A 115343-nucleotide genomic window follows, 5' to 3' on the forward strand; every position below is an offset into this window, starting at 1 on the left:
ACACTAGCTCAGTTGGTAGAGCGCAACCTTGCCAAGGTTGAGGTCACGAGTTCGAACCTCGTGTGTCGCTCCAAATTATTCAGATATGGCCATGGCGGTATCTCGATGCCAAGTGCATCAACTTAAAACCAGCGACAGCTGGTTTTTTTGTATCTGAAGACTGATAAATTCACACCATCTCTTTTTCATTACCTGTGAGCTTAGCAACCCCACCTCTGTCACGAGTTTCTGATATTAAGTGTGACCCGATGTTTCACACCTCAGCCAATTTCAGTTTACAATACGGGCTTCCAAAGGATTTGACGAAGACGCATGAGAAATACCGACGATTACATCATTTTTTATCACTTGATCGAGCAAGGTTCATTCAGTGCTGCCGCTAGACATATGTCACTGACCAAATCGGTCGTCAGTAAACGGATTGCCAAGCTTGAACAAGAGCTTGGTGTACAGCTTCTCTACCGAACAACGCGAACGCTAACGTTGACTGAAGCAGGACGAGCGTTTTTTACTCATGCAAAAGCGGTTTATCAAGCGGTGGCAACGGCGGAAGAATCCATTGTGGGTTTAGGTAAAAACTTATCTGGAAACATTAAAATTTCGGTGCCTACTATCTCTGGTGAATTAATTCTTCCTCAAGTGATTAATGAATTTAATCAGAAATACCCAGACATCAATATCGATATGGATCTAGATAATCGTTTCGTCGATATCGTGAATGAACGTTTTGATTTGGCAATTAGAACGGGTGTGTTGCCAGATTCTAGTCTGATTGCAAGAAAGCTGGTGGATGCAAATTGGATCATTTGCGCGTCACCCCAATACCTAGCTAAACATGGCATACCTAAACAACCTCAAGCCTTGGCTAAACACAATTGTTTAGTCTATTCCTACCAAGAAACCGGAGCGCATGAGTGGGCGTTTAAAGATGGAGACGAGGTATATCAAATCACCGTCGACGGTAACCTCTGTACTAACAATTCTTCTGTATTGAGAAATGTGGCGCTGTTAGGGCAGGGAATCATCTATGTGCCGCGTGTATTGGTTTATGAAGACTTAAAACAAGGCAGTCTGATTCAGTTATTTAAAGACGAAACAGCCAAATGTTTGGGTATTTATGCGGTGTACCCGTACACTCGTCAGCAACCAGAAAAAATTAAGATCTTTATCGATCATCTATACACAAGCTTTCAAAGTCAAAACCATCGATTTTAAGCCAATAACTCAACACCGATCGTTATGTTGGTGTTGAGCTTATGTTTCCATCTTCATTTCTAAGAGTCCTCTTAAATTTAGGAGCTTACGCTTCTCCTCGTTTTCTTCACTAATATTGATAACAAGATACCCCGCACAACTGTTAACAAATGGTTTTGCTATTGTTTCTTTTAAGAAACGGTCTGTTTCTTACGTTAAATTTCTCAAATGTGAAAGATAAGTAACAGAAAAATAAAGAATTATTTTGTTTGTTGTTTATTGATTACGTATTGTTCGTCCGCCTGACATAGACGCAGAGAAATGGACTGCTTATAGTGGCTCAAACGCCATGCCTGCCGCTAAGCGGTGTTGTGAGCGAAGTACAATAACTAGAGATACGGATATGAAACAAAAGCAGCTGATTGAAGAATTTAAAACCATCGTGGGGGAAGAAAATGTTCTAACCGACGAGGTTAAAACGAAATATTACCGCTCGGGGTTTCGTTCGGGTAGTGGTAATGCGCTTGCTATCGTGTTTCCTAACACTCTTCTAGAACAATGGAAGATTATTAAACAGTGTGTTGAAGCAAACTGCATCATTATCATGCAGGCGGCTAAAACAGGTTTAACAGAGGGCTCAGCTCCGAGTGGTAATGATTATGATCGCGATGTGGTTGTGATCAATATTACCAAAATCAAGAAGATTCACTTATTAGATGGTGGTAAGCAGGCGGTTTGCTTGCCTGGTGCGAGCTTACACTCTTTGGAGAAAGAGTTGAAGGCAGTGAACCGAGCACCGCATTCTATCATCGGCTCTTCATCGCTAGGTGCCACTGTGGTCGGTGGTATCGCCAATAACTCAGGCGGTGCGCTAGTTAAGCGTGGTCCTGCTTATACGGAACTGGCGCTCTACGCGCAGGTCGATAAGCAAGGCCAGTTACATTTGGTGAACCACCTTGGTATTGAAGGGTTAGGTGAAACGCCAGAAGAAATTCTAACAAACCTGCAAGAAGGGAACTTTGACCCAGCGAAGATCATTCATGATGAGCGAATGGCATCAGACAAAGAATACGATGAACGTGTTCGAGACGTGACTTCTGACATTCCTTCTCGTTTTAATGCCGATGAACGCCGATTATTTGAAGCCAGTGGCTGCGCTGGTAAGTTGGGGGTTTTTGCCGTTCGGGTTGACAGCTACCCAGTACCAGAAAAAGAGCAGGTTTTTTACCTTGGCACCAATGACCCTGCGAAACTAACGAAGTTGCGAAAAGACTTCTTATCTACGTTTGATAACTTGCCTGAGATGGGAGAATACTTGCATCGAGATATCTTTAACATGGCAGAGAAGTACGGCAAGGATGTGTTCTTATCCATCGACTTGTTAGGCACAGATAAGCTACCAAAAATGTTCGCACTTAAAGCTAAGGTAGAAAATTTCTTAGAGCGCATCCCGTTTGTCAGTAAATATCTGCCAGACACCATTTTGTACTACGCGAGCAAGTTGTTCCCACAACACTTACCAGAGCGAATGCTGGATTTCCGTGACAAGTATGAGCATCACCTGGTATTGAAAATGAGTGATGGTGGTATTACTGAAGCACAAAAATACCTCAAAGAAGTTTGGGCTGTTGAAGACGACTGTGATTTCTTCGAGTGTACGCCGGAAGAGGGTAAAAAAGCTTATTTACATCGCTTTGCAGCAGCAGGTGCAGCAATTCGTTACGAGACGATTCACCGAAAAGACGTAGAAGACATCGTTGCACTTGATATTGCATTGCGACGCAATGATGAAGAGTGGCTAGAAACTTTGCCTGAAGAGGTGAGTAAGAACCTTGTTCAAGCGCTCTATTATGGTCACTTTATGTGTTACGTCTTCCATCAAGATTACATTTTCAAAAAAGGGACTGACACGAAGTTGATGAAAAAGCTGATGCTAGAGCACCTCAATAGCCGTGGTGCCAAATACCCAGCAGAACATAACGTGGGTCACTTGTATGAAGCCGAAAACTCGTTGCAGAAGTTTTACCACGAATTAGACCCAACCAATACCTTTAACCCTGGTATTGGTAAAATGGACAAATATAAGCGCAATTGTAACTGCTGTGCGTGATGTGCTGTCTCACCATGATTAATAATCGTTGTTCATCGTTAAAATGATGAGCATAAGATAAGCCCTGATGATACTTGTGACATCAGGGCTTTGTGTTTTGGGTCTTTTATTGATGACTGGTATCGGTTTTGAAACAACGACTAAAGAGCACGTACTGCAGCGGCGGCGATGATGCCTGCTGCGATTGCGGGTAGAGGCTTTTTCACGATGAACATGACAACGGCAGTAGAAAACAGTGCTGCTCTAGCACCATTATCCCCCTCTACTGCTAGCGGAGCTAAAAGGGCAACCAGTACGGAGCCTGACATCGCAGTAATGAAACGTTGAACCCGTTCGCTAATTGGAATGAATGACATAACATACACTCCGCCCCAGCGGGTTATGAGCGTGACTAACGCCATAGCGATGATGATAAGCAGTGTGCCACCTAAGGTTGTTTCGATGTTCATGCTTTCTTCTCCTTCCAACAAGCACCCAATACTCCGCCAGTAATGGCGCCAACCACTACGTGGCTATTCTCTGGCAAATACCAATACGCCAACATAGAAGAGGCTGCTGCTATGGCCCAAATCGCAAAGATTCTTAAGTCTTTCGGCCCGGCCACCACCATAGACAGCAGGAAGCATCCCATAACCATATCGAGCCCGAGGCCCACCGGATCTTTGATTGCGCTACCAAAATAAATGCCGATCCAGGTGCCCACAATCCAAAAAGACCACATCGCTAAGCCGCCACCAATAAGCAAGCCAAAGCCTGGTTCTTTTCTACCAAATGCATTGAGTGCCATTGCCCAGTTAGCGTCTGATGCTACCAGCATTACACCGTAACGTTTTGTTGGTGGGAGTTGTCGTAACCATGGATAAAGTGTGGCTCCCATCAAGAGGTGACGAGCATTAATAGCAAATACAGTAATAAGAACTGGAATGAGAGGGACTTCTGCTCCCCACATTTCTAACGTGGCAAATTGTGAAGCACCGGCGAAGACCAGTGTGCTCATCAACATTGTGGGAAATACATCTAGTCCAGTCTGTACGGCAGCAACACCGAAAGCGAGGCCAAATATGACCACGAACATAGAGAGGGGTAAAAGTTGGGTGAATCCGTTCCAGACGTCAAGCCGATTAAATTCGTGCAACTCAGCGGAGGAGCGTTGAAGATGTTGAGTATTTTCTGTCATAGAGATACCTAGCTAGCAGGCAAAGGGGCAGTGCCATACGAGTGTGTTTGTTATTCTTTTGTAAACTTCATGTTTAACATCAATTAGAGGGGCTTTCAAACACTAAGTGCTATATAAAAATGAGCCATCCAAGCGGCTTTAAGAAACAGAGTGTAGAGAGTCGTACTTGGTAGTGCTAAAGGAGATTAAAACAACAGAAATAGTAAGTTCTGTTTAATTGATAACATCACGAGCTAGTACAGATTAGTAAATAAGAAAGAAAGCGAGCACCAGGCTCGCTTTTTCGCTCTGTTACGAATAACTGAGTAGGTTTATTTTACGTAGACACGAGGGTTCGCGCTTCCCCAAACCGTGTATAGTTCAGGGAAGATGACTTCTGCGTGTTTTTCCATCTCAGTAGCTGAAATCGTTTTGCCTTGTTGGGAGCCAAACAAAACAACTTCAGAACCAGGCTCAACATCTTTTATACCTGTAACATCTACCATTGTGGTGTTCATTGAAGCAACGCCCGCAACTTTTGCACGTTGGCCATTGATCAGAACTTCTGCTGTATTCCCCATTTTTCGTGGATAACCATCAGAGTAACCAACAGGAATGTTCGCCATTAAGCTTTCTTTGCTTGTTGTGTAGCTGCTGTCGTAACCGACTGTGCTATTTTTTGGCAGGTGGTGAACGGATGCCACGCGTGTTTTGAAAGACACGATAGAAGGGTACTCAGGGTTAGTTGGTAAGTCTCCGTATAAAACGCCACCAGGACGAACCATATCAAGCTGGGCCTCAGGAACATTAAGCGCGGTGTAAGAGTTTGCTACGTGCAGTAAAATGTTGTCGCGTTTTAGATTCGCTTCTTTAATCAGCCATGCAGAACTGTCTTTGAATGAAGCTAACTTTTGGCGCACGTCGTCTGCATTGTAGTTAGGGAAATGAGTCATGATACCAACAATATTAACGCCAGCTTGTTGAGCGATTTCTAGCGCTTCTTTCTTGCCCGCTTCTGTCGTCATATCAACACCATTACGCCCCATACCACCGTCGTTCAGAGCAAGGTGAACTTTGATTTCTTTACCAGCTTTCTCGGCTAGTTTAGACAGTGCTTTAGCTTGCTCTGCTGTGCCTATCAACTCTTCGACATTTAGGTCGATTACGGCTTCAATCTCGCCAATATCCGCTGAGCGTACACGCATAAGTTGGCCTTTAAAGCCACTGTCGCGAACAGTTTGTGCTTCGGCGTTACTTGCAACGGCAACGCAAGGAATTTGTTGCTCGATAATAGTCGGCATCAGGCCTGCGATACCATTACCGTATGCGTCGGCTTTCATCACGGCGCAGATTTTCGTTTTGCCATCCATGTGCGATTTAAACTGCTCAATATTATCGCGGAACTGACCTAAGTTTATTTCTAGCCAAGCGTTAGCACCTTGAACTTGCTCTGCTTTTGCTGCTGTATTGCTAATTTGAAGAGGAGCAGCAGTAGCTTGCATTACAGGAATCGCGATTGCAGCAGCGATAGTCAGTGATAGTAAGGTTTTATTTAAGCGCATAAAGTCTCCGTACGCGTTTTTTGTATTGGTTATGTTATTGAGTACTTGGGGAAAGTACCTGACGAAGTAAAACGCTCCAAGTGGTGCTTTGGAGCGTTTATTAAGATAGTGATTTAATATATACCTAAATATACCTCAGTGATGACATTCAATTTAAGCAAATCGGGATTGATTTGGTATCTACTAAGGTATCCACTGAGTTTAACTCAGTTTAAAGCGGCTCATTACATCTTTAAGAGAAATGGATAGCTGGCTTAGTTCGCGGCACGCCTGTGCGGTTTGCTCCGAACCTTGCGAGACCTCTTGAGATGCCAAATGTATGTTTTCAATGCTGCGGTTAAGCTCTTCCGCAACAGAGTCTTGCTGGTTACAAGCCGTGGCGATTTGGGTACCCATGTCTGAGATGTCCGAAATCGAATGCTCAATGTCGCTCATCAGCTGTTTTGATTGAATACCTTGCTCTGCACATTCTGAAATACTGGTTCTAGAAAGTTCAGTGGCTGATTTTGCGTCTTTTGCAAGTGATTGTAGCTGCTCAATGATCGAAGTGATTTCACTCGTTGAATCTTGCGTACGGCCGGCAAGAGTTCGAACTTCGTCTGCAACGACGGCAAAGCCACGACCAGACTCACCAGCACGCGCCGCTTCAATGGCTGCATTAAGTGCAAGTAGGTTGGTTTGATCGGCGATGTCGCGGATAACATCCACGATCACGTTAATTTTATTCGATTGCTGTTCAAGCTCTGCTACGGTATCGCCTGCAGCGCCAATTACGTTTGAAACTTCTTGAATCGCGTCAACCATACCTTGGGTTTCACGAACACCGTGTTGTGTGCGGCGGTTTGCTTCGTTAGCTTGGTTCGCTGAGTCTTCAGTGTTACGAGCCACATCGGCTACGGCCGCTTTCATTTCTGTCATTGCTGTTGCGATGTGCGTAATTTGCAGCTGTTGATCTTTCATACCAGACGCAGAAATATCGGAGATTTGGTTCATCTCTTCGACAGCGCTGCTTAACTGAGTAACTGCAGCAATCACGTTATCGATAACTTGGCGTAAGTCATCTTGCATCTTAGTGGTCGCGTCTGCCAGTTCACCAAGCTCGTCATTGCCGATTGCTTTACGGTCAATGTCACTTGATAGATCACCTGTCGCGATGGCATTTGCTTGCTCAACAACAAGTTTAAGTGGGCCACAAATTAGGCGAGTCAGCACGTATGTCATGCCTACCATGATCAGTAGAATAATCACGTTACTTGCAATTGAAGAATTACTCAATCCATTTACAGAGGACAGGATATGAGTTTTGTTGCTATCCATAGCTTCTTTAAGGAGACGGATTAGTTCGCCTAACTCTGAGTCAACCGCTTCGAAAGCAGACAAGGAGTTCGCCAAAATAGGGTGGGCCTTGCTTTTGTCGTTAGCTAGCATCGCTTCATTGTACTGGTCCATAGTAACCAAGTACTTTTTCCATTGACGCATAAGACGCTGGTAAGTTTGCTGCTCTTCGCCAGGCCAGATAGTTTCCCCGTAAGCGTTGAGCTCTCTAGTGATCTTTTCGCGTTCTCTAATATTGTTAGAAATTTTAGTTTTGACTTGGTCTGCGTCTTCATAAGTGTACGCAGCAAATTGAGCTCGGCGCCAGCGAGACAAGTGATCTCGAATCGAATCGACCCTTTCCATTGCAGGAAGCGTATCATCGGTATAGTTTAAAAGCTCAGATTTGATGCTTTTGAGCTCTGTAGATAAAAACACACCAAATGCAATGTTGACGATGGCAATGAGTAAAAACGATAGCGATATCTTTTTCGCTATAGAAAGATTCTTGATAGACATTAGTGATATACCTTGTTTTTCTTATGTTGTGTCGCCAAAGTAAACCACATCCTTATATGTGATATATGTCCATTAAATTACTGCAACTCGTGTAACGTACCATTATTTATTGATATTTTCGATAATGAATTGAGCTTTGTTTGAAAATAAAAAAAGTCAATGATTTTATAAAGGTACGACCACATTCGATATAAAGTTATCGGTAACAAAATATGATGTTCTGTACGCAGTCGTGCCAAGAGTAGGGAATCAAATTGTTACAGATGTTACAACGATGAAAAGATCAGCGTTCATAGCTGATAGTCGCGTGTTTACCTCGAAGCAGTTTCGGGCACTAGTATGCGTATGACTTTATAGCTAATGAAAGGGAACGGGTGCTTATTGGTCTAATTGAATGCCAAATATACTAGGCAGATCGCTTTTTAAGCACTTAAATCAAAAAGATAAAATTTATTGTTGACCAGATAAATTAATCCGTTAAAGTACGCCTCGTTCTCACGGCAAAGGTCGCTGAGACAGATGGTGTCTAACCCATCGCATGATTGCGTTGCCCTGGTGGTGGAATTGGTAGACACAAGGGATTTAAAATCCCTCGGCGTTCGCGCTGTGCCGGTTCAAGTCCGGCCCGGGGCACCATCAAAATCTTTGGTGACAGAGATAAAAAATCAGAAAGGCGCCTTGGCAGAGTGGCTATGCAGCGGATTGCAAATCCGTGGACCTCGGTTCGACTCCGGGAGGCGCCTCCACTATTTCGAAAGCCAGTCTTAAATGACTGGCTTTTTTCGTTTTTAGTCCACCTTTTCGTAACCCTTCGCGCTTTCCTAAAGTCTCCCATGTTTTGATCACCATTCAATATTTTTAACGCGCTAATCATTGATTTTATAAATGTTAGACAACTCAATAATTGTATAGTGTGATTGGTGATAGTTTCTCTTCGATTGTAATCCGGACTTTTTGTATTACAGGCAGCAACCTAGCTAGCGTCATAGTTAGCATCGCTTGGTGCGTATATGCAGAAAGGAGGATTCTAGTCCTTAACGTGAGAGAAAAATAATGAAAACATTCAACCTTAAACCTACACTTTTACCCTTAACTTTGCTGCTCAGTTCGCCTGTAATGGCGGCACAAAATGGCACCATGATGCAGTACTTCCATTGGTATGTGCCAAATGACGGTGCACTCTGGACACAAGTTGAAAACAACGCGCCGGCACTATCGGACAACGGCTTCACCGCGTTATGGCTACCGCCCGCCTATAAAGGTGCTGGTGGCAGCAACGACGTCGGTTATGGTGTTTACGATATGTATGATTTGGGAGAGTTTGATCAAAAAGGTTCGGTGCGCACCAAGTATGGCACCAAAGATCAGTACCTAAGCGCCATCAATACTGCCCATAAAAACAATATCCAGATTTATGGCGATGTGGTGTTCAACCATCGCGGCGGTGCGGATGGTAAATCCTGGGTCGACACCAAGCGAGTCGATTGGAACAACCGAAATATTGAACTTGGTGATAAATGGATTGAAGCGTGGGTAGAGTTTGATTTCCCTGGGCGCAACGGTAAGTACTCAAACTTTCATTGGACGTGGTACCACTTTGATGGCGTGGACTGGGACGATGCTGGCGAAGAAAAAGCTATCTTCAAATTCAAAGGCGAGGGTAAGGCATGGGATTGGGAAGTGAGCTCGGAAAAAGGCAACTACGATTACCTTATGTACGCTGACCTAGACATGGATCACCCTGAAGTGAAGCAAGAGCTGAAAGACTGGGGTGAGTGGTATATCAACATGACTGGTGTTGATGGGTTTAGAATGGACGCGGTGAAGCACATCAAATATCAATACCTGCAAGAATGGATTGATCACCTACGTTGGAAAACAGGGAAAGAACTTTTCACGGTCGGAGAGTACTGGAACTACGATGTGAATCAACTGCATAACTCTATCACCAAAACTTCTGGCAGCATGTCTCTATTCGACGCACCGTTACATATGAACTTCTACAATGCGTCTAAATCGGGTGGTAGCTACGATATGCGTCAAATCATGGATGGTACGCTGATGAAGGACAATCCAGTCAAAGCGGTAACCTTAGTAGAAAACCATGATACTCAACCTTTGCAGGCTTTGGAGTCGACGGTTGATTGGTGGTTTAAGCCGCTCGCTTACGCATTTATCTTATTGCGTGAAGAAGGTTATCCATCCGTGTTTTATGCAGATTACTACGGCGCGCAGTACAGTGATAAAGGGCATGACATCAATATGGTCAAAGTGCCTTACATTAAAGAGCTAGTAACACTGCGTAAAGATTATGCGTATGGCAAACAACATTCTTATCTCGACCACTGGGACGTAATTGGTTGGACTCGAGAAGGTGATGCAAAGCATCCACATTCAATGGCCGTGATCATGAGTGATGGACCTGGCGGCTCGAAGTGGATGTATACGGGTAAACCAAGTGCTCGCTACGTAGACAAGTTGGGTATCCGAACTGAAGACATTTGGACTGATGCGAATGGTTGGGCTGAGTTCCCAGTAAACGGCGGATCTGTCTCGGTTTGGGTTGGCGTTGAATAATCCATTCCTGTGATTTTGATACAGAGTAGGCAATTCTTGATAAAACTCTTCAATGAATCAATGTGTTATTTGATATTCATTCGACAAATGAGTAACTTATAGTTGAGCATAATCTAGAGGAAGATAAAGAATGGAATCTATTGCTGATGTATTGGTTGTGGCTATTGTGTTCGGTGCCATATTTGGGGGCGGGATAATAAAGTTAATCTTGAACCATCGTAAAGAAGTAAGAGCGTTGGAGATATCTGAACGTAATACGATGAGCCGAGAAGAACAAGATAACCTTAACAAGCAAATTGGTGACTTGAAGCGACGTGTTGAAGTGTTAGAGCGAATTGTCACAGATAACAAATATCAACTTGAAAAAGAAATCGCCTCTCTGTAGATCACCACTTAATCGTAAAGCCGGCGAAGTCCGGCTTTTTGGTGTCTGTACGTCATACCTTTCGGATGTTTAACTCAGCGTTCATCAAAAAAGTCTTTGTCGCGAATGTATTTACTCATAAAGTGATAAGAGAACGGTCGCATTAACCAACTAAATAAGGAGCGCCCAAGCCGTATGAGCGTTGGGGTGTTCTCGTATATTCTCCCGTTATATAACCATAGCATTTTGCCTACATGCCAATACAAAAAAGGTACGGGCGGCATAAAGGTCACGATGTCGATGTCGCAACAAATCCTGTATGTTTTGTGCCCCAAACGGTAGCGTTTCTTAAACGTCCAATCTCCGACAGCGGGCTGTCCGAAAGTGACCACGCGTTTAATGCTTTTGGGGTATTTTTTCTCAATATAGTCAGCAAAAACACTGCCAATCGCGCCACCTGAAGAGTGGCCAGTAATAGTGATTCTTTTTCCCCTGAGAATAAGTGGTACAACGATACCTTCGAGGCGTTCGATCACGGTCAACCCTAACCGATCTTCATTCCGGCTCGGTAAACTTTCTTGGAACAACAGATGATAGAAACCCGCGTGAATGCGATAGTTTAGTCCCAACCTTCGACAGCTTCTCGTCCACATCGCGAAGTTCAACAACCAATCACTGATACTGTGTGAGCCTTTAATCACTACGACCACTTCACTCTGTTTTTTACTCCAGAGCACGCGAATCATAATCTTACCGTGTTCATTTCTAATGACTCGTTGCCCATTAGGATCGAACCCGTATTGAGTTTGCCTGAAGACGCGAGGGTAGGCGAGATTACAAAGCACCGCATAGCGCTCGTATTGGTATCGTTTTAATGGTTTCACGTTATCTTTCTTAGTGGAGCCTAACGGTTGACTGTAATTAATGAATATTAAAAATACGTGAACCTTGATTTAGGGTCGGTAGAGATTCTGTGTATTGGTATCGCGAATGAAAGACTCAAACTGGCTTAAATGCGTCAAGATGGTTTGGCGAGAGAGTGCATGATGTTCGCTAAGCACGTTAATTAGCTTTTTCAAAGCCTTACGATCTTGTTTATCAAGATTTGCTGTCTCTTTGAGTTGTGCGAAAAATTCAATTTGACTTGAAGTGTCGTTAAAGTCACCGAGCTTGTCTTGCAATAGTTTTAGTTGTTTCACGTTGTTTTTGTGCTGTTGGGAAGGATAGAGCGTGGAAAACCCTTCTAACAGATAACGCAGCGCTTTGCACTTTATCCGCATCGAATGAATCACGCTGTCACGACTTTTGTCCGAGATCTTGCGTCGTGCTTTATCAACTTTTTTAAATTGATCGGAGATTTTTTGGCTTGCGAAGAGTAACGCAGGTACGTTGCTATCCACTCGTTCGTGTTGCGTACTTCGCAGCAGACTATTCCTGACCAAAGTGCAGTGCGTTGTGTATTCTTTTGTAGCTAGCCAACGCGTAACTCTTGCCTGTTCGTAAGCACGTTCGGCTTCGATAAAGCCAAAAAGCTGCTCAAGAGACGATTTGTGATTTGGGAGCATTTCAATGTATTGGTTTTTGTCCAAGATAAATACGTCCAAATCACGCAGCTTATTTGTTTTCTTCATCATTATTCTTAAATGAGGTTTCAAAATACGCTGTTCAAAAGGAGGGATCAGTTCGCGAAGTAGTGAGCATAGTGAGCGTATGCGCCTTAGTGTGACGCGATACTGGTGTGTATATTCAGGGTCCAAGTCATGGACGATCCCCTGTTCCAGAGAGCGTGCATAATCAAATTCAGTAAGGAAGAAGTAGGGCACTACGAAGTCGAGTTCGGAATCAGTATGTAGCGGTAATTGAAATGATGACTTTCGAAACATGATGAGCGCTTATTTGTCCCCTGCAGTACGAGTTAAGTTTATACCCATACTGCCAATTTGTGTGACTTGTCGATTCCTCATTGACATGAAGTGATGAAGCAAAGTAAACGAGAGCAAAGCATGCTGATGTTCTTGTGAGCAAAATGATCGCCCTTTGTTCGTTTGAGTTGGCTTTTTAACCATTTGAATAAAAGAGACTAATTTTTTGTTGACCAGATAAATTAATCCGTTAAAGTACGCCTCGTTCTCACGGCAAAGGCCGCAGAGACAGATGGTGTCTAACCCATCGCATGATTGCGTTGCCCTGGTGGTGGAATTGGTAGACACAAGGGATTTAAAATCCCTCGGCGTTCGCGCTGTGCCGGTTCAAGTCCGGCCCGGGGCACCATCAAAATCTTTGGTGACAGAGATAAAAAATCAGAAAGGCGCCTTGGCAGAGTGGCTATGCAGCGGATTGCAAATCCGTGGACCTCGGTTCGACTCCGGGAGGCGCCTCCACTATTTCTAAAAACCGGCCTTGTGCCGGTTTTTTACTATCTGGTATTGTCAAACTATTCTAATACACATTTATTATTGAATAATTAATTTTTGTACAAATACCAACCTCAATTATCAATTAATCATTCTTTAACTAGTTTTCCCGAATTGCTATCTATAGCGTCATATTGTCACGTGATTTTAGTTCAATACTGAAAATAAAGTTGCACATATATCCTGCTTGTTTCTCTATATGTCTCTAGTTGATATTGCACTGTGTCGCTCAGTCTGTCTTTTAATCGAGTATAAAACTAGGTGAGCAAAAAAATTTTCACCACTTTAATTTAACGTAAATTTAACAACTAAAGGTGGATAATATTACTCATGAGTTGTTGAGGTATATTATTAGAATGACTCGTTATTAAGTTAATGAATTTAAAGGTTATAATTTTATGCGATGAAATTGAGGTTATTTTAGTTCAATTTCTACTTGTTTGATTTTTAATGATTTAAATTGTCTGTAGTGCAAGTGATTTATTAAATTCATTGTTGAATACAAAGGTTTTTCATATAAAACAATCATAAGGTTATTTTAAGTAACTGACAAAAATGGACAAATTTATTATTACACAAACTTAACCTAAATTACTTATCGCTCTGGTTGAATTTTGACCGGTTGCTTTGCTATGATTCCGGCTCTTATATTTTTGGTGGTTATCCTTTTATAACCATGTTGATGTATATAGGAACATATTTGGCTTTATAGGCTAGGGCATTTTATTGCCTAAAATTTATATTATTTTACCCTGCCATTTCTGCTTATATTGGCGGGAAGGTGAACTAGTTATTAATTTAAAATTAGGTGAAGCAGTGATAAAAAATATTAAAATAAATAGAACACTCCTAAATAAAGGGTTGTCATTTTTATTAGTAATATTCGCTTGTTTACAGAGCATCCATTACGCCAGTGCAGCAGGAAGTACGACGGGACAGCAAAATACATTGGTTATCCTGCTGAACTTCAAAGAAAACCCAAATGAGCAGCCATTAACTTTGTCAGAGGCAAATAATCTAATCTTTGGTACAGTGAATGACTTCTACCGTGAAAGCTCTTTTGATCAAATGTGGCTGTCTGGGAAAGTCGTGGGTTGGTTTAATCTACCGTTGTCTAATCAGGTTTGTGACTTTACCGCTGTTCAAGATGCAGCGGATCAAGAAGCCATCGCTGTGGGAGTGAAGCTTGAAGAGTACGATCGTATTGTTTACTTGATGACAAAAACGGCATGTGGTGTCGCTGGATCGGCAACTATTGATGGCATGCCTTCACGCGCGCACATCAATGGTGATTTTTCTCCGATGAATATCGCTCATGAGCTTGGACATAACTTTGGTTTGCATCACTCTCGTGCTCTTGATTGTGGCGAGCATACGCTTTCAGACAACTGTACGTTGCGTGAATACGGTGATACCTATGATGTAATGGGTGGTCCAGACATCGGCTATTTGAATACTTTCCAGCGCGAGCGACTAGGATGGCTAGAGGGAGAGCACGCCTCAAAGACACTGGAAGTTACTCAAAATGGTACTTACTCCATTGCGAATTACGAGACGACTAGTGAGCAGCCAGTTACGATAAAAGTACCTCGTGGTACTGATCCTTCTACAGGTGCAAAAAAATGGTTTTACATTGAATACCGCCAGTCTATTGGGTTTGACGACTTTTTAGATGCTCGTTCTTACTCGTTCTATCGTGGGGACGTTACGGATGGCATCATCATTCGAAGCGCTGTAGAAGGTGATGGGCGCAGCAGTAATCTGCTTCACTTTAAAACTGATTCTGAATATCGTGCGGTTTTTGGCCGAAATGACTGGTTTGACCCATCTATGCCGGTCGGTGGTAGCTATACTGACCCAGACTCAGGTGTAACATTGAGTTTGGTGAGTGCAGCGAACGGCATCGCCGAAGTAAGCGTTGTCTTTGACGGCTCTGACAACGGTAATATCGGGACTTGTACTGTTAATGCTCCATCAGTGGCTGCGAAAGCTGCAACAAACAATTCGGTTGCCGCCGGCGATGAGGTTCAATATCAGGTCACTATTACCAACAAAGATAGTGCAGATTGTTCAGCGAGCAGTTTTTCTGTAAACGCGTCAGTGCCAACTGGTTGGAAAGCAAGCAGCAATGCAATCACGCTAGCAGCAGGTGAAACCGGACAAGTAATGATATCAGTCGTATCTTCGGTTGAGGCTAGTGATAAAGACTATGCTTTGAAGATGATCGTGACGCATGGAGAAGACTCAAGTCTGCAAACCGCAGCATCCGTGAATTACTCTGTAACCAATGAAATCTCGCCATCACCAGAGCTCGTTGCTGTTGATGATCAGGTGACTATATCTTCGAAACAGTCGGTGATTATCGATGTGATGGCAAACGATGTTGTTGGAGAGCAAAACTCTGCAAGCGTGGTTTCTTTTACTAGACCAAGTAAGGGGCGACTAGAGCTGTTATCAGATGGCACCCTGCGTTATACACCTGAGAAGAAATTCAAAAATAACGACAGCTTTACCTATACCATAGGTGATGGTCAAAGCAGCTCGACCGCTCAGGTCTCAGTGAAGTTAGAGTCCTCATCTGGTGGCGATTCTGGCAACTCTGGTAACAATGGGAAAGGTAAGAATAAATAGAACGGTATAGTTCGAAAGAAAACGCCTGACGAGTTAACGTCAGGCGTTGTTTTATTAAGTTGTAAGTAGACCTTATTCAGGGCAGCTAACAGGCTCTGGACAAGTTGGACATAGCGTACATTCTGCAGACGCTGTTATCGCTTCTACGACAACATTACCGAAGATAGTTTCACCACTCGCATCCACAGTATCTGTAAACGCTCTGACTTCTTCACCCGGTAATGGAAGGCCTTCACCATCTCCTGGGATTGGCTCGTAGTTACCAGTAAAGTCGTAACACTCAGCAGGCGCAAGCATACCAACCTGGATTGGATTCGAGTCTTTGTTGTCGATTACGACAATGCCGTCAATGGTGACATTGGAGGTATTACATACACTACCACTGTAATTGACTTGAAGACCGTATTCATTAATACCAGTATCTTCAAATCGATTCACGACGACGACACTACAGTCTTTCTCTAGAGACAATGAACCAGGGATGTTTTGGCTTGGGCATTCCCAATCTGCGTTGTCAGAAACCGCAACACCACCACCAGTTTCAAGTGCTGCGCTTACTTCTGCATAGTTAGTGATACCGTTTTGGTCAATAATAAACGAACCATTAAACTCTTGCGTTTGTCCAACGGCGAGCATCGCTAAATTGAACACATGGTCACCAGCAGCCATATCGTTGTCAACGGCTGTAGTGTCTGTTGCCACAACATCATACAATGCAAAGTCACCGGTGTTTTCTACAGTGAGTTTATAGTTGTATTTCAAAGTGTTACCATTGACAATATCACCAAATGTACAAGTTTTAGTGATTTTAATGTCTGGTACGCCTGGTGTGTAACAGAATGAAATATGACTTAAGCCATAGTATCTACCATTTTTCCCTACAGGTGAATGCAGCAAGGCATCATCTTGATACAATAATCCATCTGTGAAGTAGTTATATAGGTTTCCGTCAGGGCCACCTTTAACAAAGATAGCTTGCATAATCACAGGGCTATCACCTTGATCCCAACTGAAGGTTTTTGCCCCAGGTTGTTGATCAATAACCACTTCAAGCATGCCATCACCGAAAGTGCCGTCTGTAACTGGCTCAAGCTTGTATTCTATCAAACCATCGATCCCTGGAAGTAATTGTTGACAGGTGTTATTCCCTTCAACAAATATTGGTTGCACGCCTCGGCTTGAAGGGTCGCCAGCGGATGCGTAAACAATTTGAGAGCTCAGCACTAAGCTAACCGCTATGACCCAAGTAAACAGCTTAAACATGCTGCTGATATTGATCGCTGTAAGTATATTCTGGCTACATAAAGTGGAACAACGGTAACTCTTATTGCCCCACCAAGAGTTAAATATGGTTTTCATAAAACCTCCTTGTGTAAGTGGGCTCGCTACGTCCTTGAGCCCACATACGTGATAGTTTTCTCACAGAGTTAAACTGCGTCGGTTGACTAGCATAGAGTGTTCCATATTTAACCTTTTGTATTTGTTGGTTATTTTTTATTTTTGTACAGAGGGGTGAACAGTTTGTTTATATTTTCATAAATGGTTGAGCTAAAACTTATTCGCTAAACTACTGAATATGTTTTAGTTAAATGAGTATTCAATTAGATGTGTAAAGGATGTAACACTATGCAAACAGGTGTTACACATCACCTTCACATTAGTTGGAGCAGGTGAGTAAGCGTCTATTTCATATTCATAGTGGACAGTTTCAATACCGTCGTTTTTGTGCACCTGTCACAGGTGTAAACAATAAAGTGTCAATCTGTAACATTATCCTAGAACACGTATATATCTTTGTTATCGTAGGTTTTTTTGTCTCTTTTGTTTTCTTTCTCTTTCTTTAAAATTGAACACTCTGTTCATTCTCTTCGCTGTTGAAAATATTTAGTTTAATAAAATCATAACCTTAAGTAGTGGCATGCTCTATGCGTTATACAAGCCGAAACGAAAGTTGTATCTCGCTTTCACTCTTTCTTAAAAGGCAATTAATGACATAGGGACCTTCGTCTAGCTTTAGAAGCGTTCTAAGGAGTAGGTTATGAATTCTTGTAAGTCAGGTATCTGGCATACGATGAAGAGCTTTCTTTATGCAATATTTACAAGTTTGCTAATAGGTAGCTCTGCATTTGCAACACCAACAGATGGCGTATTTGAGTTAGAAGCAAATGCTAATGCGATAGATGACTCTGGAGTGGGAGCTCCAGATGACTGGTCAACGCCGCCAAACAGTGGTGGAGCATTAGTATTTAGCTTTGAGAATGACACGGCAACACCGGATACAATCTTTACTGGTGGTAATAAAGACATCAAAGACATACCAGAACTCGGTTGGAAGACTGGGACGGTACTCGATAAAGGGGATATTCTTCATGCGTATGCAGCGGCATACAACATTAATAATGACCTTGTACTCACCTTTGGTGCAGACCGCTTTGGTAACAGCGGTGATGCCTTCTTAGGTTTTTGGTTTTATCAAGACTCAGTCAGTACAAACCCAGACGGTACATTCACTGGTCAACATATTGCTGGCGACCTTTTGATTCAGGTGAATTATTTGCAAGGGGCAAATGAGGGGCCAGAAATTTTGGTTCTTGAATGGGACACAACTTGTGCGAAAGCTGATAACAATAATCCACAAGATGGTCAGTGTGCTGCGACAAACTTACGTTTGAAAGTTAAGACAAATGCACTGTGTTCACCGGGCGCGCAAGATGTGTGTGCTTCAACCAATACAACTGACTCACCTGCACCATGGGCGTATACGCCAAAAAGTGGTGTCGAAAATGTCTTCCCTCCAGAAACCTTCTTTGAAGGTGGTGTAAACCTTACTGAACTTCTACAAACAGACACCTGTTTTAGCTCATTTGCAGCCGAAACAAGAGCATCAAGCAGTATTACCGCTCAGTTGAAAGACTTCGTGGTTGGTGACTTTGAGTTGTGTAGTGTTGATATCACCAAAACATGTAATCAAGCGGTCGTGAATGATACAGAAGATGGTTACGTTTACTCATACAGCGGCGACGTGATTAATGATGGTGTTGGTACGCTATACGATGTTGTTGTAGAGGATTTAGAAGCAGGTACTACACATAGCTTAGGTGCCATTGCTTCAGGTGACAGTGCTTCATATAGCGGCAGTTTTGAAAGTACAAATAACGGTCTAACTAATACGGTAAGAGTCACAGCAGCTGCGACTCCGGGTGGCCAAGCGACCATTACTGATACCGCAAGTGATCCATGTGAGTCATTGAGCTTGTCTCCAATGATTAGTGTAACGAAATCATGTGAAAGCGGCTTCAAACTTACTGAAAACGGTATCATTGCAGAAGTGAGCTTCTCGGGAATGGTATGTAACACAACGCCTGGACTTACTTTAGTGAATGTTTCTGTTGTGGATGACTCAGGTACGCCTGAGGATACTTCTGATGACGTGAAAGTGGTAGATAATATCGAACTCGCTTCAGATCAATGTCAGTCTTATACTGGTAGTTATATCCCAACGGCATTTAGCAATGCAGAAACACAATCTTTCCGTGATACTGTGACAGCGGTTGGTTTCTTGAAAATCGATAATACTCCAGCGACGAATACAGCTTCTGCAGACTGTGACATTTGTCCTGCACCAAGCAACTAATTGACGTCTTGTGAATAAAAAGCCTGGAGTATTCTCCAGGCTTTTTCATATTGAATTGCGTGATTTAGTTCGGTTTCCCTTTACCGTTTCCACCACCATTCCCACCAGAACTCGATTGTAAGGTGATGCTAATCGTCGCGGTTGAAGAAGATTGACCGTCACTGATCGTATAAGTGAATGAATCATTATTCTTAAACTTCTTCGAAGGTATGTATTCAATGGAGCCATCGCTCAGTACACGGGCGCTGCCTTTGTTTGGCTTAGCGACCGTAATTGCAAGAGAAGTCGATTGTTCAAATGAGTCATTATTTAACTGTTGGATGCGAACGACGGATTTATCACTGATCGTTACGCTATCATTCACCGCTTCAAGTGGTGACGTTGACTCAGATAACACTGTGTAAGGTAGCTCGGTTTTGGCTGGTTGTTCATTTTCAGCATCTATAACGTCAACGGCTATGCTGTAAGAGTTCGGTTGAGCATCGCTGTTTGACGTAACCATGACCGTCGTTTCTGCACTCATGCCGGAAGGAACCGTCAAGGCACTTGCGTCATAATTCCATCCGTTAGGAACGCTTAAAGCTGTTGTATAGGTCGCGTCTGCACATTCTGTATTGTTCTGGTTCGTCACTTTTAGATTATACGCTAATGTTTCTCCGGCATTAGCATCAGAACCTGAAAGTGGGGTTAGAGAGAGTAGAGGCGATGTCGCAACGCATTGCCCTGATTCACCACCAAATATGACACTGACCTGTGCGTTTTGACCATTAGCACTTTCCAAAGTAATCGACACGCCTGTTTTTGGATCGGTGAACGTTCCACCGATTGGAAGAGCGGGGTCTTCCCAGTCATTACTCCCAAATAATTGTTTGAAAGTGGAGTCAGGCTTCATGTGTAGCAAGCGGCTACTTTTAAGATCACCGTCTGTCGCTAGGCGCACAACCACACCTTCTGTCACATCTTGGCGGTATACGATGTACGAACGGTCACGTAAAAAGCTGTCGTAGCCAAGAGCTTGTCGATATTCAACGTAAAACCATTGGCGCTGGCCTGTAATTGGATCGGTACCTCTTGGGATTTTTAAAACTTTTGATGAAGTACTTTCAAAGTCTTCATAGGCATCAATAGAGTAAACACCATCACTAGAAATGATTTGAGCAGGGGAGGTCTGCCACCCTAAGTTTTCCAATTGGAAGGCGCTAAAGTAACCCATATCGTAGTTACCCATTGTATCGTAGCTATCACCGTACTCTATGACACGGCAATCACCAGCCAACGTACCGTCTTTACAGTCGAGTGCGGAAGCGTGATGCAATCCAAAATTATGTCCTAATTCATGGGCGATAACTCGAGGCTCGAAAACCGCATTTATTGACGCTCTAGAGGGAGTTACTCCTTGACTACCAGAGCCTTCTGATGCACATCCAGTTTTGGTTGTTAAGTAGATAAAACGGTCATAGTTTGATAGTTGATATCCCGCAGTTTCAGCCATTTTGTTGGCTTCCGCAGCTACAGCATCATCATCGCAAATTTGGTTTGATATCGGCAAGGTGAATGTTCCAGCAACATCACCAGTTAGCCAAAGTTGCCCCTGGGACATTTGCGAATAGAAGTCGCTAACGGTATTAAAAACAACTTGATGGGCGTCTTCTTTAGAGATCGGGATCTCTTGAGGGTTTTCTTGGAAATTGACGAGTACAACTAATGTTTTTTGTTCACCACTAGCCACTTGCTCAACATAAGCCTCTGATGAAAAAGAATATGCTGACACGAGGGTTACAAAGCCAAGAGCTAGCAAGCGTAAATTTGACGCAACAAAACCCAATTGAGGGAGGATGACCTTCTTCAATTTATATACCTACTTAATATTTTGATATTAAATGAAATTACAAATTCATAATGTTTTAAATAAAATAAACAACGAGCTCTACCCAAATAGAACCAGTAATTATCAAGTGTGCATTATGTTTTATAAAGTTTGTTTTATATTTGTGTGTGTTTATTACTTTTAAACACGAGGCGAGATATTATCAGAAGGGGTGGTTAAAATTCAACCATGCATTTCGGTTTTTATAAGTTCATGAATTATAATGTTTAACTAATTTTTACTGGTGGTTTTTATAAAAATAATAAGAGACAATATTGTATGCAACAAAAGTAGTTACAAAGACAGTAGTAATATTACACCGTGTAGTATGCAACACTCTTAATTGTTTGTTATTTCTTTTGTTTTATATATAAATTACTTATTAAAAATAAGATGCTATCAATTCCATAGAGAAAATTGTCAAATTAAAGAAATATTAATTTCAAAAAACAAGAGACTTATTATATCTGGATATAGGCAACGCCATTTTTGCCATTTTTCTTTATCTCATACATTGCATGATCGGCTTTTTGATAAACTTCATTAAACTGTTGTTTTCCTTTATCAAATAGACAAACACCGATGCTCATTCCAATCGTTACTTTATTTAAGTCCTGATTTATCACAGGAATGATGGAACTTAAGAGTCGATCACAAAGTTGAGATATTTCTTCTTGATTTGAATAAGAGCTTAAAACGACAAACTCATCTCCTCCTATGCGTCCGACTTGAGACTTGCTTGGCGCAAGCTCTGTTAAGCTATTGGCTATATTAATGAGGAGAGTATCACCAGTATGATGGCCTAGCTGGTCGTTAACTGCTTTAAAATTATCTATATCAACAAACACTAAGGCAGACTGCTGAGACGGCTTGGTTTGAGGTTGATGATTAAAGTTTTCCTCAATTGCTTTTCTATTTAATAGTCCGGTCAATGGATCACTCGAAGCTAACTTAGCCAGTTGCTGCTCATATCGCTTTTCTTTTGTAATATCGATATGAGTGCCCATCATGCGCAGTGGTTCGCCATCAGAACCATACTCGACGATGCGCCCTCGATCGTAGACCCAACTATCACTGCCGTCTTTATGAATCATGCGATGAACTACCTCATAAAGGTCGGTTTTGCCAGCTAGGTGATCTTCAAATGCACCCACCGCAAGATCATAATCTTCAGGGTGGAGATTGTTTTTCCACGTTTCAACCGTCGCGGTTAACTCATGGGGCTGATAACCTAGCATTTTGCCCCACTGCATGTTGAATATCGTCAAAGTACCTGAAGGAATATGCTGCTCCCACAAACACAGTCCATTACTGTCGAGTGCAGCATTCAACTTTTCTTGTAGTCGCGCATTCTTCCGCTTCAGCTCTTCATTTTCTTTTTCTAAGCAGGCAATTCGAGTTAGATATTCTTCCATTTTGCGCATAATTTACGTCGTTTTCGGAGCGACAATATACGAAAAATACTTTGCAATTTCTATGATTGAGCTTGGAGATATAAGTATTGAATATGAGGTAAATAATAAAGAATCGGTGATGTTACTTAAGAGCAGCAAAGTAAATGCTTGGAAAACAAAGAAGGAAATAGGGGGTAAGCGAGGGGCTCTCCTGGTGCAAAGTCTTAAATGGAGGCCTTTGCACCGGGACTACTGAGGGTTAGCGGTTTAGTGCACCACAACGCTCAGGTTGGTATGTGATATCGACAATTTCAATTGTCTTCACTTGATTATTTGGCATTGGCCATTCAAGTTTTTGGCCGACAGACAAACCGATCAGTGCGCTGCCTACGGGCGCAAAAATAGAGATATCATCACTGCTTTTCAGTTCAGAAGGGTAAACCAGTGTCTTTGTCATGGTTCTATCTTCACCTGAAAATTTAAACTCTACAGTCGAGTTCATCGTGACCACGTTATCTGGCATTTGTTCTGGCTCAAGAACTGTTGCTCGGTCGAGCTCTGCTTCTAATTCCACAAGCTCCGCTGCGATGTTTGGCATTTTATCCAACAAGGCTGTGATTCGGTTCATATCTAAGCTTGAGATGTAGATAGAATTGTTTTCTGACATTTTATGACTCCCAAATAAAAGGCCGCCTCACAAAAATGGGACGGCACTCTATATGTCAATTACGGTATCAATCATATGGACGCTATTCCATATGAACTAAACCTGATTTTAGTCTTTATAGTGCGACTTAGCTAGTAAAAAATTTTTGTTGTGAAGCTTGATTTTTCTAAATCTTTCAATCACTTCAGATATTGTTCTCTGATCACCTTGAAACGGTGAAGTCAAGTGAGTGCGTCGTTTAGAAGCAAAGCAGGATTTATCGTAGGTGTGCTCGGTTTCGATGGTCAGCCTAACTTCATAAAAGCAAAACGGTATAGTCCGTTGCTAGCATGGCTTCGGTTATCTCAGTTTGTTAAAACTACCAATATCCGTTAATAAATTACTTTTTATTTCGCAATAGTCAGATAAATACGTTCATCTACCCCTTTAGGGTAGTTTGAAATTGTAATTGATTTACATCATGTATTAATTTTCTTTCACAATTAACAATGAGCTCAGTGATAAGAACCTAACCCTTAGGAATTATAATGAGCAAGTTGAAGCTAGTAGTCATCGGTAACGGTATGGTAGGGCACCGTTATATTGAAGACTTAGTCGAGAAAGCTGATATGTCTAATATGGACATTACGGTTTTCTGTGAAGAACCTCGTGTCGCATACGACCGTGTGCACCTTTCCTCTTACTTTTCTCACCATACTGCAGATGAACTTTCTTTAGTAAAAGAAGGCTTCTACGAGAAACACGGTATTAACATGCTGATCGGCGAACGCGCGATTAACATCAACCGTGAAAACCGCATTGTTTACTCAAGCACTGGCCGTGAAGTTCAATACGACAAGCTGATTCTTGCTACTGGCTCATTCCCATTTGTTCCACCTATCAAAGGTCACGAAAGCAAAGACTGTTTTGTTTACCGTACTATCGAAGATCTTAAAGCGATCGAAGCGTGTGCGAAGAAGAGCAAATCAGGCGTTGTTGTCGGTGGTGGTCTGCTAGGCCTTGAAGCAGCAGGCGCACTGAAAGCACTGGGTGTAGAAACGCACGTTGTTGAGTTCGCGCCAAAACTAATGGCTGAGCAACTTGACCTGGCTGGTGGTAACCAGCTTCGTCAAAAGATCGAGCGTATGGGCGTGAACGTTCACACCAGCAAAAATACGCTTGAGATTGCGCCAGAAGGCACAAACGCACGCAACGTTATGCGTTTTGCTGACGGTTCAGAACTAGAAACAGACTTCATCGTATTCTCTGCAGGTATTCGTCCACAAGACAAACTAGCACGCCAAATGGAGCTAGAAGTGGCACCTCGTGGCGGTGTTGCTATCAACGATCATTGTCAGACTTCTGATGAGAACATCTACGCGATTGGTGAGTGTGCGTCTTGGAACGAAATGTTCTACGGCCTTGTTGCTCCTGGCTACAAGATGGCGACAGTTGCCGTTGATCACCTACTAGGTAACACAGAAAGCAAATTCGAAGGCGCTGACATGTCTGCGAAGCTGAAACTTCTAGGTGTAAAAGTAGGTTCAATCGGTGACGCGAACGGTCGTACTGAAGGTTGTAAGAGTTACGTTTACCAGAACGAAGAACAAGAAGTCTACAAACGTCTTATCGTTTCTAAAGACAACAAGAAACTGCTTGGCGCGGTTATGGTTGGCGATACGTCTGACTACGGCGACCTGCTTCAACTTATGTTGAACGAAATCGACCTACCAGAACACCCAGATGCGTTGATCCTTCCTGCACACGCAGGCGCTGAGAAACCAGCACTAGGTGCAGATGCTCTACCAGAAAGCGCAGTGATCTGTTCTTGTTTCGACGTGACAAAAGGCAAGATCGCACAGGCGGTTGCTGATGGTAATCATACGCTTGCTGACATCAAAGCAGTGACTGGCGCAGGTACAGGCTGTGGTGGTTGTATTCCTCTAGTGACGTCTGTTCTAAATGCTGAGCTTGCTAAATCTGGTATCGAAGTGAAGAACGACGTGTGTGAGCACTTTGCATACTCACGCCAAGAGCTGTTCCACCTAATCCGTATTGAAGAGATCAAAACGTTTGATGAGCTTCTAGAGAAATACGGTAAAGGTTACGGCTGTGAAGTTTGTAAACCACTGGCTGGTTCTATCTTGGCTTCTTGCTGGGGTGAGCACATTCTTAAGCCACAACTGGTTAAGCTGCACGACACGAACGATAACTTCCTAGGTAACATCCAAAAAGACGGTACTTACTCTGTTATCCCACGTATGGCGGGTGGTGAAGTAACACCTCAAGCACTGGGTGCGTTAGCGAACGTTGCAGCAGAATACAACCTATACACCAAAGTAACCGGTGCTCAACGTATTGGTCTGTTTGGTGCTCAAAAAGACGATCTTCCAGAGATCTGGCGCAAGCTTATCGACGCTGGTTTCGAAACAGGTCAAGCGTACGCAAAAGCACTTCGTATGGCGAAGACCTGTGTTGGCTCAACGTGGTGTCGTTACGGCGTTCAAGACTCTGTTGGTCTGGGTTCTTACATCGAGAACCGTTACAAAGGCATTCGTACACCTCATAAGATGAAGTTCGGTGTTTCTGGCTGTACTCGTGAGTGTGCGGAAGCACAAGGTAAAGACCTTGGTATTATCGCGACTGACGCAGGTTGGAACATGTACGTATGTGGTAACGGTGGTATGAAACCTCGTCACGCAGACCTACTTGCAAGTGACCTAGATAAAGAAACGCTAATCAAGTACATCGACCGCTTCATGATGTTCTACATCCGTACTGCTGCGCCACTACAACGCACATCAGTTTGGATGGAAAACATGGAAGGTGGCGTTGACTACCTACGCGAAGTGATTGTTAACGACAAACTTGGCATCAACACTCAACTAGAAGCTGACGTAGCGAAGCTTGTAGACGAGTACGAGTGTGAGTGGACTGCGACCATCAACGACGAATCACAACTGACTCGTTTCGCGCACTTCATCAACTCTGACAAGCGCGATGAAAACGTCGTGTTTGTACAAGAGCGCGAACAGCACCGCCCAGCAACCTTCACGGAAAAACACCCTGAAGCGAAAGGCGACATCCTACACGTAGCGATCACTGAAGCATAAGGGAAGTTTGATTATGTCATTTGAAAAGATTTGCCAAATCAGCGACATCGTACCGGGCACGGGTGTTTGTGCTTTGGTTAATGGTCAGCAAGTTGCGGTATTTCGCCCAACACAAGCAGAAGAAGTGCTGGCGATCAGCAACACAGACCCGTTCTTCCAATCAAACGTGCTTTCTCGCGGTTTGATCTGTGAGCACCAAGGCGAGCTTTGGGTGGCAAGCCCACTTAAGAAGCAGCGCTTTAACCTGACAACAGGTGCGTGCATGGAAGACGAACGTTTTAGCGTGAAAGCGTACAAAACGCGTGTAACCAACGGCGAAGTAGAAATCTCTGCGTAAGCTTGGTTTTCATTCCCTCCTCTTAGGGGGAGGGAATGAACTGAAACCTAGATTCAATAGACAAAGGCTTTCCAAGCATCATCTCAGGGGAACAGGGAAGCGAGGTGTTGTAGATAGCGTTCAGGTGTCAACGGGAAGCCTTTCTCTATTCAATCTTTAACTTTTTAACTTTCAATTTTGGATAAGGACACATTCATGTCTACTGATTTTAAGCCTGCAGAATTCGTGCAAACCATGATCAATGTTGGTGAAGCGAAAACTAATACAAGCACGCGAGACCTTCTGCTTCGCGGTACGATGGCTGGCGTTATTCTTTCGCTTGCGGTGGTGGTTGCTATTACCGCGATTGTACAAACGGGTATCGGTCTTGTAGGAGCACTTGTTTTCCCCGTTGGTTTCGTAATTCTAAGTGTGATGGGGTATGACCTAGTAACCGGTGTTTTTGGTCTAGCGCCTCTGGCTAAGTTTGCTAACCGTCCGGGCATCACTTGGGGTCGTATCTTCCGTTGTTGGGGTCTTGTAGGCTTGGGTAACCTTATCGGTTCTCTGATCGTTGCTTACCTAGTGGCTATCTCTCTAACAGGTAACTTCTCTCTAGAACTGAATGCAGTAGCGAAGAAATTTGTGGCTGTTTCTACCGCGCGTAGCCTTGGTTTTGAAAACATGGGTATGGACGGATGGATCACGTGTTTCGTACGCGGCATCTTCTGTAACCTAATGGTATGTCTAGGCGTTATCGGCAACATGACAGCACGTTCAGTATCTGGTCGCGTAGCAATGATGTGGTTCCCAATCTTCATCTTCTTCGCTCTAGTATTCGAGCACACAGTAGTAAACATGTTCCTATTCCCACTAGGTATGATTCTAGGTGCGGATTTTGGTATCGCGACTTGGTTGAACTTCAACCTTATCCCAACCATCCTAGGTAACATTGTTGGTGGTCTAGTAATGACTTGTATTCCACTGTACCTAACTCACGCTAAAACTGCGCCTTCTATCAATGCTGAAGAAGAAGTAAAAGCGCAACCTGCAATGGCTAAATAACCATTAACGGGTAATTCGCTTAATATGGTCCCGCTTCTGGATGGGCGGGACTATTCTCTAACTAGATTTCAATTTTTAACTTTCACTTTCGCGACATATTTTATTGATTTAGCTATAAAAAGTAATAACTCCTTAGAGTGGTTTTAGCCCTAAGTGCATAACGCGAGTGTTACTCTTTATATCTAAATTTTTCGATAGGCGTTGATATGACAACTGTTAACTCATCTTTAAACAGCGGCTTTGTTTCTCTTGTTGGTGCAGGTCCTGGTGATCCTGATTTACTCACAGTAAAAGGCTTAAAAGCCATTCAAGCGGCTGAAGTTGTTGTGTACGACCGATTGGTATCAAAAGAGATTCTTGAGTTGGCCCATGCATCAGCAGAGATGATTTATGTTGGGAAAAAGCTCGATTTTCACTGTGTACCTCAAGATCAAATCAACCAAATCTTGGTGCAGAAAGCGCAAGAAGGTAAACGCGTTGTGCGCCTAAAAGGTGGGGACTCATTTATCTTTGGCCGTGGTGGTGAAGAGCTAGAAGAGCTAGCGGAATTTGGTATCAAATACGAAGTGGTTCCGGGTATCACAGCAGCAGCGGGTGCAACGGCTTATGCTGGTATTCCATTAACGCACCGTGACCATGCTCAAAGTGTTCAATTTATCACTGGTCATGTACAAAAAGATGGTCGTGAAATTGAGTGGCATTCACTAGCTCAGTCTAATAACACGCTTGTATTCTACATGGGTTTGAAGCAAAGCGGCCATATTATGGATAAGCTGATCACACATGGGTTAGATCCTGAGATATCATGCGCCATTATTGAAAACGGTACGCGCCCAGAGCAGCGCGTGTTCCAAGGAAAGTTGAACGAGCTATCGATCATGGCAGAGCAAGCCGTGAGTCCAGCATTGATTGTGGTTGGCAGCGTGACTCAACTTCACAACAAGTTGGATTGGTTCGCAAAGTAATACTGCCCAGAAGTGACTATATTTTACAGGGGCTTTGTTGCCTCTGCATTTCTTGCTTACGCATAGGCATTTGATCAATGAGGTTGTTGATAAACGGCCAGTCTGTTTCTGCGCCCCAACGGTGCTTTTCTAGACCATCTTTACCAAGCAAAATAGCAGTATGAGAGCCTTTTTCGACCGCATAAAGACGAGCTAGCATTTTTAGGTCGAACTCTTCTTTAAGCCAAGCAGGAAAGGTATAACCTTGTTCTGTAATGACCAGTGTGACTACATCTCTGTCTTCCAACTCACACTCATTCATAAGTGTTTCTAGCAAGAATTGTTTGACGTATTCATCATTTTCCGGCGCAAAGTAGAGCACACTTCTATGTGGCCAGTATTTGGAGTGCGCTGGATAACCAAATGCTGTCGATGACAAGATACAAGAAAGCAGTATCACTAGTAACTTTCCGCCCATGACAGTTCCCCTAGAAACCCAAATAACTTTTTATACGTTAAGTTTAGTGGAATTGGCTCATTGTGCTTTTTCCAAAACTGGCATAGGGTAGGCAGCAAATAAATTGAGCGTAGAAATAGATGAGTTCGGAAAGCAAACAAAAAATCGCCATTTTGGTTGATGTACAGAATGTGTATTACACCTGTCGCGAAGCGTATCGAAGCAATTTTGATTACAACCAGTTTTGGTATGTCGCCACACAAGGGAAAGAGGTGGTAAGTGCTCGTGCTTATGCCATCGCGAGTAACGATCCAAAACAACGTCAGTTTCATCACATTTTACGCGGTGTTGGATTTGAGGTGATGCTTAAACCCTACATCCAGCGTCGTGATGGCAGCTCGAAAGGCGATTGGGATGTGGGTATTACTCTCGATGCAATTGAAATTGCTCCCGAAGTTGAGGAAGTGATTCTAGTTTCGGGAGATGGAGACTTTAGTCTGCTAGTAGAGAGAATTCAGCAGCGCTTCAATAAAACGGTGACCGTTTATGGTGTACCTAAACTTACATCTCAAACTCTGATTGATTGTGCCGACAATTTTGTCGCGATTGATGACGATTTCTTGCTGTAGTGAATAGTGCAATAAAGAAAGGCGAGTCACTCAGGCTGTACGAAACGTACAATGACTCGCCTCTAATTTATCCTTGATTTGGCTAGTTACGAAGGAATGATCATTTGCCCTAGCAAGTAACCCAAGCAACACGCACCAATCACGCCGATTAAGCCCACAGACATAAATGAGTGGTTGAAGTACCACTTACCAATCTTAGTTGTGCCCGAGGTATCGAAGTTCACAGTCGCGATATCTGAAGGGTAGTTTGGAATAAAGAAGTAGCCGTATACCGCTGGCATCAAGCCGATAAGCAGCGCAGGTTCCAAACCTAAGCCGAGACCAACAGGCAACATCATGCGAGCCGTTGCAGCTTGAGAGTTCACCACAACCGACACAATGAATAACGCAAGCGCGAATGTCCAAGGATAGTTGGTTACCATCTCTACGATGCCAGATTTAAATTGAGGCATAGCGTACTGGAAGTAGGTATCTGACATCCATGCAATACCGAAGATAGCAATCGCCGCCACCATACCAGATTTAAATACCACCCCATTTGGTACGTCGCGCGGGTCAGTTTTGGTCGCAAGCAAAATGATACCGCCGAAGCAGAGCATCATCATTTGAATCACAACTGCCATGCTGATTGGCTTCGAGCCATCTACGATGGTACGAATGTCTGGCCACATTGCGATAACGACGATAACCAAGATAGAAGCAATGAACAGCAATACAGAGTTACGAGCACTTGTTGGTAGTACTTCATCAAGAGACGTTGCAGTTGTGTTGAGGATTTTTTCTCTCCACACAGGATCTTTCAAACGCTCTTGGTATTCTTCATCGTCGTCTAGTTCTTTACCACGCTTTAGGCTGTAAAGTGACATCAACAACGTACCGAATAAGGTTGCAGGTACAGTAACGAGCAGAATTGAGAGCAGAGTGATCTCGTGTTGAATATCAGAGAGTTGCGCCAAGTAGTAAACTACGGCCGCTGAAATTGGTGATGCCGTGATTGCGATTTGAGAGGCGACAGAAGCGGCAGCCATAGGACGCTCAGGACGAATGCCGTTTTTAAGTGCAACGTCGCCAATGATTGGCATGATAGAGTAAACCGCGTGACCTGTACCAAGTAGGAAGGTCATAAAGTAAGTCACGAATGGAGCAATAAGGGTGACGCGTTTTGGGTTCTTACGAAGCACACGCTCGGCAACTTGCAGCATGTATTTCAAACCGCCAGCGGCTTCAAGAATGGAAGCACATGTTACCACCGCTAAAATGATCAACATGACGGTGACAGGAGGAGAGGTTGGCGGCATCTTAAAGATGAAGACTTCAATCACCAAGCCAATTCCGGATACGACCCCAAGGCCTATACCACCATAACGTGAGCCGATATACAGCATCACGAGCAAAAATAGAAACTCAAGATACAACATGTGGATTTCCTTATTCAAAACAGAGGGCTACATAGCCAAATTACCTCTTTGTATTGTCTCGATATTCAGAAAGAAAATACTTCATGTTGTTCACAATCCGCTGGATAAGAAACAGCAATATTCAATTATTGGCAATAACTCACGCTACACAGGGGAACTGTTAACACAGTTTTATCAGGGTGTTTTTATGCTGTGTATTTTTGCGATCATGTGAGAGTTAAATGCGAAGAGGTTTAAGAGTTTGTTGCTATTCATCGCATACGTAACCAGACCTTACAGTTTCACAGAATGCGGAAATACAGTCATAACTAACCCTAAGAGTGCTTCTTTGTTATGAAAACGCAAAGGATAATAGTTTGCATTGCGATTGGTGCTTGGGTATAAAGGTGTCAGAATGACTACACCAACAATAAGCCATCATGTCTGAGCAATTTTTCCCGCAACTGTTTCAAACTTCGAGTGAGATTACACCTTACCTACACGGTGATATCGGCGAGATAGGGCAAGAAGCTATCCATATCGAGAATGATATCAACCCGATCATCCAAGGCCTTTACCAGCAAATCTCGGAGGCTCATCCGGAAGCGGGAAAAGCATATTGGTTGACAAGAACGTGGGATTTACTTTGTTGGCAGCCAGTTTATGTCGCATTCATCTCTATTTACGGTTACCACACGTTGCCAAACATTCGCGAGATAGCGCAGCACCTCAAACCTTGTTTTGTTTCTGGGTACCGATTCGCCGACGAAGCGTATATACATGGCGAGCCAGAAGCGTTGATAAAAGAGGCGGGGCGTCAAATCCGAGAACTGTTCGACTTCTATCAACAAGAGATGAGTCAATGGACACGCATTCGTCCTGGCTTCACCCATCAATTGATGTCGGACGGAATCATGGCTTGTTTAATTCGTCTCCAACAGCGCTTTCCGCAAATGACTAACTCGACACTTCAGGAGCATGCGGTCTTGTGGCTAAGCGCAATGGGTTTGGATGTTGATAATAGCCGCTCACTTCATGAGACGGAATCTGATCAGCCGCTAAAGTTAGTAAGAAAAAGTTGTTGTTTAGTCTATAAGTGTGAAGGCAGAAAGCTTTGTGCAGATTGTCCTCGTTTAGAGGAAAATCGACAGCTTATGAGCAAGAAGGTTCTTAATTAACATTTATTTAACTTGTGTAACAGTGCTCGATTTGAGAGTGAGAATAAGTATCATTGCATGCTCTTGTTGACAACAAAAAGATAAATACAATGATGAAAAGGACGTTTTCTTTCAATCTCATCGTACTTGCGATGAGCAGTGGATACGCAGTTAGCTCAATAGCAGCAGAAAATCTTCAACAAACATCGACTCCGAGCGATGAGCAATTGGTTGTTGTAGGCAGTGTGATGCCGAAATCGATCTCCGATATTCCAGGAACGGTTTGGTTTGTTGGCCAAGAAGAGATTGCTCAGCAATATCGTGCGGGCAAGACACTGGGTGATATTCTTTCTGCAACCATCCCTTCTTTAGACGTCGGCACCGGTGGTCGAACTAACTATGGTCAGAACCTTCGCGGTAGAGCAATGTTGGTAATGATTGATGGTGTCTCGTTACAGTCTTCTCGCCCGATTAGTCGTCAGTTAGACGCAATAGACCCATTCAACATCGAGCGAATTGAAGTACTATCTGGTGCAACCTCCATTTATGGGGCAGGCGCTACTGGTGGTGTTATTAACATTATCACCAAGAAAGCGTACTCGGATGACTTGTCGTTTGAATCCTACGTGAGTGGCACTACAGGTTTTAATAGCAGCGATGACTTTGATTACAAACTCGCTCAGTCTATCTCGGGTGGTAATGAGCGAATTACCGCTAGAGGTTCGGTTGTGTACACCGAGACACAAGGTGCATTTGACGCAAATGGCGACATTGTCACCCCAGACATTTCACAGGGCTCTTTGCAGTATAATTCAACGCTCGATGTTATGGGATCGACCGAGATTCAAATCTCCGATGCCAGCAAGTTAAACCTTGTCGCACAATACTATGACAGCCAGCAAGATTCGCCATACGGTTTGTACATTGTTAACAATAAATTTTTTGATGTACGAGAGGGGTTCGATTCCGACCGTGAACATGGTACAGAGCGAGTTCTCTTAAGTGCGAACTACGCTCACGACAGCGTATTCGGTCATCAACTGATAGGCGAGTTATCTTACCGTAGTGAAGACCAAACCTTTACTCCTTATTACCAAAGTGCCTCTCAACAAAAAACAGAAGTTTTTGCTGGGCGCTTAGCGTTAGCTAAAAGCTGGGAGTCATTCAAACTTGTTTATGGTGTCGATGCGTACTTAGACCGTTTTGAAAGTAACCAGGCTCTGTTCGATCCAACCATTGCGAACAGCTCTGGGAACTTAATTAATCGAACCTATGCCGAAGTGGGGCGTTACCCAGATGTTGATGTGGCGTCTTACGCAATGTTTGTCCAAGGGGATTACCAAATCAATCAAGATTGGTCAGTACAAGCAGGCTACCGCTACCAATACATGGACAATAAGATTGATGATTTTGTTGCCTATAGTATACAAAAGAAGATCGCATCGGGTAATGGTGTATCAGCGGATGCGGTACCAGGTGGCAGCACTGACTACTCAGTGAGCTTATTTAATTTGGGCACCATTTATCAGCTTAACGATGAATCTCAGCTTTGGGCGAACTTCTCTCAAGGTTTCGAACTCGCTGATCCTGCAAAGTACTACGGCCAAGGTAGCTACGATGCCGCGGATGCAAATGGTCACTACGCGTTGAACAATAGCATTAACGTATCTGACTCAAAAATGTCGGGCATCAAAACGGACAGCTATGAAATTGGTTACCGATTAGATACGGATACTGTCGCACTGCAAGCGGCGGGTTACTACTCGGTGTCGGATAACTCAATCAAGTATGACAAGAAGACGCTCCTAATCACCAATGTTGATGACGAGCAACGTGTATACGGTGCCGAAGCAAACATTAACTACTGGGTAAACCGTGATATTTTGTTAGGTGCATCAGGTCACTATGTGGTTTCTGAGCTGAAAACCAACGGTAAGTGGGAAGATCTAAGCGCGGGTAAAGCAAGTACATCAAAAGCGAACGCGTGGGCGGCTTACTATCAGGATGGCTATTCACTACGTCTACAAAGCCAGACGATGTTTGATTACGAAGATGACGCAAACAATAAACTAGATGGATACACTACGTTTGATCTTCTTGGTAACGTAACACTACCTATCGGGCAGTTAGGTTTTGGTATTCAAAACCTATTTGACGAAGACTACACAACCGCTTGGGGACAACGTGCGCAGATTCTTTATGCAGCACACTACGATGCAGCAGCGTACGACTACAAAGGAAGAGGTCGCACATTCACACTGAACTACAGTGTCGAATACTAAAGCTAACTATCTCCGAATATCAAAAAAGCCGCTTGAAGCGGCTTTTCTTTTAGGCTTGATCTGTCTGCGCTGTGTCTACAACGTTTTCCGTGTGTTCTGAAGCTTGGTTTTGCTCTTCAGCTTCCATTTTCGCGCGTTCAGCTTTGGAGATATAACGCGGCTTATTGCTCTTATGTAGCTTAGCGTTATGCTTCTTCTGCTTCGCTTTCAAGATCTGATTGATTTTCTTCTTGCGGTTCATGGTGGTGGTCCTTTAATTTAGCGAGGCAGGATAGTTACTTTTTTATCAAGTTACAACTAAATAAGCGCCGGTATCGGTCGCAAAATTCAAGTACGTTCCTATGTCCAATCATCTATCGAGTTTTAATGGAGCCCAAATGAAAACACTGTACACCGAACGTTTGATACTGCGTCTTGTGAGTGTAGATGATGCACCATTTATACTAGAACTTTATAACCACCCAGACTTCTACCGTTTTGTCGGAGACAAACAAATTCGTACCGAATATGAAGCGGCGCGTTACATAAAAGAAAACATGCTACGCATGCAACAAATTAAAGGCGTGAGTTTACTCGTTGTAGAGAAGAAAGAAGATGGGCAACCCATCGGGATTTGTGGGTTGGTTAAACGTGACACATTACAACACTATGATCTCGGATATGGATTTTTACCTTCCGCTTATGGCTACGGCTACGGAACGGAGTCTGCAACCGCAGTGCTGGAATACGCTAGAGAGGAAATGAAACTCGATAATTTGGTTGCCATCACCAACAATGACAATATTCGTAGTATAAGTTTGCTCAAAAAACTGGGCTTTGAGTTTGAACGAGTTGAGCAGCAATATGATAATGGCCGCACGTTAGAACTTTACACAATGATGTTGTGATTTTTGGATAGCGCATGAGCGATATTTTACTTGGCAAACTCGCCACTGAATTTAAGACAGTAAAAGCCATGGTAGAGGTTTACTGTCATGACCATCATGGAACAAAACGTGACTTATGCTCAGAATGTCGTGAGCTGCTTGAATACGCAGAAGTGCGCCTCGACCGCTGTCCTTATGGAGAGAATAAACCGACGTGTAATAAATGTCCGATTCACTGCTACAAACCAGAGCCGAAAGAACAAATGCGTTTGGTCATGCGTTACTCTGGCCCCAGAATGTTACTGAAACATCCCATCTTGGCGGTTCGTCATTTGCTTCATGAAAAGCGCATGGTACCGGAAAAGCCTGCAGCGAACGCGTCAAACCGTCACAAGCGTTTATCTAAACAAAAATGCGAAGAATAAAAAAACGAGGGCGACATGCCCTCGTTTTCGTTGAGTAGAAGCGGCGTGGTTAGAGGCCAGCGGCCATACGCTGCTTGGTTTTGCTCGCAGCAAGTAGCATGTATACGCCAGTCGCAACCAAAGCGGCAAACAAGTAGCCTAGCAAGCCGTGTTCTTGGCCCATGAATTTATCAGCGACAACAGGACCAGCAACAGAGCCGATGCTGTAGCTAAACAGCATGACTTGTGTCGCAGAGACAATAAAGCGTTCATCAAGTCCTTCGCAACCTAAGTTGATTGCAATCGGGTACAAGGCAAAAGTAGCTGCACCTAAAAAGAATAATGCAGCAGCCAATACCACGGCTGACGAGGAAATAAAGGTCATACCGATCGAAAAAATACCCAAAATACAGAAAAACGCCATTAGCACTGTGCGGCTCATATATTTGTTTAACGCAGTCACCATTGGTTGAACTAGCATGCCACCTAGAATCACTAGCGCCATCAATGTACCAATGTCTTGATGGCTAATTTTACGGTTAGTTAACTCAACTGGCATTAATCCGTAGATCGCGCCTAAGGTCAAACCTGAAACAACACAACCAATAATTGCTGCATGGTTTAGTTTGGCAATTTGCTTAAATGATAAAGCGGTTGATTCATGGCTGTTTGGCTGCTCACACTCAATGAACATTAGCACCAGCATCGCCATTAGGATCAACGTCGTGATCGCAATAAACGGAACGCCGCCACTTACGCCAAGCACGCCAATACCAAACTGGCCTAATGCTGAACCACCATAAAGCGATAGCATGTACAAGCTCAAACGTTTCGCACGCGATGCTTCGTCTCCAGACATTAGCCAAGACTCAACAATGACAAAAACACCAGCAACCGCGATACCCGCAATAAAGCGAGCGGCAAGCCACATCAATCCGTTAGCAAACACGGGCAGTGTGACGATAGTTAGCGAAAATACGGCCAAGCAACCAATAAACGCGTTACGGTGACCAACTTGACGTACGATACGTTCAATAAAAATAGCACCGGTTAATAAGCCGCCATAAAACACACTCGCCAACCAACTCGCGTAATCTGCTGAGATGTTGTATTCACCGAGCATGAGAGGGATCAAGCTCATTAAATAGCCCGAAGCCACCGCATAAAGAGACAGTGCGACGACTGGAACTGTAACTCGTGGTGATGCTGCAGGAACGACTGTGTTTTCCACTGTTTTGCGCCTATAAGTTAAATGAAATCTAAGGGTTATTCGGCGCGAATATGAGGCTAATAGTTAGGCAAGTAAAATGATAAATTTAAGTCGTTTCGATAAATAATATTTGTTAACTAGATAGGTTGATAAGTTGCATAAAAACGCCAACCTACAAACAAGGTTGGCGTGGAAGATTATTTAGTAAGTGCTTGATTTAACCATTGATCGAATTGAGTTTTAGGTAACGCACCATTGATCATATCAACGCGTTGACCATTCTTGAAAACCATAATGGTAGGAATACTGCGAATACCAAATTGCGTCGCAAGTTGTTGTTGAGCTTCGGTATCAATCTTAACAAAACGAGCCGTTCCGGCTTGCTCATGAGCAACATCAGAGAAAACAGGAGCAAAACCAACGCACGGGTTGCACCATGGGGCCCAAAAATCTACTACAACAGGCATATCACTTTGTAATAGAGCAGAAAAGTTATCTTGTGTACCTTCGATAGGTGAGCCGTCTAAAAGTGCACTTTTACATTTACCGCAAGTTGCAGATTCGGCAACGCGCTCATTAGGGACACGATTTAGACCGCCGCACGAAGGGCAGCGAGTTTTAAACGATGACATGACTTCTTCCTTTATTACGTATTGATGAAAACATGACTTACCAGTCAGCCTCATTATTTGTATACTTATTTTTTAACCTGCCGAAATAACGCAGCGCAGGTTTGTATTTGAGCCTAAGGTTCTAAGAAATTTTATTAAAATACAACAATAAATAGGTCTGCGATGACAAATTACTACGCTGAAATTACAGGTTGGGGGAAATGTGTTCCGCCAGCCGTGCTCTCTAACGATGATCTTAGCACTTTCCTCGATACTTCCGATGAGTGGATTCGTACCCGCACTGGTATCGAAAACCGCCGTATTAGTCATGTAAACACGTCAGACATGGCGACCGTTGCTGCTAAACATGCATTAGCTCGAGCAGGCGTCGATGCAACAGACGTGGATTTAATCATTGTGGCGACTTGTTCACCAGATTCATTGATTCCAAATATCGCGTCTAAGGTACAGCAGAACCTAGGTATTCGTGCAGCCGCTGCCTTTGACTTAAATGCCGCATGTACGGGATTTGTCTATGGCCTAGAAACGGGCACACGTTTGATTCAATCAGGTAACTATCGTAACGCGATCATTATTGGTGCGGAAAGATTGTCTTTCTACATCGATTGGGCAATGCGAGATACCGCTGTTCTATTTGGTGATGGTGCGGGCGCCGTTGTGTTATCAAGAACGGAAAAAGAAACGGGTTTACTACAGTCTCAAATCGGTTGTGACGCAAAAGGCCGCGATATTCTGTCCGTACCAAAGTTTGGTACTTGTATGGATCGCTTTGCGGAAGACAACGGTTACTGGGATTTCAACTTTGTAGGACAAGAAATTTTCAAACGTGCAGTAAAAGGCATGGGGCTAGCTGCGAAAACCGTACTGAAAGCATCACAGTTAACGACGGAACAAATCGATGTTGTGATTCCGCATCAAGCGAATATTCGTATTATTCAAACCTTGTGTGACCTGTCTGGAATTCCACACGACAAAGCGTTTGTTAACATTCAAAACTATGGCAATACTTCAGCTGCGACGGTGCCAATTGCATTGTGTGAAGCGGTAGAGCAAGGTCGAGTTAACCCAGGTGATAATATGCTTCTTGCTGCATTTGGTGCAGGTTTGACATGGGGTGCGGCAGTATTGAAATGGGGTGACCGCGTAACGCCAATTGGCGAAAGTGATGCGGTTCTGCCTGAATGTGAGCAATCCGCGTTAGAATTACTTGAGCGTGCCATTAAGCTGTGTAACGAACGCCGTCGCGACGAGGTGTAACGGACACTTTGCAAACATAAGATGAGTAAGGGAGCGCGAGGCTCCCTTATTTGATGATGTGTTCTACAGCTACCTGTAAAATATCTTACGACATAAAACCCAGGTTTGAATGAGTAAAATTACGGATGTTCGGGAACACGTATTCCAGTGCAGCGTTATCACTCACGCCCATCCACTGTGCTAGTGTTGAACCAACTTGATCAGCGGCAATTTTGGGTATGAGTCGGCCTTGAGAGTAATCATCGTTTCCGCCCAGTATGAGTTCCGGCCATGTACCGATAGGTTGTTTCCCATTTACCGCGCCTCCAATTAATAGTTGATGGCCACCCCAGCCATGATCGGTACCATCTCCGTTGCTCATCATCCGTCGACCGAAGTCAGACATAGTGAAAGAGGTGACTTGCTTGTTTAGCCCTAACCGTTCGACCGCACGATACATTGCTAAAAGGTTTGTTGCGAGATCCTCAAGTAACACTGGATGACGTGCCAATTGCGAATCGTGCAGGTCATACCCAGAGTGTTTAACGAAAAAGACTTGTCGTTGCTGCTTCAGGACATCTTGGCTTGCTATCAATTTGTACACGGTTTGCATCTGCTTGCCGAGCGTCGATGACGTAAACAGCGGCTCGTCAGCAATGTGGTTGAGTTGCTCGCTCAGTACACTACTCATTACCATCGACTCATCAACCATCAAATTAAAATGACCATTAAATGGATTGTCAGTTTGATGAGAGAGAAGGCGATCATAGATCCCCTTGTATAGCGGGTTATCAATCGCGGTAAGCTGAACTGCGCGATCTTTTTTCAGGACGGTTTGGCGGTGTTCCATTGCCCGTAACCAAAGCGAGTTGCCATGCACACTGTATAGCGGTGTTATTTCTGATTCAGAGTTTAATACATCCAACATTCTGCCAGCCCAACCAAGATTTTTAGACTCGCTCATTCCACCAAGTAACCAAGCGTCTGTTTGAGAATTATGAGAAAACAGTTGCTCGGGAAGTGATGCTTCACCTTGCTCAATAGCTTGTTTGGTGACGGGATGGTTGAGAATGCCACTATTGAGCACGATGCTGGCATCGCCTTGTTCGAAAACGGAAGTTAACGCATTTAACTTTGGGTGTAAGCCGAGCTTCACTGGGTGATTTGAGCTATCGACAGCACTTAAATTGATAGGGAGTATGTCTTCTTTGGCGACAGAGAGTGGCCCTCTGACTTTGGAATATTGACGATAGTGCGCCTCCGATAATGGCAGTATGGTGTTGAATGCATCGTTTCCGCCTGCTAAATACACACATATTAATGCTCGAAAGTCATTGGATGGCGCTGCGAGAGAGTAACCTGGCAGACTAAGAGAGGCTAGTGCGCCCATCGATAGCGTGCTTTGTATAAAATGTCGTCGTGAAATATCCATAATTCACTCCTAATCCTGAATATAGAATTCGTCGCCAGAAATGGCGGTAAATATCACTAGAGCGAGTTTTGTTGTTGGCACATAGTCCCCACGATAATCATTCAGGGCGGTGAGCATGAGCTCTTTCAATTCAGCAGAAGCCGTTCCAGCAAAGAAACGCTCGTTAACCAATTCGACTAAGGCACGGTGATCGTCCAGAAGAAGATAAAACTCGTTAAGATCGAAGTGGTAGGAATCACCACCTCCTCTACGAGTGCTGGTTAACATATAGTTGACCAAATCGGTATAAACAGACCAATTGAGAAGTTCATACTCTGGCGAGTTAATACCAGACTCCGTAAACTCGTTAGACGGCTGATAGTCTGGAGAGTAAAAATTAAACACGGAAGGAGAACGAAGCGGCCCTTGATTAGCGATGTTCATCATCGTTGTTGCGTCTTCGTAACGTGATCCTTTAATCGTAAAACCTGATGCTCGATGAAAATTAGTCAGGACCAGTATCGGTTCTTTCACTTTTATAGGCGGGGTATCCGTCATCCCTAATGCTTCAGGGTCGAGCAATATGGCTCGAACAACGGCGGTTAGATCGCCTTTTTCTCCTTCCCCATTGTTGTTAAATATCGTAGCAACACGCGCGACGTACTCTGGGCTTGGATTTGAACTGACCAAACGTTGGATAAGTAACTTTGAAACAAATGGAGCAACATTTGGGTGAGACATCAACATATCAATCACTTTTGAAAGCTCTTCTTGTGCGGTTAGACCCGATGGGATCACGTTCCCTAGAAATCGCTTCTCGCCGGTGTCGTGTCGCTGACTGATTACTCGCATCGGTTTCACGAATGCGATGTCGGAATTTTTCCATCCAGTTAATGCTCGCGCGAGCTCTTGAATATCAGTTTGATTGTACGTGGGGATAGGTTTGCCTGTTTCGTGGTTTAGCTTTTTACTGCCATCTAAATTGAGTTCATACAAACCGATAGTGAATAACTGCATTAACTCTCGAGCAAAGTTCTCATCGGGAAGCGTTCCTGTCGCACTATTTTCTTTTGCACTACCGAGCATAGACAAATAGCTCCCCATGACTGGATGGATGGAAACGTCATACAACAGGTCTCGGTAGTTGCCAAACGCATGCTCAACCAACAGATCGTAGTAATTCACTAACCCTGTAGGTTTGCTGGAAAGAACGCCGCCATAACGAGAAACGACTACGATCTGACTCAATGCATAAGCCGTTCGCTGTCTGAGCTGATCTTCAGCAGTAACAACAATCTGATACCAAGCATTTTCTCGGTTTGACTGTAGGCCTTTAGAAAAAGGCGTTTGATAAAGTGGTTGATGGTAGGTTGCTGGCAGGTTGATTTGTTTCTGTATCCAGTCCTCTAACCCGTTTTCCCTAACCTCATTAATTAACGCAGGAGTTGGTCCAAAAGAGGTTTGATAGAGAAAACGCGCAACGGTTTGATCGGATGGGGATTGCTGTATTTGTGCTGATACATTAGGCACATGGCTCAGCAATAAGATAGCCAATCCTAGTACCCAAGCAGAGATTTTATTTAGCTTCTGACGTCTCATAGTTAACTCGCTTACCCGAAGTAACGATTTAAGTCCATTTAACGGGAGTTATTAAGCTCTTTTGAGCTGTTTAGTAAATTTATGAAAATCAAGCAGCTGCATAGGCGAGTATAGTAGCTATAAGTGGTGAACAAAAAACTCAAACGATGAATTTGGTACTATAGTGCTAGAAGTTTTTGATGCTATTTTTTCTAAGATACTGATATTAAATATGGCCAATGAAGAGTAACAAGCAGAGATATCGCAATGGATATAGAAGGGGGACAGCTAAAGTACTGTTAACAAGAGATTGGTATGTTTGTTAAGGCTTAAGTTAGTTTCAAGAAATTATTGAGCCAATAAATAAAGTCCATTGGTTTGCACAAGAGAAAACCACACGGATGTTCTCTTGTACAAAGCAACAAAGGTTATTTTCGGGCAAGCTTATGGTGAGCACGAGAAAAGTGATCGGCACAAAATGCGCCCACGATCGAGAGTTCGCCAGCCAGACAAAGCGCAGCTGCGACTTCGGCTAACGCTTTCGCATTGCCGTTGCCGTGCAAACCCAAAATATCCAAACATGCTTTTTGCGTTGGAAGGCCAGTACCACCACCAACCGTCCCCACCATGATGTTTGGCAAGGTCACGCACGCGTACAAGTTGCCTTGAGCGTCTACATCCATACGAGTGATTCCAATGGCAGACTCTGCAACACAAGCTGCATCTTGACCACAAGCAATGTACAGCGCGGCAAGGGCATTTGCGTAATGCGCGTTGACGCCAATTGTCCCGCTGAGTAAACCACCCACCGTGGTCATTTTGCCAAATTGAACCATAGACTCCGGCGTCGTATGCAGATATTTTTCCACCAACTCAGCAGGAATGGTCACTTCGGCGGATACTTTCTTACCGCGTACCGAGCGCAGTGTGTGCGCGTTTGGTTTTTTGTCGCCTGATAAGTTGCCATCCAAGAATGCTTGAGTTGGTTTGATTGGGCTGGTCGCCAAAATATGATGGAACACTTCGTTTGTTGCGATGGTCACCATGTTTTGTCCGGAAGCGTCACCAGTCACGTATTCAAAGACCAAATAAACATGGTTTCCTTCGATATTTACATTGATGTCTTTGAGTTTGCCATGTGAGGTGGTGGATTCCGCAATTTGACGAAATGCGTCAAACTGGGTCACAACCCAACTGACGAACTGGCCAGCGTCGGCAAGGTTATTAAAGGCGAACACTGGCGTTCGGCTCACCCCTTCACTCAGCAACAATGCGCTCGCGCCACCAGCGGCGGTAATAAGATTTGCGCCACGGTTGTAGGAAGCGACTAACGCGGCTTCTGTCGTTGCGAGCGGAACCAAAAAGTCATCGTTCGCATACAAGCCGTTGACGCGCAAAGGGCCTGCAATGCCGACCGGCACATTAACAGTACCAATGAAGTGCTCGATGTTGTTGGAGTAAGCATCGCAATGTGACTGCGTGAAAGGATCAAGGAGATGATCTTTATTGGTCACGTGTTCCAATACTTGCCAACGGCGCGCCAAATGCTTATCCGACAGGCCAGGGCTTAAGCAGAGACGTTTCTCTGGCTTGTGAAACTTCGGTTCTAATGCCGATTGAATCTTACTGCTGGTTTCGATATCGGAAAGGGCGGAGCTTTGAACAGGGTTATCTTGGTTTAACTTCGGCATACAAACGTTAACTGAAAAATCGAACCAGAGATTGTAGTGATTGAGGCTTTGATTACAACGTTGATTATACGTTTTGCAACAAATACCACTGTGCAAGCGCCTTTATTATCCAAGTGATTTGATATTGGAGCGACGAATTTACCGGACATAAATGGGTTTTGACAATGAATGTTGCAGTAAATGGCAGATCCGGGAGGTTATGCCTCTTAGAGAAACTGGCCTGTAGGTGTTTGGATTCGACAAGGTGTAAGCATGAGTGCCTTAAAAGCGGAATGGTTCAATCTATGAAAGGAATAAATTGTCTAACCCAGTCCCTTGGGTCAGACGTTAGTTTGAATCAGTTATTCAAAAACTAGTTGAAGGCGCGAGCCACACGTCCCGCACTTTGAATACGGTAATGACCAACGTAAGCAGGAACAAATACAGATTGTCCTTTCGAGGCAGTTAACGTCTCACCGTTATCACTGATGAGTGTCAGGTCGGCATCAATCGCCATCAAAATCTCTGCGCTATTGGCATCAACCACTTCATTGTTCGGTTGGTTAAGAATGCTGAAACTAAAGTCTGCCACTGGAACGGGGTAAAGGCTCTGGCAACCATTGGCATTGGGTTTTAGGACAAGGCTGTGAAACGGCTTAGGCACAAAGTCTGTGCATTTAACCAGTTCTTCAACATCCATATGTTTCTGCGTGAGTCCTGCACGCAAAACGTTATCTGAGTTCGCCATGATCTCTAATCCCGTACCTTTAATGTAAGCGTGTGGCGTTCTTGCGCTCAGGAACATGGCTTCGCCAGGTTGCAGCGTGATGACATTCAACAGTAATGGCGCAAACAAGCCGACATCGCCAGGGTATTGAGTGGATAGATCCAAGATGAGCTGGAAAACGTCGTTGTTAGTACCTTGCTCTGATTGGTCTGAAGCTTGGGCAAGAAGCTGTTTCAGTGCACGCTCTTTTGTTTCGCCTTCCATGGTCAGAATGTGCACAAAGAAATCGCGTAAACCTTGTGAGTTGATTTCGCGTTTGAATGCATCTAGCGGTGTGCGTAGCTCATTGATATCGCAAAGGCCAAATGCCTCAATAATCTCGTCATACGAACGAAAACCGTTCATGGCTTGGTAACTTGTCAGCGCGTACACCAACTCAGGTTTATGGTTTGGATCCTTGTAGTTACGATGGCTTGCGTTTAGTGGGATCCCGGCACTTTGTTCTTTTTCGAAGCCTATTTCGGCATCTTGTTTGCTTGGGTGAACTTGAATCGACAGTGCATGTTCGGCCGCTAAGATCTTAAACAGAAAGGGCAGGTCGCCAAATTTCGCTGCGGTTTCTGCTGATAAGTAAGCGGGTTGGTTTTGTTTGATCAGTTCAGACAAAGGCAGCGTGTTTTGCTCAATCTGAACTTCAGAGCAGCCGTTTGGGTGAGTACCCATCCATACTTCTGCTTGAGGCTCATTCGTTTCGTTAGAAAAGCCAAACAAATCGTGAATAGAAGAGGTGCTTCCCCAAGCGTAGTTTTGGATTTTGTTGTTCATTTGAAAGAAGCTATGCGATGAAATAGTGTTCAAATTCATGAATTTTTCCCATAGTTAACCCTCCGAACTGAATCGGAAGAAAAATTGAGCAGAGATACGTTAAATAAGGATGGCGAGCTCGGTTAGGTCACTCGCCAATTTGCCCGAAGGGCGATAAGTCGATTTACAACCGAGGTTTTGGTTCGAGTGGTTTTCGTGATGGTTGCGCTTGCAAAAATGGCAACAACAAAAGGCCAATGACGGCTGCACAAACTGAAATGGTGATGAAGAAACCCGTCCAATGATATTCTTCAAGAATTAACGCCAGTGGATAGCCAGACAATGCTGCGCCCATGTAGGCGAACAAGCCCACGAATCCTGTTGCCGCGCCGGCAGAATCTTTGTGAGAGCACTCCGCCGCCGCCATACCGATCAGCATTTGTGGCCCAAAGACAAAGAAGCCGATGGAGAACAATCCCGCCGCTTGGAATGCAAAGTTGGTCAGAGGCATCAGCCAAAGCGCGGAGACAGATAAGAAAATCCCAATAGCGAACAGCAAGTTCATTGGCCCACGGTTACCGCCAAAGAGTTTGTCTGAGCCCCAACCCGCAACCAATGAACCAACAAAACCACCGATTTCAAACATCGACAGAGCAGCGTTGGCGTTAATCAGGCTATAGTGATGCTGCTCGGTCAAGTACAGGTTTCCCCAGTCATTGATTGCGGTTCGGACGATGTAAACCAACACATAACTGAACGCGAGCAGCCAGATGTATTTGTTGTTAAATACGTACGATTTCAGAATTTCGCGGTAGGTGAGGCCACGTCCGTAATTTTCTTGCGCAAGTTCTAGTGCGTCGTTGCGCCATTGTCCGACACTTGGTAAGCCCATTGTTGTGGGTTTGTCGCGCAATCGCCAACAAACGAATAGACCGAGTAATACCCCGATGATGCCGGGTAGAATAAAGCCTTCACGCCAGCTGTAGTGCAATGTTAAATAGCCCACCAAAATAGGGATCAGCGCGCCACCAACGTTGTGTGCGGTGTTCCAAATCGCCCATAAGAAGCCACGCTCGGAACGTGAATACCAAGTGGTTAACAGCTTGGAGCATGAAGGCCAGCCCCAGCCTTGGAACCAGGCGTTTAAGATCCACAGAGTAATGAAAGCCGCGAGTGAGCTAGAAAAACCGAACGCGATATTGACCAGACCTGTCGCAATCAATCCTAATCCCATGAAATAACGAGGGTTAGAGCGATCCGAAATCGTGCCAGAAATAAACTTCGAACAGCCGTAAGTAATGTAGAAAAGTGTACCGATAAGACCCAAATCGCCTTTATCTAAGCCAAGATCGGTAATCATCGCTGGTGCGGCGTAGTTAAAGGTCTTACGGGTAAAGTAGAAACCTGCGTAGCCGATGTACATCCCCAACATAATGTGCAAACGCCAATGGTGGTAACGCTGGTCGATTTGCTCGTTGCTCAGGCTCGGTTGAGTAAATTTAGGTGAACGTAAAAATCCAAACATCTTGAGTTACACCTTAGGTAAAGTAATGCTGATTTGTGTGCCGATCACTTGATCGCTGGTGGAGTAGATAACCATTTTTCCACCTAACGCGTGCACACGTTCTTGCATGCCGCGAACGCCCATGCCTTTCATGCTGTCCTGAACTTTGAATCCGACACCATCATCGTGAATCATCAGTGACACCGCAGCTTCTCCAATTGTCAGTTCAATATTGATCAACTGCGCTTCTGCGTACTTGGCAGCGTTATTTAATGACTCTTGGCATAAACGGAATAGGGTGACTTTGAGTGTGTCACTCAGGCTGGTGTAATCGCCTTGCCAGTTCAGTTGAACAGTTGTTCCGTGATTGGCGAATTCCATCTCTCGCGTCAGTTGCTCGACGGATTCTTTTAAGTCCAAATCATCCAGCATTTTTGGTCTTAGCTTGCTTAACAGTCGCTTAGTGGTGTCGTACACGTTGAGGGAAAGCCCTTCGATCATGTCCGCGCAACCCACGCGTGTTTCTGCGTTGTTCACTCGTTTAATGATGTTGGCTTGTGTGCGGATTGCCGTGATGTTCTGTCCTATTTCGTCATGCAGTTCGCGCGCAATATCGCGTCTTACGGACTCTTCAGCTTTGATAAGCTGGCGAGACAAATTCTGATTGCGCGCAAGTTCACCGCGCAGTTTGTGATTGAGGTCTTTTTGTTTCTGAACCCCTAAACCGAGCATAATGCCAGTAATGGTTTGCGCCGAGAGAGATAATAACAAATCGGTGATTTCTAGATTCGATACGCCGCTACGAGCCGCAATCAGCGCTATGCTGTTGAGCATGGTGGCGAGCAGAGCACCTTGCCAGCCGTAACGCAGAGCAAGCACGATGATTGGAATCGCCATACAAAATGGCGCAAATCGTTTTAGCTCTTCAGGCAAGCTGGTTTGCACCAAAATACTGCCGATCAAAAGCAGCGCATAAAGCACGATATGACGTACCTGAAATACAACGGCATTACTAAGTAGGAGAGAGCTAAGCGGAGACCAACGACTTTGGAACAAATAGCTCCACAACAGGTAGCACATAGGCACCACGAGCAAGCCTCCAGAAATGCTAGCCAGCCATACCATGTAAACAGAAGGCACGTGAAATCCGACCGCCATTACGTTGATGAAGGCGGTAATGATGATCACAATGCCCATCACGGCTAAATGGCGGTTTTGGTCTCCGTAGTAGTATTTTTTCGCAATCAGAGTGACCGGGATACTGGCAATGCTCGCAATCAGCACGGTAAGCCACTGCGGTTGACCCAGTAACATCGCAAGTGCGATGGAAAGTCCCCACTCCGAAAGGTAAATCGTCGGCCAATAAGCGGTGCGAGTGTGAAGGGCGACACCTAATCGTAAAGCGAAAGGAAACAATAAGATCGCCAGCTCGGGATCATTGACAAAGTAGTAGGCGATCACCCACAAACAGAACCAGGCGCAGGCCATAACAAAAAGTCCGCAAATGGTGGTAACAGCATAAGCTCGCATTAAAAGGACTCTTGAGAAAATAGTTTGGCGAGCTCAACGTTGTTTTTCACGCCGAGTTTGTCGATGGCATTCGCACGATGAACATGCACAGTCTTGTGGCTCAAGCCAAGCTCTGCCGCGACAGACTTTACATCCAACCCAGTGGCAAGTAGCTGACATACCTCGTTTTCACGTTTTGTCAGTTGGCATAGAGAGGTGGTGTTGTCGCTAGGCGTTGCAAGTTTAAGTGCAATATCTGATGTGAGGTAACAGCCGCCAGAAGCACTGGTTCTCACGGCTTGAATAAGTTCGTCTGGGCTACAGCGTTTACTAAGATAGCCTTTTGCACCTAGCTTTAGTGATTTTTCCACCATCGCAGGGGAGTCATGCACGCTAAGCATCACGCAGGCAATGCCAGTTGGTATTTCGCTGAGAAAGTTTAAGCCGCTTTCATCTGGCATGGAGATATCTAGGATGACGACGTGTGGGTGTACCGCAGGCAACCCTTTTCGCGCTTCGGCGACAGAGCCGAATTCACCAACAACGGTAATATCACTTTCTAAATTTAATAATTGTGCGAAACCTGAACGCACGATGACGTGATCATCAACTAGAGCAACATGAATCATTATTACAACCAAATAGAGCAGACGACTAACAACAATAAGCTCCAACAGGAGCTAATAGAAAAATCTTTAATGATACTGAATTGAGCCATGCTTTTTAATGATCTTGCGCGCTTTACCGAAGTAAAGCGCGCAGAGAAGCTAGGCTTGGTTTTGTGCAAGTTGAAGCTTCTTCGCGTGTCGAATCTTCTTCTCTTCCGCGATAGCGACGAAAGCGAGCAAAACAATACAAATCATGGCGGAGGTATCTAGGGCTGCGAAGGTACCTTTCCAACCTGTTAAGCCGAAGATAGGTGTACCGTCTGCAATCATACCGAGACCAAGTTTCGCGAAGCTGTCACCGATTAGGTAAGCGAATGTACCTTTTACGCCGTCAGCCACACTGATTGCTTTTTTAGGGACAAAACCAACTGCGGCAACACCGATAAGAAGTTGCGGACCAAACACCAAGAAGCCCAATACAAATAGTGAGGCCAAGTACATGAACTCGCTAGTGGCGTGCTGGTAGAACTCAAGCGATACGATGATCAAGCCAAGAGACACACAAGCAACCAATGCGCGGCGACCGTTTGCTAGGTCAGACAGGTAACCCCACATCAAAGTACCCACAAGCGCACCGACTTCGAACAGAGTAAAGCCAGAGATTGCCGTTTCTTTTGACAGACCAAGTTCTTGGTACGCGTATACCGTTGACCATTGGTCGATACCGATACGAACGATGTAAAGGAAGATGTTGGCAAAGCAAAGTAGCCAGATAACTTTGTTTTTAAGAACGTATTCAACAAAGATTTCTTTTTTGGTCATCTGGTTTTCTTCAGCGGCGGTGTCTTCTTCACTCACTGCTTCATCGAAAAGTTCTTCTACTTTACCTAGACCGTAAGCTTCTGGAGAGTCGCTACCAAAGCGCATACCGATAAAACCAACGATGATCGCGATGATAGAAGGGAACACGAACATGCCGATTACGTGGCCGTCGAATAGGTAGTTGGCACCGAAAAGAGCAACACCCGCTGCGCCCGCACCACCAACGTTGTGTGACATGTTCCACAAGCCTAGGTAAGAGCCGCGTTTGTTACGAGGTGTCCATTTTGTAATGGTTGAGTAACTAGAAGGGCCACCAGTACTTTGGAAGAAACCACTCAGAGCGTAGAAAGCCACCATCAAGAACAGGCTTGCACTACCGCCGCCCATGCTGAAGCTGAAACCAAGCATTGCAAGACCTGAAAGGATCAGCATAAAAGGGAGGAACTGCTTGGTGTTCTTACCGTCAGCGTAGTAAGACACAACGGTTTTACCGATGCCGTATGTGATGGAGAAGCCAAGGCCAATAAGACCTAGGTCTGTCATGCTCAAACCGTAAGTTGAGATCATGTCGTTTTGCGCGACATTGAAGTTCTTACGAATCAAGTACATGGTTAGGTAGCCGATAAATACGACCAAGTAAGATTGGATGAACGGTTTAAACCACATCTTTCTTCTAACTTCGACAGGAAGATCGAGGGTCGGCTTCCGCACCTGTTCGAGGAATTTTAACATGATGAACTCTCTTGTAATTGTTTTAGAAACACAACGGAGACCGTTATGCGCTCTTGTTACCTTTGACTGAGCGGAATTCTAGAGAGTGGTTTTGTGAGGCACATGAGATGGTTGCCTAGATCGGCTAGGAAAAATTCCTAGAAATGCCTAGGAAGGCGGAAAAGCGTGAAAAGAGTCACACAAAATCCTTACTAATTTATGGGTTTTTGACAGGTTTCTTATCGGATTGGAAAGCGTTCAAATGCAAGCAGGTTAATATACGCAAGCTTAGTGCTGACAAGGGGTGAGTACGTTTGGTTGGAAGAATAGTGTCTCGTTGCTAGCTATCAATCGCGAATGAGAAACAAACAACAGAGACCCAGAGGTCTCCGTTAGAAATATTAGGAATTCGGCTAGGTTGACGTGTTAAGGCGCAGGGCTGTATAGACGCGGCGAGCCGTGTTTTGGTAAGTGAATTAGGTTCAAATGGTTTCTTCTTGCCCATTCGACGGTTAACGCTGTAGGTGCAGATAAGCAAACCAGAGTGGGGATACGCGCGCGAACGGCTTTGTGGATCAACTCCAAGCTGCAACGGCTTGTCATGATAGCGAAGCCACTTTGAGGCTCGATGTGATTGTTGGCCAATGCGCCAATCAACTTATCTAGCGCGTTGTGGCGGCCGATGTCCTCTCGGCACAACTTGATGTTGCCTTGTAAATCTGAAAATAAAGCGGCGTGTAGCGCGCCAGATTCACGTGCGGCTTCTTGATGCAGTGCGACTTTGTCTCGCAGCCCTTCGAATACATCGGAGCGCGGAGGAAGAGACGGTGTCAGCGGCGCCAAATCAGGCAAAGCTTGTTCCAGAGCCTCGACGCCACAAATGCCGCATCCGGTTGTGCCTGCAAGATTCCGACGTTGTGTTTTTAGCGCCCAGAAAGCGCGGTTGCTGATTTCCACTTCCGCATAGTGAGATTCGTGATCGCCGCCAATTTCAATGTCTTTGATCTCTTTGAAGTCGTGGACGATGCCTGTGCTTAGGCTAAATCCTTTCACGAAGTCTTCCAGATGGCCTGGCGTCACCATCATGACCGCTTGGCTAATGCCGTTGTAGCTGATAGCTAAGGCGGATTCACTCGCCAGCGACATTTGTTGCACTGGGCGGCCATCAATCAATTCTCGGTAATTGAACGCACTTGGTTGAGGTGGTGCTTGATTGAAATCGGACAGTTCAAAATAAGATTGAGTAGTACATCTCATGAAATCACCTCATAAGCCGTTATGTATGCCAAACATTGACGTGTGGGTTGTTGTTATCGATTGAATATGTTTTTTGCTTCTGCGAAGCACTGATCGGTTAGCGCGGAGAAGGGTTCTTGTTTTCGCTTTAACAAACCTAGTGGGGCGTGAACGGCGGCTTCTTCGATAGGGATAATGCGAAGCGTATCGTTCAACTCTTCCAATCCACAATTCAGCGGCATAATGGCGCAACAAAGGCCACTGGTTACTGCTTGGATCAAGTGAAAGGTGGAGTTACTTTCAATGACGGTTTGCGGAACCAGCCCTTTACTCACAAAGCTAAGATCAATGGAGTGGCGATAGTGCATGCCCTTCGAAAGCAGCCCTAGCGGAATGTTATTGAGTGACTCCCATAACACTTCAGATTCGGCAAAATCAAAATGACGCTCATCGAATAAAACGCCAAGTTTGGTTGAATCTAGCTCGATAACATCGAAGTAAGCGGTGTTAACTTGATCGACATAACACATCCCCAAATCAAGTTGATTGCGATTGAGTTGGTCTATGATCTGTTCGGTCGTCATGGAGAGTATTTGAAAGCGTAACTCAGGGAACTGGTGAGCTAATGGTTTGAGCAATTGCATCGGGTTTTGGCTGGCGAGTGGCACCATTCCAAGCCGAAGAGAGCCGACCAACTGACCACGGCAGTTGGCGGCTTCAGCTTGCAATCCATCATGAGCTGCTAAGACGGTTTTTGCCCAAGCTAAAATGCGTTCTCCTGCTTCAGTAAACCCTTCAAATCGTTGACTTCTTTGGATTAATTCGAGATCGAGTTCTTCCTCTAAGCTTCGGATTCTCATGGACAAAGTAGGCTGCGTAATGTGGCACAATGCGGCGGCTTGACCAAAGTGTTTGGTCTGTTCAAGTGCGATGAGATATTTAAGTTGTTTGATATCCATAATGGCTTGTTAACCTTGCGTTGTGAGTCACATGTACGGGGGAACTCCCTAAAAAGGGCACAGCACTACCGTACTTTTTAAGCGCTGGAGCGTTTTAACTGGGGAATGGAAAACCAAAACCAAGTCAAGAATAAAACCACACTCAAAATTGATCTGAATCAAGGCTATTCCTGATATTAATTAGGGTCAAATTTAAAGTATCTATAGTGTGATAGATATTATCTATTATCAAGAGTGCCGATTTTATTGAGTTCGTTAAGCGAACTAGGTGGAATCGGATGGGAAAACGATTAACCTCATAAATTGTATTGATTAAAAATGTGATGACCGTCAGTGGAAAAATTCGTCATAGATTTTGTTTATCACTCGGTCAGGATTATCAATTGGACGCATATTGAATAACGACTTAATCTTTGATTTAGATCAAGACGCAACAATGCACATTGAATCTAACAGTCTTAGAAACAGTAGGCGGGTATCCGATATCAAGAATCTAGATAAGTAAACGCTCGGACAGGCGAGAGCATGTTGAGTGGTTACTTATTTGGATTAAAAAATACATGGATTAGAAACCTAAGCCCTTCAATACTTCCGCATTATCTCAATAAATAACGCGCTTGTTTTCACGGGCACCCTGCTTGCTGATATATCTGCGAGGAGTAAAGTCGTGAGCCAAAAAGAACAAATAAAAACATACAAAGGTCCAGCTGGTGGTTGGGGTGCACTGAAAGCCGTAACCAGAAGTTGGTGGGGCAGTGAAAATGCAGTTAAAAACATTCGCACTATGCTCAAAACCAACCAAAATGGCGGTTTCGACTGCCCGGGATGTGCATGGGGTGAGTCGCCGGATAGTGGTAAAGTCAATTTCTGTGAGAATGGCGCGAAAGCGGTAAACTGGGAGGCGACCAATCGTCTGGTTGATCCTGAGTTTTTTGCCAATCACAGCGTTTCTTCTCTCTCAACGCAAACCGATTACTGGTTGGAATACCAAGGCCGTATCACGCACCCAATGCGATACGATGCCGAGTCCGACCACTATGTGCCAGTCTCTTGGGATGAGGCTTTTTCTCTTGTGGCTAAACATCTCAACCAATTGGATTCACCACACCAAGCGGAGTTTTATACCTCTGGCCGTGCAAGCAACGAAGCGGCGTTTTTGTATCAGCTATTTGTGCGCGCATTCGGTACCAACAACTTCCCAGATTGTTCCAACATGTGTCACGAAGCCAGTGCAATCGGGATGAAAGACACCATTGGCGTTGGTAAAGGCACAGTGATCTTTGATGATTTTGAAGAAGCCGACGCGATTTTTGTGATTGGTCAAAACCCGGGCACGAACCACCCACGAATGCTTGAACCTCTGCGCGAAGCGGTAAAACGTGGTGCGCAGGTTATCTGTCTAAACCCGCTGAAAGAGCGCGGATTAGAGCGTTTCCAAAACCCACAAATGCCGATTGAGATGTTGAGTAACGGCTCAGAGCCTACCAACACGGCGTACCTGCGTCCTGCTTTGGGCGGAGACATGGCAGTGTTTCGTGGCATCGCGAAATTCTTGTTGCAATGGGAACACGAGGCATTGCAAAACGGTGGCAAAGCGGTATTTGACCGTGAATTCATCAAGCAACACACGATAGGTATTGATGAGTATTTGGCTGAAGTGGACGCAACCTCTTGGGAACACATCGCGGAACAATCGGGTCTTGATTTAAGTGAAATCGAGATGGTGGCGAGCATGTATCGACGTGCAGAACGTGTGATCATGTGTTGGGCGATGGGGTTGACTCAGCATCGTCACTCTGTGCCAACCATTAAAGAAGTCGCAAACGTGCAAATGTTACGAGGTAACGTTGGTAAGCCGGGCGCGGGTCTTTCACCAGTGCGTGGTCACAGTAACGTTCAGGGCGACCGTACGATGGGCATTGATGAAAAACCTTCAGAGCTGTTGTTGGATCGCATTGAAAGTCGATTTAACTTTGCCGTCCCGCGCGGTGAAGGCCACAACACTGTGCAAGCCATTAAAGCGATGGAAGAAGGGCAAGCGAAAGTATTTATCGGTTTGGGCGGCAACTTTGCACAAGCAACGCCAGACACAGAACGTACGCACAACGCAATGCGAAACTGTAATTTAACCGTACACATTTCGACGAAGTTAAATCGTTCTCACCTTGTCACAGGTAAAGATGCGCTTATTCTTCCGTGCTTAGGCCGTACTGAGATTGATCAGCAAGCGACTGGCCCACAAGGCGTGACGGTTGAAGATACCTTCAGCATGGTACATATCTCATTTGGTCAGCTAAAACCGCGTTCGGAGCATTTGCGTTCAGAACCAGCGATTATTGCCGGTATTGCCAATGCTACACTCGGGGCAAAACCAATTGATTGGTTGTGGGCGATTGAAGATTACGACCGTATTCGCGATTTGATTGCCGACACGATTCCGGGCTTTACCGACTTTAAACATAAGCTTAAACACCCAGGTGGATTCCACTTGGTAAACCCAGCTGCCGAGCGTCGATGGAATACACCAAGCGGCAAAGCACAGTTCAGCTCTAGCGAGTTGCCGAAGCAGTTGATCAGCGAAGCGATACTCGAAAAAGGCCAAAAGCCAGATTTGATCTTGCAAACCATGCGCTCACACGACCAATACAATACGACACTTTACGGCTTGAATGACCGTTATCGTGGAGTATTTGGTATGCGCGAAGTGCTGTTTATCAATGAAGCGGATATTCGTAAACTCGGTTTTGAACCGGGCGACAAAGTGGACATGGTGTCATTGTGGGAAGATGGCGTTGAGCGCCGTGTGAGCGGATTTACGCTTGTTGCCTATGATGTACCAGCAGGTCAGGCGGCGGCTTACTATCCAGAAACAAACCCATTAGTTCCTTTGGACAGTTATGGGGATAGAACGTTTACGCCAACCTCTAAGTTTATTGCGATAAAATTGGAAAAATCGACATCCGATAAAATCGCTTTGGTGGAAGCGGAATAGTGACCAAACCGGCACAACGACATTTCCGATAAGCAAACGGCTGATATTAATTATCAGCCGTTTTTAATTGCGCTCAGTCTGCATTTAGTGCGCATAGCTTGTGTATAATGTTAATGACATTATGCTGCTCGATAATAGACAGATAAGGCCGATTTGAATCTAATTTCAAGTAGTAAAACTAATAAGAAGATGCTTATGACCTTGAAAAATATAATTAAATTAACAATCAGTCACTTAGTGGCAGTTTCTATTGGCATTGCGATAGGTATCTATACTTTACCGATCCTTATTGCACCACCTGCGCCGACCGATGAACAAGTTGCTAAGAGCAAGCAAGGTGCAGAATACAGCGCAGTGTTTAAGAGGGAACTCAAAGGTAGCGATGCTTTTCATTGGGGAGAGGGAGAGATTCATTTGAGTTCTGAAGTCATTACGTTGGTAGGAAAACTCGCTCCCGGACCAGACTATAAACTCTATCTATCTCCTAAGTTTGTCGAAACGGAACAAGAGTTTAATGACCTTAAATCTGAAATGAGCTTAATTGGTGATGTCAAAACGTTCGATAACTTCGTTGTTGAGGTTCCTCAAAGCACTTCAATTTCTGAATACAATACGGTTGTTGTATGGTGCGAGACATTCGGTGAGTTCATTACTTCGGCAAAGTATCAATAAACCTTAGCAGTAGAGTGAAAGGCTTTTCTTTTAACTTTACGCTAGGATGTTGTTTCGCATAATTAAGAGGCAAAGACTCTTAAACATTCTAAATTTAAGAGCCTTTGTTTAGAGTTATTGACAGAACCATTCGACTTGTAAGTCGTTTTCACCTTTCAGGCTACGTTCTGGAAAAACAAGATTTCGAACTATTTAGAGTTATTCTCTGTTTGGCTTGTTTCGTTCGATGACGCTAATCGCAATGGCTAAAAATAGAATATCTTTTACTAAAAAGAAGTTTGTCACCAAAACCCCATCAGACACTTTCCATGTATTCGGTGTCGTAATTAGAAAGCTGAGTGTCGCAAGAAAAATAATTGCGGCGGCTATGCCAGAAAAATAAGCGACTCGTGTGTTTTTAAGGCCAACGATTAATCCAATAGCGACAATGATTTCTGTTGCGCCAATGATGTTTGATACGGCTTGAACTGACATCACATCATACAACCAACTCATCAGAAAATGATTTTCAACGAGCGGTTGTATAAGCTTGGCCTCTGTAGGTGTGAATTTATAAATACCAATCCATATTAGAACTAAAGAAACGCCGAAAACTCCGATAAGATATCCAATTGAGTCACATTGATGATGGCTTTTTACGTTTTGCATAATTAACTACATTCTCCTGTTTGTTAGCGCTTCCAACAAGACCTATAAGGTTGGTAGAAAATTTCATAGGTTTTTTTCGCTCAAACAACAGATATTAAAAATCACGTGATACAGAATTACGTGTTTGATAGAACTTAAGGATATTTCGTGGAAGTTAAAATTTTTCAGGTTGACTCGTTTACATCAGAGGTTTTCAAAGGTAATCCCGCGGGTGTTTGTATCACAGAGTCAAGCCTTGATGAGGAAACGATGTTGGCCATCGCGGCCGAGATGTCGTTATCTGAAACGGCATTTCTGTCACTCAGTACAATGCAACTTCGTTGGTTTACACCGAGGACGGAAGTTGCTTTGTGTGGACACGGCACACTTGCAACGGCGCACGTTCTGAAAGAGCAGGGGTTATATAATACTGGAGATACGATTGAGTTCGTTACGCTATCTGGGGTTTTAACTGCACAACTCGATCATGAAGAAATTCATTTGGTGTTTCCTGCTCCAACTTTAGATATGCGAGCTAGTATTAACAAAGACTTACTTCATGGTTTGGGGCTAGATGCCGCCAATGTAGTCGCCTACGGTCAGTTTGATAATAAGCAGTTGGTCGTCATTAATGATGAATTTGTGCTTGAACAGCTCGACCCTGATTTTGGTGCGCTGCTTAAACAAAAAGGCCGTGGCGTCGTCATCACTGCTCAATCAAGCACTGACGCCGATTTTGTCTCTCGATACTTCGCGCCTTGGGTAGGTGTTAATGAGGACCCAGTTACAGGCTCTGCACATTGCGCTTTATGTGTTTACTGGGCTAAAGAGCTCAACAAAAAGCAACTGAAAGGCTTCCAAGCCTCCAAGAGAAGTGGGGTCGTCCATACAGAGTTGTTAAGCACTGAGCACGTTAAGCTTTCTGGAAATGCAGTAACGATATTGCGAGGATATATGAGAATCGCGTAGCGGTCCTTGTGGGAATGATTTTATTTTCGTGTTACCCAATGCTCAATAGTGAAGACGCTTGAATGCTGCTTATTTAAGTGGCTGATTTTTTTTGTAAAAACACCCCTGGCACGGTGGTGTATAACGATTGGAGAGTTATATGAAAACTATCGGTCTTCTAGGTGGTATGAGCTGGGAGTCGACGCTTAGTTATTACAAATTGATCAACGAAGGAGTCAAAGAGGCGTTAGGCGGCCTAAATTCCGCAAAAATTTGTATGTATAGCGTGAATTTTTCGGAGATAGAGAAACTTCAACATCAAGGTAAATGGGAAGAAACGGCAAGCATTCTATCTGATGCTGCATCTTTAATAGAAAAAGGGGGCGCTGACTTCATTCTTATTTGTACTAACACAATGCACAAAGTTGCGCCTCAAATTGAAGCCAGTATTAATATCCCCATACTACATATCGCAGACGCGACTGCTGAGTTACTTCGTGAGAAAGGGGTTCAAAAGGTCGGACTCCTTGGTACTCAATTCACAATGGAGCAAGACTTTTATAAAGGAAGGCTTTCCGACCGTTATGGGCTTGATGTCGTCATTCCCGATCAAGACGACCGCTCTAAAGTACATAACATTATTTATAAAGAGTTATGCCAAGGTGAAATCAAAGAGGAGTCAAGGACGATATACTTGCAAATTATTGAAAAACTAAAAGAGCACGGAGCTGAAGCTGTGATTCTCGGGTGTACTGAAATTGCCTTACTTGTAAACCAAAGTCACACCGATGTTACACTACTCGATACCACTTCTATCCATGCTCAAGCAGCAGTCCGTTTGGCAATTGAAGGTGAATGATCTACGCTTTCTTTCCTGCAAAAAAAGAGAAAACCAAGCACAAGGTTTTCTCTTTTTTATTATCAAGTTATAAGCGAGCAAATTTGAGTGTTCTGTATCCACCAATCAAGTTGCGGGCTTTGTAACCATTGTTGACCAGCTGACGGTATGCTACGTTACCGCGTAACCCAACTTGACAGTAAATCACGATCTCTTTGTCTTTAGGAAGTTCGTGCATGCGACGACGTAGTTGATCGACAGGAATATTAATTGCACCTTCAAGATAACCAACGGACTCCAATTCACCAGGATTACGAACATCAAGTAACAGTTGGTCTTCTGTCAGTGAATCCATTTCATCATAATGAATCGCGGTCGCATCGCCTTTGATGATGTTATTTGCCACAAACGCCGCTTGGTTAATTACATCTTTAGCAGAGCCATAAGGTGGCGCGTAAGTTAGCTCGAGGTGTTGCAGTTGCTCTACCGTCATACCAGCACGCTGAGCAACTGCCATTACGTCGATACGTTTATCAACACCGTCTTTACCTACTGCTTGCGCACCTAATATTTTACCTGTTACTGGATCAAACAGCATTTTGAATGACACGGTTTCTGCACCTGGGTAGTAACTCGCGTGACTTGCTGTATGCACATACACTTTTTCATAAGCGATGTTTTCACGTTTCAGTTGTTTCTCGTTTTTACCAGTAGAAGCGACGGCTAAATCAAAAATCTTACAGATCGCCGTGCCTTGCGTACCTTGGTAAGTTTCTTGGCGGCCAAGCATGTTGTCTGCTGCCATTCGGCCTTGACGGTTTGCCGGGCCCGCAAGTGGCACTAGAGTTTGCTCGCCAGTCACAAAGTCTTTCTCTTCTACCGCGTCGCCGACAGCGTAGATCGAAGGATCGCTGGTTTGCATGTATTCATTGGTATAAATACCACCAAGAGCGCCGATTTCTAAGCCAGCTTCTTTTGCTAATTTGGTCTCGGGGCGAACACCAATTGCCATAATCAAAATATCGGTGGTGAGTCTTTCACCATTGTTTAGTGTTAATTCCAATTCACCTTCTAGATGTTGGTGTTTTTCGCTTTCACCAGAGTCGAAACTTGCCACGTGCTCGTTAGGTACGAATTTCACCGACTCAAGTGCGACGCCAAGTTTAAGGTCGATGCCTTTCTCACGAATTTCAGCATGTGCGAAGCCAGCCATTTCACGGTCAACGGGCGTCATCACTTGATCCGCCATTTCGACTAATGTGGTTTTTATGCCTAGCTGGTGGAAGGCTTCCATCATTTCCAAACCGATAAAACCACCACCAACGACCGTAGCGTGTTCAACTTTGTTGGTTTCGATCGTTTTAATGATGCGATCCATATCTGGAATATTGCGCAGCGAGTGCGTTAACGGGTTATCAATACCCGGAATAGCTGGCACAACTGGACCTGCGCCAGGGCTGAGTAGAAGAAAGTCGTAGCTCTCTTGGTATTCAGAGCCATCAAGCAAATTGTTAACCGTAACCGTTTTGTCTTGACGGTTAATAGAAACCACTTCGTTCATCACACGGACATCAACATTGAAACGCGCTAGAAAGCTCTCAGGCGTTTGAAGAAGCAGTTTGCTGCGCTCTTGGATATCGCCACCAATGTGATAGGGTAAGCCACAGTTTGCAAATGACACAAATGGACCGCGTTCAAACATAATGATTTCTGCGTCTTCACTAAGACGACGAGCGCGAGCTGCTGCAGATGCACCGCCAGCAACCCCACCAATAATCACGATTTTGCTCATGGATTTCTCCTGCTGAATGATCGAAAACGCCTACACCTTACTTAAATAAATTAGCTGAGTCTAATATTATTTAATCTACATTAGCATTGACTTAATAATATTAATTAGTAATATCTAATAAAATGTAATGTAGTAATGAAGAGGCATAAGAATGGGCGACAGTATGCTACAAAGTGCGACCGAAGCGAGTGAGCTACTTAAAATTATGGCTCATCCAGAGCGCCTAATCGTGATGTGTAAGCTGATTGAAGGCGAGAAAGGGGTCGGTGAACTGTTTGAAGGTTCATCATTAAGCCAATCTGCTTTTTCACAACATCTCACCGTATTGAGAAAGCACGACATCATTAAAGCTAGGAAGGTTTCTCAGCAGGTATTTTATTCAATTTCTGATGAAAGAGTTGGTCCGCTGGTTGAGGCATTTAAGCAAGTTTTCTGTAAGTAATTAGTTTGGCGGTTGCTATGTTTGAAGTTCCTTGGATGTCGCTTTTGGGCGGCATAATAGTTGGCGTATCAGCGATAACACTGATGCTATTTACTGGCAAGACTGCTGGGATCAGTGGGATCTTAAACGGTGCCGTTGAGAACGCAGATCGCGTTTGGCGCATTGTTTTTTTAATTGCGATGGTATTAGGTGGCGTGTTTGCTGTTTATGTTCTTGGCGGGCATGTACCAGAACAGTACAGCGGTTCTGTTGTTTTAGTTATCGTTGCTGGCTTGTTAGTCGGTGTCGGTACGCGTATCGGCAATGGTTGTACTAGTGGTCATGGCATTTGTGGGATAGGGCGTTTCTCAATCCGTTCTGTGGTCGCGACGTGTACTTTTATGGCCACAGCCATGTTAACCGTCTTGCTAGTATCGTGAGGAATAGTGTCGTTATGAAAACTCACGTAATGAAAAGTATTAAGCAAATGTCCGTTGTTGCATTTTCTGGTGTGCTCTTTGGTATTGGTATGGTGGTCTCTGGTATGGCAGATCCGGCAAAAGTGATCGGCTTTCTTGATATTACCGGTTCATGGGACCCAAGCTTAGCCTTTGTAATGGGCGGAGCACTTGCGGTGTTCGTTCCAGCTTATCTTTTATTAATAAAGCCAAGAAGCGAATCTGTGTTTGGTGATGAGATTGTCTGTCCGACTTCTAAAACGATAGACAAAAAGTTAGTCGGTGGTGCAGCACTGTTTGGTATTGGTTGGGGCTTACTGGGTGTGTGTCCTGGTCCTGCGGTTGCCAGCCTTTTTACTGGCAACACACAAGTTCTGCTCTTTATAGCGGCAATGTTGGTTGGGTCATTCACCGCTAAAAGAATGGTTCGTGGCTAAAGAGTTCTTCAACGCAAAAAAGAGTATCTCAACGTTAACAGAGAACTTAAACGCTAAAAAGTGAGTGTCGTAGAAACCGGGCAATGGTCACTCAGTTTATAGTCGAGTACATCTTGTGTTTTGAAAACGGTTTGAACACCAGACGACGCCTTTAAATCACCACTCACAATAATGTGGTCTATCACCGAGCGGAATTGGTGGGTTTTATTCGGATTACGATTAGAACGCACTTTACATTCCGCTTTAGTGTCTTTAGTCACTAGCTTTGCACTAGTATTGTCCGATATCACGTCCCATAACCAATCTCCTTGATAACCCAAGTTGTGGTTAAAGTCGCCAAGCACGACATAATGTTGTTTGTTGTCCTCGCGCGCCTTTATCCACTTAGCTAGTGCCTGTCCTTGTTGTTTCACTATCTTACAATCGCGGTTATTACGATACGCGCCACTGCAACCCGCTTTCAGATGTACAGAGAGTAGGTGAGTCTCGTTTTCTTGGTTTGGATTTAAAACAAGGTAGCTCGCGAAGCGAAGCTTGCTGTTGCCTCGTGTGATAGAGAAGTCTGGCTTGTCTAATACGCTTACGCCATTGCGCACGGCAAAGCCTGTGTATTGGTTGGTGTCGTTAAACTGAAGGTGTCGGTTGGAGGCGTTTGAACGATCGGAAAGATAAATAGTGAAGTCATTGCCAACGGCTTTTTGGATGGCAGCAGCACTTTCGACTTCTTGAAAAGCAAAAATGTCGGCTTGTGTTTTATCCACATAGTGGGTCAGCTTTTCAAAATCTTGTGGTGTTCTCGACACTTTTCCACCATCTATAGATAACCATTCTATGTTCCAACTGGTTAGATTGATGGAGTTTTGAGCAAATGAAAGAGAACTAAAAAGTAATATTAACGTAACAAAAAGTGATCGCATTTTGGCCTGTTGCACTCCTATCTTTTAGCGTATTCCTTTCCATCCTTTATCCTACAAGACCTCCAAAAATAGCAAGTAGATTTAGTACCAATTTTGCAATTTTCATGGTTTTCTTCGCAACTGAGATCAACGCCAATAAGATCGATTTCTTCTTGTTCGCTAGCCAATCTTTATTGATCAAAATCAATGTTTTCGAGTGGTGCTTCTCGTTAAATACGCCACAATATATTGTGTTGCCAGAATAAAAAACAACCCCATATAGTGTGTTTGTGGATAACTCTGTGAGTATGCTCGGGTAAGGAGAACAAAGTGAAACCAATCGTAATCAAACGCGACGGATCAAGAGCTCCGTTCAACAGGGATCGTATCCAAGCAGCAGTTGAAGCAGCAGCGGAAAACAAAGATAAGGATGTCGCTATTTATGCTCTTAATGTGGCTCTTGCTGTCGAGTTACAGTTAAGAGAACACGATGAAGTTCACATCCATGAGATTCAAGACTTAGTCGAAAATGAACTCATGCAAGGTCCTTACAAAGCCCTAGCGCGTTCTTACATTGAATATCGCCACGATCGCGACATCGCTCGTGAGAAGCAAAGTGCACTAACTCGCGAAATCGAAGGTTTGATTGAAGAAAGTAATCTGGATCTAATCAACGAGAACGCGAACAAAGACGGCAAAGTAATTCCGACTCAACGTGACTTGTTGGCTGGTATCGTAGCGAAACACTATGCGAAGACGCACATTCTTCCTCGCGATGTGGTTCAAGCGCACGAAGTGGGTGACATTCACTACCACGATTTAGACTACGCACCGTTCTTCCCAATGTTTAACTGTATGCTTATCGATCTTAAAGGCATGCTGACGCATGGTTTTAAAATGGGTAACGCTGAGATTGATACGCCAAAATCAATTTCGACTGCAACAGCGGTAACAGCGCAAATCATTGCTCAAGTCGCGAGCCACATTTACGGCGGTACAACCATCAACCGTATTGATGAGGTTCTAGAACCGTACGTAATCACAAGCTACGAGAAACACCTAGAGATCGCAAAAGAGTGGAACATTGCTGAGCCAGAAGAGTTCGCAAAAGCACGCACTGAGAAAGAGTGTTACGACGCGTTCCAATCTCTAGAGTACGAGGTAAACACGCTACACACGGCGAACGGTCAAACACCATTCGTTACGTTTGGTTTTGGTCTTGGTACAAGCTGGGCATCACGCCTTATCCAGAAATCGATTCTGAAGAATCGTATTGCAGGTCTAGGCAAGAACCGTAAAACAGCGGTATTCCCTAAACTTGTATTCGGCATCAAAGATGGTTTGAACCACAAATCAGAAGATCCAAACTACGACATCAAGCAACTTGCGCTTGAGTGTGCGTCTAAGCGTATGTACCCAGACATTCTTAACTACGACAAAGTAGTGGAAGTAACCGGTTCATTCAAAACGCCAATGGGTTGCCGTAGCTTCCTTGGTACTTACGAAGAAAACGGTGAGCTGATTCACGAAGGTCGTAACAACCTTGGCGTCGTGAGCTTGAACCTTCCTCGTATCGCTATCCGTGCAAACGGAAGCGAAGAGAAATTCTACGAGCTTCTAAATGACCGCCTACGTCTTGCTCGTAAAGCACTAGAGACACGTATCTCTCGCCTTGAAAACGTGAAAGCACGTGTGGCCCCAATCCTATACATGGAAGGCGCATGTGGTGTTCGCTTGAAAGCAGACGACTCAATCGCAGATATCTTCAAGAACGGTCGTGCGTCTATTTCTCTTGGTTACATCGGTGTACACGAGACAATTAACGCGCTATTCGGTACAGAAGCGCACGTTTATGATGACGCTGTTTTGCGTGAAAAAGCGGTCGCGATCATCAAGCATCTAAAAGATGCTGTGAATCAATGGGCTGACGAAACAGGTTATGGCTTCAGCTTATATGCAACGCCAAGTGAAAACCTATGTAGCCGTTTCTGCCGCATCGATGCGAAAGAGTTCGGCGTAATTGAAGGCGTAACAGACAAAGGTTACTACACCAACAGCTTCCACCTAGATGTTGAGAAGAAGGTGAACCCATACGACAAGATCGACTTTGAGATGCCTTACCCAGAAATCTCAAGCGGCGGCTTTATCTGTTACGGCGAGTTCCCGAACATGCAACGTAACGTTGAAGCACTAGAAAACGTATGGGACTACAGTTACACCCGAGTGCCTTACTACGGTACAAACACGCCAATTGATGAGTGCTACGAGTGTGGCTACAACGGCGAGTTTGACTGTACAAGTAAAGGCTTCACTTGCCCAAGCTGTGGTAACCATGACTCAACTAAAGTATCAGTAACACGTCGAGTTTGTGGCTACCTAGGCAGCCCAGATGCACGCCCGTTTAACTTCGGTAAGCAAGAAGAAGTGAAGCGCCGAGTTAAACACCTGTAAGGTTTACTACCACTCGTTTTAACACTTTGAAAATCAACTTTAAACAGGTTGATTTTCTCTTTCGCGATAACACAGAGACGCATTATGAATTACCACCAATACTATCCAATTGACGTTGTTAACGGACCGGGTACGCGCTGCACGCTGTTTGTGTCGGGTTGTGTGCATCAGTGCCGTGGCTGTTATAACCAGTCGACGCAACGTTTGGATTCTGGTGTACTTTTCACGCAAGAAGCGGAAGACAAAATCATCGCTGACTTAAACGACACGCGTATCAAACGCCGTGGCTTATCGTTGTCGGGTGGAGATCCGCTTCACCCTGCTAATGTGCCTCATATTTTGAAGATAGTGAAAAGGGTGAGAGAGGAGTGCCCAGGTAAAGACATTTGGGTTTGGACTGGCTACACGCTGACGGAACTGAATGACGCGCAAAGGGAAGTGGTGCAATACATCGATGTTTTGATTGATGGTAAGTTTGAACAAGACAAGAAAGACCTCAATCTCGAATGGCGTGGCAGTTCAAACCAAATCATTCATCGATTTACGGACATCTAATCAAGCATTCTCCGCACATAAAAAGGGCTCACGCGTGCATAACGGGTGAGCCCTTTTGGTGTGAGTTCGTTAATGTCTTTTTGGTTACGCTGTCACCGATTGGTCATCTTCAACCATATTATTTATCCAACGTTTAGATTGAATACGGTAAGTCGTCAGTACGCCTTTCACTAACTCTTCTGCGAGCAGAGACATCAAGACAAAATGCAAAGGCAGCCCTAACACCATGCCTGTGTAATAAGTAAGAGGGATGCCAATAGCCCACTGACCGAACGTGTCGATGAAAATGCTATAGCGAATATCAGCGCCACTCTTTAGTACGCCGCCAATCCCAACCATGTTAAACACCCTCAAAATCATACCTAGCGCCATGACTAAACATACGTTAAGTGCCATGTCTGCATCGGTTAACGGGCTCAGTACCAATAGGTGATGAATCATGGGCGAGCTCAACCACACTAGGAAAAACAGCAAGGTGGCTAAGATTGCGCTGGTTAACACATACCACCACGCCGTTTTCTCGACTCGGTCATAATGTTTTGCACCAATATCATTCCCAAGAAGAACGGATGCAGCGACCGCAAATCCCATAAAGGTTGAAATCAGTACCCCTTCAATCGGTGATAAGAATGAGATGATCGCCAGTTCTGAAACGCCCAATTGACCATAGATGATGCTGTAAACGATCAATCCACCAGTCCAAAGCGCATCGTGGACCAACATGGGTAAAGAAACCTTAAAGTACTTTTTTCGATACTGTTTTAAGCGGCCTTGTACCCAATCGAACTTAGTCGGAATTAGGTAAGCATATCGTTTGTAGAAAAAATAAATCAAGACGGCCGTTTGGAAAAATCGAGAAACAAAACTACCTACGGCTGCACCAAATACGCCCCATTGAGGGAAACCAAGTAAACCAAAAATCAATACATAATTAAGCGCGACGTTAACGACAATGGCGGAGATACTAACGTTGGTTGCCAGTTTGGTTTGGCCCACGGAGCGCAATACCGCTTCAATCGGTACTACTATCGCCGTAGCAATGAGGCTAAAGCCCGTAACCACAAGATAATCACGTGCATAAGTGACGTATTCAGGATCGTCTGACATAAAAGAGACGATCTCTTCATCAAAAATCGCATAAAGAACGATAAACGGCAGCGTCACCAAAATGGAAATAAACCAAGATTGCGCCAACGTTCTGCGAATTCCGGCTAGGTTTCCTGAGCCGTAGTATTGAGAAGCAAGTACGGTAACTGCACCGCACAGGCCAAAGACAACCGCTAGGTTGAAGAAAAAGATACGATTTCCAACTCCAACTGCTGCCGTTGCAGATTCTCCGAGTAGGCTTACCATGAAAATATCCACGACGCCGAGCAAAGCAAAAAGCATGGACTGAAGTGAAACAGGTAGGCCAATCGTAATCAGCTTTTGCCAAAATGCTTTATCGATGTATTCGCGTGTTAAGAGCATCGCATTTCTCCTTAAAGATGAATGCGAGTAGTTTATCCTCATGATTTGGCGGTGTATTTTTCAAAGGAATCCAAAACCTTTGTAAAACTCTCTACTAACGCACATGTGAGCCAATAAATCATGGAAGATAAACAAGAACGCTACGCGATTTCAGAAAAAACTTATCAAGAGTTTATTGATCACAGTCGAGTATTAGCACTTGAGGAGAGAGGCATTGTGCAGTGCGGCATTGCCACTTGTCGTGACTTCTTCTCTGTTTATCGTAAAAACCAAAAGAAACACATGCTGCTCTATACGGTGCGTGGTAAAGGGTGGCTAGAGAGTGGGACTTATCGATACGATTTGGAACCGGGCTCGTTGATTACAGTACCCGCAGGTGTTGAAAACGGTTTTGGTATAGAAGAAGAACCTTGGCAGATCGCGTGGCTTTTTCTTGCTCCTGATAGAGAGTGGCCGATATTAGAATGCGATGTTCGCTACCAGCTTTCATCTACACCTGAAGTGATGTATGCATGTATCCAAACGTTACTACGCAGCATTAACCTTCCAATCGATTATGGTGGTGCGGTAGGTGAGCATAGTGTGGCTCAGTTAGAGCTGATGTTAAACATGCCGCCCTCAGAGTCGATATCACGCAGCCAATTGAGGCTTCGGCGTGTATTTGACCTTGTCCAACGTCAGCTCCATAAGGATTGGAGCGTTGAGCAGGTGGCGGCTCTATATCCATGTTCGGAGCCTCATTTGCATCGACTGACTCAAAAGCAGTTTGGTCGAAGCCCAATGGCACATTTAACGCGTATGCGCATGGAATATGCTGCTAGGTTACTTCGTTCAACAGAATGGCCAATTCAGCATATTGGAGAAATAGTCGGATATCCGACCAGCGCTAACTTTAGTACACGTTTTAAAGCGTGGTCGACCATGACACCAAGAGAGTTTAGAAAAAACGGTAGAGTGGATTGGTACAACGAGGAGTGAATCGTTCTTTTTCTGAACGATAGAGCGCACAAAACTCACCGCAATCCAGAATTTTGTTCTCTAATTGATGAAATAAGTGAAAAATCATTTCGTCATTTTTTGCGATGGTGTTAACGTGAGGTTCGGTACTTGAATTTCAAAGGGTTATGACTTTCATGTTTTCTAATCTCCCAACTCCCGTATTAGATCCTATTTTATCTCTATCCGTTGCATACCGTAACGATGAACGTCCAAACAAGGTTGACCTTGGCATTGGCGTATACAAAAACAGCGCAGGCGAAACGCCGATTATGAAAGCCATTCAAATGGCGCAGGATGTCGTTGTTGAAACTCAAAAAACCAAGTCTTATGTTGGTCTTGCAGGTTGCGAAGAATTTAATAAAAGCATGATCAATTTGCTACTGACGGGAACGTCTGCAATGGCTCGTGTTGCAGCTATTCAAACGCCAGGTGCAAGTGGTGCGCTGCGTATGCTCGGTGATCTAATGAAGATCGCACAGCCAGATACGACGGTTTGGATTTCCAACCCAAGCTACGTAAACCACAAGCCAGTGATGGAAGCAGCAGGCCTTAAAGTTAAGTTCTACCACTATTTCTCTTCGGAAACGAAACAAGTAGACACCGAAAAAATGATGGATGATCTTGCGAAAGCTGGGCCTTCAGATGTGGTACTTCTTCATGGTTGTTGCCACAACCCAACTGGTGCGGATATTGACTTCTCTGCTTGGCAAGCCATTACAGAATTGTCGCAGAAGAACGGTTTCATCCCATTTGTGGACATTGCTTACCAAGGCTTCGGTGATGGCCTAGAAGAAGACGCAAAAGGCCTTCGTTTTATGGCAGATAACGTTGAAGAGATGTTGATTACTACTTCATGTTCGAAGAACTTTGGTCTGTACCGTGAACGAACTGGTGCAGCGATTGTGGTTGGTAAGAACATGCATGATGTAACCAATGCAAAAGGTAAACTCCTCACTCTAGCTCGCTCGACTTACACGATGCCACCCGACCATGGTGCAGCTTTAGTTAAGACCATTCTGCAAGATGACAATCTCACTTCCGTTTGGAAGCAAGAATTGAGTGAAATGCAACATCGTTTGGTTAGCCTTCGTCAAAGTTTGTGTAACGAGTTGAGAAACAACCATAATACAGATCAATTTGATTTCATTGAGGGTCACAAAGGCATGTTTACTGTGCTAGGCTTTAGTGGAAACCAAATGGCGCAACTGCGTGAAGATTATGGCATTTATGGTGTTGGCGATGGTCGAATTAACATTGCCGGACTTACCGAAACTCATATTCCATACGTAGCGGACGCAATTAAGAAAGTATCTCAAGCTTAATTGGAGTGTGGATGAAAAACTGGAAACTGATTCTGCCGCTTATGATGAGCGGCAGTTTAATTGCTTGTACGTCAACTCAAACGACGCAGGAACCTGTTGAGCCAGAGTCGCCAAAGGTCGAAGAGCCCGTTAAAGTCGAGCCAGAAGTGAAACCTGATGTAGATCCAAAGCCAGAGGTGGAGCCCAAACCAGAAGCGAAACCTGAGAAAAAGCCGGAACCAAAGCCTAAGAAGCCAGTCAAGGTCACAAAAACACCCGATGGCATGTTAATTCTTGGTTCTGAAGAATGGGTTTATGTTCCTGAAATTGACCAGACTTTCAAGGCTAGAGTCGATACAGGTGCGACAACATCATCAATTAGTGCGACTGACATTGTTCCGTTTGAGCGTGATGGTAAAGACTGGGTTAAATTTAAGATAGATTTAGGTGACAAAGACACCAAAGAATTTAAAGTACCCGTTGAGCGCTGGGCTAAAGTTAAGCAGTCTTCGTCAGAAGAGGTGGATAAACGAGCGGTGGTAAAAGCCTACATTACCGTTGGGGATCACAAAGAAAAGACAGAGTTTACGTTAGCGGATCGCGGACATATGACGTTTCCAATTTTGCTTGGTCGAAGCTTTTTTAGAGATATCGCCGTTGTAGATGTATCGAAAAAATATGTGCAAGATAAACCTAAAAAAACCGCTAAAAACTGATGTATTACAGCTAGTTTCTGCTACAAGCTAATGATTCGTGATTAACAAAAAATGGCCTCCAAAATTGGAGGCCATTTTTATTGAATCATATGCTTGCTTGTGATGCCCTGGTAGTCATAGTCATGTCCACTAAAATGCAAAACGAGCAGACATTACAATTTGCTGGCCATAGACACCATTATTTTTGAAATCTGCACCAAGCGATAGTTGCTGAGTTGAGTGGAATCGTGCGCCCAGATTGTAAATGGTGTTCGAATCGTCATTATCTATGATTTGGCCGATACGGCCATGTAGCTCAACATTTTGCATAAACCAAATACGAGTGCCAATATTCACTTCCGTGCGCCACTCGTCGCCCACTTTATCACTGCCGTTCTCTTTAATGTTGTGTACCAACATTTGGCCATAAATATCTGCAAATTGGCCTGCTGGCCCATTAAAGCCTATACCACCAGCAATGTCCCAGTCTCCGCTGAATTCACTGTCTGCGCGAGCAATGAAATGGGTATTCTCTGTAAAGTAGGTATTGAACTCGCCACCAAATGTACCAGGGCTAGTGCCCATGCGAAATTCCATCGTGTTGTAGTTGAAATTATTTGCGTGTGCGGAAAGTGGCAAAATAGCACACAAACCAAAGGCTGCAACCTTTAGAGCTTTACCTAGCATGGTGTCTCCGGGCAAGATGATTAAAATGAACAAAAAAATGGTCTGCAAAAAGCAGACCAAGATTGATAAAGCTATCATTTTAAGTGCTTGCCGTCACTATTTAGCTGTAATCGTCACTACATCATGTTGATATGCACAGCAATCGGGGTTTGTTTTACATGACCACGAGTTGTTCGACTTCAATCTCTGGTTTGTTCCCGCCTTCAAATTCGCCAAACAGACGGACTTTAGTCGTGTGATCAATCGGAGTATTTAGCTGAATATCGTCATCGAGTTCGACCATCACTTCACCGGAACCATCGCTAAAGACAAACTTATCCGCGCGAACTTGACGCAATAAGTTACCTTCAACGACCACATCTTTTTCAGTAAACATATTGGAGTCGTTTAGCAAGGCATCCAATTTTTCCACAGTGACAGGACCGTTAAACTGCAAGTTTGATTGGTTTTGAGCGTTATCTTTCGCGAACGCGATAGAAGGAGCAATAGCTAAGGCGGCGATTGTTGCGATAATTGTATTCTTTTTCATGTTACATCCTCATCGGTTTGTTTTGATGGGGTCATTAAAACAGGGCTTGTTTGAACCAATGATGATTTCAACATTCATATTCTATTCATTTGCTTGAGTAAGTGGGGACGATGACGTTATGATTGTTCATCTTCCTCTATTCCTTAGAAACATTCATGAAATCAGCGATCCCATCTTTAATGGTTCAAGGCACCACTTCGGATGCCGGAAAAAGTGTCCTTGTGGCAGGTTTATGCCGTGTATTAGCACGAAAAGGGATAAATGTTGCCCCATTTAAGCCACAAAACATGGCACTAAATAGTGCGGTAACCAAAGATGGCGGTGAAATAGGTCGAGCACAGGCCGTTCAGGCACAGGCGTGTAATATTGAGCCAACTGTACATATGAATCCGGTTTTAATTAAACCTAACAGTGATACAGGTGCTCAGATCATTTTGCAGGGTAAGGCGATTTCCAATATGGATGCGGCTGGCTTTCATGATTACAAGAAAGTGGCGATGGACACGGTGTTAGATTCCTTCTCTCGTCTGACTCAAGAATTTGATTCGATCATTATCGAGGGCGCGGGGAGTCCTGCTGAAATCAATTTACGAGAAGGCGATATTGCAAACATGGGTTTTGCTGAGGCCGCTGATGTACCAGTGATCATTGTTGCTGATATTGATCGTGGTGGAGTGTTTGCACATTTGTACGGAACACTTGCGTTACTTTCTGAATCTGAACAAGCGCGAGTAAAAGGATTTGTTATCAACCGTTTTCGAGGTGATATTCGCTTATTGCAATCGGGCCTCGATTGGCTAGAAGAAAAAACAGGTAAACCTGTACTTGGTGTACTTCCTTTTCTTCATGGTTTGAATTTAGAAGCAGAAGACGCGATCACTGCGCAGCAAGAGTTGCACTCTGAGGTAAAACTGAATGTTGTTGTGCCTGTTTTAACCCGGATTAGTAATCATACTGATTTTGATGTGCTGCGATTGAATCCAGATATCAATCTACGTTATGTAGGTAAAGGCGAAAAAATAGATAAAGCCGACCTTGTTATTTTGCCTGGGACCAAATCAGTGAGAGACGACTTAGAGTATCTAAGAAGCCAAGGGTGGGATAAAGATATCTTGCGTCATATTCGTCTTGGTGGAAAAGTGATTGGTATCTGTGGTGGCTACCAGATGCTTGGAAACTTGATTGATGATCCAAACGGCGTCGAAGGCCAACCAGGTCAAAGCGAAGGACTTGGCTTGCTTGATATCACTACGACGCTAACTAACAGCAAACAGCTTACAAACACACAAGCACAGCTTTCTCTTAACGGCAAAACAGCCAATGTAAAGGGTTATGAAATCCACGTAGGGCGAAGTGAAGTACGGGGCCTGCAACCTCTTACATTCAGTTCCGGTGAAGCGGAAGGGGCGATCAGCGAGTGTGGCCAAATCATGGGAACCTACCTTCACGGGTTCTTTGATGAGGCAGATGTCTTAAGCCTGGTATCAGAATGGGTAAACGGCACCCAAATCAAACAACAAGACTTTAAAGAGTTAAAGGAGCAAGGCATTAATCGCATCGCAGATGCTATAGAACAACATATGCGCCTTGATTTTTTGTTTAAATAGCACATTAACTGATTGAACTTTATATTCAAATAACCTGTTCTTTCGCTTGCCTTGTATTGGAGTATCTCTATGAAAGCATGGAAACAGCATGCTTGCCTTGCGGCAGTATTAAGCATTTCATTTTCAGCAAACGCAGCAACGAACCTAAAAGTGTATGCAGCCTCTTCTATGACGAATGCGATTAACGAAATCGCGCAAAACTTTGAAGAAAAGTATGACGTTTCTATCACTCCCGTTTATGGTGGTTCTTCTTCTATCGCTCGACAAATTATCAATGGCGCACCAGCGGATGTATTCATTTCTGCGAACACGAAATGGATGGATTATTTGGTCGATAAAGACGTCATTTATCGTGACAATGTCACAAATCTAGTGCGCAATAGCTTAGTGTTGATTGCTCCTCAGTCTTCAGAATTAACCTCATTTAACTTTTCTGATGCAAAGGCATGGGAGAAGGCATTGCATGGAAATCGTCTTGCTTTAGGCAATCCGACGTCAGTACCTGCTGGTATGTACGCGAAAGAGTCATTGACTACACTGGGTGTATGGAAAGCGGTTCAAACTCACGTCGCACCAGCAAAGAATGTGCGCTTAGCTTTGGCGTTGGTTGAACGTGGAGAAGCGCCTTTAGGTGTGGTCTACAAAACCGATGCTCAGTTAACTGATAAAGTCAAAATTCTCGGCGAATTTGCGAGTGATACGCATGCGGCTATTGTTTACCCGGCTGCAATTGTGAATGATTCTACTGAGTCGGAGCAGTTCTTCCAGTACCTAAAATCGGACGAAGCCGCACGCGTTTTTGCTCAATATGGCTTTCAGCAATAGACCGGCCTTCAATTATAGGAACGAAGCGTGACAGAACTGGAATACCAAGCCTTAATGTTAAGCCTCAAAGTAGGCGCGTACGCAGTACTTTGGCTGATTCCTCTCGGCGTTTTTCTTGCTTGGCTACTTTCTCGAAAAACGTTCTTTGGTAAATCGATTCTCGATAGCTTAATTCATTTACCACTGGTATTGCCGCCAGTGGTAATCGGCTATTTATTGTTGATTTCTTTAGGACGACAAGGGTTCCTTGGAAAGTGGCTCTATGAAAACTTAGGGGTAGTATTTAGCTTTAATTGGAAAGGGGCAGTAGTCGCTTGTATTGTCGTGGCTTTGCCTTTGATGGTTCGTTCAGTACGCTTAAGCTTAGATAGCGTCGACCCTAAATTGGAGCACGCAGCCTCTACGTTAGGCGCTTCTCCTTTAAAAGTGTTTCTCACCGTCACGTTACCACTGACCATTCCCGGAATTATTACGGGAACGATGCTGTCATTTGCTCGTAGTCTTGGCGAATTCGGGGCGACGATCAGTTTCGTCTCTAACATTCCGGGTGAGACCCAAACGATTCCGCTGGCAATGTACAACTTTATTGAAACGCCAGGTGCAGAAATGCAGGCGGCTCGTCTGTGTATCATTTCTATCGCGTTAGCCTTGTCTACATTAATGATCTCTGAATGGCTAAATCGTAAAGCGGCAAGCAGATTGGGTGCGAAGCAATGACGATTAAAGTCCAATTTAAACAAATGCTTGGTGAGACTGACTTCGACATCAAACTTAAGTTACCCTGTAACGGAATTAGTGCCTTGTTTGGACGATCTGGTGCAGGTAAAACGACGTTGATTAACATCATCAGCGGATTGGTCACTCCAAGGCAAGGGTATGTTGCGGTTGGTGAGCATGTTTTGTTTGACAGTGAACAGGGAATCAACCTACCAACGCACAAGCGTGGTATTGGTTATGTGTTTCAGGATTCACGTTTGTTTCCTCACTATTCGGTTCAAGGCAATTTGTTATATGGCGTTAAAGAAAAAGATGACGAGTATTTTGATGCAGTCACCGAACTCTTGTCTATCAAACCGTTACTAAAGCGCTTTCCGGTATCACTTTCTGGTGGTGAAAAGCAACGTGTTGCGATTGCGCGCGCATTGCTATCTAAACCCAATTTGCTTTTGATGGATGAGCCACTTGCCTCACTCGATATGCCAAGAAAGCGTGAGGTAATGCCTTTTCTCGAGGAGTTGTCGGAGAAGGTAAATATCCCTATTATCTATGTCACACACAGTCTTCAGGAAATTTTAAGGCTTGCTCAGCACCTTGCAATTATTGACCAAGGTAAAATTTCGAGTTCAGGTAAGCTTGAGGAAGTGTGGGCTTCTCATGCTATGCGTCCATGGCAATCTTTCTCAGATCAAAGCAGCTTATTTGAAGGCCGGATTGCTGAACATCATGAACGTTATGCACTGACTTGTATCAGCCTTGCACCTAATGTATTCCTGTGGGTGCAAAAGATCGACGGAACACCAGACACGCCAATACGCTTGCAAGTGCGTGCCAACGACGTTTCTATCACGCTCGAGCAACCCAAGGCGACGTCGATTCGAAATATTTTGCCTGCTATTGTCGATTCCATCGAGGCGTTTAACGCAGCCGATGACAAGCAGAGTATTAATGTATCACTCAAGCTAGACGAGAAATGTTATTTGTGGGCAACGATCACACCTTGGGCCCTTGATGATCTCAACCTAAAAGTTGGTAGCCGTGTTTTTGCACAAATTAAAGGTGTCAGTGTGACACAAAAAGATATGGCACTAGCGCCTCATTAACCGTTTAGACTGATTTACGCTTCATGATCAAAAAAGGCCGCAAAGTGCGGCCTTTGTTACTAGAAGAATGTCGGAATTACTTCGCGAATACTTCTTTGAATTCACGCTTAAGAAGTGGGTCACGACGTGCTTTCTTAAGTTGCTTAACCATGTCTTTCACACAGTTGTGAAGCACATTATCAAGTAGTTGAGCACGGTATTCTTCTTTATCTTCATCTGTCATGTTTTCTGGCAGATTAAGAGTAGGAAACTCTTCCATCACATTAATACCAGCGAATGCTTGGCCTACAGAAACTAGAGCATGAAACTGTTCAAAGTTGTCTAGAATGTTCTGTGCGCTTGCTGGCATTTCGTCCCATGATTCACGTACCGCTTCTTCAGACACTTCATGGATAGAGGTAACCATTTCGAACATTTGCTCTGGAACTTCGTCAAATTCGATAACTTTACGTAGCTCTGGAGAAATGCTGGCTAGATCGATTTTTTTGCTTTCGCTGTTAGTTGCTTCTGACATGGTGTGTCTCTCATTACAAAAAGGCGGGAATATTAATACCAAATGCATCAAATAGCTATACCCATTAATCCACAAGATGACCAAAGTGAATGAGTTTGTTGAACTTCTGCTCACAGGCCATGATTAGATAGGGTAACGTCCAGTCTAACTGCTTTATGCAATGGATTCCGTGATATTCAAACAAAAATATAGCACTTAATTATGAGTCGAATGCAACAACTCTATGAGTATGGTATATGTTTAATAAAGACATAATTAAAAATGGAACGCGTTATGCAACCGACAGGGACATCGATGCGAATCCTTCTGGTTGACGATGTTCAGCTAGACAGGATGCAGTTGGCTATTCGTCTAAAGCAACTTGGACATATTGTAAAAGCCGTAGGTAGTGGACTAGAGGCGTTAAATACCTACGAGAGTTTTGATCCGGAACTGGTGTTGCTCGATATATCAATGCCAGATATGAACGGTTTTGAAGTCTCTCTTCATATAAGAGAAACGTTTCCGGATTGGATCCCAATTATTTTCTTGAGTAGTCACGAAGAGCCAGAAATGATTGCTAAAGCCATAGATGCGGGCGGTGATGACTATTTAATTAAGCCGGTAGATAAACTGGTACTAAACTCTAAACTTATCGCAATGCAGCGTATTGCTCATATGAGACGAGAGCTTAAGCAAGCGACAGCTCAATTAGAGCAAGTTAATCAACTTTTGACTCAGCAAGCGAATGAAGATGGCCTAACCAAACTCTATAACCGCCGTTATATCGACCACAAGTTGGAATCGATGGTTGCATGGCATGGCCGTCACAACATGCCAATGGCTTTGATTCTATTGGACGTCGATTTTTTTAAACCGTTTAATGATAATTACGGTCATATTGAAGGCGACCGTTGCTTGCAAGCGATTGCGAATCAACTCAAGGCTACTTTTTGTCGCTCTGGGGAATATGTAGGTCGATATGGTGGAGAAGAGTTTGTTGTGTTGCTAGGGTGTACCGACACTCAAACAGCAGAAAGAGAAGCCGAGCGTATACAAGAGGCTATGTATTTTCTCGATTACCCACATGAGTATTCTAGTGTGTCAAATAGAGTGACAGTGTCACAGGGTGTTTTTGTTTTTCAACCGACAGGGAAAGAAGTGCAATCAGACTTGTATGCAACCGTTGATAAAGCGCTATATACCTCGAAGTCTTTGGGAAGAAACACACATACTGTAGTTAATTCTTTTTAAAAACAAAACCTTATGAATGTCGCTCTTTTTGTTGCGTTGTCACTTTTTGGTGGTTATTTTAAAGCTAACTCAAAGTAAGATAGGCAAACAGTGCGAACGGAATGTCGCAATCGGGCGTATACCTTATACCTATGATTAGATAGATAACATCGGGATAGTGGCAACGATGAGTGCAGTTGTTATGCTGATGGGGAAGTTCGGTTTTGTTTTAAACCCGGACAAGCTTGTTAACTTTCACGATTGGTGAGGGTCTAACGAAGCTTTATGCAGTTACGTCCGGCCTTTTTCGCTTTGTAAAGTGCTGCGTCCGCTAATTTAATGACGTCCAGAGGAGCTTGCCCATTCCGGCTATCTGCAACTCCGAAACTTGCGGTAACAAAAACCGACTTTCTTTTCGAACTGCTGCTACCACGACGTTTTTGTCCTTGTTTATGGTTCTCAGGGCGAGATTCTTCATCGCGTAATATCATCTCATATTCTGCAATCGATTTGCGAGCTTCTTCCAAAAAGTTCTTACATTCGTCAGCGTATTTGCCTTTAAAAACGATGGTAAATTCTTCTCCGCCAAATCGATAAACTTTTGCGCCGCCTGGGGTTTTAGTGAGGCGCGAAGCGACCATTTTTAGAACGTCATCACCAGTATCGTGACCGTAGGTGTCGTTAAACTTTTTAAAATGGTCAACATCAAGCATTGCGATCGTGAACTTCTTACCCATGTGTTTTAGATCGAGATCAAGTGCACGTCTGCTCGGAATCAGCGTTAGGCTATCGGTGAAAGCTAGTTGATGGCTAGCGGAAGCGGCATAAATAATGATAAGCAGCCCTGTTAGCGTAAACATGGTGCTTGATATGTACTGCACATCAAAGAAAATGAACGTCGCAGACGCCAATACCATGGCAGAGTAGGTCATCGCATGGATAATTTCATTCTTCTTTAAAACAAGGATTCCAAGAAAACAGACAATACCCACGCAATATAAAACAAGAATGAAAGGCAGTTTAGAGACCGTCGGTACAATAAATAGAATACCGCTTGTCCATTGTTCAAACCCTCCTTCAACGTAATATGCTAGCGTTAGATAAGACCAAAGAACGAACATTGCTAACATCAAGATGTAAGTCAACATAGCTCTGGAGTCAAAACCTTCTTTACTAAACAAAAATACCGTAAGAAACGAGACAGGAAGTAACGTGGCTAAAATGGTTAGCTCAAGTAAAGCGGTACCACTTTGAAGCGGGACTTGTAGGCGGTGCTGTATCACGAAGTAGGCTAGCAACATTGCCAAGCACACCATGGACTCTCTGCCTTGTTTAAATGAATAGCAAAGGAGTAGCGCACAACCTAATAGTATGTACGGCAAGTTTGCGGCAATGCCCCAGTTTGCCTGAGTCATCTGAATAATGCTGTCCATGCCCGAACTCACTATGCCCAGTAGCAAAAAAGGGAATAAGAATCTGAAGCTTGATGAAGTCATTGACGATGAGGACATCTATTACAAACTGCCTGAAAATAGTTGACTATATAATTGGTTAGGTAAATCGTTTTATCAATATGGATATTTATCCGTTATTGAATTTCGAACTTTGAGAACTAGCAAGAATACGTCTATTTGTTCCTTTTCCCAAGTATTTTGGAAGACATTACGGCAAAAAGAGAGAGATTGATTAAATTAAGAGCAATCAATAAGTTGTTATAAACAAGTCGTTGCTATACTCATTTCATAGGAAAAAGGAGATTTACAGATGCAGATAAGCTCAGATGTGCACAATTACATGGAAACATTAGTAGGCCAGGTTCTCAGTTTGCCCGAATTTTTAGAACAGTATGACAACGAACAGTTAGCCGATATTGCTTGCCTTGCGCTTATCCAGCTCAAGCCTGTCTATATCCGTCATGATATTGATTTTTTGTCTTCACTTCCTGAACAAAAATTAAGCCAGTTTAAGCAAAGCGCGGATATAGCGGTGAAAAACGCCGCAGAAATGGTGAAAGAAGACAGGCGTAAAAACCGAGAGTATGATGTGCCTGTAATTTTTTCCCATACTAGTTATGATGATGACAAAGAGTTGGATTGGTATGAAAAACCGATCCTTAACGTTAATATTAAGTAAGAGTCGCTCAGTTGACTAGTGAGCTGACCCAAGGAGGAATCGTGGGATTTTTTTCGCGTTTGTTTGGTGGTAGTGAGAAAACCGCTGAAGCTAAAACTATCGAGCCAGTTGAGTATAAAGGTTTCTTTATTTACCCAGAGAGCCTTTCAGAGGGCGGACAATATCGCATCGCTGGTCGAATAGAAAAGCATGACAATGATGAAGTGAAAACACATCGGTTTATTCGCTCCGATTTGCTTGGCTCAGAGCAAGATGCCAATGACCTTATGTTGAAGAAATCTCAAATGTTTATTGATCAAATGGGCGATAAAATCTTCGACTAGCAATTTACTGCAATTTGATTCCAGTCATCTTAAAAAGAGCCATTAGTGTATATGCTAGTGGCTCTTTCTTTTTAACGCTTAAATCTCTGTTAAGTCGGTATTTAATCGTTACCTGGTTAGACCTCAGTCTAGTACGGTGTTGCGTTGTTATTTTTCGAGCACAGAGCGACAATCATTCATTACTTAGCGTTATATGTAATGAAATTTAGTATTTAAATTACAAAACACTTGAAGTAATGAGACGCGTTCGATACAAACAGAATAATAACAGGGCTGTTAGTCAAGGTGTTATTGTGCAAATGGGTGTCCCCAAACATCATCTTTCGTTTGCAATTGTCTTGCGTGGTAAACAGATAGAAATAAAAAAGAATTAGAGTAGAGCGACGCTCTGTTTTGGGACTAATTTATTGATATGTATACAAGGAGTATGCGTTTTGCAAATCGGTGTACCTAAAGAGATACTCGCGGGTGAATCGCGAGTGGCTGCATCGCCGAAGTCGGTTGAGCAGTTAATAAAATTGGGATTCGATGTCGCGATTGAATCCCAAGCGGGGGGGCTAGCGAGTTTCGATGATGCCGCTTATGAAGCAGCTGGTGCGAAAATCGTTTCTAGTGAAGAAGTTTGGGCATCTGGCCTTATTTTAAAAGTTAATGCGCCAATTGTGGATGATGAGCAAGGCATTGACGAAATTGCGTTACTGCAAGATGGAGCAACACTGGTTAGCTTTATTTGGCCGGCTCAAAATGCTGAGTTGATGGAACAACTTTCCAGTAAGAACATTAACGTTCTTGCCATGGATTCCGTTCCTCGTATCTCACGTGCACAAGCCTTAGACGCGCTATCTTCGATGGCTAATATCGCTGGTTATCGTGCAGTGGTTGAGGCAGCTCATGAGTTTGGTCGTTTCTTTACAGGTCAAATTACGGCTGCCGGTAAAGTACCTCCAGCGAAAGTATTGGTTGCGGGTGCTGGCGTCGCTGGCTTGGCGGCTATCGGTGCTGCAGGTAGCTTAGGTGCTATTGTCCGTGCGTTTGACGTCCGCCCAGAAGTAAAAGAGCAAGTTGAATCGATGGGTGCTGAGTTCCTGACCGTTGACTTTCAAGAAGAGTCAGGCTCTGGGGATGGCTACGCAAAAGAAATGTCTGATGACTTCAACAAAAAAGCGGCAGAGTTATACGCAGAGCAAGCTAAAGATGTTGATATCATTATTACGACCGCGCTCATCCCTGGTAAACCTGCGCCGAAGTTGATCACCAAAGAAATGGTCGACAGCATGAAAGCGGGCAGTGTAATTGTCGACTTGGCAGCTGCTAATGGCGGTAACTGTGAATATACAGTGAAAGACCAAGTTATCATGACGGATAACGGCGTAAAAATTGTTGGTTACACTGACATGGTTGGTCGTTTGCCAACACAATCTTCTCAGCTTTACGCGACAAACCTTGTCAATCTTCTAAAACTGCTGTGTAAAGAGAAAGATGGCAACATCAATATTGATTTTGAAGATGTTGTTATCCGTGGCGTTACCGTGGTGAAAGAAGGTGAAGTTACTTGGCCAGCGCCACCAATTCAGGTTTCAGCTCAGCCGCAAGTGAAACAAGAACAGCCTGTGAAGCCAGAGCCTAAAGTAGAAGAACCTACGTCTCCAACGAAGAAAATTATTGGTGTGGCAGCGGCTGTTGGAGCCTTTGCATGGGTAGCATCGGTTGCTCCAGCAGCGTTTCTTTCTCACTTTACTGTATTTGTTCTAGCGTGTGTTGTCGGATACTACGTAGTATGGAATGTTACCCATGCACTTCATACTCCACTAATGTCAGTAACGAATGCTATCTCTGGCATTATTGTCGTTGGTGCATTACTGCAAATTGGACAAGGTAATGGCGTCGTTTCATTCCTATCTTTTATTGCCGTATTGATCGCGAGTATCAATATCTTCGGTGGTTTCACCGTCACCAAGCGTATGCTTGAAATGTTCCGCAAAGATAAATAGGAGTCACAATGTCTGCAGGATTAGTACAAGCAGCTTACATTGTTGCTGCATTATTTTTCATCATGAGTTTGGCGGGGCTTTCAAAGCAAGAGTCTGCTCGTAATGGTAACTACTACGGTATCGCTGGTATGACGATCGCGCTGATAGCGACGATCTTTAGCCCAGATGCGCAAGGTTTTGGTTGGATCATTATCGCGATGGCGATAGGTGGTGCGATCGGTATTTTCTATGCGAAGAAAGTAGAAATGACCGAGATGCCAGAACTGGTTGCGATTCTACACAGCTTTGTAGGTTTAGCTGCGGTTTTAGTTGGCTACAACAGCTACCTAGATGCGCCAGAAGCAGCAACACATGCTGAGCATGTTATCCACCTTGTAGAAGTATTCTTGGGTGTGTTCATCGGTGCCGTAACTTTCACCGGTTCAATTGTCGCATTTGGTAAGCTGCGTGGTGTGATTTCTTCGTCGCCACTTAACCTGCCTCATAAGCACAAAATGAACCTCGCAGCGGTTGTTATTTCTACGCTTCTTATGATCTACTTCGTAAAAGCAGATGGCAGCATGTTCGCTCTTATTGTGATGACTTTGATCGCGTTCGCATTCGGCTACCATTTAGTCGCTTCAATCGGTGGTGCTGATATGCCAGTTGTTGTCTCTATGTTGAACTCATACTCAGGTTGGGCAGCAGCGGCAGCAGGTTTCATGCTAGCAAATGATCTATTGATTGTAACAGGTGCTTTGGTAGGTTCATCAGGTGCGATTCTTTCTTACATCATGTGTAAAGCAATGAACCGTTCGTTTATCAGTGTTATTGCCGGTGGTTTTGGTCAAGAGATAGTGATTTCAGGTGACGAAGAGCAGGGCGAATATCGTGAAACAACGGCTGAAGAAGTTGCAGAGATGTTGAAGAACTCAAAATCAGTAATCATCACTCCAGGATATGGCATGGCAGTAGCTCAGGCACAATACCCTGTTCATGAAATTACTGATGTACTTCGTTCACAAGGTATTGAAGTTCGCTTTGGGATTCACCCAGTAGCGGGTCGTCTACCTGGGCATATGAATGTGTTACTCGCTGAAGCAAAAGTACCGTATGATATCGTTCTTGAAATGGATGAAATCAATGATGACTTTGCAGAAACCGATGCCGTATTGGTTATCGGTGCTAACGATACGGTCAACCCAGCCGCACTGGAAGATCCGAACAGCCCAATCGCTGGTATGCCCGTATTGGAGGTATGGAACGCGAAAAACGTAGTGGTATTCAAGCGCTCAATGAATACTGGTTACGCAGGAGTACAGAACCCACTGTTCTTCAAAGAAAATACATCAATGCTATTTGGTGATGCGAAAGAAAGTGTTGAGTCTATTTTTAAAGCACTTTAACCATTCTTGATTTAAAACTATACAGGGTCAGCAATCGCTGGCCCTTTTTTGTTCCGTTTCAATGTTATAGTAATGCAAATCCTTCTGTTAGCAGATGTCAATTGCTTGTAGATTGATGTATAGTTTTGGCTAATGTAACAAGTGACGGTAACAGTTTGATTAAAAAGTTTTTGCTCGGTTTTGCAACTGTATTGCCGCTTTTTTCGGCACCTGCATTTTCCGATTCACTACCAGAAAGAATAGATACGTTTACAGAGCTATTTAACTATGAAGTAGCTCTTAAGTCGTACGATATTCGTATTCTGCAATCAAATTATCCTACCAAGTTACTTGCGCCAGATTCGCTTCTGCCGCAAACGTCTGACTATCCGTTAAAAGATATCCAACAGCTTTACAGCTTGGCGAATACTTGTCGTGGCAAATTACCATTAAGTCCTTTAATTACTGAGCCTTTAGTATTTACAAGGGCGATTTGTAAAGGGACGCAGCTGACACCTCGTTGGTTCTCGCGTAGTGGTCTCATTCACCCTGGTGGTGGGACGTATGCGGCACGTTATGTGGATAAGTATCCAGAACTCAAACCCAAACTATCTCAGTACATGCATATAAAAGAGCGTGATAACGAGGAAGGGGATGAGTTGCTAGAAAGCTTGAAAAACATGGATGACGACGCCATTAATGCTTTGATTGCAGGCGCGAGCATGTTTATTGAAGGTAACGAACTTTGGTTAAGACGTGGTGACCGTTACTTTGTTTTCGAGAAAGATATCTGGCAAGAGAACGTAGCGAATGCGGGTCTGTCATACGCTCTAGCGTCTCAAAGCAAAAGTTGCTTTGTTAAACGAGGCAATATTTGTTGGGATGTAGAAGATCACTCGCAAGTTTTGCGGATCAGTATGATCATACTGGTAATCGCCAATATTCTTTTGGTGATTGGTTGGGCGGTGTACCGTTGGAATAGCAAGCGAGAAGAACTACGTAGTAGAATGCTCGTGTTGCAAATTTTAACGCATGAGCTCAGAACACCGATTGCATCTCTGTCACTAACGGTCGAGGGCTTTCGTCGAGAGTTCGAGCATTTGCCTGAAAGTGTGTATGACGAATTCCGCAGATTGTGTGAAGATACGCGCCGCCTGCGTCAATTGGCAGAAGCGAGTAAAGATTATTTGCAATCTGATAACCAAATGCTTGCAACAGACTGGGTACCATCCGTTGCAGATTGGTTAGAATTTAAGATCGAAGAAGAATTTGATAGTGCCGTGCTTTTTAACATCAATGAAGATGTGGCTGCTAAAGTTAATGTGTACTGGTTAGGAACTTGTATCGATAACTTGCTTCGTAATGCGCTTAAGTACGGTGTCGCACCGGTTGAATTGGATGTCTCAACTAGTGAAGAAAAAATAGTATTCCAAGTCCGAGATGCAGGAGGCCTAACGGCTAAAGATTGGGCAAATTTGAAGAAACCGTTCGTAAGTAAGAGCGGGTTAGGACTTGGATTAACAATCGTTGAATCTATGGTAGGCCGCATGGGCGGAAAAATGTCCTTAATGGGACCACCTACAACTTTTATATTGGAGATACCTTGTGAAACAGACACTGCTTCTCGTTGAGGACGATAAAAACTTGGCTGACGGCCTGTTAGTAAGCCTGGAACAAGCAGGATATGAGTGTTTACATGTGGAGCGTATTGCAGACGTAGAGCCACAATGGAAAAAAGCTGACTTGGTAATTCTCGATCGCCAACTCCCAGATGGTGACTCTGTACAATGTCTCCCAGAATGGAAACAGATTAAAGACGTACCAGTTATCTTGTTAACGGCACTTGTTACCGTAAAAGATAAAGTTGCAGGCCTTGATTCCGGCGCGAACGACTACTTAACAAAGCCTTTTGCTGAAGCGGAGCTTTTTGCGAGAATCCGTGCACAGCTACGAGCACCGGATTCAGCAGAACAAAGCAACGCTGATAAAGTGATTACAAAAGACTTAGAGATTGACCGCTCGACTCGTGAAGTGACTTATAAAGACGAGCTAATTACGCTTACTCGAACAGAGTTTGATTTGCTGCTATTTTTGGCGTCAAACTTAGGTCGCGTGTTTACTCGTGATGAGCTACTTGACCACGTTTGGGGTTACAATCACTTCCCGACAACACGTACGGTTGATACACATGTATTACAGCTTCGTCAAAAACTGCCAGGACTGGAAATTGAAACACTTCGTGGTGTTGGCTACAAGATGAAAGCATAAGTCGTAATGAAAATACTACTCCCTGTAGTTGTCTCATTAGCGTTAGTGAAACCAGTCCATGCGATGGACTGGTTTCAAACTAACACGCCTTTAACACAGGCACATCAACACTTACTTGAAGATGATCTTGCGGGTATGTTCAACTCTCTTGTTGAACTCTGGCAAACGGAACCAAGTAAAGATTTGACTCCTCACCTTAATGATCTTCTTGGTCAGTCACTATCTAAAAACTGTGGCAAGGCTCTCACTGGTGTAACGCTGCCTGATTGGATAAGTGGTGTGAACGTTATTCGTCAGACTATTCAAAGCCCTGGGCGAGATACATTTAGATTGGTGATCAAGCTAAGAGCTACAACTGACATCGAAAATATTTCATTTAATCGATGGGTGGATGATTCTATATCCGCGGACAGTTCATTCAGCTATGAACAACAGCCGAACGGGACAGAACTTGCCAACGAGCGTAGTTACTCGAAACGCTATAACTTAACAGGCAAGCTTGAAGCTGGTTTATATCACTTAACCGTTGTTTCTACTGATAAACAAGAGTATCGAACTTGGGTAATACTTGGAGATTCAAACTCTTCTCAATATGTTCGTTGGACATCTAAAGAGAATTGGAAAGTAGAAAAGAGCGCACTTCGTAATCCCCATTGTCCATTACCGCAACTTGAAGTTGGTTTGTATGACTACATTGATGGCCAGTACGAGCAAATGTGGAAAAAGACTTATGAGTCTAACTATCCAAATTCATTGGAGCTAGCGGGTGTCCCAAACGATAGATACGTATTGGCGGTAAGTATCAATAGTCGCCGTTGGCAGGGCGATATAATTGTTGAGCAGGCTCAAACTATTAGCCGAACCTATGATCTTTCCCAGGAAGAATAGTTAAAGAAATACTACTTGTGCCGATAAAGGTTCAGGACGAACTAAAATCACAAGTGTAGTATGAAAAACAAATATAAAATTCTTGCCACTTCTGTTGCTACTATTCTTTTCGCTAATGCTGCTTCTGCTGCTACTTATGCGATAGAGGCTCGTAGTGATGCAATGGGTGGCGTTGGTACCGTATCAGCAACTTATCTAACTGCGCCTTTTTTCAACCCTGCTCTTACTGCGATTTATCGCCGAAATGACGATGCAGGCATGATCGTGCCAAGTTTTGGTGGCAGCTACGATGATCAATATGATCTAGTTGATGAGATCGAACGCATCAGCAAATTGACAGACGTCGATGAAATCAAAAAATCGATGGGTGCTATCGATGGGAAAAAGACAGACTTTGATCTTGGTGGTGTCGTTGCCATTGGTATTCCCAACAAATTCTTATCTGCAACTGCATACGGTAAGCTATACACTGAATCATTCGTACAACCAAATGTTGATACCTCAGGTACTAATCCATTAGATGATAGCTATGTACAAGGTGTTTCTATTGGCGTGGCTGAAGCTGGTATTTCACTTGCTAAATACACTAATTTCATGAACCAACACCTTTCTTTTGGTGTTACTCCTAAACTTCAGCGTATATACACATACTCATACGCCACGAGTTTTCAGAATTTTGATACTAAAGACTTACGTGAAAATGAGACCGCGGAAACGATGTTTAACTTAGACGCCGGCGCACTTTGGTTCTTTGGCCCATATCGTCTCGGTATTTCAGCGAAAAATTTGATCGGAAGAGACGTTAAAACAAAATCATTCCAATATGGCAGCGATACGATAAAATCATACGAATATAGCATGCGTCCTGTATACACCGTTGGGGCAGGGATTGTTGCCGATTACTTTACGATGAGTGTTGACTACGATCTTAACGAAGAAAAACGTTTTTCATCCTTTGATGATAATACGCAAATGATTCGAGCTGGTATTGAATTTGATATTTTGCGTCAAATGGCATTACGGGCAGGGTATATGAAGAACTTAGCTCGAAGTAATGACGAAGGAACCATCACTGCTGGTATCGGATTGTCTCCACTTAAGTTGTTCGAATTGGATATCGCAGCTCAGTACACAAACGAGAACGCTATGGGTGCATCCATTAATTTCCTTGCTACCTATTAATCGAATCGTTATAGTCAGCTCCTCAAAATGAGGAGCTTTTTATGTTTGACGATTTACCCCCTCTATCTCACCAAGAGCAACAACAAGCTGTAGAGAGAATTCAAGAATTGATGGCGAAGGGCACAAGTACTGCAGAAGCTATCAAAATTGTTGCCGAACGGATTCGATCTGAGTACGCAGAAAAACAACAGCAACAAAACTAATCAATTCATGGACAGGGCATACGCCCTGTTTTTTTGCCTTTCTATTCCTCTACATTCCCAAATACCACCCTGGTTACGCTGTAACTACAATTTACTATACCTATATGATTTTAATCTTGTTCAATTACCTTTAAGACTAAATAGTAAGTTGGTAAAATTTTACCTCATTATGTTAACCTTGGTTTGCATAGTGCAGGTAATTAGGCGTTTTTTAAAGAACTTATAAATTAAACTCAATTATATCAATTGTTTACCACGGTATTTTAATCTGCCAACCATATTGGTCGCGATTGATCTTGTAATTTAATTACAAAGTCCAAGAGGGCCTCGTTCTCAGGCAGAAGATTATGCTAAAAAAAGAAAAAAGAGACACCGTAACTTATAGCGATAATTCAACTAGAGTTATTAAATAAGCGATATAAGAACAGTAAGCACTCGCAGACATATGTAATAGATGAAGCGAAATTCATCTCATTGAGCTGCTTTTTTTAGCCGAAATACGTCTCCTGGATTTGAGCGGAGCGTTACATATTGAGCATGCTTAATCTAAAGTAGTTTTACTAAACTAGGCGACGTTGAAGTGGGTAATATGAAACCTCAAGAGTAGTAGAAATCAAGAGTAGTAACGCGTGTTACAACGTAATGTTTTCTGGCATCCTTCCTGTTAAATAGTCCGATAATTAGAGAAGAAATTGGAAAAACATCGTTGATCTTTGGATGAGAGGAAGCAACAAGGTTGCAATGAAAACTATTTGCCTGTTTTACACTAAACTCCTTTAACTATCATGTAGCAGTAGTTTTGATGTTGTGTTCGCTCTATGTGGACTAGACTTAATATGAGAACAAAAACTAACCTAGGGAGGAATGATGGGTTATAAGCACGTTTTGGTTGCTGTCGACTTATCTCAATCTAGCCAAGCAGTTATCGAAAAAGCAATAATGCAAGTAGATAACTCAAGCAGCAAACTCTCATTTGTTTACGTAGATGTTGATCGCATAGTCATGGAAGCGAAGGAAGAGCAAGAATTGGAAAGAAGGCTGCAAGAGCTCGCTGATAAATGCTTATACCCAGTAAACGAGACCATGGTAGTAATCGGCGATCTTCATATAAAACTATCGGGAATCGTCAAAAAAGAGGGGATAGATTTAGTTGTCTGTGGTCATCATCACAACTTATTGAGTCGCTTTTTTTCATCGATACCAAAGGTTGTGAACGAAGTTGAAGCTGATTTATTAATCGTCTATTTAGACGAGTGATCGACACCTCTTGTTCGCACTCATCATTTTTTGTCACTAAAAAGCCGAACGTTTATGTTCGGCTTGGTGTATCGGTGATAATAAAAGTTTTTAGCCAGGAATGATTGATGCCTCATGAGATAAAACAGATGCAGACTCCGCGTTTGACTGCAGATCAAAATGTACGTTAACTTGCACGCCTTCTCGCTCAAAAGTGACATCATCAAAATCGGTCATAGCGATTTTGAATCCATTTCTAGCAAAAAAGCCAGTCACCATAGTTCGCTGCTTAATTTCTAATGCAGACGCGAGTAGCTTATCCATGGCATTCTCCTTGGTTATTGTGAGGATATGGGTAGAAGATACACATAGATTGGTATGAAATCAATTTTATATAAAGTTGCTTTTGATGAAAATTTTAATGTAAGTCAATCTAACGTTTACCCCACGTGATTTATTCCACGCAAAACCTTGATAACAAGACGGCAGAGCATCTCACATTGTGATAGCAAGCATAAAGATGGGGGTGTTAATAAATACCGCTGAAACAATATGTTACAAAGATTAGCGTTAGGCCTAGTTGAGTAGACAACGCAAAATTCTAAATCTGAACAACCGCCCTAAAATGACTCACTCTTCAATACTTGTGATAACTCAGACCTAATAAAAGTAGATATCTCAGCTAGCTTTCTTGGCAAAGGGTTTTGATAAGGGTAGGCAATATACATGGAACGTTCTATATCAAAAGTTTGCGATATTCGGATGTTTTTGTCTATATAGTTACTTTTAATAAGATAGTTTGGAATGACACCAACCCCAACTCCCTCAGAAACAAAGTTTATTAAAATAGAGGTGTTATCAACTTCGATAACATCAGTATATTGATTTTTAATTGATTCCTTATTCGAATGATGTTTGTAGATTAATAGTGTTTTGTTGTTGGCATTACTTACCCTAGATATCAAAACATCACTATAATCACCAATTTTATGTGCAATAAGAGTGTCATCAATAACATTATTAAGCCTAATCGCTAAATCTACATTGCTTTCTAATAAATTTTCTACATTGTTACTTGACGATATTTCAAAATCAACTTTTGGATATCGTTCTTGTAAGTCTTTAAGAACAGAACCAAAAATAGAAGAGGCTATAGAGTTGGGCATTGTGATTTTAAACTTTCCATCAATGCATTCACTCAACGAGCTAGCTCTGTAATTTAACTCGTGCAAACTCTCTAACGTCTTGATAGCAAGCTCTCTAATGCTTTCGCCATGATCAGTTAAAACGAGTTTCCTTGTTGTCCTGTGGACGAGTGTTACGCCAAGTTGTTTTTCTAATGCTGCTAGCTGCCTGCTGACTTGAGCTTTCGACTTTCCAAGTTCTTTTGATGCCTCTGTAAGAGAGAGGTGTTTACAAATGGCAGCAAAGCAGATCAGCTCATTGTTCATCAATTCCATGATTGTTACCTTTTTGCAACTCTGAGTCACGTTGTCTTTTAACTGGTGGGAAAGTATAACTTGCATCATCGGAGGGGGACAATGATATTTAAAAACCGCCATGAAATAATGGCAGACTACTATCTTAATAAAACCATATTGGATATTAAGTTAAACCGATATCCTGAAGAAATTAACTCAATCGGATTAAATATAGAAAATAAAGATTTAAAAATAAAGAATTTGTCTCGTGAAATTACTAAGTTGGATTCGGGTGATTTAATTGTTGATAGTGCATCATTGATAATGACTCATTACATATCTAAAAAAGTAATAATAAAAGTTGAAATTGATTTTTTAAATTATAAAGTTAAACGTGTGAGGATATTTAAATATGAAGACTGCAATACAAAATTCGAAAAGATCTGTTTATCAGAAAGATACATTGTATAGAATAATAAATAATATTAGTGCTTTGTATACCAAATCACTAGTAAAATTATTTGGTGAAGAGTTGAGAATCCATCATTGCAAACATAAGATTAATGTAAGAACCACTAACGAGTTGAGTGAGCATATGAAGAAAGATCTAGGTATAGATTGAAAAGTAGAGAGTTTACATCTGTTAGATTCCTTGTTCCTATAAAGGTAATCTAGTACTTATACGTTTGGGTTAAGCAAATGCGTGTCTATGTTGACTCATATTGAATGAGCAAGATGCAAAACCAACGTGCATGGTGTCGGACGTAACCAAAGATACAGTTCAAGTGGTCGCTGTGGTGGAATCGAAGTTCATGGCCCATACAAGACAGCTGATGAAGCTTGCAAGGAAGCAAAAGCCAAATACGGTGTAACTAAACTGACTTCACCAATGCTAACCTTCTAACCTTTAAGTTCGCATTATGGGCGCTTATGTTGAATACGATTGCATATGCGTATCCTATAAAATGTCTCTCTTTTGAGGGACAATTCAATGAAGTATCACGAAATGACTAAAAACTATATTTTTCGTGAATTTGAATGTGGTTTAACCGTCGAAGAAGCTGCCAAACTTTGTTTAAAAACTGTGAGAACGGTCAAAGAATGGGATAAGGGGAAATCTATACCGCCAGAGTGTAAACGCTTGATGAGGATGAATAAGGGTAGGGAATTAAGCTCTTGTGAAGATTGGGAAAGCTTTGTAATGCGGCATGATCGCTTAGAGCTTCCAACTGGACAATTGGTCACCGCTCAGCAAGTGTTGATTGGTGTGGCTCTTCTTGAGTTAGGGGCTTCGAACGATTTAAGGATAGCTCATAAAATTCTTCGGTACGCTAGAGCACTAAGAAAGCTAATTTAAAGGCCAGTAAATGGGGGGCATAACGCCCCCATTATTAATCAAGTACAGGAGGCGTTATGTGAGGTCCTAAAAACTTATCACCATTAAAGTGAATCATATGTTCTGGACGATCTGCTAACCAAACTTCTGTTTCCCAGGCTATCTCTTGCATCCATTTAGAAAAATCTTTTCTAGACAAAAATGCTGTAACAAAGACGACTCCGTAAGGACAGTCTTTAAGGACTGAACGTTTTAGCTCGATACACCTTTCTGGGTTTAAAGGGTTTGATGAGTGAACTGCTTCGATCAGGTATAGCCATTCTTTCTCTTCACTAAATGCTATAATGTCGGGGAGCATTCCTCTATCTTTAATGTTCAGACCTAACTTGACCATTTCTTCGGAGTACTTGTGCATCTGTTTTTTCGATGTATCACCGATATACAAAACCTTAGCACCATAACCAAAAATTGGGAGAAACTGCTCTACCACTGCTTTTTGGATTTTATTATGTGGGCCATTATCCAACTCAATCACTAATCCCTCTGCAAGCTGGACTTCAAGCTTTTTCGGTTTTCGTGTTCCATTAAGTTGGTTTATATAGTCCTTATCTACTTCAAACTGAGAAAGCGAAGAAGTCCACTTTGGTGTATTGAACGTTCTAATTAGTTTGCCAAACTCTTTGTTAATGGCGTAACCTCGAGTTCCATCATTAGTATCAGCATTTGGATTATTAGCGCTTTTAATAATCAATCCCATGCCAATAGGTCTAATTAGGTCTTTTCTACGAATGTCATCGTAGCTACCTGAGCTTATCGTTTCTTCAAAGTTTTCATTTATATATTCAATAATTTTTCGACTAATAAGAACTATGCCATCATCAATAGATTTAGCATCTACCCAGCTAGAATCTTTGCGAACATCACAAAGTGCCATAAAGCACATTGCTACTCTTTCAAGCCTCCTAGTTGAGAAATCTTCCATAGGAAGCCCTACAGAGTGAAGTATTTCCAATGCTTCTAAGATTTTTGTTCTAACAGGTTCAGATTTGTTTTGAGCTACTTTTTTTATATTCTTCATAAGAAAGACAGTTGAACATTTTGCTTTTCGTTTACATTGCCCCCTTTGATAAAGGAAACAATACTCTTGGCGATATGATACGACATCAAAGGAGGCACAGCATTTCCTACTTGCTGAAACTGTGATGATTCAGATCCTAAAAAATTGAACCAATCAGGAAAGCTTTGTAGACGAGCTCCTTCCCTAACGTTTAGCCTTTTTCTTCTACCATCAGGTAGCCTGATGCGGTGCATATCTCCAGTTGCTCCAGCTAAATTACGACATGTAACAGTTCTAGCTGGACGATCCAAGTGGAGGTCTCGAGGGTTTATACATTTAGACGCTTTCTCATATTTAGCGATATACTCATCCTGACTAGCAGTGACAAATTTATGCTCTGGCAAAACCTGATAGGCAATGTCTGACAAGGCATCACCTGAAGTAAATTTATATTTGAATCCTTGCGGGAACTCGTATCCACCTTTATGGCCAATTACAATCAAGCGCTCGCGGTTTTGAGGGACTTCATAGTGAACCGCTTTTACAAGTTGATAGCTAACGGTATAACCAAGATCTTCTAGTTCTGAAATAATTTCTGTTAAATACTCTTTATTTTTGTACATCATACCGCGTACATTTTCGAAAAGACAAAGAGTAGGTTTTACAGTCCTAACGGCTTTAAGAAATATCGGAAACCCATCACGGGAGTCTTTAAGCCCTTGTTGTTTTCCACCGACACTAAAAGGTTGGCAAGGTGGACCTCCAATAACTAAATCCGCTTGAGGAAAGTCAGTTTCAGTTGTCAGTGTTACATGATGACAATCACCCGACAAATTTTGGTTGTATGTTGCAACAGCATCTTTGTCTTGCTCATAGCCTATAGTCTTAATACCAGCAGCTTCAAAACCTAAAGCTAAACCTCCACAGCCAGCGAATAAGTCGAGAGCAACCAGTCCAGATTGTTTAGCGTTTTCCGGCTTTAATTGCTCCAAGCACTCAAAATAAGACTTCATAGTTACAGTGTTACCTTACTAAAAATTTTTAGTTGGTCATGTTAACACTAATGTTGAAAGTAGTCTTAATTTTTGACGCCTTGAAAACAGTGGAATTTACCCCCGTAATACAGATTCGGGGGTTTGACCTCCCGCCGCACGTCGCGCAATCGTCCTAGCCCGTCCTCACTTGCTCCGCGCGTCCGTCGGAGAGAACCCAGAAAAGAAGAGTAAGCATTGCTCGACACTCGCAAAGCTTTGATGTTGTGAGTATGCAGCGTTCCAGTAGGTTAACGCGCCTTTGGTGTTGATAGTCTCTGCGAGGCTGATCTAGCAGGAAGGAGGGCGGCAGCATCCAAATGGCTTTGGGCTGCTAACCGCGCCGATTAAGTGATGGGGCTAGGTTTTGCTAAGGTGGGCGGCTTGGTGCCTCGTCGTCGCTCCGCAACTCCTTATCCCTGCGGGGCTGGCACCTTGCCTTTAATTGAAGTAGTCGACCAGTTTGCCTAGGAGGTATCTGGAAAGGTCATACACGAGCACCACAATGACTGCATTCACTATCGAGAGATGATCAAACAGCTCGATGATTTCAACCAGCTGTCCATGCGTTACGTATTCATTCATTAGGTTTCGTCTCCACTAAACAAACCGCCAACGGGTTTGAGTTCAATATCTTGCTCTTGCCGTTGTGCATATTGCTCATACGGCGAACACGTGACATAGAAATTGGATGCGCCGCGAGACAGCTGGACGAGGCAATCGTCCAGATATTCCATCTTGACGCCCAACTTATTTAGGAATCCGTCATCGAGGTAAGTCACACCACGCGGTGTGACAACCTCAAAATGCACGTTGACGTGTATCGAGGTGGCTTTGTGCCAACGTTCCACGGCAGAAACATAGATACTCTCTGAGTTCGCCAGTGGGAACCAAGCAGGAACGGTGCCTACGTCATGATAAGACTCATTCCCGCAACCAGAACCCGTACAGCCAGAACCACTAGAACCCATGACAGAACCAGGCGAACCACTTTGACTAGGACGAGCTTGAGCTTGCGAAGTCGAAACGCCACCTTGCTGCGAAGTTTGATGAAGCTGCGTTCCTTCCGCAGTTGTCGTCTCAGAATCAGAAACCATACCAATAAGCGCATAAACTAAGTACCCAAATGAAAGCACGACCAGTGCCATAGCTGCTAAGAATTTCGGGTTAAGAAAGATGTTCTTTCCAAGTCCCGATTTGGTGATTTGCCCCGTGACAGTCGAGGCGTAGAGTAGGTGGACATCAAGCGGCACCTTGAGGTTATAAACCACATCGTCTTTGCTTGGTTTGGTGACCGTTCGCGTCGGGTCATGTTCCAAGATGCGCGGTTTACGGTTGGAAAAGAAGATCCCATCTTTACCCTTATGTTGCTTGGCCAACTCCGCGACACCTTTTAACTCTTTCGGGATTTGAGCAAAGTCAGGCGTGAGCAACACAATGTCCCAGTTGTAGTGCCGGTGCTCCATAAAGGCGTTGTTAAAGTTCTCGGGATAGATGATGCGCCCTTGCTCATCAAAACGTGTGCGTTGGCAATCGTCTATCTCGCCATTGTCCAAGCTGGACGTATCAATCGTTAGCCAACGAGAGTGAAACAGCTCAGAGAATCCTTCCGGTAAGTGAGGCTCAAACTCAGTGAAAGGGCGCTTGTGTATGTTCGCCATTTTGAAACCTGCATTGACCGAGAAGATTTGCTGACACTCATCAATGAGGATGAACGCCCCAATGGGCGCCCAACAGAAAAAGTATTTCCAAAGCTCGAAGCCTTCAGGATTGCGAGAGCTAATGCGAATGAGCCGAGCTGTATCAGGGAACTTCTCACCAAGGCGTTGTTCAATCACTTCAAGTGGCTGCATGCCATGAATGTTGGTAATGCAAATTCGACCTTCACGCAGTGCAGGCAGTAAGTCAAACCACACGGCGCAAGCCGATTTGTAAGAGCCACCGTGACCGTATCGAAATGAAGTAGCCATTCAATCACCAGTTAAAGAAACGCATAACTAAAGACGTAGCGAACGCATCAAAGATGACACGTAGCCCAGAGGTGACGCCGTATTCGGTCAAGATATAACGGACGTCAGAGGGAAGCGCATTAAAGCGGTCTTCGACAAGCGTATAGACGCCATATTCTTCGAGCAGCAGCTGCGCAATCTTGAGTGCGATTTGTATCGAGGCAATCTTGATATCGAGCCATACTGAGATAAGCCACATCGCGCCATATTCAAACGCGTTCTTTATCCATTCAATCGCCACATCAAAGAAGTCGAGAAAGGTTTGCCCAATGTTGGCAATAAACTCTAATGCTGAGTAGATGTATTCCATGTTATTTACTCCGATTACCAAACAGAACCCAAAGGGCGATTAAGGCACAAATGAACAGCACGACAGGGCGCACATAACCCGATACCGCATCAAAACGCTGTAGTCCTGATTCAACGGTTGCGCCTTTGATATTGAAAGACTTGTCGCTTAATGTGCCGTTGTTGAAGTTGGTGCCGATAGTGATTAAGCCTTTGATGTCGTCCACATAGCCTTGAATGGATTCGGCTTTTTCATCTATCGTGGTTTGCAGGTTGGCAAAGTCTTCTGCTGTGAAGATTTCGCCAGTGATAGCGGTGCCCGTAGGTGTACCAAACTCAGAGCCAGTCAATAGACCCTCAATCGCATTTAAGCTGCTATCGAGTTCGCCCACAGAATCACCAAGCCCTTTTAAATCGTTACGAATACCAATGGTGGCGTTGGTATTGTTGTTCACCGCCGTAGTGATATCGCCGTTGGCTTGTTGGATGAGTGCCTTGGTGTTTTTATAAATTTTGTTGTCATTGATTTGCTGCTCTTGAATGGCTTGGGTGTTATCGACCAAAGAGCCTTTCACATCAATCACCGCGTTGGTGATGTCCGCGTGTGACTGGTTTATATCGACGTTAAGATCATGAATGCCTTTGTTCACATCCACGTTAAGCCCTTTAATAGCAGAAAGGACTGCCGTGTCTGTCGATTCATCCGTGTCAGGGTCTTCTACATCCGGCTTATCATCAACGACACCGGGATTAACCGTGTTGGTTGAATCATCGGGTAGGACACTTGGGTCTTCAATCTCGCCTGTTGGGTCGTCAGGGTCATGGGTTGGGTCTTCCGGTTCATCAGGTGGAATGATGGGTTCATCCGGTCCCTTATCGCCCCAAAACAAAGTACCACCTTCACACTGACGACCAGTGAACGCGAACTTGAGAGAACATTGAGAGTCGGGCGTGTACTGTCCATCAGGAACGCCAGTACAAATAATGGTAGATTCGTTTTTGGTCATTTCGCATCGAGTGGCACCGTAGTCACCGTAGCAAGCGCCCGTCACCAGTTCGCCGTAAACCGCAGGGTGCCAATGCAATTTCACCGTATCACCAATGGACTGTTTGAACTGGCAAGCATCCATACATGAGCCGTCAGGGTTTTCGCCAAGTTCACATTCAGGAACGATAGGTTCACAGGTGTAACCATCACCATCCTCTACTTTTTCATGGTCTGCTGGACATTTAGCGGTACGATGAAGAAACGTTGCAGCGTGATACCTCGGGTAACTGGGACTGGTTGTGTTGCAAATAATCATCAAAGAGAATTTACTACTCTCTATAGAGCATGATGTCGTATAGAAGTCTTTGTAGTTAACAAACTTATTTTCATAACAAGAAACATACGAGTAAGGGTTAACCCTTTTACCCAAGGACAAGTTACAGTTAGGATAAGCGGCAACATCGCTAGCGCTGTAAGTTGGTTGAACTGCGCTTGCATTAAGTGATAAGAACAAGCACGAAAACAAAAGTAAAAAGAGTGACTTATTCACATTTGCACCATTAAAAAAGGGAGCCGAAGCTCCCTTTATCCGTTGATTAGTGAGTATTGATGCCACTCACAAAGCCGTGGAGGAATGCCCCCGCAAAGGCAACACCTAGAACGATAGCGAGAACATCTCCAAGTAAATTACCCGATAAAGGAGGCATAGAGGTGAGCCGTTATTTACGCAAGAAGCCAACAACCATTGTCACACCAAAGCCCAGTGCAGCCATACCAATCAGACCCGCCACAACCAGTGATACGTTAGCTTGGCCACCGGATACCGCAGAGTTGATTGCGCCCGTGATATCGACTTCAGCGAACGCTGGAGAGACAGACGCAACCATAAGAGCAGCGCCAGCTGCGGTTTTTTTGTTTACGACTGCGTGTTTTACGTTAGTTACAACAAGTTCTAGTTTTTTCATAAGATTTACCTTTTACTCATAAGGCGAACAACACGACCCACCCAGTGACCAACGACCATGTTGATCAAGAGCACGCCACTGACATACAGGAACAAGTCACCGTTGAATAGGACTGGTTCCTTATATTCTTGGTAGTCCACCGCCGAAATCAGCACGTATTCTTGGCAATCCGCAACAGGCGTTTTTGTTGCTTTCAAATTGCCATACTGGTTAACGACGGTGACGCATACAGACATTTTTTAGCCTTGAACGGGTTTCATTGAAGCCTCGAAGTGCTTCTTAATTTCTTGGTCGACTGGAATAAGCTCAGTCACGATAGCGCCTGCCAATGGGTCTTCTGGGTTAATCTCCAAGCGCAATTGGTATTCACGGCGAGGAACGAGAGCACCAGTGCGCTCAAGAAGCAGGGCATATTCATGGTCAATCATCAAAGGTTGATCCCATTGGGGATTCACATCACCGGATTCACCGATAGTGCGGCGTTTGAATTTCTCTGAGTTGATTTCACGTAGAGGACGCGACACGTTCAGTTGAGCACTGTCACCACGTGCTGAGTTCCAAGTGATATCCATGCCAAGTACAAAAACGGATTTAGCCATTTGTTAAGTCTCCAATATGTGAGTCACCAACTTGCCGTAGGTATCGGGGAAGGTGAATTTCGTTCCATCACGGACAAGGGAACCGACCACGGTTTCAATGTCGCCCTCATGGAACTCGATAAGTGAATTAAGGATTTTCCCGTACTGGCGGCGCATCCAATGCGCAGAGGCCAACAGGTCTAACGCCGCGCGTTTGGTCGGGACGGGTTTGGTATTGAATTTCTTTGCAGTAGAAATCGAGGCTGCGAAATCATTGAGCGCGGCATACGCGCCAGCCGGATTCAGCAATACATCAACATTCCATTTTTTAAGCTCGACCTCAGAGCGATACCAGACAAGACCCGTGTTTGCGAGTTTCTGCTCAAGAGCCTTGTTGTAGATACGCCAGTAAATGCGCGAGGTACGCGAACCAATCGAGTATTGCTCTTTGGTGTAAATCGGTTTGCCGTCTTTGCCGATACTGGCAATGGTCATATCTTCATGAAGCACAGGACCACGACCACGTTCAGCCGTTCTGAAACAGTCGTCACGCCACGCCTTGTAAGCGTATTCGCAATCAAAAATCCCGTCGTAATCGTCATAGGCCAAGTCAACACGCGCCAAAGTTTGCACACCAAGCACATTGGTCAGCCAGTCATGCAGCGACCACGTAGGACGACGGGCAAATACATGCTTGCATCCCGTTCCGTTGATTTGGAAATGCACCGTGTCATTGTTACCGCCGATACCAACGAAGCCACAGAAGTCTTCACCATCTGGCGAAGTCAGCTTCATGGATTCGGTGTAGAACTGGAAACCCAAACCGCGAGGCGCAGACAGCGACAAACCAAGCACTTGATTGGTGAAGATACGCAAGCAATCTTCTAAGTAGTTGCGGTAACAGATATCAAAGGCTTTGTTGTACGCTTCAATTTCTTCAGACGTCTTAGCGACGGTCGGATTAAACACAGGTGGAGCAGGGAACTTAGGCGCACAACAGTGACGCTGTAACAATCCCGATTTGGCAAAGCCTTTGTATTCTTCATGCTTGTGCAATCGACGAACCGCATCATGACAATGGCGTAAGTCTTTCACGGCAAACGTAAAACACAGGTAATCAATATGAACGCTTTGCTCATCGAAACTTTTAAGGATGTTAGTTGCAGTAGTCATCAAACACCCCCAAATTGATACGTTGTTCAACGGTCGTGTTGGTGATGGACACCAACTCATAAGAAGCGAACTGAGAGGAAGCCCAAGACTCAAGATGAGACATGGATTTAAGCAAATCCCATTCGTCGCAACCTTTGACCAACACAGAAACCGTGTAGTCAGGCAGCAAGTCGTAATAGATGATTTGAGCTTCGTTCATGGATTAAGCCTCTGAACTAGGCTTGGTGACGCTGTCACAGTTTTGATTGTTTTGGTTTTCAATCTGTGAGTTAACGGCGTGAATCAATCGACGAGTCATTTCACAATCAGCCAGTGCACGGTGCGCCGTTAAGTCAGACACATCAACATTCTGTTGAGCGCAAGCGTTGGAAAGTGATTGCCACTTGTAATCTTCATGGTGTTCATTCCAAACACCAAAGAACTCTGCATACCAAAGCATTGCACACTGAGGAACACAGAACTTGAAAAACAAATCGTGAACGGATTGGACGTAAGCAGCGTTACAGTGCTTATCCAAAGATTGGATAATTAAGCGCGTATCAAAATCTGAGTTGTAGATGATGATTGGGCGACCGTTAAGAAGCGGAAGAAAATGGTTTGAGAAGACTAAGTGAAAGTCGGGCGCATCCTTAACGTCTTCATCGGTGATGCCATGAATAGCAGTTGCTTCAGCAGGAATCGAACAAGTTGGTTTAACAAGTTCGTTCACGATAACTTTGCCAGTGTGAGCACAGATAGCAGTGAACTCAACAATTTCTGCGTCAGCGCCTAAGCCAGTAGTTTCTGTATCGATAATGATCGCATTTTCAGTAGAAAGTTTTTTCATTGCAACACCTTGACTAGTTGAGAGAGCGACCGCCAAAGCCTAGCGCGAAAGCGTCAAGGGCAAACGCCCAAAGCTAAGGCGGTCTGATACAGTAAATTCTGTAGTGATTAAATACAGATATTTCTGTACCGTCAACACAGCAAAATCTGTACTAAAAGACTAAAATCAGTCCAATAGCGTGATTAGAGGAAAAGCAGAAATGTACACAAACAAGCTCATTGATGCTTATAAAGAGCAAATGAACTACATTCAATACAAGCAGATTGCTCATGACCTAGGTGTAAGCCCTCAAATGCTCACAGAAGTAAGAAAAGGCCGAAGTTATCTCAATGAAAATCAGATACTTATGCTTGCTGAAACTATTGGTGAAGACAAAGAAAAGGCACTGATTGGCTTGGCGATGGATAAAGCAAAAACGCACGAAGCGCAGACACTATGGCAGAGCATAGGAAAAAAGTTTAACGGACTTGGGTTATCAAGCATTTCAATGGCTTGTGCTGGATTAGCCTTAGTGATTGCAAGTCCTAAAGAATCACTATATCAGTGCGCATTATGCGACGTTATGTTGAATAATGTTTCATATCAATTACATATACACCCTTTTGATTATCAGGGTATATATGACGAACTTTCGAAAAATGAGCAAGAATTACGTTTTTCGTGAATTTGAGTGTGGTTTAAGCGTAGAAGAAGTAGCAAAACTATGTTTTAAAAGTGTGAGGGTGGTCAAGTTATGGGATTCAGGAAAGCCCATACCACCCGAATGTAAACGACTTATGAGAATGACCAAGGGGAGGGAACTAGCCACCTCAGAAGCTTGGGAAAATTTCAAAATGCATAAAGACACGCTTGAACTACCTACAGGACAACAAGTTACACCTCAAGAGATCCTGACTGGAATAGCTTTACTTGAAATTCAATCACCTAGTGACACAGAAACGCTTACAAGACTCGTTAAATATGCTAGATGTATAGCCGGACTTAAAAGGCAATAAATTTCATATAACAAGCGTCAAGGGCTTAAAAATGAAAAGCATATTTCTAATAGCTGTAAGCATATCCACACCATGCCTAGCAAACTTTGATGGCAGCCATGAAACAAATAGAGGAAATGGTCAGTTTTTCAAAACACACTATACCACTAGTGATAATAATCAGTTTCACATAGGTTGCGGAATTGGCGATGACAAAAAAGGATTCACAATCATTGGATTAAAACATCCTCGTCTATATGCCTGGTATGGAGTCAGTGATATAGAGCTAGCAGTTGATGGTGGTCAGAAAATTAAAATTGAAGGTGGAACTAAGAGGTACGATGATATGTATTATGCGAAAAATCCACCAAAAGAAGTTTTAGAGCAAATTTTCAACGGGAATTCCGTTGAAGTTCTTTTGTTCAATCGTGAAGAAAGAGTTACCTTCTCATTAAACGGCAGTAAAGCGATTTACAATAGCCTATGGGAACGCTGTATGTTACCCACTCACGAATAGATACATTTAAGCCCCTATAGGGGCTTTTTGTTTTAAGGAAAGAAGAAAATCAGTAGGTTTGGAGTGAAGACTTTCACCCCGTATTACTATACGGGGCGGACGCCGCACCTCCTCATTCCTCCTCCTCAGTCTCGTCGTCGTCATTCGTCCATGCGGCTTTAAGGGTATAAATCAATCTCGACACTCGATTGATTTGATGCTGATAGATAAGAGCGTTGCAGTAGCAAAAAGCCCCACTATCGTTGTGAAGCTCTGGAAGGGAGGCTTAGCAGGAAAGGAGGGCGGCAGAACCCAAGTAGTTTTGGGTTGCTAACCGCGCCGATTAGATGGGGAGGCTATCTTTAGTTAAGTGGGCGGCTTGGTGCCTCGTCGTCGCTCCGCAACTCCTTATCCCTGCGGGGCCAACTCGAAAGTAATAGAATGGTAAAAAAACTTCCCATAACGCCACCAATCAATCCACCCAACAACATATCAAAAAGATAGACATCATTCATAAGCTCAAGAGCAGCGACAAAATCATTTACCGTTACATATTCATCATTCATTAGAACCACCAAATAAAAGCGCAAACATAATCACACCACAGCAAGATAAAACCAAAACATAGATTTCACGCGCAGTATCAACAAGCCACATCAAAACCTCACATCAAAAAAGAGTTTTCACTCATCGCTTGACCTCGTAGAGAGCCAATACTGGCGACATCCGTCTCAACCGCCTCACGTTCCCGAGGCTCAATAGGATTGGATGGCTCGCACGTAATAAGGCTCTTAAGCTCACCTTGCTTTAGAACCATTAAACATTCATCGAGTAACTCAAATTGAACATCAACCGCATCAAGATAGCGCTTGTTTAGAGAATACAAACCATCATTGGTGTAAGCGTTAATGATCACATCAAAGTGCGCCGTTCTCAGGTTAAGACCATTCTTTTCCTTGATGTTGGTGCGCTTATGAAATCCCGATAAGTAAGCGTTTTGTAAACCCTCAAAGTAAAGAACTTGAGTTACAGGAACAAAAGGAGAGCTAACTTGCTGAGAATTCGGATTAGAATCCCCACCGCTAGGTAAAACAGAACCACCCTGAGCAGGCTGCGCAGACCATCCAACCGGAACAGATTCCACAGCTTGGCTATTAACACCCGTCGCAGGTTCATTTGTTGAAACCTGACTTTCATCTTGAGTAAATAAATCAATAACGCCATAAATAAAGTACACCGGACAAACAATCATTAAGAAAAGAGCGAGAAAGAATTTCGGGGAGCGAAACAGTGTATTCAAGCCCCCTGATTTGGTAGCGGCACCCGTACCCGTCGATTTGTAAAGAAGATGAGCCTCAATAGGAATTTTTTGAGGAAACAGGTTGGCATCTTTCTTATGTGGAATAACAGGCTTAGACACGGTGGTAGGGTGTTTGTATATCCAAGGTTTGCGCTTAGCAAAAAAGAAACCATCCCTGTTTTTATGGAAAAATGCTTGCTCCGCACATGCCTTAATTGAACTATCTATTTGCTGCCAGTCAGGCGAGAGCAACTCGATATCCCAATTGTATTTTCTATGACGCATAAAGCCCTCGTTATAAGTTAACGGGTAGATTATGCGACCGTTGGCGTCATACTCAGCAACACCCAAATCGTCAATCTCGCAAGATTGGAGGGTACTTAAATCAACCGGAACATGGCGAGAATCAAAGAACTCTTTATAACCCTTGGGTAGATGAGGAAGAAACTCCTCAAGAGGTCGATATTTGATTTTGCGACCATCAAAACCAATATTCTTGGAGAAAATATCCTGACACTCATCAATAACAATAAGCGCATTGAGAGGACACCAACAAAAGAAATGCTGCCAGAGTTCAATGCCAATCTCAGAACGAGAGAAGATACGAATCAACTTAGCAGACGATGGAAACTTGATGTTTAATCGCTCCTCAATTTCTTCTAATGGCTGCATACCCTCAAAGTTAGTCACCACAACGCGACCAGCCTTAAGAGCAGGAAGAATCACAAACCAAGCCGTATACGCTGATTTGTAAGAACCATTACCGCCAGTACGAATGCTAATAGCCATGAATTACCTCGACATACGCATAACAAGTGCAGTGGTAGCACAGTTAACATAAATGGCCATACCCTCAGGAACCTTGAATAGCACCCCCCAATATCTAAGTTCAGAAGGCAGGAGGTTAAAGAGCTGACTAAAGAGTGCGCTAAAGCCGATTTCATCGAGTAGTGAAGTGGCAACAAGATAAGAGACCTTAAGGAACTCAATAGCGACCATTAATTTCATCTTTATCCACCATGTTTGGAGCCACACCATTATCTGGTCAAAAAAGTTACCCATATTGGTCAGGTAGTTGTAAATGGTGTCACCAAAGTTAGCCATTAACTGAAAGAAGTCTGTCATTACAAAGTCCCCACAAGTGTGCGTATGCCCAACATGCCAAAGATAAACAAGACCACGGCGGATATGATTCCGGCGTTATCCTGTAACGCTAGCATGACTTGGTTTTTTTGATTGATAGCGTTGCCATGCCAGTTAAGCCCCAGATTGTGAGGGTTAAAATCACCACTATTCACGCCATCGTTAAAGTTAAAGTAAGACTTGAAGTCATTAAGAATTTGTTTGTACTCACCCTTTAATGTTTCAACCTCAGAAAGCAAATTAGCGTACTGAGTACCATCATAGAGAAGAACTGGAGCCTCACCTTGACCTTGAGTTACATCGGTATTACCAAGTTCATTAAGTGCATCGACAACATCACCAAAGCCTTTTTGATTGGTCGACTGCAAATCGCCAAGCTCGTTAGATAGTTGACCAAAACCATTGTTTAAAAGATTGTTCGCAGAAGTAAGCAGGCCATTCGTTTTATTACCAATATCAGACAACATGTCCGATTGTCCTTGTATTGCATTCGCAACGTGATTGGCATTATCAACAACCGTATCGGTATTTAAATCAACAGAAGCCTTGAGAGCATCAAGAGCCGATTTGGTTTCAGCTTGGTTTTTATTCATGTCGTTATTGATGCCAGTTAGTTGGGAGTTCACATCCTTATTCATCGCCTTAATAGCCGCTAGAGTGTCACTAGTATTATCAACATCCGGTTCAGGTTTATCAGGGTCAGTACCACCAGAACCACCACCGTCTGGTTTCTCAGGGTCGCCTAAATCACCACCCGATGGAGGGTCAATATCCGTATCACCAGAACATGCAGGCCAATTTGGAGAGAAGATAGTGCAAGACTCAGGTGGGGGAACATCACACCAATTGTTATCTGGCGTACAACACATTCCATATTCTGGATTCCAATCAGGATGATTTTCATCACATTTGTTTTCATCATCCAAACATGAAGGCCAAGATGGAGAACCAGGCTCACAACCCTCAGATGGAGGAGGCGGTTTAACCTCACAATTAAAAGAATACTGAGGAGGGTCAACAGTATCATTACAAGAAGCCGTGAAAATACCACCATCGTCTAAACATTTGCGCTCAGCAGTACTCAAAAGAGAGTTGAATTCGTCGGATGAACAGAAATTAGGCGGCTCTGGCTTATCCGGCTCACACTGACCAGTAACAGGGTTATAAGTAGTACCGGAAGGGCATTCATTAACACGAACATACAGAAAACGCTCAGTGCCGGGCGCATTAGAACCGCAAGAAGTAGGAGAAACGTTAATTCCTGTACCAGTCCAAGAGGCGCGATAAATCTCTATATGGTTACCTGTAGAAGAATAAAAACAACCAAAATCTAAAACCTTTTGAACCAATTCGTTTGAAGTTGGAGCAGTTAAGCCAAATAAAGCCTGATAGTACTCGGGCGGCTTAGCGCTTGAATTATAAATAGTGTATGACTGAGAGCCTAAAGCACTAAACGAAACACTCAGCAAAATAACCAGTGACGCAATGCTTTGTTTAATACTCATTTGTATTCCTTATAAAAAATAACGCCCCACTAGGAGGCGTTAACACCGGACTTAAAACCCCCAACGAATGCACCAAACATCGAGAGAGCGAATATAAAGGTGAGCGTGGCGGTTAAGGTCTCCTGCATAATGATTAAGAACGCATTGAACTAATCATCATATGAAGACCGAAGCCGATAGCTGCAAGACCAATTAGACCAACGACAACCAGCGTGTAGTTAGCTTGACCTTCAGTAACCGCAGCGTTAATTGCTGCAGAATGGTCAGCAGCAAAAGAGGAAGCAGAAGTAACGAAAGCACCAGTTACAACAGCCGTTTTTACACCAAATTTCTTAACAAGATTTACCATAGAAATATCTCCAAAAGGATTATCAAAATTAGGCTTTACCAAGCCCTTTAACGATTCGACCAAGAACATGGCCAGACAAAAAAGACAGCAACAAATAACCCGTAATTTCTGAATAAAATGTCGCGTCAATATCAAACTCTAAGCGTGCACGACCATCCATTAACCGATAGTCATCATTGCTCACCACTACGAACGTGCAATTGGCTAACGGTTCGTAGGGGAAAGCTTTAACCGTTCCATCAGTGAGGACTTCCGCACAGACTGAGAGAGTCATAATTCGTCTTCTAACTCCGCAATTTTGAAATCAGTAACTAGGTTGCGCTGAGGGTTCTCAGGGTCAGGTTCGAGAGTCAGAACACACTTAACAGGGAACTGATTTTGAATTTTGTCGAACTCAGATAACAAAGCAGGGTTAGCCGACATAGGCATTTGACGTTGAGCCAAACCGTAGGCTTTACATTGACCCTTTGCTGACTTCCAACCCTGATTTGGTGTCAAGATATTAAGTTGAGCAAAGTTATATGGCGTGTCGTCCTTTTTGGACAAACCAACAGAATGCTCACAGCCAGCCACAACAACAGTAATCGTGTTACTCATTTCATTTACTCCAGATTGATTGCGTTTAAAGCCCGACCGACTGGAAAGTTAATCCGGTCGGGGATATCCGTAATATCCAAGCCGTCAGTGAGACGCTTGATAATTTTTTCATGCGAATTTTTTTCATCGGCATAAAGATGAGACATTAAGTTAATCAACTTACCGTACTGAGTTTTCGCATGTTTGATTGCGTTTTCTAACGTTGTTTGGAACTGAACTTTCACCGTCGGAATAGCCACAGGAACAACGCTAGGAATTAAAGTAGATAGAGCAGGGTATGCACCCGAAAAATATTGGTCACTGTTGGTCAAAACATCCAAAGGAATAACACGGTAACGGTTACCAATCTGTACCTCGAAACGATTCCAGTTTGGGAAGTCCTTACACTTAAGTTGCGCACCCTTATGGTAAGCGCGGAATATCTTCCCGTTCTCACGAGCACCTACATAGAACGTATGACCAGCATCAGGAACTAAACCGCATTTTTTACGGTCTTCTTTACTCATACCGCGACCACCCCAAAACTCACCCCAAGATGGAGGCGTGCCGCGTGTAATGAACTCACCGTTACAGTAACGCTCTTTAATCTCATCAATCGTCACATTGCCTTGCATATCATCAAGAGCAATATCCACACGAGTTAATTTAGTGTGAGGCATCTGTTTAAGAGAGTATTGAAGCTTAGCCATATCAACGGCCTCGCAACCCTTACCAGAAAACGATACATAAAAGCCAAAGTTAGCCGCACCCCAAGCAACTAAACCAGCTTGAGTACCATTGCAAAGCAACTTAGCTGAATGACGATAACCAGAAAATCCGCCGCCTTTACGTTGGATTTCCCAATGATTACCCTCATAGCTGATTTCGTTTTGAAGTACCTCAAGAAACGATTCCACCTCGCCATGACAAAGCACGTCCAACATATCGATACCGATGTTAGAAATCAGATTGTCGTAACACTCTTTGAACGTCTTATCAGTCGCAATATGTAAATCCGCGTCTTTCAATTCCTTATCAGCCGCAGCAAAGTACAAATCACTGTTAGCGAAGTCGCTACGCTCATCACAGCCCAGAACGTTAGCCAAGTTTTCCATGAAGTAGGCGATTTGGGTTTTCTCACGATGAGCAATAGCCACAACGTTTTGTGATTGGAACTCGTTAATCTGAGAGATAGCGAAACGCTGCTTAGCCATCTCTTTGCAACGCTCAAGTAACTCAGGAGAGCCTGAAAAACTAACGAAATCGATAATGGTTTTATTCATCGCAGTAATCCGCATCAAAAGCGCCAGACTCACGAAGTTCACGCTCGTTTTCATCCGTGATTTGAATCAATTCTCGACACTCACCACACGCAAACATGTACATTTCTTGTTTGGTTTTGAAGTACTCAGGTTGACCATCAATAGAACACCAAAAGCCGTCTGAGTGATGCTCGAAGTAAACTGGACGTTTTTGAGGTCTATTGATTTCGAAAGTCATTATTTTTCTCCCAAGCGCTCAATAAGACGTTCTTTGTTATCGGTAAGCGAGTTGTATGCCTTTGCAATATCGTTGTACTCATCAACACTAACTTTTCCGTCAGAGAGAGAAGACTTAAGCATTGACTGGGTTAAAGGGAAATCAAAAGAAGAAGCGAGCTCACCGTATTGATGATCATTAATTTCAAGTGAGCCCTCATAAGAGGCAACGCCAAAAAAAATAGCGAATCCTAAAGCAGCAATAGCAAGAGTTCCAAATAGCTCATCAAACATAACAACCACCTTGACTAGTTGAGAAAGTGACCGCCAGAGCCAAGACGTAAGCGTCAAGGGCAAACGCCCAAAACTAAGGCGGTCTAATACACGAATTTGTGTATAGTAAATACACATATCTGCGAATTGTAAATACACGTTTTTGCGGACAGATGAGCTAGAATGAAGTCATAAACCCAATAGTGAGGATTGGAAAATGTACATAAACCAATTGCTAGACGCATATAAATCAGCGAAGAATTATGTGCAGGACAAGCAAATCGCTCATGATTTAGGGATAAGCGTGCAAAAGCTATCAGGTATAAGAAAAGGCGAACGCTATCTAACTGAAAATGAAGCACTTTTTCTTGCGAAAGAAATTGGAGCAGATACAGAATCCGTTTTGGTGTACTTAGCTGCCGATAAAGCCAAAACGTACGAAGCTCAACAAGCTTGGGCGAAGATTGCAAAAAAGTTTAACGGGCTAGGATTATCAAGTATTTCAATGGTTTGTGGCATGTTTGCGTTGTGGCTTGGCGACCTTAAAGTAGCTATAGCTAAGTGCGCATTATGTATATTATGTTAAATTGTCTATTGCCATACGCTAAATGTTGTCTGAGTATACTCCTATTCCCCTGCAGATTTTAAATTTAAGGGCCTTACTGTAAGTATTAAACATAATGGTTATTTACCATAAAATAGCTAATATCGATCTATCAATCTACGATTGCTTGCTCTTCAATTAGCAACTTATAAAAAATGGCGTCTATTTCTTTAGACGCCATTTTTGTTTACTGGAAATATTAAATTAGCCACCGGCTAATTTGACTGTCATGCCTTTCTTTTCAAGATGTGCCTTGATCTTGTCTCTAGCATCACCTTGAATCTCGATATTGCCATCTTTTACAGAGCCACCACAGCCACAGACTTTTTTGAGTTCTGCCGCTAATAACTTTAAAGGTGCATCATCCAAGTCTAAACCTGTAACAATGCATACGCCTTTACCTTTACGGCCTTTCGTTTGGCGCTGAATCCGAACAACACCATCGCCTTTAGGGCGAGATACTTTTTCTTCTTCCGGTTTAATTCGACCGGTTTCTGTTGAATACACCAGAGTCATTCTATTGTTTCTTTTGTTGTTGAGCTTGCATCGCTTTTTGCTTTGCAACCAAATAAGCTTCGATATGGCGTTGAATAGCGGCTTTACTGCCCTTAATCAGTTTACCATTAAACATACAGTACCAAGAGTTAGGTTGGCCTGTATCGTTTTGAATAGTATAGCCGTTAAAGACCTCTGATTTTGCAACACCAGTTTGCTGCACTCTTTGTCCGAGTGAAGCAAACTCTTTGGGATCAATAATCGATGCGGTGTCACACCACCAATCAATGCTTTTCTTTACCGCCGTCAAACTGCCCTGTAAAACGTGGTTCTTGATTTTAACCTTCCAAACACTGCCATCTGATCCGACTGACTGCAGGTTAAAACCTCTATAATTTGAAATCGCCATACCACTGAGTCATCTGTTTAATGCGTTGATATAATCATAATTGCTACTGAGCAATATTCAAATACGGCTTGAATAATCCTTGCTCTAGAAAACAACTTGTATCATAAAACGCGTCTCGATAACGTTAATCACTTTGCACTGTTTATACAATCTTCCAAGAACTCATGAAATTTGTGCCCGTTGTTTTGAAGCATTTTAGGGAACATTGAGATCGGAGTCATTCCTGGAAATGTGTTTACTTCGTTTAAGTAAATCTCATCATCTTCCGTTAGGAAAAAGTCGATACGAGATAAATGACGAAGATTCATTTGTTTAAATACCGTCTCTGACGCGTGTTGGATGGAATCTAATTGTATTTGAGTTAGATTCTTCGCCTCAACTTCTGTGAGCGAGTGACTTGAACTGCTGTACTTTTCATCGTACGAGTAAAAAGCACCATCAGGCGCGATGACCTCGCCTGGCTTAGTGATATGTAGTTGGCCATTCATCTCATATGCAGCAACTTCAAGTTCTCGAGGTTTTACTGCTTTCTCAACCAACACTTGGTCAGAAAACCCAAAAGCATCATTTACTGCATTAGAAAGCTTGTCTTTTTCTGTGACACTGTAACAGCCAACGGAAGAACCTTGGCGAGCGGCTTTAACAAAAACTTTTCCCCACTTTTCAAAGGCTTTATGAGCTTGAACGTGAGCTTCTTCATCGTTTCGCGTTAAGAATAAGTATGGCGTATTGGGTATGCCAATAGCGTCGTACCAAAGCTTAGATGTGATTTTATTGAAACTATTGCTACTCGCTTCTGGCCCGCAGCCAAGATAAGGAATACCTGCGATTTCAAACAGAGATTGAATGTCGCCTGTTTCGCCAGGAAAACCATGTATACAAGGCACGATGAAATCAATGGTTTGATTAGATTCACTTGAGCACAACTGCTTGGTATTGAGATCCAAGTAAACCAACTCACCTTGGTTGGTCATCCAACCTTCGTTTTTTATTTCTACGCGTGTAACGTGAACGTCTTCAATAAGATTTAGTTGTTGTTCGACAAAGTTTGCAGACAATAATGAAATCTCGTGCTCAGAAGAGCCACCGCCGCATAGTAAAAGAATATTTTTAATCATTAATCCATCTTTCCGTGACCTACAAAAGATACTATTTATTATGATAAACCTTTGAAGTGTGACGTACAGTAATTTTAATGTGAGGAATGTTGTTCGAATAGGATTTGAGCAAATAAATAAGGGAGCTATTCGCTCCCTTATTTGATGTGTTAATTTAATTTGTTAAGCGTTGGGTAAGCTGAGTTTTTGATTGCATCAATGCTTTTAACAAATGGTCTTAACTGCTGAAATTGAGCTGGCAAAGTCGAAATCGCTTGCTTGGCTTCTGCGCTTGTTGCGTAGTCTCCGTATAAAACTGAGAACCACTTAGTACCGTTTACAACTTTGTAGTTTTCCCAAATTGGCTGACCGTTCTGTGGCAGCTTATTTGCAAACTGATCGACTTTAGCTTGGCTACCCACAGCTGCGACTTGAATGGTATAGCCGAATCGTTGAATGCCAGCTTGCTTTTTACTTGGTGGTACGATCTTAACTGGCTTCGCCTGCTCTTTTGGCGTTAGCTTGACTACTTTCTTTTCTTCAGGCTTTGCCGTCATTTTCACAACAGTTGGTTGTACGTCTTTTTCTACTACAGCGTTTTCAGACGCCATAATTGGTTTAGAGATACGATCTGATTTGTAGTCCTCTCGGTAACTTTCTGAGGTCACATCCGTGATGTAAGTTTCAGATGCACAAGCAGAAAGCAGAACTGACAAGCCGATGATTGCGATTTTTTTCATGAAGTAACAAATGCTCTGGATAAATATTACGATAAATCATGCCGATAGCAGGGCCGTTTATCAAGCATCAAATACAATAATCTGTGATTTTGATGTGATGAATAACACAAACTCCATAAGCATCGTACACATTTTCTGCAATGTCTGGTCTGAAGATGTTTTATCAGTAAATTATTCGTTTATGATTGATATGAAACCGAGAAGCCAACGTGACTTACAAACGGCCAGGAGTCAGCATGAATAAACTACATAAACTCTTTAAACCCAACTCTGTGGCCGTTATTGGGGCATCTCAAAAAGCATTGCGAGCAGGACATGTTGTGATGCGCAACCTTCTACAAAGTGGATTTGGTGGCGCGATTATGCCAGTAACGCCGCGATATAAAGCCGTATCTGGCGTGATCGCTTACCCTGATGTAGCTTCCCTGCCCTATACGCCAGATATTGCAATTTTGTGTACGAACGTTTCACGTAACGAGCAATTGCTTAAAGAGCTAGATGAGAGAGGCACACCGTTTGCGATTGTTATCTCTGATGACCCTAACCCTTTAGATATCTCATCATTGAACATTCGAGTCTTAGGCCCAAACAGCTTAGGTATCATCCTTCCTTGGCACAATTTTAACTGCACGTTTTCCCCTGTTGCAGCTAAACCCGGAAAAATTGCTTTCATCTCACAATCCGCGGCGGTTTGTACCACGGTTTTAGACTGGGCAAATGATAAGAACATTGGTTTTTCTTCGTTCATTTCGATTGGGCGCGGACAAGATATCGATTTTGCAGATTTGCTCGACTATTTGAGTATGGATGGAAACACTGAAGCTATTCTGCTTTATGTTGATAATATCCAAGACGCTCGCCGATTTATGTCTGCTGCGCGCGCCGCTTCACGTAACCGACGTATATTGGTGCTAAAAGCGGGCCGCTCTAAAGAGATGAATACTTTTGAGCAGCAAGACGGAGATACACTTGACGTAATTTACGATTCTGCTATTCGCAGAACTGGTATGTTACGAGTCAGCAATACGCATGAGCTTTTTGCCGCGGTAGAAACACTCACGCATTCTGTGCCACTTCGTGGAGAGCGTTTAGCGATCATCACCAATGGCGGCGGCCCTGCTGTTATGTCCGTTGATACTTTGATTGAACGTGGTGGCCAACTCGCAACGCTTGATGACGCTTCCATTGAGCAATTACAAGCAGTACTTCCATCCAACTGGCGTGCTCGAAATCCAATTGATCTGTCTGGTGACGCAACCCAAAAACGCTATATTGATACCATTAACGCACTGATGAATAACGACTGTGCAGATGCGATATTGATTATGCATAGTCCTTCTGCTGTTTCTGATCCTCTTGAAACTGCTCAAGTCGTTATTAATGCCATCAAATCTCACCCTCGGCATAAGCATTTTAATATCTTGACCAACTGGTCAGGAGAACAAACGTCGAGAGAAGCGCGACTGGCCTTTACTCAAGCAGGCATTCCAACCTATAGAACACCTGAAAGTGCGGTTGTAGCATACATGCACTTGGTCGAATACAGACGAAACCAGAAACAACTAATGGAAACGCCAACGACGGCAGAGCCATTACATTCTGGAAGTGTGAGTTCAGCAAAAGAATGGGTAAACGAACGACTACTGGATAAAAACACAGTCACCTTGGATACGCATCAAACCAGCCCATTATTTAAGCTGTTCGGGTTTAACGTTTTGCCTACGTGGATTGCATCTGACGACATTGAAGCCGTTCATATGGCAGAAAATATTGGATATCCTGTTGCGGTTAAATTGCGTTCTCCAGACATTCCTCATAAATCGGATGTTCACGGTGTCGCTCTAAATTTAAGAAACAGTCGAGAAGTTTCCAACGCAGCGCTATCCATTTTAGATACCGTAAAGCTCAGCTACCCTTCCGCCAATGTACATGGGCTGTTGGTACAAGGGATGGCAAAGCTCGGCAGCGCTGAAGAGCTACGGATTAGTATTGCAGTAGATAAAGTCTTTGGACCAGTGATCTTGCTTGGTCAAGGCGGCTCTGAGTGGAATATCGCCCAAGATGCCGTCGCTGCACTTCCTCCTTTGAACATGACGCTTGCGCGCTACCTTGTCGTTGTTGCCCTAAAGTCTGGAAAGATTCGCCTGCAGAAACACAAAGATGCGCTCGATATTACTGAGTTGTCGAAGTTCTTGGTTCGTATCTCCCAAATGGCAGTTGAGTTACCAGAAATACAAAGGCTGGATATCCATCCAGTGCTGGTATCCGGAAGCGATTTAACTATCCTTGATGCAGATGTCACACTGTGTAAATACGAAGGAGACGCCCAAAAACGGCTAGCGATTCGCCCTTTCCCGGCAGAGTTTGTCGAAACTGTAACGCTTCGAGATGGCCAACCTATCCTGCTTCGCCCTATCTTGCCTGAGGATGAACCGCTGCATGCTCAATTCATTAATAGCGTATCGAAAGAAGATCTCTATAAACGTTTCTTTTCTGAAGTTGGAGAGTTCAACCATGAGGCTTTGGCAAACTTTACTCAAATCGACTACGACCGCGAAATGGCGTTTGTTGCGGTAGCGTTTAATACTGACGGACCGTCTATCATAGGGGTAGCCCGCGCATTGATTACACCAGACAATAGTGACGCTGAGTTTGCTATTTTGGTTCGTTCAGATTTGAAAGGAAAAGGTTTAGGCAAAGTGCTGATGCAGAAAATAATCAGCTATTGCAAAGTTAAAGGCACAAAGCAAATGTCTGGAATGACCATGCCAACAAATAGAGGAATGTTGATGTTGGCTCAGAACTTGGGGTTTGAGATCGATGTCCAGTTTGCAGACGGTACGGCAGATATGGTGCTCCCTTTAAATTGAAAAGCTCAGCATTAGCGATGACTTTTACTTCTTACATTCGATAATCAATGGGAATTTAAGAAGTAAAAGTTACGTTGTTACTTTAGTTTCCAATTCTTTTTTAGGTACTGAATACACCAGGATTTTGCTTCACCCATAGTGTTCCGGCGCCATGCCAAAATAATATCCATCGGCTGTTCTTCAGTGCCTTCGATTCGTTTCAATACACCACTATCAATAAGAGGTTGCGCAATTTGGCTTGGTAATGTACCAATGCCTAAACCTGCAGTGAGCGCTTCTACTTTTGCCGTAAAGTTGGTGACGGTCAAGCGAGGCTGTTTTTGAATGATATTAATTGAGAGCGCGGGTTGCTCACGTGCGGTATCTGCAATAGCAATAATCCGATACTTTTCTCGCGCT

111 protein-coding genes, 4 tRNA genes and 1 pseudogene (1 of these 116 running past the window's edge) are annotated in these 115343 nt (G+C 43.6%); 54 read left to right on the forward strand and 62 right to left on the reverse strand.

Translation table 11 applies throughout. The annotated features are described in order from the left end of the window. Positions 1-312: 312 nt before the first annotated feature. Positions 313-1215 (forward strand): LysR family transcriptional regulator, encoded by a 903-nt coding sequence (locus R7Q38_RS13325; protein ID WP_017633645.1) that lies wholly within the window; start codon positions 313-315, stop codon positions 1213-1215. 382 nt (positions 1216-1597) lie between these two features. Beyond that, positions 1598-3304, forward strand: coding sequence for a D-lactate dehydrogenase (dld, locus tag R7Q38_RS13330; RefSeq protein ID WP_239939057.1), 1707 nt, complete (start codon positions 1598-1600; stop codon positions 3302-3304). Positions 3305-3444: 140 nt separating this feature from the next. Here the strand turns inward: dld and R7Q38_RS13335 are convergent, their stop codons facing one another. The 4 genes from R7Q38_RS13335 to R7Q38_RS13350 form a co-directional block, all read right to left on the reverse strand. Then, a complete protein-coding gene (locus R7Q38_RS13335; protein ID WP_017820198.1) occupies positions 3445-3753 on the reverse strand; it encodes an AzlD family protein in 309 nt (102 codons plus the stop codon). Next, complete coding sequence (locus R7Q38_RS13340) at positions 3750-4481, reverse strand: AzlC family ABC transporter permease (protein ID WP_062730973.1); 732 nt, start codon at positions 4479-4481, stop codon at positions 3750-3752. Before R7Q38_RS13340 ends, R7Q38_RS13335 begins: the two co-directional genes overlap by 4 nt. Before the next feature lie 311 nt (positions 4482-4792). After that, positions 4793-6022 (reverse strand): alanine racemase, encoded by a 1230-nt coding sequence (gene alr, locus R7Q38_RS13345; RefSeq protein WP_062730974.1) that lies wholly within the window; start codon positions 6020-6022, stop codon positions 4793-4795. A 201-nt stretch (positions 6023-6223) separates the two neighbouring features. Next, on the reverse strand, positions 6224-7855 hold the full coding sequence (locus R7Q38_RS13350) for a methyl-accepting chemotaxis protein (protein ID WP_005375988.1): 1632 nt from the start codon (positions 7853-7855) through the stop codon (positions 6224-6226). A gap of 549 nt (positions 7856-8404) precedes the next feature. On the opposite strand from R7Q38_RS13350, the gene R7Q38_RS13355 reads away from it, so the two are divergent. From R7Q38_RS13355 to R7Q38_RS13370, 4 genes are all read left to right on the forward strand, one after another. Continuing rightward, positions 8405-8491 (forward strand) — tRNA-Leu (locus R7Q38_RS13355). A gap of 36 nt (positions 8492-8527) precedes the next feature. Next, positions 8528-8601: transfer RNA gene (locus R7Q38_RS13360), tRNA-Cys, on the forward strand. A 307-nt stretch (positions 8602-8908) separates the two neighbouring features. Beyond that, positions 8909-10432, forward strand: coding sequence for an alpha-amylase (amyS, locus tag R7Q38_RS13365; RefSeq protein WP_239939055.1), 1524 nt, complete (start codon positions 8909-8911; stop codon positions 10430-10432). A gap of 130 nt (positions 10433-10562) precedes the next feature. Further along, entirely contained in the window at positions 10563-10817 is a 255-nt protein-coding gene (locus R7Q38_RS13370) for a hypothetical protein (protein WP_005375990.1), read from the forward strand. A 74-nt stretch (positions 10818-10891) separates the two neighbouring features. On the opposite strand, the gene R7Q38_RS13375 is transcribed toward R7Q38_RS13370, so the two are convergent. Together R7Q38_RS13375 and R7Q38_RS13380 are read right to left on the reverse strand one after the other, a co-directional pair. Further along, the gene (locus tag R7Q38_RS13375; protein WP_005375991.1) at positions 10892-11680 is read right to left on the reverse strand and encodes a lipase family protein; all 789 of its coding nucleotides are present in this window, start codon (positions 11678-11680) and stop codon (positions 10892-10894) included. Positions 11681-11749: 69 nt separating this feature from the next. Further along, positions 11750-12679, reverse strand: a complete 930-nt coding sequence (locus R7Q38_RS13380; protein ID WP_318114249.1) for a CHAD domain-containing protein — start codon at positions 12677-12679, stop codon at positions 11750-11752. Between the two features lie 301 nt (positions 12680-12980). On the opposite strand from R7Q38_RS13380, the gene R7Q38_RS13385 reads away from it, so the two are divergent. From R7Q38_RS13385 to R7Q38_RS13395, 3 genes are all read left to right on the forward strand, one after another. Further along, positions 12981-13067, forward strand: a tRNA-Leu gene (locus R7Q38_RS13385). A 36-nt stretch (positions 13068-13103) separates the two neighbouring features. Beyond that, a tRNA-Cys gene (locus R7Q38_RS13390) sits at positions 13104-13177 on the forward strand. 981 nt (positions 13178-14158) lie between these two features. Then, positions 14159-15841: an Ig-like domain-containing protein gene (locus tag R7Q38_RS13395; protein WP_318114264.1), complete on the forward strand. Its 1683-nt coding sequence runs from the start codon at positions 14159-14161 to the stop codon at positions 15839-15841. 72 nt (positions 15842-15913) lie between these two features. On the opposite strand, the gene R7Q38_RS13400 is transcribed toward R7Q38_RS13395, so the two are convergent. Beyond that, positions 15914-17200: a hypothetical protein gene (locus R7Q38_RS13400; protein ID WP_318114250.1), complete on the reverse strand. Its 1287-nt coding sequence runs from the start codon at positions 17198-17200 to the stop codon at positions 15914-15916. Between the two features lie 679 nt (positions 17201-17879). On the opposite strand from R7Q38_RS13400, the gene R7Q38_RS13405 reads away from it, so the two are divergent. Further along, entirely contained in the window at positions 17880-19475 is a 1596-nt protein-coding gene (locus tag R7Q38_RS13405; RefSeq protein ID WP_137282606.1) for a DUF11 domain-containing protein, read from the forward strand. Between the two features lie 64 nt (positions 19476-19539). Here R7Q38_RS13405 and R7Q38_RS13410 read toward each other — a convergent pair whose 3' ends face one another. From R7Q38_RS13410 to rnk, 3 genes are all read right to left on the reverse strand, one after another. Beyond that, positions 19540-21324 (reverse strand): Ig-like domain-containing protein, encoded by a 1785-nt coding sequence (locus R7Q38_RS13410; protein WP_318114251.1) that lies wholly within the window; start codon positions 21322-21324, stop codon positions 19540-19542. A 479-nt stretch (positions 21325-21803) separates the two neighbouring features. Further along, on the reverse strand, positions 21804-22757 hold the full coding sequence (locus tag R7Q38_RS13415) for a GGDEF domain-containing protein (RefSeq protein ID WP_137283133.1): 954 nt from the start codon (positions 22755-22757) through the stop codon (positions 21804-21806). Positions 22758-22995: 238 nt separating this feature from the next. Next, positions 22996-23403 (reverse strand): nucleoside diphosphate kinase regulator, encoded by a 408-nt coding sequence (rnk, locus tag R7Q38_RS13420; protein ID WP_005376048.1) that lies wholly within the window; start codon positions 23401-23403, stop codon positions 22996-22998. A 527-nt stretch (positions 23404-23930) separates the two neighbouring features. Here rnk and nirB point away from each other — a divergent pair. The 4 genes from nirB to cobA all read left to right on the forward strand — a co-directional run bounded on the left by nirB (position 23931) and on the right by cobA (position 28841). Further along, positions 23931-26495, forward strand: coding sequence for a nitrite reductase large subunit NirB (nirB, locus tag R7Q38_RS13425; protein ID WP_318114252.1), 2565 nt, complete (start codon positions 23931-23933; stop codon positions 26493-26495). Positions 26496-26508: 13 nt separating this feature from the next. Continuing rightward, positions 26509-26832, forward strand: a complete 324-nt coding sequence (nirD, locus tag R7Q38_RS13430) for a nitrite reductase small subunit NirD (RefSeq protein ID WP_054575426.1) — start codon at positions 26509-26511, stop codon at positions 26830-26832. Between the two features lie 195 nt (positions 26833-27027). After that, positions 27028-27876 carry a formate/nitrite transporter family protein gene (locus R7Q38_RS13435; RefSeq protein WP_005387971.1) on the forward strand — a complete coding sequence of 283 codons (849 nt, stop codon included), beginning with the start codon at positions 27028-27030 and terminating at the stop codon, positions 27874-27876. Positions 27877-28082: 206 nt separating this feature from the next. After that, complete coding sequence (gene cobA / locus R7Q38_RS13440) at positions 28083-28841, forward strand: uroporphyrinogen-III C-methyltransferase (RefSeq protein ID WP_053349923.1); 759 nt, start codon at positions 28083-28085, stop codon at positions 28839-28841. Between the two features lie 16 nt (positions 28842-28857). Here the strand turns inward: cobA and R7Q38_RS13445 are convergent, their stop codons facing one another. Then, positions 28858-29298, reverse strand: a complete 441-nt coding sequence (locus R7Q38_RS13445) for a DUF4174 domain-containing protein (protein ID WP_017820187.1) — start codon at positions 29296-29298, stop codon at positions 28858-28860. 119 nt (positions 29299-29417) lie between these two features. Between R7Q38_RS13445 and R7Q38_RS13450 the strand changes: the two genes are divergently transcribed. Further along, on the forward strand, positions 29418-29906 hold the full coding sequence (locus R7Q38_RS13450) for an NYN domain-containing protein (protein WP_005387978.1): 489 nt from the start codon (positions 29418-29420) through the stop codon (positions 29904-29906). Between the two features lie 86 nt (positions 29907-29992). On the opposite strand, the gene R7Q38_RS13455 is transcribed toward R7Q38_RS13450, so the two are convergent. Next, positions 29993-31324, reverse strand: coding sequence for an anaerobic C4-dicarboxylate transporter (locus R7Q38_RS13455; RefSeq protein WP_005376060.1), 1332 nt, complete (start codon positions 31322-31324; stop codon positions 29993-29995). Between the two features lie 419 nt (positions 31325-31743). Here R7Q38_RS13455 and R7Q38_RS13460 point away from each other — a divergent pair, with 419 nt between their 5' ends. Together R7Q38_RS13460 and R7Q38_RS13465 are read left to right on the forward strand one after the other, a co-directional pair. Continuing rightward, positions 31744-32481 (forward strand): siderophore ferric iron reductase, encoded by a 738-nt coding sequence (locus R7Q38_RS13460; protein ID WP_213987042.1) that lies wholly within the window; start codon positions 31744-31746, stop codon positions 32479-32481. An 89-nt stretch (positions 32482-32570) separates the two neighbouring features. Then, positions 32571-34742, forward strand: coding sequence for a TonB-dependent receptor (locus tag R7Q38_RS13465; protein ID WP_318114253.1), 2172 nt, complete (start codon positions 32571-32573; stop codon positions 34740-34742). A 49-nt stretch (positions 34743-34791) separates the two neighbouring features. On the opposite strand, the gene R7Q38_RS13470 is transcribed toward R7Q38_RS13465, so the two are convergent. After that, positions 34792-34983 (reverse strand): DUF2986 domain-containing protein, encoded by a 192-nt coding sequence (locus R7Q38_RS13470; RefSeq protein WP_005376066.1) that lies wholly within the window; start codon positions 34981-34983, stop codon positions 34792-34794. Between the two features lie 136 nt (positions 34984-35119). Between R7Q38_RS13470 and R7Q38_RS13475 the strand changes: the two genes are divergently transcribed. Together R7Q38_RS13475 and R7Q38_RS13480 are read left to right on the forward strand one after the other, a co-directional pair. Next, positions 35120-35629 carry a GNAT family N-acetyltransferase gene (locus tag R7Q38_RS13475; RefSeq protein ID WP_005387984.1) on the forward strand — a complete coding sequence of 170 codons (510 nt, stop codon included), beginning with the start codon at positions 35120-35122 and terminating at the stop codon, positions 35627-35629. Between the two features lie 14 nt (positions 35630-35643). Beyond that, the gene (locus R7Q38_RS13480) at positions 35644-36033 is read left to right on the forward strand and encodes a nitrous oxide-stimulated promoter family protein (RefSeq protein WP_005387988.1); all 390 of its coding nucleotides are present in this window, start codon (positions 35644-35646) and stop codon (positions 36031-36033) included. 49 nt (positions 36034-36082) lie between these two features. On the opposite strand, the gene R7Q38_RS13485 is transcribed toward R7Q38_RS13480, so the two are convergent. Both R7Q38_RS13485 and trxC read right to left on the reverse strand, forming a co-directional pair. Continuing rightward, the gene (locus R7Q38_RS13485; RefSeq protein ID WP_033907039.1) at positions 36083-37243 is read right to left on the reverse strand and encodes an MFS transporter; all 1161 of its coding nucleotides are present in this window, start codon (positions 37241-37243) and stop codon (positions 36083-36085) included. Positions 37244-37419: 176 nt separating this feature from the next. Further along, complete coding sequence (gene trxC, locus R7Q38_RS13490; RefSeq protein WP_005387991.1) at positions 37420-37854, reverse strand: thioredoxin TrxC; 435 nt, start codon at positions 37852-37854, stop codon at positions 37420-37422. Between the two features lie 162 nt (positions 37855-38016). On the opposite strand from trxC, the gene R7Q38_RS13495 reads away from it, so the two are divergent. Continuing rightward, positions 38017-39111, forward strand: a complete 1095-nt coding sequence (locus tag R7Q38_RS13495) for a ketoacyl-ACP synthase III (protein WP_005387993.1) — start codon at positions 38017-38019, stop codon at positions 39109-39111. Between the two features lie 85 nt (positions 39112-39196). Here the strand turns inward: R7Q38_RS13495 and R7Q38_RS13500 are convergent, their stop codons facing one another. The 10 genes from R7Q38_RS13500 to R7Q38_RS13545 form a co-directional block, all read right to left on the reverse strand. Next, entirely contained in the window at positions 39197-40522 is a 1326-nt protein-coding gene (locus tag R7Q38_RS13500) for a DUF1501 domain-containing protein (protein ID WP_213867731.1), read from the reverse strand. Positions 40523-40531: 9 nt separating this feature from the next. Further along, entirely contained in the window at positions 40532-42100 is a 1569-nt protein-coding gene (locus tag R7Q38_RS13505) for a DUF1800 family protein (protein ID WP_054575966.1), read from the reverse strand. A gap of 407 nt (positions 42101-42507) precedes the next feature. Next, entirely contained in the window at positions 42508-43770 is a 1263-nt protein-coding gene (locus R7Q38_RS13510) for a hydroxymethylglutaryl-CoA reductase (RefSeq protein ID WP_047101062.1), read from the reverse strand. 352 nt (positions 43771-44122) lie between these two features. Beyond that, entirely contained in the window at positions 44123-45340 is a 1218-nt protein-coding gene (gene manA / locus R7Q38_RS13515; protein WP_239939139.1) for a mannose-6-phosphate isomerase, class I, read from the reverse strand. 124 nt (positions 45341-45464) lie between these two features. After that, positions 45465-46805 carry an MFS transporter gene (locus R7Q38_RS13520; RefSeq protein WP_005376086.1) on the reverse strand — a complete coding sequence of 447 codons (1341 nt, stop codon included), beginning with the start codon at positions 46803-46805 and terminating at the stop codon, positions 45465-45467. Between the two features lie 6 nt (positions 46806-46811). Continuing rightward, complete coding sequence (gene uhpB, locus R7Q38_RS13525; protein ID WP_239939138.1) at positions 46812-48314, reverse strand: signal transduction histidine-protein kinase/phosphatase UhpB; 1503 nt, start codon at positions 48312-48314, stop codon at positions 46812-46814. Continuing rightward, positions 48314-48922, reverse strand: a complete 609-nt coding sequence (uhpA, locus tag R7Q38_RS13530) for a transcriptional regulator UhpA (RefSeq protein WP_005376090.1) — start codon at positions 48920-48922, stop codon at positions 48314-48316. The genes uhpB and uhpA overlap by 1 nt, the downstream gene beginning before the upstream one ends. A 138-nt stretch (positions 48923-49060) precedes the next feature. Next, positions 49061-50455, reverse strand: a complete 1395-nt coding sequence (uhpT, locus tag R7Q38_RS13535) for a hexose-6-phosphate:phosphate antiporter (RefSeq protein WP_021707729.1) — start codon at positions 50453-50455, stop codon at positions 49061-49063. 405 nt (positions 50456-50860) lie between these two features. Further along, complete coding sequence (fdhD, locus tag R7Q38_RS13540; protein WP_005460891.1) at positions 50861-51691, reverse strand: formate dehydrogenase accessory sulfurtransferase FdhD; 831 nt, start codon at positions 51689-51691, stop codon at positions 50861-50863. Between the two features lie 53 nt (positions 51692-51744). Beyond that, on the reverse strand, positions 51745-52629 hold the full coding sequence (locus R7Q38_RS13545; RefSeq protein ID WP_005376096.1) for a LysR family transcriptional regulator: 885 nt from the start codon (positions 52627-52629) through the stop codon (positions 51745-51747). Between the two features lie 667 nt (positions 52630-53296). On the opposite strand from R7Q38_RS13545, the gene R7Q38_RS13550 reads away from it, so the two are divergent. Continuing rightward, entirely contained in the window at positions 53297-55621 is a 2325-nt protein-coding gene (locus R7Q38_RS13550; RefSeq protein WP_239939137.1) for an FdhF/YdeP family oxidoreductase, read from the forward strand. 195 nt (positions 55622-55816) lie between these two features. Then, positions 55817-56293: a DM13 domain-containing protein gene (locus R7Q38_RS13555; protein WP_005376099.1), complete on the forward strand. Its 477-nt coding sequence runs from the start codon at positions 55817-55819 to the stop codon at positions 56291-56293. 198 nt (positions 56294-56491) lie between these two features. On the opposite strand, the gene R7Q38_RS13560 is transcribed toward R7Q38_RS13555, so the two are convergent. Further along, positions 56492-56941, reverse strand: a complete 450-nt coding sequence (locus tag R7Q38_RS13560) for a YkgB family protein (RefSeq protein WP_005376100.1) — start codon at positions 56939-56941, stop codon at positions 56492-56494. Between the two features lie 147 nt (positions 56942-57088). On the opposite strand from R7Q38_RS13560, the gene R7Q38_RS13565 reads away from it, so the two are divergent. Then, on the forward strand, positions 57089-57889 hold the full coding sequence (locus R7Q38_RS13565) for a PhzF family phenazine biosynthesis protein (RefSeq protein WP_031781164.1): 801 nt from the start codon (positions 57089-57091) through the stop codon (positions 57887-57889). Between the two features lie 139 nt (positions 57890-58028). After that, the gene (locus R7Q38_RS13570; protein ID WP_053349909.1) at positions 58029-58727 is read left to right on the forward strand and encodes an aspartate/glutamate racemase family protein; all 699 of its coding nucleotides are present in this window, start codon (positions 58029-58031) and stop codon (positions 58725-58727) included. A 67-nt stretch (positions 58728-58794) separates the two neighbouring features. Here R7Q38_RS13570 and R7Q38_RS13575 read toward each other — a convergent pair whose 3' ends face one another. Next, positions 58795-60498: an FAD-dependent oxidoreductase gene (locus R7Q38_RS13575; protein WP_053349908.1), complete on the reverse strand. Its 1704-nt coding sequence runs from the start codon at positions 60496-60498 to the stop codon at positions 58795-58797. 151 nt (positions 60499-60649) lie between these two features. Between R7Q38_RS13575 and R7Q38_RS13580 the strand changes: the two genes are divergently transcribed. Genes R7Q38_RS13580 through R7Q38_RS13590 form a run of 3 tightly spaced genes read left to right on the forward strand, consistent with a single transcriptional unit; the run spans position 60650 to position 61814 of the window. Then, a complete protein-coding gene (locus R7Q38_RS13580; RefSeq protein ID WP_005376206.1) occupies positions 60650-60940 on the forward strand; it encodes an ArsR/SmtB family transcription factor in 291 nt (96 codons plus the stop codon). A 5-nt stretch (positions 60941-60945) separates the two neighbouring features. Beyond that, positions 60946-61359, forward strand: a complete 414-nt coding sequence (locus R7Q38_RS13585) for a YeeE/YedE family protein (RefSeq protein WP_372058356.1) — start codon at positions 60946-60948, stop codon at positions 61357-61359. Positions 61360-61373: 14 nt separating this feature from the next. Beyond that, positions 61374-61814, forward strand: a complete 441-nt coding sequence (locus tag R7Q38_RS13590; RefSeq protein WP_239939094.1) for a YeeE/YedE family protein — start codon at positions 61374-61376, stop codon at positions 61812-61814. A gap of 53 nt (positions 61815-61867) precedes the next feature. Here the strand turns inward: R7Q38_RS13590 and R7Q38_RS13595 are convergent, their stop codons facing one another. Beyond that, the gene (locus R7Q38_RS13595) at positions 61868-62731 is read right to left on the reverse strand and encodes an endonuclease/exonuclease/phosphatase family protein (RefSeq protein ID WP_213903776.1); all 864 of its coding nucleotides are present in this window, start codon (positions 62729-62731) and stop codon (positions 61868-61870) included. 309 nt (positions 62732-63040) lie between these two features. Between R7Q38_RS13595 and nrdD the strand changes: the two genes are divergently transcribed. Both nrdD and nrdG read left to right on the forward strand, forming a co-directional pair. After that, the gene (nrdD, locus tag R7Q38_RS13600; protein ID WP_005388026.1) at positions 63041-65161 is read left to right on the forward strand and encodes an anaerobic ribonucleoside-triphosphate reductase; all 2121 of its coding nucleotides are present in this window, start codon (positions 63041-63043) and stop codon (positions 65159-65161) included. Positions 65162-65245: 84 nt separating this feature from the next. After that, positions 65246-65716 carry an anaerobic ribonucleoside-triphosphate reductase-activating protein gene (gene nrdG / locus R7Q38_RS13605; RefSeq protein ID WP_005376213.1) on the forward strand — a complete coding sequence of 157 codons (471 nt, stop codon included), beginning with the start codon at positions 65246-65248 and terminating at the stop codon, positions 65714-65716. 84 nt (positions 65717-65800) lie between these two features. Here the strand turns inward: nrdG and R7Q38_RS13610 are convergent, their stop codons facing one another. Continuing rightward, positions 65801-67186, reverse strand: coding sequence for an MATE family efflux transporter (locus R7Q38_RS13610; protein WP_206225686.1), 1386 nt, complete (start codon positions 67184-67186; stop codon positions 65801-65803). A gap of 120 nt (positions 67187-67306) precedes the next feature. On the opposite strand from R7Q38_RS13610, the gene R7Q38_RS13615 reads away from it, so the two are divergent. From R7Q38_RS13615 to R7Q38_RS13625, 3 genes are all read left to right on the forward strand, one after another. Beyond that, the gene (locus tag R7Q38_RS13615) at positions 67307-68164 is read left to right on the forward strand and encodes an AraC family transcriptional regulator (RefSeq protein ID WP_025767758.1); all 858 of its coding nucleotides are present in this window, start codon (positions 67307-67309) and stop codon (positions 68162-68164) included. A gap of 155 nt (positions 68165-68319) precedes the next feature. Beyond that, positions 68320-69507, forward strand: coding sequence for an amino acid aminotransferase (locus tag R7Q38_RS13620; RefSeq protein ID WP_318114254.1), 1188 nt, complete (start codon positions 68320-68322; stop codon positions 69505-69507). A gap of 11 nt (positions 69508-69518) precedes the next feature. After that, on the forward strand, positions 69519-70202 hold the full coding sequence (locus R7Q38_RS13625) for an ATP-dependent zinc protease (protein WP_005388032.1): 684 nt from the start codon (positions 69519-69521) through the stop codon (positions 70200-70202). Between the two features lie 129 nt (positions 70203-70331). Here the strand turns inward: R7Q38_RS13625 and R7Q38_RS13630 are convergent, their stop codons facing one another. Continuing rightward, positions 70332-70868 carry a hypothetical protein gene (locus R7Q38_RS13630; RefSeq protein WP_017634623.1) on the reverse strand — a complete coding sequence of 179 codons (537 nt, stop codon included), beginning with the start codon at positions 70866-70868 and terminating at the stop codon, positions 70332-70334. A gap of 154 nt (positions 70869-71022) precedes the next feature. Beyond that, positions 71023-71397 (reverse strand): YgiW/YdeI family stress tolerance OB fold protein, encoded by a 375-nt coding sequence (locus tag R7Q38_RS13635; protein WP_005376220.1) that lies wholly within the window; start codon positions 71395-71397, stop codon positions 71023-71025. A gap of 155 nt (positions 71398-71552) precedes the next feature. On the opposite strand from R7Q38_RS13635, the gene R7Q38_RS13640 reads away from it, so the two are divergent. The 4 genes from R7Q38_RS13640 to modC all read left to right on the forward strand — a co-directional run bounded on the left by R7Q38_RS13640 (position 71553) and on the right by modC (position 75649). Next, positions 71553-73004 (forward strand): cobyric acid synthase, encoded by a 1452-nt coding sequence (locus R7Q38_RS13640; RefSeq protein WP_025767761.1) that lies wholly within the window; start codon positions 71553-71555, stop codon positions 73002-73004. 69 nt (positions 73005-73073) lie between these two features. After that, positions 73074-73829: a molybdate ABC transporter substrate-binding protein gene (modA, locus tag R7Q38_RS13645; protein ID WP_137282621.1), complete on the forward strand. Its 756-nt coding sequence runs from the start codon at positions 73074-73076 to the stop codon at positions 73827-73829. Between the two features lie 27 nt (positions 73830-73856). Beyond that, positions 73857-74546: a molybdate ABC transporter permease subunit gene (modB, locus tag R7Q38_RS13650; RefSeq protein WP_064376841.1), complete on the forward strand. Its 690-nt coding sequence runs from the start codon at positions 73857-73859 to the stop codon at positions 74544-74546. Further along, entirely contained in the window at positions 74543-75649 is a 1107-nt protein-coding gene (gene modC / locus R7Q38_RS13655; protein ID WP_005388041.1) for a molybdenum ABC transporter ATP-binding protein ModC, read from the forward strand. The genes modB and modC overlap by 4 nt, the downstream gene beginning before the upstream one ends. Before the next feature lie 76 nt (positions 75650-75725). On the opposite strand, the gene R7Q38_RS13660 is transcribed toward modC, so the two are convergent. Then, the gene (locus R7Q38_RS13660) at positions 75726-76163 is read right to left on the reverse strand and encodes a DUF3069 domain-containing protein (RefSeq protein ID WP_005376232.1); all 438 of its coding nucleotides are present in this window, start codon (positions 76161-76163) and stop codon (positions 75726-75728) included. A gap of 273 nt (positions 76164-76436) precedes the next feature. Between R7Q38_RS13660 and R7Q38_RS13665 the strand changes: the two genes are divergently transcribed. Further along, positions 76437-77396: a diguanylate cyclase gene (locus R7Q38_RS13665; RefSeq protein ID WP_017634619.1), complete on the forward strand. Its 960-nt coding sequence runs from the start codon at positions 76437-76439 to the stop codon at positions 77394-77396. A gap of 251 nt (positions 77397-77647) precedes the next feature. On the opposite strand, the gene R7Q38_RS13670 is transcribed toward R7Q38_RS13665, so the two are convergent. Beyond that, positions 77648-78886: a sensor domain-containing diguanylate cyclase gene (locus tag R7Q38_RS13670; protein WP_239939093.1), complete on the reverse strand. Its 1239-nt coding sequence runs from the start codon at positions 78884-78886 to the stop codon at positions 77648-77650. A 253-nt stretch (positions 78887-79139) separates the two neighbouring features. On the opposite strand from R7Q38_RS13670, the gene R7Q38_RS13675 reads away from it, so the two are divergent. The 10 genes from R7Q38_RS13675 to R7Q38_RS13720 all read left to right on the forward strand — a co-directional run bounded on the left by R7Q38_RS13675 (position 79140) and on the right by R7Q38_RS13720 (position 88984). After that, a complete protein-coding gene (locus R7Q38_RS13675) occupies positions 79140-79508 on the forward strand; it encodes a late competence development ComFB family protein (protein ID WP_005376241.1) in 369 nt (122 codons plus the stop codon). Positions 79509-79549: 41 nt separating this feature from the next. After that, positions 79550-79831, forward strand: a complete 282-nt coding sequence (locus R7Q38_RS13680; RefSeq protein WP_017634616.1) for an HlyU family transcriptional regulator — start codon at positions 79550-79552, stop codon at positions 79829-79831. 434 nt (positions 79832-80265) lie between these two features. Beyond that, positions 80266-81822, forward strand: a complete 1557-nt coding sequence (locus R7Q38_RS13685; RefSeq protein ID WP_025767765.1) for a Re/Si-specific NAD(P)(+) transhydrogenase subunit alpha — start codon at positions 80266-80268, stop codon at positions 81820-81822. A gap of 8 nt (positions 81823-81830) precedes the next feature. Further along, positions 81831-83207, forward strand: a complete 1377-nt coding sequence (gene pntB, locus R7Q38_RS13690; RefSeq protein ID WP_213968381.1) for a Re/Si-specific NAD(P)(+) transhydrogenase subunit beta — start codon at positions 81831-81833, stop codon at positions 83205-83207. A 155-nt stretch (positions 83208-83362) separates the two neighbouring features. Next, positions 83363-84817, forward strand: a complete 1455-nt coding sequence (gene vxrA / locus R7Q38_RS13695; protein WP_025767766.1) for a sensor histidine kinase VxrA — start codon at positions 83363-83365, stop codon at positions 84815-84817. Then, positions 84792-85454 (forward strand): response regulator transcription factor VxrB, encoded by a 663-nt coding sequence (gene vxrB / locus R7Q38_RS13700; protein WP_005376251.1) that lies wholly within the window; start codon positions 84792-84794, stop codon positions 85452-85454. The genes vxrA and vxrB overlap by 26 nt, the downstream gene beginning before the upstream one ends. A gap of 6 nt (positions 85455-85460) precedes the next feature. Continuing rightward, positions 85461-86342, forward strand: coding sequence for a DUF2861 family protein (locus R7Q38_RS13705; protein ID WP_005388048.1), 882 nt, complete (start codon positions 85461-85463; stop codon positions 86340-86342). 60 nt (positions 86343-86402) lie between these two features. Then, on the forward strand, positions 86403-87524 hold the full coding sequence (locus R7Q38_RS13710) for a conjugal transfer protein TraF (RefSeq protein WP_213886047.1): 1122 nt from the start codon (positions 86403-86405) through the stop codon (positions 87522-87524). A 41-nt stretch (positions 87525-87565) separates the two neighbouring features. Then, positions 87566-87727 (forward strand): YoaH family protein, encoded by a 162-nt coding sequence (locus R7Q38_RS13715; protein WP_005376257.1) that lies wholly within the window; start codon positions 87566-87568, stop codon positions 87725-87727. 867 nt (positions 87728-88594) lie between these two features. Beyond that, the gene (locus R7Q38_RS13720; RefSeq protein WP_239939327.1) at positions 88595-88984 is read left to right on the forward strand and encodes a universal stress protein; all 390 of its coding nucleotides are present in this window, start codon (positions 88595-88597) and stop codon (positions 88982-88984) included. Positions 88985-89074: 90 nt separating this feature from the next. On the opposite strand, the gene R7Q38_RS13725 is transcribed toward R7Q38_RS13720, so the two are convergent. After that, positions 89075-89287, reverse strand: a complete 213-nt coding sequence (locus tag R7Q38_RS13725) for a hypothetical protein (protein ID WP_005376260.1) — start codon at positions 89285-89287, stop codon at positions 89075-89077. Positions 89288-89583: 296 nt separating this feature from the next. Next, positions 89584-90423 (reverse strand): LysR family transcriptional regulator, encoded by an 840-nt coding sequence (locus R7Q38_RS13730; RefSeq protein ID WP_025998628.1) that lies wholly within the window; start codon positions 90421-90423, stop codon positions 89584-89586. A gap of 81 nt (positions 90424-90504) precedes the next feature. On the opposite strand from R7Q38_RS13730, the gene R7Q38_RS13735 reads away from it, so the two are divergent. Both R7Q38_RS13735 and R7Q38_RS13740 read left to right on the forward strand, forming a co-directional pair. After that, positions 90505-90855 carry a hypothetical protein gene (locus tag R7Q38_RS13735; RefSeq protein WP_262657909.1) on the forward strand — a complete coding sequence of 117 codons (351 nt, stop codon included), beginning with the start codon at positions 90505-90507 and terminating at the stop codon, positions 90853-90855. A gap of 520 nt (positions 90856-91375) precedes the next feature. Next, positions 91376-91741 carry a regulator gene (locus R7Q38_RS13740; RefSeq protein WP_318114255.1) on the forward strand — a complete coding sequence of 122 codons (366 nt, stop codon included), beginning with the start codon at positions 91376-91378 and terminating at the stop codon, positions 91739-91741. Positions 91742-91775: 34 nt separating this feature from the next. On the opposite strand, the gene R7Q38_RS13745 is transcribed toward R7Q38_RS13740, so the two are convergent. The 12 genes from R7Q38_RS13745 to R7Q38_RS13800 form a co-directional block, all read right to left on the reverse strand. Beyond that, positions 91776-92798, reverse strand: coding sequence for a BsuBI/PstI family type II restriction endonuclease (locus R7Q38_RS13745; protein ID WP_318114256.1), 1023 nt, complete (start codon positions 92796-92798; stop codon positions 91776-91778). Beyond that, positions 92795-93790, reverse strand: a complete 996-nt coding sequence (locus R7Q38_RS13750; RefSeq protein ID WP_318114257.1) for a DNA cytosine methyltransferase — start codon at positions 93788-93790, stop codon at positions 92795-92797. The genes R7Q38_RS13745 and R7Q38_RS13750 overlap by 4 nt, the downstream gene beginning before the upstream one ends. Positions 93791-94249: 459 nt before the next feature. Next, entirely contained in the window at positions 94250-94393 is a 144-nt protein-coding gene (locus R7Q38_RS13755) for a hypothetical protein (protein ID WP_080369130.1), read from the reverse strand. Further along, a complete protein-coding gene (locus R7Q38_RS13760; protein ID WP_318114258.1) occupies positions 94393-95778 on the reverse strand; it encodes a zonular occludens toxin domain-containing protein in 1386 nt (461 codons plus the stop codon). Before R7Q38_RS13760 ends, R7Q38_RS13755 begins: the two co-directional genes overlap by 1 nt. A gap of 4 nt (positions 95779-95782) precedes the next feature. Further along, positions 95783-96127 (reverse strand): DUF2523 family protein, encoded by a 345-nt coding sequence (locus R7Q38_RS13765; RefSeq protein WP_005477634.1) that lies wholly within the window; start codon positions 96125-96127, stop codon positions 95783-95785. 1 nt (position 96128) lies between these two features. After that, complete coding sequence (locus R7Q38_RS13770) at positions 96129-97643, reverse strand: hypothetical protein (RefSeq protein ID WP_285384866.1); 1515 nt, start codon at positions 97641-97643, stop codon at positions 96129-96131. Positions 97644-97812: 169 nt separating this feature from the next. Then, positions 97813-98058: a hypothetical protein gene (locus R7Q38_RS13775; RefSeq protein WP_140116215.1), complete on the reverse strand. Its 246-nt coding sequence runs from the start codon at positions 98056-98058 to the stop codon at positions 97813-97815. A gap of 5 nt (positions 98059-98063) precedes the next feature. Further along, on the reverse strand, positions 98064-98294 hold the full coding sequence (locus R7Q38_RS13780) for a hypothetical protein (protein ID WP_005477619.1): 231 nt from the start codon (positions 98292-98294) through the stop codon (positions 98064-98066). Between the two features lie 3 nt (positions 98295-98297). Then, positions 98298-98657, reverse strand: a complete 360-nt coding sequence (locus tag R7Q38_RS13785; protein WP_005477647.1) for a DUF1293 family protein — start codon at positions 98655-98657, stop codon at positions 98298-98300. A 3-nt stretch (positions 98658-98660) separates the two neighbouring features. After that, entirely contained in the window at positions 98661-99809 is a 1149-nt protein-coding gene (locus R7Q38_RS13790) for a replication initiation factor domain-containing protein (protein WP_318114259.1), read from the reverse strand. Continuing rightward, positions 99793-100008, reverse strand: coding sequence for a hypothetical protein (locus tag R7Q38_RS13795; RefSeq protein WP_029826510.1), 216 nt, complete (start codon positions 100006-100008; stop codon positions 99793-99795). The genes R7Q38_RS13790 and R7Q38_RS13795 overlap by 17 nt, the downstream gene beginning before the upstream one ends. A 3-nt stretch (positions 100009-100011) precedes the next feature. Then, the gene (locus R7Q38_RS13800) at positions 100012-100635 is read right to left on the reverse strand and encodes a 3'-5' exonuclease (RefSeq protein ID WP_045346883.1); all 624 of its coding nucleotides are present in this window, start codon (positions 100633-100635) and stop codon (positions 100012-100014) included. Positions 100636-100834: 199 nt separating this feature from the next. Here R7Q38_RS13800 and R7Q38_RS13805 point away from each other — a divergent pair. From R7Q38_RS13805 to R7Q38_RS13815, 3 genes and pseudogenes are all read left to right on the forward strand, one after another. Further along, a pseudogene (locus R7Q38_RS13805) lies at positions 100835-101191 on the forward strand (DUF3693 domain-containing protein); the annotation flags it as partial. A 64-nt stretch (positions 101192-101255) separates the two neighbouring features. Continuing rightward, positions 101256-101630: a phage protein gene (locus R7Q38_RS13810; RefSeq protein WP_025441877.1), complete on the forward strand. Its 375-nt coding sequence runs from the start codon at positions 101256-101258 to the stop codon at positions 101628-101630. Between the two features lie 31 nt (positions 101631-101661). Then, positions 101662-102126 carry a hypothetical protein gene (locus R7Q38_RS13815; protein ID WP_025441876.1) on the forward strand — a complete coding sequence of 155 codons (465 nt, stop codon included), beginning with the start codon at positions 101662-101664 and terminating at the stop codon, positions 102124-102126. A gap of 341 nt (positions 102127-102467) precedes the next feature. On the opposite strand, the gene R7Q38_RS13820 is transcribed toward R7Q38_RS13815, so the two are convergent. The 10 genes from R7Q38_RS13820 to R7Q38_RS13865 form a co-directional block, all read right to left on the reverse strand. Continuing rightward, positions 102468-102671 carry a hypothetical protein gene (locus R7Q38_RS13820; protein ID WP_168936742.1) on the reverse strand — a complete coding sequence of 68 codons (204 nt, stop codon included), beginning with the start codon at positions 102669-102671 and terminating at the stop codon, positions 102468-102470. Positions 102672-102769: 98 nt separating this feature from the next. After that, on the reverse strand, positions 102770-104194 hold the full coding sequence (locus R7Q38_RS13825) for a zonular occludens toxin domain-containing protein (RefSeq protein ID WP_140066815.1): 1425 nt from the start codon (positions 104192-104194) through the stop codon (positions 102770-102772). Between the two features lie 3 nt (positions 104195-104197). After that, positions 104198-104530 carry a DUF2523 family protein gene (locus tag R7Q38_RS13830; protein WP_025788705.1) on the reverse strand — a complete coding sequence of 111 codons (333 nt, stop codon included), beginning with the start codon at positions 104528-104530 and terminating at the stop codon, positions 104198-104200. After that, positions 104530-106053: a chemotaxis protein gene (locus R7Q38_RS13835; RefSeq protein WP_140066818.1), complete on the reverse strand. Its 1524-nt coding sequence runs from the start codon at positions 106051-106053 to the stop codon at positions 104530-104532. The genes R7Q38_RS13830 and R7Q38_RS13835 overlap by 1 nt, the downstream gene beginning before the upstream one ends. Before the next feature lie 133 nt (positions 106054-106186). Then, the gene (locus R7Q38_RS13840; protein WP_140066820.1) at positions 106187-106402 is read right to left on the reverse strand and encodes a hypothetical protein; all 216 of its coding nucleotides are present in this window, start codon (positions 106400-106402) and stop codon (positions 106187-106189) included. Positions 106403-106430: 28 nt separating this feature from the next. After that, on the reverse strand, positions 106431-106676 hold the full coding sequence (locus R7Q38_RS13845) for a hypothetical protein (RefSeq protein WP_140066822.1): 246 nt from the start codon (positions 106674-106676) through the stop codon (positions 106431-106433). Then, complete coding sequence (locus R7Q38_RS13850) at positions 106673-106999, reverse strand: hypothetical protein (protein WP_025788709.1); 327 nt, start codon at positions 106997-106999, stop codon at positions 106673-106675. The genes R7Q38_RS13845 and R7Q38_RS13850 overlap by 4 nt, the downstream gene beginning before the upstream one ends. A 5-nt stretch (positions 107000-107004) precedes the next feature. Then, positions 107005-108261 carry a replication initiation factor domain-containing protein gene (locus tag R7Q38_RS13855; RefSeq protein WP_140066824.1) on the reverse strand — a complete coding sequence of 419 codons (1257 nt, stop codon included), beginning with the start codon at positions 108259-108261 and terminating at the stop codon, positions 107005-107007. Then, a complete protein-coding gene (locus R7Q38_RS13860) occupies positions 108254-108478 on the reverse strand; it encodes a hypothetical protein (RefSeq protein WP_025441867.1) in 225 nt (74 codons plus the stop codon). The genes R7Q38_RS13855 and R7Q38_RS13860 overlap by 8 nt, the downstream gene beginning before the upstream one ends. Then, a complete protein-coding gene (locus tag R7Q38_RS13865; protein ID WP_025441866.1) occupies positions 108478-108750 on the reverse strand; it encodes a hypothetical protein in 273 nt (90 codons plus the stop codon). The genes R7Q38_RS13860 and R7Q38_RS13865 overlap by 1 nt, the downstream gene beginning before the upstream one ends. Positions 108751-108946: 196 nt before the next feature. On the opposite strand from R7Q38_RS13865, the gene R7Q38_RS13870 reads away from it, so the two are divergent. After that, on the forward strand, positions 108947-109315 hold the full coding sequence (locus R7Q38_RS13870; RefSeq protein ID WP_025441865.1) for a DUF3693 domain-containing protein: 369 nt from the start codon (positions 108947-108949) through the stop codon (positions 109313-109315). Positions 109316-109537: 222 nt separating this feature from the next. Here R7Q38_RS13870 and yciH read toward each other — a convergent pair whose 3' ends face one another. The 4 genes from yciH to R7Q38_RS13890 all read right to left on the reverse strand — a co-directional run bounded on the left by yciH (position 109538) and on the right by R7Q38_RS13890 (position 112074). After that, a complete protein-coding gene (gene yciH, locus R7Q38_RS13875; protein WP_005376292.1) occupies positions 109538-109849 on the reverse strand; it encodes a stress response translation initiation inhibitor YciH in 312 nt (103 codons plus the stop codon). A 1-nt stretch (position 109850) separates the two neighbouring features. Beyond that, complete coding sequence (locus R7Q38_RS13880; protein WP_005376294.1) at positions 109851-110237, reverse strand: DUF3319 domain-containing protein; 387 nt, start codon at positions 110235-110237, stop codon at positions 109851-109853. A gap of 128 nt (positions 110238-110365) precedes the next feature. Continuing rightward, a complete protein-coding gene (locus R7Q38_RS13885; RefSeq protein ID WP_033907069.1) occupies positions 110366-111355 on the reverse strand; it encodes a D-alanine--D-alanine ligase in 990 nt (329 codons plus the stop codon). Between the two features lie 149 nt (positions 111356-111504). After that, entirely contained in the window at positions 111505-112074 is a 570-nt protein-coding gene (locus tag R7Q38_RS13890; RefSeq protein WP_005390018.1) for an SPOR domain-containing protein, read from the reverse strand. Positions 112075-112310: 236 nt separating this feature from the next. Here R7Q38_RS13890 and R7Q38_RS13895 point away from each other — a divergent pair, with 236 nt between their 5' ends. Further along, positions 112311-114944, forward strand: coding sequence for a bifunctional acetate--CoA ligase family protein/GNAT family N-acetyltransferase (locus R7Q38_RS13895; RefSeq protein WP_065275287.1), 2634 nt, complete (start codon positions 112311-112313; stop codon positions 114942-114944). Positions 114945-115021: 77 nt separating this feature from the next. Here the strand turns inward: R7Q38_RS13895 and R7Q38_RS13900 are convergent, their stop codons facing one another. Continuing rightward, on the reverse strand, positions 115022-115343 hold the 3' end of the coding sequence (locus R7Q38_RS13900) for a LysR family transcriptional regulator (protein ID WP_017634152.1). The gene runs 566 nt beyond the window's last position; the window shows 322 of its 888 coding nt (coding positions 567-888); its start codon lies off the right edge, out of view — the gene reads right to left on this strand; the stop codon is at positions 115022-115024.

Origin of the sequence: Vibrio sp. Vb0598 (assembly GCF_033338935.1) — a bacterium.
In the GTDB taxonomy this organism is placed as follows: domain Bacteria; phylum Pseudomonadota; class Gammaproteobacteria; order Enterobacterales; family Vibrionaceae; genus Vibrio; species Vibrio alginolyticus.

Coding starts and splice junctions, on each gene's coding strand:
- yciH (WP_005376292.1), bottom strand. CDS start 109,849: ATGACTCTGGTGTATTCAACAGAAACCGGTCGAATTAAACCGGAAGAA.
- R7Q38_RS13840 (WP_140066820.1), bottom strand. CDS start 106,402: ATGGTAAATCTTGTTAAGAAATTTGGTGTAAAAACGGCTGTTGTAACT.
- alr (WP_062730974.1), bottom strand. CDS start 6,022: ATGCGCTTAAATAAAACCTTACTATCACTGACTATCGCTGCTGCAATC.
- uhpB (WP_239939138.1), bottom strand. CDS start 48,314: ATGCGAGCTTATGCTGTTACCACCATTTGCGGACTTTTTGTTATGGCC.
- R7Q38_RS13775 (WP_140116215.1), bottom strand. CDS start 98,058: ATGAAAAAACTAGAACTTGTTGTAACTAACGTAAAACACGCAGTCGTA.
- R7Q38_RS13765 (WP_005477634.1), bottom strand. CDS start 96,127: ATGGAATACATCTACTCAGCATTAGAGTTTATTGCCAACATTGGGCAA.
- R7Q38_RS13560 (WP_005376100.1), bottom strand. CDS start 56,941: ATGCAAAACGTAAAAAGCCATCATCAATGTGACTCAATTGGATATCTT.
- R7Q38_RS13415 (WP_137283133.1), bottom strand. CDS start 22,757: ATGGAAGAATATCTAACTCGAATTGCCTGCTTAGAAAAAGAAAATGAA.
- R7Q38_RS13635 (WP_005376220.1), bottom strand. CDS start 71,397: ATGAAAAAGAATACAATTATCGCAACAATCGCCGCCTTAGCTATTGCT.
- R7Q38_RS13575 (WP_053349908.1), bottom strand. CDS start 60,498: ATGAGCAAAATCGTGATTATTGGTGGGGTTGCTGGCGGTGCATCTGCA.
- R7Q38_RS13460 (WP_213987042.1), top strand. CDS start 31,744: ATGTCTGAGCAATTTTTCCCGCAACTGTTTCAAACTTCGAGTGAGATT.
- R7Q38_RS13400 (WP_318114250.1), bottom strand. CDS start 17,200: ATGAAAACCATATTTAACTCTTGGTGGGGCAATAAGAGTTACCGTTGT.
- R7Q38_RS13380 (WP_318114249.1), bottom strand. CDS start 12,679: ATGTTTCGAAAGTCATCATTTCAATTACCGCTACATACTGATTCCGAA.
- R7Q38_RS13740 (WP_318114255.1), top strand. CDS start 91,376: ATGAAGTATCACGAAATGACTAAAAACTATATTTTTCGTGAATTTGAA.
- R7Q38_RS13670 (WP_239939093.1), bottom strand. CDS start 78,886: ATGTCCTCATCGTCAATGACTTCATCAAGCTTCAGATTCTTATTCCCT.
- R7Q38_RS13745 (WP_318114256.1), bottom strand. CDS start 92,798: ATGAAGAATATAAAAAAAGTAGCTCAAAACAAATCTGAACCTGTTAGA.
- nirD (WP_054575426.1), top strand. CDS start 26,509: ATGTCATTTGAAAAGATTTGCCAAATCAGCGACATCGTACCGGGCACG.
- R7Q38_RS13620 (WP_318114254.1), top strand. CDS start 68,320: ATGTTTTCTAATCTCCCAACTCCCGTATTAGATCCTATTTTATCTCTA.
- R7Q38_RS13555 (WP_005376099.1), top strand. CDS start 55,817: ATGACCTTGAAAAATATAATTAAATTAACAATCAGTCACTTAGTGGCA.
- modC (WP_005388041.1), top strand. CDS start 74,543: ATGACGATTAAAGTCCAATTTAAACAAATGCTTGGTGAGACTGACTTC.
- R7Q38_RS13830 (WP_025788705.1), bottom strand. CDS start 104,530: ATGACAGACTTCTTTCAGTTAATGGCTAACTTTGGTGACACCATTTAC.
- R7Q38_RS13885 (WP_033907069.1), bottom strand. CDS start 111,355: ATGATTAAAAATATTCTTTTACTATGCGGCGGTGGCTCTTCTGAGCAC.
- R7Q38_RS13450 (WP_005387978.1), top strand. CDS start 29,418: ATGAGTTCGGAAAGCAAACAAAAAATCGCCATTTTGGTTGATGTACAG.
- R7Q38_RS13445 (WP_017820187.1), bottom strand. CDS start 29,298: ATGGGCGGAAAGTTACTAGTGATACTGCTTTCTTGTATCTTGTCATCG.
- trxC (WP_005387991.1), bottom strand. CDS start 37,854: ATGTCATCGTTTAAAACTCGCTGCCCTTCGTGCGGCGGTCTAAATCGT.
- R7Q38_RS13480 (WP_005387988.1), top strand. CDS start 35,644: ATGAGCGATATTTTACTTGGCAAACTCGCCACTGAATTTAAGACAGTA.
- R7Q38_RS13495 (WP_005387993.1), top strand. CDS start 38,017: ATGACAAATTACTACGCTGAAATTACAGGTTGGGGGAAATGTGTTCCG.
- nrdG (WP_005376213.1), top strand. CDS start 65,246: ATGAATTACCACCAATACTATCCAATTGACGTTGTTAACGGACCGGGT.
- R7Q38_RS13350 (WP_005375988.1), bottom strand. CDS start 7,855: ATGTCTATCAAGAATCTTTCTATAGCGAAAAAGATATCGCTATCGTTT.
- R7Q38_RS13730 (WP_025998628.1), bottom strand. CDS start 90,423: ATGGAATTGATGAACAATGAGCTGATCTGCTTTGCTGCCATTTGTAAA.
- R7Q38_RS13795 (WP_029826510.1), bottom strand. CDS start 100,008: ATGAACGAAGCTCAAATCATCTATTACGACTTGCTGCCTGACTACACG.
- R7Q38_RS13625 (WP_005388032.1), top strand. CDS start 69,519: ATGAAAAACTGGAAACTGATTCTGCCGCTTATGATGAGCGGCAGTTTA.
- R7Q38_RS13780 (WP_005477619.1), bottom strand. CDS start 98,294: ATGTCTGTATGCGTCACCGTCGTTAACCAGTATGGCAATTTGAAAGCA.
- R7Q38_RS13615 (WP_025767758.1), top strand. CDS start 67,307: ATGGAAGATAAACAAGAACGCTACGCGATTTCAGAAAAAACTTATCAA.
- R7Q38_RS13785 (WP_005477647.1), bottom strand. CDS start 98,657: ATGGCTAAATCCGTTTTTGTACTTGGCATGGATATCACTTGGAACTCA.
- R7Q38_RS13860 (WP_025441867.1), bottom strand. CDS start 108,478: ATGACTTTCGAAATCAATAGACCTCAAAAACGTCCAGTTTACTTCGAG.
- R7Q38_RS13520 (WP_005376086.1), bottom strand. CDS start 46,805: ATGTTTGGATTTTTACGTTCACCTAAATTTACTCAACCGAGCCTGAGC.
- R7Q38_RS13825 (WP_140066815.1), bottom strand. CDS start 104,194: ATGGCTATTAGCATTCGTACTGGCGGTAATGGTTCTTACAAATCAGCG.
- R7Q38_RS13800 (WP_045346883.1), bottom strand. CDS start 100,635: ATGAAAAAACTTTCTACTGAAAATGCGATCATTATCGATACAGAAACT.
- R7Q38_RS13845 (WP_140066822.1), bottom strand. CDS start 106,676: ATGACTCTCTCAGTCTGTGCGGAAGTCCTCACTGATGGAACGGTTAAA.
- R7Q38_RS13820 (WP_168936742.1), bottom strand. CDS start 102,671: ATGAATGATGAATATGTAACGGTAAATGATTTTGTCGCTGCTCTTGAG.
- R7Q38_RS13835 (WP_140066818.1), bottom strand. CDS start 106,053: ATGAGTATTAAACAAAGCATTGCGTCACTGGTTATTTTGCTGAGTGTT.
- R7Q38_RS13890 (WP_005390018.1), bottom strand. CDS start 112,074: ATGAAAAAAATCGCAATCATCGGCTTGTCAGTTCTGCTTTCTGCTTGT.
- R7Q38_RS13610 (WP_206225686.1), bottom strand. CDS start 67,186: ATGCTCTTAACACGCGAATACATCGATAAAGCATTTTGGCAAAAGCTG.
- uhpA (WP_005376090.1), bottom strand. CDS start 48,922: ATGATTCATGTTGCTCTAGTTGATGATCACGTCATCGTGCGTTCAGGT.
- pntB (WP_213968381.1), top strand. CDS start 81,831: ATGTCTGCAGGATTAGTACAAGCAGCTTACATTGTTGCTGCATTATTT.
- R7Q38_RS13710 (WP_213886047.1), top strand. CDS start 86,403: ATGAAAAACAAATATAAAATTCTTGCCACTTCTGTTGCTACTATTCTT.
- R7Q38_RS13675 (WP_005376241.1), top strand. CDS start 79,140: ATGCAGATAAGCTCAGATGTGCACAATTACATGGAAACATTAGTAGGC.
- uhpT (WP_021707729.1), bottom strand. CDS start 50,455: ATGTTAAAATTCCTCGAACAGGTGCGGAAGCCGACCCTCGATCTTCCT.
- R7Q38_RS13335 (WP_017820198.1), bottom strand. CDS start 3,753: ATGAACATCGAAACAACCTTAGGTGGCACACTGCTTATCATCATCGCT.
- R7Q38_RS13595 (WP_213903776.1), bottom strand. CDS start 62,731: ATGCGATCACTTTTTGTTACGTTAATATTACTTTTTAGTTCTCTTTCA.
- R7Q38_RS13895 (WP_065275287.1), top strand. CDS start 112,311: ATGAATAAACTACATAAACTCTTTAAACCCAACTCTGTGGCCGTTATT.
- R7Q38_RS13580 (WP_005376206.1), top strand. CDS start 60,650: ATGGGCGACAGTATGCTACAAAGTGCGACCGAAGCGAGTGAGCTACTT.
- R7Q38_RS13850 (WP_025788709.1), bottom strand. CDS start 106,999: ATGAGTAACACGATTACTGTTGTTGTGGCTGGCTGTGAGCATTCTGTT.
- R7Q38_RS13665 (WP_017634619.1), top strand. CDS start 76,437: ATGCAACCGACAGGGACATCGATGCGAATCCTTCTGGTTGACGATGTT.
- R7Q38_RS13715 (WP_005376257.1), top strand. CDS start 87,566: ATGTTTGACGATTTACCCCCTCTATCTCACCAAGAGCAACAACAAGCT.
- R7Q38_RS13660 (WP_005376232.1), bottom strand. CDS start 76,163: ATGTCAGAAGCAACTAACAGCGAAAGCAAAAAAATCGATCTAGCCAGC.
- R7Q38_RS13790 (WP_318114259.1), bottom strand. CDS start 99,809: ATGACTACTGCAACTAACATCCTTAAAAGTTTCGATGAGCAAAGCGTT.
- R7Q38_RS13755 (WP_080369130.1), bottom strand. CDS start 94,393: ATGAATGAATACGTAACGCATGGACAGCTGGTTGAAATCATCGAGCTG.
- R7Q38_RS13880 (WP_005376294.1), bottom strand. CDS start 110,237: ATGGCGATTTCAAATTATAGAGGTTTTAACCTGCAGTCAGTCGGATCA.
- R7Q38_RS13720 (WP_239939327.1), top strand. CDS start 88,595: ATGGGTTATAAGCACGTTTTGGTTGCTGTCGACTTATCTCAATCTAGC.
- R7Q38_RS13340 (WP_062730973.1), bottom strand. CDS start 4,481: ATGACAGAAAATACTCAACATCTTCAACGCTCCTCCGCTGAGTTGCAC.
- R7Q38_RS13545 (WP_005376096.1), bottom strand. CDS start 52,629: ATGGATATCAAACAACTTAAATATCTCATCGCACTTGAACAGACCAAA.
- modA (WP_137282621.1), top strand. CDS start 73,074: ATGAAAGCATGGAAACAGCATGCTTGCCTTGCGGCAGTATTAAGCATT.
- R7Q38_RS13760 (WP_318114258.1), bottom strand. CDS start 95,778: ATGGCTACTTCATTTCGATACGGTCACGGTGGCTCTTACAAATCGGCT.
- nirB (WP_318114252.1), top strand. CDS start 23,931: ATGAGCAAGTTGAAGCTAGTAGTCATCGGTAACGGTATGGTAGGGCAC.
- R7Q38_RS13705 (WP_005388048.1), top strand. CDS start 85,461: ATGAAAATACTACTCCCTGTAGTTGTCTCATTAGCGTTAGTGAAACCA.
- R7Q38_RS13405 (WP_137282606.1), top strand. CDS start 17,880: ATGAATTCTTGTAAGTCAGGTATCTGGCATACGATGAAGAGCTTTCTT.
- amyS (WP_239939055.1), top strand. CDS start 8,909: ATGAAAACATTCAACCTTAAACCTACACTTTTACCCTTAACTTTGCTG.
- R7Q38_RS13505 (WP_054575966.1), bottom strand. CDS start 42,100: ATGAGACGTCAGAAGCTAAATAAAATCTCTGCTTGGGTACTAGGATTG.
- R7Q38_RS13590 (WP_239939094.1), top strand. CDS start 61,374: ATGAAAACTCACGTAATGAAAAGTATTAAGCAAATGTCCGTTGTTGCA.
- manA (WP_239939139.1), bottom strand. CDS start 45,340: ATGAATTTGAACACTATTTCATCGCATAGCTTCTTTCAAATGAACAAC.
- cobA (WP_053349923.1), top strand. CDS start 28,083: ATGACAACTGTTAACTCATCTTTAAACAGCGGCTTTGTTTCTCTTGTT.
- fdhD (WP_005460891.1), bottom strand. CDS start 51,691: ATGAGATGTACTACTCAATCTTATTTTGAACTGTCCGATTTCAATCAA.
- R7Q38_RS13475 (WP_005387984.1), top strand. CDS start 35,120: ATGAAAACACTGTACACCGAACGTTTGATACTGCGTCTTGTGAGTGTA.
- R7Q38_RS13325 (WP_017633645.1), top strand. CDS start 313: ATGAGAAATACCGACGATTACATCATTTTTTATCACTTGATCGAGCAA.
- R7Q38_RS13470 (WP_005376066.1), bottom strand. CDS start 34,983: ATGAACCGCAAGAAGAAAATCAATCAGATCTTGAAAGCGAAGCAGAAG.
- dld (WP_239939057.1), top strand. CDS start 1,598: ATGAAACAAAAGCAGCTGATTGAAGAATTTAAAACCATCGTGGGGGAA.
- R7Q38_RS13500 (WP_213867731.1), bottom strand. CDS start 40,522: ATGGATATTTCACGACGACATTTTATACAAAGCACGCTATCGATGGGC.
- R7Q38_RS13870 (WP_025441865.1), top strand. CDS start 108,947: ATGTACATAAACCAATTGCTAGACGCATATAAATCAGCGAAGAATTAT.
- R7Q38_RS13855 (WP_140066824.1), bottom strand. CDS start 108,261: ATGAATAAAACCATTATCGATTTCGTTAGTTTTTCAGGCTCTCCTGAG.
- R7Q38_RS13750 (WP_318114257.1), bottom strand. CDS start 93,790: ATGAAGTCTTATTTTGAGTGCTTGGAGCAATTAAAGCCGGAAAACGCT.
- R7Q38_RS13435 (WP_005387971.1), top strand. CDS start 27,028: ATGTCTACTGATTTTAAGCCTGCAGAATTCGTGCAAACCATGATCAAT.
- R7Q38_RS13465 (WP_318114253.1), top strand. CDS start 32,571: ATGATGAAAAGGACGTTTTCTTTCAATCTCATCGTACTTGCGATGAGC.
- R7Q38_RS13865 (WP_025441866.1), bottom strand. CDS start 108,750: ATGTTTGATGAGCTATTTGGAACTCTTGCTATTGCTGCTTTAGGATTC.
- R7Q38_RS13370 (WP_005375990.1), top strand. CDS start 10,563: ATGGAATCTATTGCTGATGTATTGGTTGTGGCTATTGTGTTCGGTGCC.
- R7Q38_RS13455 (WP_005376060.1), bottom strand. CDS start 31,324: ATGTTGTATCTTGAGTTTCTATTTTTGCTCGTGATGCTGTATATCGGC.
- R7Q38_RS13810 (WP_025441877.1), top strand. CDS start 101,256: ATGACGAACTTTCGAAAAATGAGCAAGAATTACGTTTTTCGTGAATTT.
- R7Q38_RS13640 (WP_025767761.1), top strand. CDS start 71,553: ATGAAATCAGCGATCCCATCTTTAATGGTTCAAGGCACCACTTCGGAT.
- R7Q38_RS13630 (WP_017634623.1), bottom strand. CDS start 70,868: ATGCTAGGTAAAGCTCTAAAGGTTGCAGCCTTTGGTTTGTGTGCTATT.
- R7Q38_RS13570 (WP_053349909.1), top strand. CDS start 58,029: ATGAAAACTATCGGTCTTCTAGGTGGTATGAGCTGGGAGTCGACGCTT.
- R7Q38_RS13510 (WP_047101062.1), bottom strand. CDS start 43,770: ATGCCGAAGTTAAACCAAGATAACCCTGTTCAAAGCTCCGCCCTTTCC.
- R7Q38_RS13815 (WP_025441876.1), top strand. CDS start 101,662: ATGAAAAGCATATTTCTAATAGCTGTAAGCATATCCACACCATGCCTA.
- R7Q38_RS13735 (WP_262657909.1), top strand. CDS start 90,505: ATGATATTTAAAAACCGCCATGAAATAATGGCAGACTACTATCTTAAT.
- rnk (WP_005376048.1), bottom strand. CDS start 23,403: ATGTCAGAAAACAATTCTATCTACATCTCAAGCTTAGATATGAACCGA.
- R7Q38_RS13725 (WP_005376260.1), bottom strand. CDS start 89,287: ATGGATAAGCTACTCGCGTCTGCATTAGAAATTAAGCAGCGAACTATG.